The following is a 113,728-nucleotide window of genomic DNA, read 5'->3' as shown; positions in this document are numbered from 1 at the left end:
CCCCTCGACCGCCCCCGTGACATCGGCGGGCAGTGGCAGCCCGTCGTTCTCGTACACGCGGTAGATCGCCCCGTCGTAGCCCACCCGCAGGAAATGCACCTTGAGGTCGAGGTGCGCGGTCGCGAGATTCGTGAGGCGCATCGCCGCGGACTCGTGCGTCGTGCCGAACGCGTCGCGGAAGTCGTCCACCGCGAGCTCGCGGCGCTTCTTGGCCGCCTGCAGATAGGCGACGGCGGCCGAGCGCGGCATCAGGCACGCCGCCGCGAAGTAGTTGATCTCGAGCCGCTGCTTGAGGAACGTCGCGTAATCCCCCGGGGCCTCGTGCCCGAGCACCCGGTGCGCGATCGCCTGCAGCGCCATCGACCTGAGCCCGTGGCCGCCCGGGATCGAGGCCGGCGGAAGGAAGATGCGCCCGTGCGCGAGGTCGGTGATCGACCGGGTCGAGCGCGGCAGGTCGTCGACGTAGAGCAGCTCGAACCCGAGCTGCTCGGCCATCAGCGCGACCTCGCGGTGGGTCAGGGCACCCTGCGTGTGCCCGGTCGCGCGCACCCGCTCTTCGGCCTCCTGCTCGATGTCGGGCAGGTAGTTGTCACGGGCGCGCATCCACTCGCGCTGCTCCGTGTTGGCCCGCCTCGCCTGCTCGGGCGTCGCGATCTGCTCGCGGGTGCGCCGCGCGAGTTCGCGGTGCATGCCGACGAGCGCCTCGAGCACCTCGGTCGGCGTGCCGCGCGTCGGCCGCACGACGGGCAGGCCCGTCGAGGCGTAGAGGGGGGATGCCTGCGCGCGTGTCAGCTCGATCTCGAGCGCGCTGCGCGGGTCGGGCGCCTCGTCGGCGAGCAGCTCAGGGAGCTCGACCTCGAGCGCCGCGGCGAGCGCGCGCAGCAGGGACAGCTTCGGCTCGCGCCGCCCGTTCTCGACGAGCGAGAGCTGGCTCGGCGCGGCCTCGACCTTCACGCCGAGCTGGTCGAGGGTGAGCCCGCGCGCGGTGCGGAAGTGACGGATGCGGCGACCGACGGTCACCAGGTCGACATTGCCCTGTGCCATGGCTTGACCTTACGTCAAGAATCCGCGATCTTCACGCCATTTTCTTCGATCTGAGGTCGGATTCCTGGCTCAGAGTGGCATCACGGCACAGTTTTCACCCGAGAGCCCGAGAAGGAGCCCGCCATGACGATTCTCGAATCCCGCCCGACGCCGAGCGGCGCCCGCGCCGAGGCGCCGAGCGCACCGGCATCCGATGTCCGCGCGTGGGTCGACCAGGTCGCCGCGCTCACTCAGCCGGACGCCGTCGTCTGGTGCGACGGCAGCGACCGCGAGCGGCACGAGCTCACCCAGGTGCTGCTCGACGAGGGCAAGCTGATCCGGCTCAACGGAGAGTACCGGCCCGGCAGCTACCTCGCCCGCAGCGACCCCGACGACGTGGCACGGGTCGAGAGCCGCACCTTCATCTGCTCACAGGACCGCGACGACGCGGGCCCGACGAACAACTGGGTCGACCCCGCCGAGATGAAGGCCGAGCTCACCGACCGCTTCGCCGGCTCGATGCGCGGCCGCACGCTCTACGTCGTGCCGTTCTCGATGGGGCCCGTCGGCGGCCGGCTCTCGAAACTGGGCGTGCAGCTGACCGACAGCGCCTACGTGGTGCTCAGCATGTACATCATGACCCGCGTCGGCGCCGCGCCCCTCGAGCTCATCGAGGCGGGCGAGCCGTGGGTGAAGGCGCTGCACTCGGTCGGAGCCCCTCTCATCGACGAGGCCGGCATCAGGCATCCGGATGTCGAATGGCCCTGCAACCCCGACAAGTACATCGCCCACTTCCCGGAAACCCGCGAGATCTGGTCGTTCGGCTCGGGCTACGGCGGCAACGCGCTGCTCGGCAAGAAGTCCTTCGCTCTGCGTATCGCGAGCGTCATCGCCCGTGACGAGGGCTGGCTCGCCGAGCACATGCTGCTCATCAAGCTCACCAGCCCGGTCGGCCGCACCTTCCACCTTGCCGCGGCGTTCCCGAGCGCCTGCGGCAAGACGAACCTCGCCATGCTGCGCTCGACGCTGCCCGGCTGGAAGGTCGAGACCCTCGGCGACGACATCGCGTGGCTGCGCCAGGGCGAGGACGGGCGGCTGTGGGCGATCAACCCCGAGAACGGATTCTTCGGCGTCGCGCCGGGCACCGGTGAGTCCACCAACCCGAACGCGATCGAGACGATCTGGGGCAACACCATCTTCACCAACGCCGCCCTCACCGACGACGGCGACGTGTGGTGGGAGGGCATGACCGACACCGCGCCGCTGCACCTCACCGACTGGCAGGGCGCCGACTGGACCCCGGGTCTCGGCCGCCCCGCCGCGCACCCGAACGCCCGCTTCACCGTGCCGGCCGCGCAGTGCCCGTCGATCGCCGACGACTGGGAGGCCCACGACGGCGTGCCGATCGACGCGATAATCTTCGGCGGACGCCGGGCCACGAACGTGCCGCTCGTGCTCGAGGCGCGCGACTGGGAGCACGGCGTGTTCCTCGGCGCGACCATCGCCAGCGAGCAGACCGCCGCGGCGGAGGGAGCCGTCGGCGCCCTGCGCCGCGATCCCTTCGCGATGCTGCCGTTCTGCGGCTACAACATGGCCGACTACTGGGCGCACTGGGTCTCGGTCGGCGAGCGGCTGGGCGACAAAGCGCCCAAGATCTTCCAGGTGAACTGGTTCCGCAAGGGAGCCGACGGCCGCTACCTATGGCCGGGCTTCGGAGACAACATCCGGGTGCTGGAGTGGATCGCTGCGCGGCTCGAGGGCACGGATGCCTCAGCCGAGGCCGCCGTCGACGGCCCGCTGGGCGTGGTCCCCGCCGAGGGCGCGCTCGACGTCTCGGGGCTCGGGCTGACGGAGACCGACCTCGACGAGCTGTTCGCTGTCGACCCCACCGCATGGCAGGCCGAGGCCGACCTCACGGAAGAGTTCTTCGCCGGCTTCGGCGACCGTGTTCCGGCCGAGCTGCAGACGCAGCTCGCTGAGCTCCGTGCGCGTCTTGCTGCGGCCGCAGGGACTGCCGAATGAGAGTCGCGCTCGTCACCGGAGTCACCCACCGGCTGCGGCCGGGCTTCGCCCAGGCGCGGGAGCTCGCCAGGCAGGGCTACCACGTGATCATCGGCGCGCACGAGCGCGGCACGGCAGAGCTGCTGTCGGCCGAGCTGCGTGCCGAGGGCCACGCCGCGACGCCCATGCGCCTCGACCTCGGCGACGCCGCCGGCTACCCGGAGATCGCCGCCGAGGTACAGCGCCGCTTCGGCCGTCTCGACGCCCTCGTCATGGACGACGGCGACCACGGCGAGGGCCTGCGCGCCGCGCTGAGCGGGCTGCTCGACGCGGTGCCCGCCTAGCGGGGCGCCTCAGAGGGCGACGCGTCATCGGCGAGGAGGCCGATCGCTCCGCGCGCGGTCACGCGCCCCCTCGGGCGTTGTAGACGGTGAGGCCGCCGGAGTCGACGGCCTCGCGGTAGGCGCGGAAGACGGCGAGCGCCTCGTCCCGCAGCACGTCGCGACGCACGGAGATCCCGCGCGCCTCGAACTGCTCGGCCCAGTCGGCGCCGAGCGGGCCCTCGTCGAACGTCGTGATCTCCTCCAGCTCGGGACCGGAGCCCGCGACCACGAGCGAGCGGATGCCCGACCACATGGCGGCTCCGTAGCACTGGATGCACGGGCGCCAGTTGACGACGAGCTCGTGCGCGGGTGCGCCCGCGCCCCCGAGGTCCCAGGTACCGAGCCTCGCCTGCGCAAGCCCGAGCGCCATGACCTCGGCGTGGCCGGACGACACAGCGCTGCTCAGCACGACGTTCACGCCGAGGGAGACGAGACGGCCGGTGTCGCGCTCGACGACGATGGCGGCGAACGGGCCGCCGTTGCCCTCGCGCCAGTTGCGATCGGCGAGACGGTGGACGAACCCCATCCGCTCCTCGGGCGTGGGCAGCGTCTCCGGCGCCGCGGCGATCACCTGATCGACCCACGCAGGCAGGCTGAGGGTGAAGCCGGTGGCGAGCTCAGGCAACTCGCGCCTCCTCGCGACCAGGGCCCGCGAGCGCGAGGGCGGCGGCCCGCGCCGCGCGCACGGCCGTGATGGTCCCGGTGAGGGTGGTGTTGCAGGCGATCGGCGTGGGGATGACACCGGTGCCGGCGAGGTAGAGGTTCTCGAAGCCCCAGACGCGCCCATCGGGGTCGCACACGCTCGTGCCGTCGTCCACCTCCCCGGTGCGCACGGTGCCGGTCAGGTGCAGCGAGGACCCGGGGGGCAGCACCGCGAGCTCGGTGGCGGGATCGAAAGGCCCGAACCGGGGCGCGAGCTCGCGGACCTCTGCCACGGCCCGGTCGATGAGGGCGCGGTCGCGTTCGGAGTAGTCGAAGCGGAAGGAGACCTTGGGCATCCCGAAGACGTCGAGCTCGTCGTCGGAGAACTCGAGCCGGTTGACCGCGCGCGATTCGATCGGGACGTAGAGGGAGATGCCGACGCTGTACGCGAGCGCGGCATCCGTATCGTCCACGTACGTCGTGTTCATCACCTGCCCGTGGAACGGCTGGGCATCGCCGCTCTGCGGGATCCAGAGGGAGTCGGTCGCGAACTCGCCCTCGTGGTTGCGCGGCAGCTCGCCGAGCGCGAGGCCGAAGCGATCGAGATCCATGAGAACACGCGACGCGATGAAGGCGTGCTCGTTGAGGTAGCGGCCGAGTGCGGCGGGGCGGATGCCTGAGGCGAACAGCAGCTGCGGAGTGCGCACCGCATCGGCGCAGACGATCACCGTGCGGGCGCGCAGCTCGCGCTCCTCGCCGGTGCCGACATCGCGGACGATCGCGCCGCGCGCCGCCCCGTCCTCGACCACGAGCCGGGTGGCGAGTGCACCCACGAGCAGCTCGAAGGCGTCATCGGGCGAACCGCCGATCGGCGGGAAGATGGTGGCCGGCCCCGTTCTGGTGGCGAATCCGTCGGGCCGCGGCGCGATCGCCATCGGCATCGCCTGCGGCTCGCGCCCGGGAGCCGCTGCTTCCGCGTAGTAGTCGCGCAGCACGTCCAGCACCACCTGCCCGGCCGCCGTGGGGCCGAGCGGCGACGACTGCACCGACAGCAGGCGGCGGGCGGTATCGAGATCCGCCTGCCAGCCCTCGGGGTCGCCGCCGTCGAACGTCTCCTGGCCCCAGGGCCACGGCGTCGCGGCGGTCCAGTGCACGCCCATTCCGCCGAGGTTCCAGGACAGCGCCGCGAGCGGCATCTCGGCCGAGTCGTGACCGAGGTTGCCCGCGTGGAACATGCCGGGGGTGGCATCGGCGATGCTCTCCACCTGCTCCGGGTTGACCTCGGCGCCCACATACATGCCCTGGATGCCGCTCTGGACCCGCTCGTTATAGCGATCCCAGAGAACAGGGTCCTCGACATCGTGAAGATGCTGCCCAGGAGTGCCGCCGACCGGGAGCCCGCCGTCGACCATGACGAGCTGCAGCTCAGGGGACGACTCGCGCAGCAGGGCGGCGACGGACGCTCCCATGATTCCGCTGCCGACGATCAGGACATCGGCGGGATCGGGGGACGTGTGCATAGCTGGATCTCCAGGTTCGGGGACGCCCGCTCAACGGCGGGAGAGCCGGGCGGGAAGGACGAGGGGGCCGAACAGCTCGGTGTCCAGCCGGTCGAGCACGAGCTGCGCCGCGCCCTTGAGCGGGGCGTCGCGCCCGAGCACGGTCGCCGCGAGGGGGATCGCCGGGGCTCCCGCGGCGCGCATCGAGGAACTGAGGCGGGGCAGCAGCAGATCGGCCCCGTCCTCCAGACCGCCGCCGAGCACGATGAGCGGCGGAGCGATGGTCCACGAGAGGGTGACGACCATGGGCGTGATCGCCCGGATGAAGGTGTCGACCTCGGCGAGCGCGCCGGCGTCGCCGCGGCGGGCGGCGGCGAGCGTGTCGCGGGCGACGGCCTGCTGGTCGTTCCGCGGCGAGGTCAGCCACGCGATGGGGAACTCGGCGTAGCTGCTGGAGTCGATGGACGACATCTCGACGATCTCACCCGCAGAGCCTCGGAATCCGTGGTGCACCTCGCCGTGGATGATGATGCCGGCGCCGGTGCGGTTTCCGACGATGAGCCACACGAAGGAGTCCTGATCCGCCGCGACGCCGCTCGAGCGCTCGGCGAGCGCAGCGAGGTTGGCGTCGTTGTCGACCCACCAGGGGAAGTTGAAGTGCTTCTCGAGTGCGCCCCTGGCGTCGATTCCGGACCACGTGGGCGCGTGCACGATGTGCCGCACCACGGCTTCGTCTTCGATCGCGCCGCCGCTCGCGAGCCCTCCGCCCCTGATCGTCTCAGGTGCGACGCCGGCCTCCGCGACCGCGGCCTCGACGGCCTCCGCGCCGGTCCGGAGCGCATGCGCCGGGTCCTCGTAGTCGGGCAGGACGAAGGATGCCCGCCCGACCTCGCGGCCGAGCACATCGCAGATGAGCGCGGTCGCCGAGAAGGTGTCGATGCGCAGGGCGGCCACGAGCGCGTTGTCGGGCCTGGCCTCGAATCGGCGGGACGGCCGGCCGGCCGAGCCGGTCGAGGAGCGCTCCTCGAGTTCGTCGACCCAGCCGGCGCGGATGAGCTCATCGAGGATCGACTCGAGCGTGCGGCGGGACAGGGAGGTCGCCGTCACGAGCTGAGCGAGGGTCGCCGGCCCGTCGACGGCAAGGATGGCACGTAGCGCCGCCGAGGTGTTGAGGCGCCGCAGTCCGCTGCTGTCCAGGCCCACCGCGGTCGTCTGCACGCGCATCGAGTACTTGCTCATACCGGCGACGATATCCAGTGGTCGCGCAGGCACACGCTCAACGGATGCCCGTCGCGGCGATGCCCTGCACGAAGTACCGCTGCAGGAAGAGGAAGAGGATCAGCACGGGCAGCATGACGACGACGGCGCCGGCGAGCACGAGGCCGTAGTCCGTGACGTGCGCCGCGGCCTGGCTGGTGGCGGCGAGCCCGACGGGCAGCGTGTAGGTGCTGCTGCTCTGGGCGACCACGAGCGGCCAGATCAGGTTGTTCCACGCGTAGAGGAAGGACATGATCGTGACGGTCGCGACGGCGGGGCCGGCCAGGGGCAGGAAGATGCGGAAGAAGATGTGCAGCTCCCCCGCCCCGTCGATGCGCGCGGCCTCGATCACCTCGTCGGGGATGACCGAGGCGTACTGCCGGATGATGAAGATCGAGATGGGGAACACCAGCGAGGGCAGCGCGATGCCGAGCAGGGTGTCCGACAGGTGCAGGTTCACGATGACCACGAACTGCGGAACGAAGACCGCGGCGAACGGCACCATGACGGAGGCCATGACGGCGCCGAAGGCGAGCTTCTTGCCGGGGAAGTCCAGCTTGGCCAGCGCGTAGCCCGCGGCGGAGGCGGCGATGATGTTGCCGACGACCACGATCGCGGCGACGACGATGCTATTCACCAGATAGCCCGTGAAGCCGCTGATGCTGAACAGCCGGACGAAGTTGTCGAAGGTCACCGAGCTTGGCAGCCACACGCCGGGGTCGCTCTGGATGTCCGCGGTCGTGCGCAGCGAGCCGCTGAGCACCCAGACGAAGGGCAGCACCGTGACCAGGGCCGCCGCGCCGAGAGCGGTGTAGAGCGCGACGCGCACGGGTGCGCGCACGGCGCTGCCGGAGGTGATGGTGGAGGGAAGCGTCTCTGTGGTCATGCGCGGGGCCTCAGCAGTCGGAACTGGATCACGCTCACGAGCGCGACGATGAGCAGCAGGATGAAGGATGCGGCGGACGAGGTGCCGAAGTTGCCGAAGCCGAACTGCTGGTAGGTGTAGAGCGACATCGACTCGGTCGAGTTGAGCGGGCCGCCCTTCGTCAGCAGATAGGGCTCGTCGAAGACCTGCAGGTAGAAGACGCTGAGCAGCACCGAGACGAGCAGGATGGTCGGCATCAGCAGCGGCACGGTGATCGAGAAGAGCCGGCGCCACCAGCCGGCGCCGTCGATGGCGGCGGCTTCGTGGACGTCCTGCGGCACGCCTTGGAGGCCGGCGAGGAAGAGCAGCATGGCGGTGCCGAAGTTGCGCCAGACCCCGAGTGCGATCACGACCGGCATGGCCAGGTGGGTGTCGCCGAGCCAGTCGGGACCGGGGATGCCGATGGCCTTGAGCGCCGTGTTGACGGTGCCCGCGTCGTTGAACGCGTACTGCCAGATCAGGGCGACCGACACCACGTTCGCGACGACGGGGGCATAGAAGATCGCGCGGAAGACGGGCCGCGCCCTGCGCACAGCGTTGTTGAGCACGACCGCGAGCAGGAATCCGATGATCATCGTCACCGGCACGCCGACGAGCACGAAGTAGAAGGTGTTGCCGATGGAGCCGACGAACTGCGCGCTCTTGAAGAGGTCGACGTAGTTCTTCAGCCCGGTGAAATCGACGTTGAACGGGGTGCGGAGATCGGCGCCCTGCAGATCGGTGAGGCTGATGCCGAGGGAGGCGACGATCGGGATCGCGGTGAACAGGAGGAAGATCACCACGAACGGGGCGAGCAGCAGCCAGGCGCTCGCCGTCTGGTGCGAGGCGAGCCGCCGGGGGCGCCGCCGCGAACGCGACGCCCCCAGGGACGCGACAAGAGGACCTGCCGTCACGTCGGCTAGTTCCCTGTTCCGACGCCGTCGGCGAAGGTCTGCATATTCTTGGCGAGCTGCTCGGGCGTCTCCGTGCCGCGCGCGACCGCCTCAAGCTCCTTGCCCAGCTGCGTCGCCACCTGGCTCCAGGTGGTGACCTGCGGGTAGCTCTTGGTGTTCTTGAGCTGGTCGGAGAAGACCTTCATGAGCGGCTGGTCGGCGATCGACGGGTCGTCCCAGGCCGAGACGACCGCGGGCATCGAGCCGAAGGATTTGTACTGGGCGACCTGCGTGTCGGGCTGGGCGAGGAAGCGGATGACCTTCCAGGCGGCCTCCGAGTTCTTCGAGTCCTTGAGGACGCCCCAGCTGCCGCCCGCGACGGGTCCGACGTTGCCGGCGCTGCCCGAGGGAAGCGGTGCCGTGGCGACGTGCTCCGCGGTCCAGCCCTTCTGCTTCGCCGTGGTGTCGAGCGAGCTGATGACCCACGGGCCGCTGACCAAGGCGGCGGTCTTGCCCGCCACGAAGTAGGGCTGGGCGTCGAGGAACTGCGGGGTGTCGACCGAGGCGGTGCCCTCTGTGAAGAACTTGGAGTATTCGGTGACCGCCTTCAGGAAGGCCGGGTTGTCGGCGAAGGTCCACTTGGTGTCGTCGGAGTTGATGACGTCGCCGCCCTCCTGCCAGGTGTAGATCACGGCATCCTGACCGCTGTACGAGTCCCAGCCGACCTCGGCGCCGAAGCCGTGGGCGGCGCCCGCCGACTGCAGCGCTTTGAAGAACGGCACCATGTCGGAGATCTTCGTCGGCGCGCTCACCCCGGCCGTAGCGGCGAGGTCCTTCCGGTAGATCAGGGCGTACGTGTAGGCGTACCACGGCACGGAGTAGGTCGTGCCCTTGTACGCGCCCGCCTTCCACGCGCCGGGGAAGAACGACGCCGGGTCCACCAGGCCGCTCGGCACGGGCGCGAACGCGTCGGAGCCGATGAACTGCGCCTGAGCCTCGGTGTAGAGCTGTGCGATGTCGGGGGTGGTGCCGCCCGCGATCGCGGTCTGGAGCTTGGTGTTGTACTGATCCGACGGGATGAGGGTGACCTTCACATCCACGTCGGGATTGGCCTTCTCGAACGGCTTGAGCGTGTCCTTGAGCGCCGTGGCGTCGCCGTCGGGTGCCCAGAGGGTCACGGTTCCGGTCGCGGGCTTGTTGTCGATCTTGGTGGCAGCGGCGGGGCTGGCGCCGTCGCTGCTGCGCCCGCAGCCCGCGAGGGCGAGGGCCACGACGGACGCGAGCACCGCCGTCTGAAGGACTTTGGTGCGTGTGCGGGTGGGGTGGAGGAATGACATGGGCGGACTCCCGATGGTGTGGGTGATGCGGGGCGGTTGCACATTTAGCGAGAAGGTCGCAAAATTGAGGATGACACGTCCTTCACAGTGAATCAAGGCATCCGTTACCGCCGCGTTTAATCGCGTTAACGATTTGTGACAGTTATCGGATGCCGATGAGCAGTGCTGTCACGCCCGAGTCCTGCGGCGTGGTGAACGCGTGCTCCGTCGTCGCGTCGAGCCAGGCGACGTCGCCGTCTCGAAGTTCGAAGACCGCGTCGCGGCGCACCAGCGAGACACGTCCCGCGACGACGTAGATGAGGTCCTCCCCCGGGTGGCCGTATGCCCTCTCGTCCACGAAGCCCGGCTGCTGGACGATGCGGTACGCCTCGATCGCGCGCCCGCGCGCCGCCGCCAGCAGATGCAGCAGGACAGGCGGTTCGGCGGCGCCCGGCTCGTCAGTGGCGCTGGCGGCCGCGAAGGGCAGAACCCGGTCGGCCGGCAGCTCTTCGCCGGGCGCGCTCGCTTTGGGCAGCAGCTCGGCCGGGGCGACTCCGAGCGCCTCGGCGAGCGTGTACAGCGTCGGGACGCTCGGCGTCGTGCGCCCGTTCTCGATGTTCGACAGGAATGACTGGGAGATGCCGGCGAGGCGGGCGAGGGCGCGGCTCGAGAACCCGCGTTCGGTGCGGGCCCGACGCAGCGATGCGCCGAGTTGAGCCTGCAGGCCGCCGCTCTCGGCCTTCTCTTCGAGGCGGCCGCTGAGCCGCTCCGGCGCGGTCTCCGGCGCTGTCCCCGGCGCCGCCGAGACGATCAGCGCCACGGCGGCCTGCCCCGCGTCGGCGGGGCATGCGAGGCGGTGCGGCAGCGCGCCGTCGAGCCACATGGCGTCGCCTGGCGCGAGCCGTGCGGGGGGCAGGCTCTCCCGCAGCACCTCGACGTCGCCCGACACCGCGTAGACGAAGTCCTCCCCCGCATGCATCCGCACCACGGGCTCGACCTCGCCCGCCGTGAGCTCGACGCGCTCCGACGACAGCCGGCGCACGGCGGGCAGCACCACCCGCGCCGGCGCCTCCGCCTTCGCCCGGCGGCGGCGCGCCCCCTCGGCGGCGCGCACCACGACGGTGTGCTCGCTCACGGGAAGCAGCGTTCGCGGCGAGACGCCGAGCGCGGCCGACAGCCGCAGCAGCATCTCGACGCTGGGGAAGATGCGGCCGTTCTCGACGTTCGAGACGAACGGCTGCGAGGTGCCGACGGTGCGGGCGAGCTCGCGCATGGACCAGCGCAGGCGGCGGCGCTCCGCGCGGACGGCGGCTCCCACCGGCGACGTCGGCTCATCGGGCGCGCGGAGGGCCATGGGTCGATGGTAGTACTGTTCGATCTATATCAGTTATCAGCTCGTGTGGATCGGAAGGATCATGACGGTGTCCAAACAGCTTGTGCTCGGGGCGTTCGAGGAGTTCACGCCGAACTTCATCAGCAACGCCTGGCATCACCCGCGCGGCGACACCTCGGACTTCGCCACCCTGGAGTTCTGGCAGAGCCTCGCTCGTGAGCTCGACGCCGCAGGCTTCGACTTCCTCTTCCTCGCCGAGGCGCTCGGCTACCCGATGCACGGGAACGACGTGCCCGAGGTCGTCATCAGAGAGGCCGTGCAGTTCCCGGTGCATGACCCCATGACCCTCATCTCCGGCCTGGCCGCGACCGTGGACCGCATCGGCTTCGTCGTCACGGCGTCGACCACGGCGCAGCAGCCGTACCTCAACGCGCGCTCCTTCACCTCCCTCGATCACCTGACGAAGGGCCGCATCGGCTGGAATATCGTCACCAGCGATCAGCAGGAGGCGCTCACGAAGCTGCTCGGCCACCGCAGCATCACCCCGCACGACGAGCGCTACCGCAGGGCGACCGAGTTCGTGGAACTCGAGCTGGAGCTCTGGGAGGGCGCGTGGGAGGACGACGCGGTGGTCTACGACAAGGTCGCGAAGGTCTTCGCGGACCCCGCCAAGGTGCACCGCATCGTCCATCACGGCGAGTACTTCGACCTCGACGGCTACTTCCCCGCGATCCCCTCGCCGCAGCGCACGCCCACGCTGCTCCAGGCCGGCACCTCGAGCGCCGGCACCGACTTCGCGGCACGCTTCGCCGAGTGCGTGTTCACGCAGGACCGGGAATGGGATCGCGCCGCCGCGACCGTCGCCATGCTCCGAAGCAAGGCGGTGGCAGCCGGCAGGCCCGCGGACTCCCTCAAGGTGATCAACGGCGCCTCCTTCATCATCGGGCAGACGGATGCCGAGGCCCGCGCCCTGCGCGAGGAGCTCAATCACACGCCGACGCGCGCGGCCGCCGCCGCGCTGTTCATGGGGTGGTCCGGCGTCGACCTGGGCCGGCTCGACCCGGACGCCACCCTCGACGACGTGTCGACCGAGGTCGGCCACACGATGGTCGACCTGTGGCGCAGACCCGACGGCCAGAGCCCCACCGTCGGCGAGGTGCTCGACAGCCTCCCCTCCACGATCGGCGGCGTGAAGTTCACGGGCACGGCCGAGGGCGTCGCCGCGCAGATCGAGGACTTCGTCGAGCGAACGGATGTCGACGGATTCCTCGTCGAGTTCACCTACGGCGGCGTCGAGAGCTATCGCGACTTCATCGATCAGGTCATGCCCATTCTGCGCAGCCGCGGCCTGCTTCCCGAGCAGCACCGGCGCGGAAGCCTGCGCGAGATGCTGACCGGGTCGGCCGGCTCACGGCTGCCGGATTGGCACCCGGGGGCGTCGTACCGGCACTAGCCACTCGCCGCTATCGCGGGGCGAGAACGCGCAGTCCTGCGGTTCGGGCGGTGGCAGCGAGCTCGGCGTCGTAGGCGACGATCTCGTCGACGCCCACGCGTAGCGCCGTGGCGAGGTGGATGGCATCGTTGGAGCGCAGCGGCGCGTGCGTGCCGGCAGCCAGCAGATCGCCGCGCGTGAGGTCGACGAGTGTCACGGCGTCCAGCACGGTGGCGATCGCTATCTGTTCGATGAGAGCGGGATTCCGGCCTGCGGCGCAATGCAGTTCTGTGTGCAGCAGCCACGAGGCGACGAGGGTGGGCGCCGAGTCGACGAGTTCGGCGACCAGCACGCCGGACTCGGCTTCTTCGACGAGCAGCTTCATCGCCGCCGAGGTGTCGAGGTAGGCGAGCGTCACCACTCGCCTCGGCTGTCGCGGATGAGGGCGGCAGTGCTCGTGGACGAAGTTGCGCGCCGGATGGCGGCGAGCGCACCGATGTCGCCGCGCGCCCGGCGTGCTTCACCGCGCGCAATGAGCGCCTCCAGGCTGCTGTCCGGCACCGGGCTGATCATCGCTGCAGCACGCCCGTTGTTGCTTACCAGGATCGTCTCGCCGGCCTCGACCCTGCGCAGGATCTCACCGCTGTTGTTGCGCATCTCACGGTGGGTGACGGTTTCCATGTAGCACAGCGTAGCACAACGGCTTGACTGCTCGTGAGCCGAAAGGACACGACGCCTCTCGCGTCACACCTCAGCAGGCATCCGTTCGCCCGGCGCCTAACTTTTGTCGACGATGGATGCCGCGTGCTGCGCGACCCAGCCGACGAGCGGCAGCATGCGGTCCATCAGCTCGGTACCGCGCGGCGTGAGGCGGTAGTCGACGCGCGGGGGCACCTCTGCGTAGGCGCGGCGCTCGACGAAGCCGTCGCGCTCGAGCGTGCGCAGCGTCGAGGCAAGCATCTTCTCGCTGATGCCCTCGACCTCGCGCCGCAGCTCGCCCCAGCGGCGCGGCCCATCGGTGAGGGCCAGCAGCGCGAGCACGCCCCACTTGCTCATCACGTGGTCGAGGACGACGCGCGTCGGGCATCCGTCGGTGAAAACGTCGCCGTATTCTTCGCGGATTCCCGCAAGACTTACCTGCATGTGGGTACCTTACGTCAAAGTGGGTACGGCGATTCGGGAAGCTGGGGAAAGAACCGACGGTTCTGAGTGAAGTCCGCAACGTCCACCTTCTGGAAGGAATCTCATGACCGTTCTCGTCACCGCCGCATCCGGGCACCTCGGCCGCCTCGTCGTCGACGCACTGCTGGCACGCGGCGCCCGCCCCTCCGACATCGTCGCCACGGCCCGCAATGTCGCCAAGCTCGCCGACCTCGCCGACCGCGGCGTGCGCACCGCAGAGCTCGACTACGCCCGGCCGGAGACGATCGCGGCCGCGCTCGACGGGGTCGACTCCCTGCTGTTCATCTCGGCCTCCGAGCCCGGCGGCCGCACGGCGCTGCACCAGAACGTGATCGACGCGGCGGCTGCCGCCGGTGTGCAGAAGCTCGTCTACACGAGCGCTCCCCGGGCCACAACGAGCACGCTCGCCGTCGCCCCCGACCACAAGGCGACGGAAGAGGCGATCGCGGCCGCCGGCATCCCCGCGACCATCCTGCGCAACAACTGGTACACCGAGAACTACGCGGGCGCCCTGGCCACGGCCGCCGAGAGCGGCGTGCTCGCCGCCTCAGCCGGCGACGGCCGGGTGGCGAGCGCCACGCGCGCGGACTTCGCCGAGGCGGCGGCCGTGGTGCTCCTCGAGGACGGACACCTCGGCCAGGTGTACGAGCTCGGCGGCGATGTCGCCTGGAACTTCACCGAGCTCGCGGCCGCGATGAGCGAGGTGCTCGGCAGAGAGGTGCGCTATACGCCCCTGTCCACCGAGGAGCACCTCGCGGCGCTCGAGGCGGCGGGGCTCGACGCAGGGGTGGCCGCCTTCGTCACCGCGATCGACACCGGCATCCGTCACGGCGAGCTCGCGGAGACCGACGGCACGCTGTCTCGCCTGATCGGCCGCCCGACGACGTCGCTCGTCGACGCGCTCACGGCCATCGCTTCCGCTCGCGGCTGAGCGCGCGGCACGCCGGGCGATCGAAGTCGTCGCGGAACGGGAACACTGACGACATGACCCGTTCCGCGACGACACGACTGCGCGCCCGATGACGGCGTTCGAAGGCCAGGGCTGGCTGCAGATCTGCGAGCTGCTGCTCGCCTTCGGGCTGAGCGCGCTGATCGGCCTCGAGCGCCAGCTGCGCGGCCGCAGCGCCGGCCTGCGCACGCAGGCGATCGTCGGCACGGCATCCGCCCTGTTCATGCTGGTGTCTAAGTACGGATTCACCGACGTGCTGTCGGCACACGTGATCCTCGACCCGTCCCGTGTCGCAGCCCAGATCGTCTCGGGCATCGGATTCCTGGGCGCGGGCCTCATCCTCACGAGGCGCGGCACCGTGCGCGGACTGACCACCGCGGCATCCGTGTGGGAGACCGCGGCGATCGGCATGGCGGCCGGCGCGGGCCTCTGGCTGCTCGCACTCTCGGTCACCGCTCTGCACTTCGTGATCGCCTACGGCCTCAGCGCGATCACGCGGCGCCTGCCGGGCGCGCGCAGCGCCGAGTTCCACCTCGAGGTCGTCTACGAGGACGGGCGCGGGCTGCTGCGCGGCATTCTGTCGGCGATCACGAGCAACGGCTGGGCCGTCCAGCGCGCAGAGCCGCGGTCGCCGGGCGAAGGCGGCGCGGCATCGCTCACGCTACAGCTCGCCGGCGCCGCGGACGCCGATCCGCTCATCGCCGCGCTGACCGATATCGACGGCGTGCGCAGCGTGCAGCTGATCGACGAGGACGAGCTCGAGTAGCGCGGGCCGCGCGGCGCTACGCGTCGACGAGCGGGGCGTCGAGGCGCCACGCCGTCGCGGGAAGCGGGGCGGTGATGCGCGCGGCGACCATGCCGTGGCGGATCAGCGAGGGGTCCAGGCCGTCGAAGGCCATGCGCGTCCCCGGCCCGATGGTGACGAGCCCGCTACGCTCGTCGAGGCTGATCGGGTCGAACACGAGCGGGCGCTCGACGGCGACCTCGAGGCGTGCATCGGTCGCGGGCAGCACCTCGGCATCGATCAGCGGCTCCGCCGCGAGCAGGTGGGCGGCCGGAATCTGCAGCAGATACGTCACCGTTCCGCTGCCGACGACACGACTGCAGCTGTACGCCGCCATGAGACCACCTCCGCCCACGACCGTACGGGGCGCGTCATGCAACACGCTCGCCCCAGAAGAGGGGCTGAACCGCCGGTGGCTCGAGCGCCGCGCCGGCGGGCCGACGCGAGCGATCGTTTACGTCATTGGGGCCACGATGAAAGCATGCAGAGAGGCATTCCCTACGACGAAGTGAGGAACACAGTGGCCGAGACGACCCGCGACAGCACCCCCATCGACACACCCACCGCCGCCCCCATTCCCATCGCCTGCGACGGCGCAGTGCTCGCCGAGCAGCACGAGCACACGCTGCTGGTGACGATCAACCGGCCGGAAGCGCGGAACGCGGTGAACGTGAACGTCACGCTCGGCATCGGCGAGGCGCTCGACTACGCCGAGGGACAACCAGAGATACGCACCGTGATCATCACGGGCGCGGGCGACAAGGCGTTCTGCGCCGGCGCCGATCTCAAAGAGGTCGCGGCGGGCGCAGGCGGTCTCGACGACCCGCGCGCCGAGCGCTGGGGGTTCGCCGGGTTCGTGCGGCACGCTATCTCGAAGCCGATCATCGCGGCGGTGAACGGCTTCGCGCTCGGCGGGGGAACCGAGATCTCGCTGGCATCCGATCTCATCGTCGCCGCCGACTCGGCGACCTTCGGCCTGCCCGAGGTGAAGCGCGGCATCTTCGCCGCCGCCGGCGGCGCGTTCCGCCTACCGCGCCAGCTGCCCTACAAGGTGGCGCTCGAGGCGATGCTCACAGCCCAGCCGATCACGGCGCAGCGCGCCTACGAGCTCGGTCTCGTGAACCGGGTCGTGCCGCTCGAGCGGCTGCTCGACGAGGCATTCGCGCTCGCCGAGCTGATCAACGCGAACGCGCCCCTCTCGGTGCAGGTCACCAAGCGCATCGCACGCGAGATCACCGACGGCCGGTTCGCCGCGGAGGACGACGACTGGGCCCGCTCGACTGCTGAGGGCGCGTTCCTGATGACGACCGGCGACGCGAAGGAGGGTCCACGGGCCTTCGCCGAGAAGCGCGCCCCGCAGTGGCAGGGGAAGTGACGACGGCACCGCCGTCCCTTTCTTCTTCTTCCGCCCAGCCTCCGCGTGAGGCGCGGCTCAGTTCGTGTCGCGGGTGAGGTGCCAGACGATGTACTTCGCACCAGGGTGCTCGGTGGTGACCTCGTCGTCGAGGTCGCGGAACTCGTAGTCCACATTGTGGCTGGCCATCTTGACCGACGCCGCTCCCCCGGACCTCGTGATGCGATCGATGACCTGCACGTGGTCGGGTGCCGCCGAATAGCCGCCGCTCGCGTTCTTCCACCAGAACATCACGACGTCGCCGGCGGCGTACTTCGCGCGGTCCTTCTCACCGAGCTGGACCAGGCCGAGGGCAGATGCATTGGCACGGAAGTACTCGTTCATGGCCGGCACGAATGCCCACGCCGAGCTCATCGCGTTCGGGCCGTGGTTGAACCAGGTCGAGTTCATCTTCCAGCCGCGCTGCAGCAGCGTCTGGCTGACGAAGTTCGCACAGTCGCCGCCGTTGGGGTTGTCGTTCCCGTAGACGGCGGAGTTGTAGTTCTTCCAGTACTTCAGCGCATAGTCGACCTGCCGCTGCTGCGCCGCGGACATCGGGGCGTTCAGCGGAACCGCCGCCGCCGACTTCACGGGCGTCGGCCTCGGTCCGGCATCCGACAGCGCCTCCGCGCCGCGGACGGCCGCCTCGCTGTCGCCGCTCGGCAGGTAGCGCCCTGTCGCCCAGCCGGCACCGGCAAGGATCGCGAGGATCAGCACCGCTCCGACAAGCCGGCCCCGCTGCGTGAGTCTCACAGGCCCCACGATAGGGCGGGATGTTCCGTGTTTCCGTCAAGAATCGCCCTTCGGATCGGCGAGCCGGCACCTCAGCCGAGCGCGCCGGTCTCCGCGGCGACGGCGTCGCCGTCGGCTTCCTCCACGGAGAAGTCCATGCCGCGCTCGGCATCCCGCTGCTCCTGCTCGCGATCGCGCCCGCGCCGGTGGCGGTCGGCCGCCGCGGGAGCGGGAGTCGGGGTGGCGGATGCCTCACCCGCGCTCTGCAGCCGCACCGTGAGCTCCACAGGGCCCGAGTCCGAGGCGGCGGTCGTCGTCACGATGAACGCCTGCGGCGCCGGCGCCGTGACGGTCGCAGGGGCGCCGGGCTGCGACGCGACCGCAGGCGCGGCGTGCGCAGCGTGCGCGACAACAGGAGCCGGGGATGCCTGCGCGGGCGCCGCCCCCGCGGGGGCGTGCGCCTCGGCGGTCTCCTCTCCGGATGCCTCGGCCGAGGCATCCGTCTCACCCGCTTTGACCGCGGCGACACCCGCTGCACCCGCACCCGCCGGCGTGACCGGTGTGACGTAGCCGGCGTGCGTCATCGACGCGATCTGCGCGCTGATCATCATGGTCTTGTACCCGGCCCTGCGACGGCGGCCCATGAGCCAGACGAAGTACGGCTTGCCGGCGAAGGCGAGGGCGGTGCCGATGGCCGCGTAGACGGCGAGGGTCAGCCAGAAGTGCCACGCCTCGGGGCCGACGTCGTAGACGGTCCTGCGGAACAGCCCGATCGTCGCGGCACCTGAGACGAAGTCGTGCAGGGCGCGGAACGGCTGCGGCACGAGCTCGGGCGGGTAGGCGCCGCCCGACCCCGGCACGTTCGCGAACACGAAGACCAAGAGCGCCGCGCCTGTCACGAAGCGCCCCATGAAGTACGCGAGGCCGTTGACGACGCACCCGACGGCGAAGCTCGTCGCGGCCCCGATCGCCCACAGCTCCCAGAAGTTCCCGTCGACGGCGTGGATCGCGAATCGCCCGAGTGCGATCGCGATGCCGGGCAGCACGATGCTCGCGGCGCCGATGATCGCGAAGCGCTGCCAGTGCTTCAGGCCGCCGCCCATCATGCCGACGAACATCGACATCATGTAGCCGCCGATCGTGCAGACGAGCGTGAGGTAGAAGAGGGAGGTTCCGAAGGAGTCGTTCGGCGGTAGCGGCGCGAGGTCGTCGACCTGCAGCTTCGCGTCGGATTGCGCGGCCACACCCTGGAAGAACTGCTGTGCGAGACTCGAGAGCTGGAAGCTCGCGGCGCTCGCGACGACGAGGGTCGAGGAATCCTGCCCCGGGGCGTAGGCGGCTGCGATGTCCCCGCGACGCACCTGCGCTTTCGCGTCGTCCATCGAGTCGATGACGCGCACGGTGACGGCGCCCTTCGCACCCTCCTGCAGCTGCTCGGCGACGGGCTGCATGACCGAGCTCGGGCCGACGACCGCGACCGGGACGTTCTTGAAGGCGGGCGCATGGAACGCGTACACGTAGCAGAACAGGAACGCGATCACGAAGAACACGGGCAGCCAGGCCTGCAGCCCGATCATCTGCACGCCAGGCGGCATCTTCTCGTACCAGGCGCGGTAGCGGGCACGGATGCCGCGGGGCGCGGCGGCCGTCGGCGCGGCGGCCTTCTGGGCATCAGCCGTGGTGAGAGACATGGGGCTCCTTCGTGGGGATGGTTGCCAATCGCGCGGCGGCGCTGTCGTTGAAGCGCCCGAGCAGCTCTGCGAGGGTCTGCAGTTCGTCGGTGGTGAACTCGGTGACGAGGTCACTGACGGTCGCGGCGCCCGACTTCGTGATCTTGGCGATTCGGGTCACGCCCTCGTCGGTGACGGTCAGCAGGCTCGCGCGTCCGTCGTGAGGATCGCGAACGGATGCCACAAGCCCCGCGCCTTCGAGCGCCGCGATGCGGCGGCTGACCGCCGGCCGCGACAGCCCCACCTGCTCGGCGAGGTCGCTCGAGCGCACGGGCCCCCGCGTGTCGATCATGCGCAGCAGCAGCTGCGCGACCGGGTCGAGGGCGCTGTCGGTCTCGTCGAGAAGTGCGGCCGCGGCCGTGTGCCGGTACCAGATGCGGATCAATTGCTCGTGAAGCCGCTGCTCAGCCGCCGTCCGAGATAGTTGCATTCATACAACTATAAATTAGTTGCGTGCTGCACGCAACTTTGACCTCACGGGAACGCGGCCCTCAGCCGAGCTTCAGCGGCGGCACCGCCCCTCTCACCGCCCCCACAACTCGTGCAGCCTCGCGAGCGCAGCCCGCTCATCCAGCAGCCCGCCGCCTTCGTGGGCGTTATATCGCCAGACACGGATCGACTTCGGGCCGGCGTAGGCATTGTGCGCGGCGAACACCGTGGACGGCGGGCAGGTCGCGTCCATCAGCGCGGTCGAGAAACTGATCGGCACGCGCGCCCCGCGCGCGAAGTTCACGCCATCAAGGTAAGAGAGCGTGCGCATCGCCGCCGGCTCGCGGTCAGGATGGGTGGCGAGATAGCGCCCGATCTCGCGATAAGGCTCCCGATCAGTGATCGTGATGGCTCGGGCCACGTCGCACATGAACGGGACGAAGGCGAACGCTGTGGCGACTCGTGGCTGCAGCGCCGCGGTCGCCAGTGCGAGATAGCCGCCCTGGCTGAAACCGAGAACGGCGATGCGCTCGGAATCGACGAGCTCGAGTGCGGCGGCGGCGTCCACGGCCCTGACGGCGTCGACGACGAGCCGACGGTAGTACGCGGTCTCGGGCGCCTCGATTCCCCGCGTCGTGAACCCCGGAACCGCGGGGCCAGAGCCCTCAGGGTCCGCCGTCGATCCCGGGCTCCACATCGCCCCCTGGCCGCGGGTGTCCATGTGCAGATGGGCGAACCCCGCCGAGGCCCAGAACAGTGCGTCCTCGGCATGGCCGCGACCGCCACCGTAGCCGACGAATTGCACAACAGTCGGCAAAGGGCGGGAAGCCGCCGCCGGGGTGCGCAGCCACGCGCGGATCGTGTCGCCTCCGAAGCCACGAAACGAGACATCCTGCACCCGTATCGTTGCAAGGCCGGTCGGATGCTCGTGAACCGCGAGCCCGAGCCCGTGCTCTCGTGCGTCGCTCAGCGTCGTAGCCCAGAATGCATCGAAATCGTCGGGACGGCGCAGGCGGCTTTGCCATCGCCGTAACGCTTCCTCGGGAAGATCCGTGAACACGTGATCAGGACCTGCTGAATCGTGCCACGAATGTCTTTCCCGCCGCGGACGCGACAGCAACACGGATGCTGACCTGCGACTTCGTCTGCAGAACGGTGACGCCGGAATCGACGGCCACGACGTGCTTCGCCGAGCCCTGCACGGTCACCATGACGTCATCGGTCAGCGCCTTCGTCGGGTCGCTCACCGCGATCACCAGCTCTCCGGCTTTCCGGCTCACGATGACGGACACCGGTGCGCTGACCGAGATGCCGTTCGTCACGGGCGCGCCAGCGTCCCAGAAGTTGGCCATGGTGAGCCCGTCGCGGCTCACCGCTTGAACCTGCGCAGTGTTGGCGAAGATCGTGACGCCGGCCATCGTCTGCGCCGCCGCCTCGACGTCCGCCTGCGCGGCCCCGGGCAGCTGGATGTATGCGTAGGTGTCGTTCTGGGGGTCGACGCCGTGGTCGAACCAGAATGTGATGAATCGCCGACTGTAGAGGGTGTCGTCCTCGTAGGTCCCGCGGTTGTCCATGTCCGTCCAGCGCCCGGTACGATCCTCGCGGATCGCCTGCACCCGGGTTCCGACGACGGGGAAGAGGTAGCCGCCCGCCTTCGGAATGTGCGCCCAGCTCGGGGTGAACGACGTCGGCGAACTGCCCAGCTTCGTAAACGGCGTGCCGTCGATGACAGGCACCGTCTTGCCGTTCGGGCCGATGTTGCGCTGCTCGATGATGGTCTCGATGGTGTTGCCGTCGGTGCTCGTGACGCCGGCGCCGAGACAGACGATCGCGTCGCCGATGCAGAACCATGACTTCTTCGCTGTGAGGGGCTGCGTCAAGAACTTGAGCCCCATTCCCACCGCGGCGTTCCCGTCGAGAAGAGCGCCGCCCGCCCAGGTATTGGTGACGGTCGAGCGCTGTGCCTTGCCGAGCACCGGCTGCTTCTGCACGACAGTCGTGCCGGGAATCCGGCACTTGTTGGCAGTCGGCCACCACTCATTGGCCCAGTGACCGAGTTGGCTCGGAACGTAGAGGTAGACCGCACCCTCGCCCTGGTACCACCCCATCAGGTTCTCGCCGTTGGCGGACTCGTAGGGACGGATCGCTTTGGTCTCCATCGCGAATCCCATGGCGAAGCCTGGCCGACGGTGCACCGCGCGGGCCATCGAGGTCGAGATCACCGTGCGGGTGGACTCGGCGGCGGCCGGAATGCTGGTGTCGTTCATGAGCTGCCGTCCGAGTACGACCGAGGGCAGAGAGACCTGCTGAATCGGAACGGGGTCGTAGGTGAAGAAGCTCGGCTGCTGCTCGCCGGGAGTACCGCCCGCGAAGCTGTACGAGTCATAGGAGGTCAACCAGCCCTTGAGCTGCGAGCGCAGCACACGTGCGCTCTCCGCGGGGAAGGCGCCCGCAAGCTGCAGCAGCACGCCCAGGGCGAGTCGGCCGATCCGGCGATCGGTCTCGTAGAAGCGGGAGATGCCGCGGCCGTGCAGCATGTCCATGAATCCGCCGCCGTAGATCCAGGGCGCGAAGTTGTTCTGCGTCCAGTCGAACACCTCGGCGGTCTGCGCCGATGAGAACGCCCACGGTGTGTCGACGGCGGACACCATCATGTAGCTCAGCACCTGCAGCAGCGATACACCGTAGCCGGCGGTGTACGCATAGTAGACGTGCTGGACGAAGCCGCCGTCGGGGTACATGCCATCGCCCGACGATGCATAGGGAAAGATCGTCTCGAGCTTGAGACGCGCGCTGTCGATCGTCGCCTGGTCGCGGCTGAGCGCCCCGCGGAGCATCGTGATCGCGCAGGCCCAGTTCCGGTTCGCTCCGGTGGACGTCGTGCCGCCCGTGACCGCAGGATCGGGCTCATAGTGCGCGATCGCCGCCATGGCGGTGGCCAGCTGGCCGGGTGCGAGGTCGTCATACATCAGCACGCAGACGTCGTTGAGCGCCTGCGGCGTTCCGATCTGCCAGTCCCACCAGTTGTCGTAGGACTTCTGCAGGTTGTAGCGGCTGCCGAGGAACCAGTCGAGCGCCGAGAGAATGTCGGCCTTGAGCTCGGCGGAGTCGGAAAGCGACGACCCCGGAGTCTTGAGCGCCAGAGCCAGCTGGCGCAGTCTGACGATCGTGCTCGTCATCTCCGCGGAGACCGTTGTGCTCTCGAGGTCGCTCCACAGATAACTGCGCGAGGTGGAGGTGTTCAACGGGGTCGCCCCGCGCCAGAATCCGCTCGCCACGGCGGCCGTATCCTCGACATACGCGACCAGGGCCGCGTCGCCCGTGTCGTAATCGGCGACCAGGGTGGCAAGCCACTGCAGGCGGAACCTGTCGAAGTCGTCGACGGTCGCCGCACGCGCGGGCACGGTCCACGGGCCGGCGAAGGCGTCTGTCGCGACCAGAGTCGCGGCGGCGACGGCGCCGAGCATGACCGTTCGGCGCGAGATGGAGAAGGGCGAGGCCTCCTGATTCATTCAAACCTCCTGAGATGAGTCGGCTGCGCCATCTATGCCGGAGCCGCTATAGCCCCCGATACTCCTTGCCTGAAGACGTAGTGTCAATTGATAATTCATATTACCTGCGTGATAATAGAAAGTATTTTCAGACGCGATATTGAAAGAACCCGTTTTAGATACGCTGAGTACCCCGCAGTATTTCTGCGGGGTACTCAGCGTATGGCCGCCGCGTCTATCCCTTGAGTCCGGTTTGAGCGAGCCCCTCGACGAACTGCCGCTGAGCGATCACGAAGACGATGAGCACGGGCAGTGCGGTCATGGTGGCGGCCGCCAGCTGGACGTTCCACATCGGGCCGCTATAAGGATCGACGTAGTGCGTCAGCGCCTCCGGCAGCGTGAACAGGCCGGGCGAGGACAGGTACACCGTCGGCTCGAGGTAGAGGTTCCAGGCGTTGAGGAAGGTGAAGATCGCCACGGCTGCGAGGGCTGATCGCGCCAGCGGCATCGCGACGAACCACCAGATGCCCGGCCTGCCGAGCCCATCGATTCGCGCCGCCTCCTCCAGCTCCCCCGGCAGCGCGATGAAGAACTGGCGCATGATGAAGGTCGCCAGCACGCTCGGCGCCCCGAGCGAGGTCACCAGCAGCAGCGGCCAATGCGTGTTGATCATGCCGAGCTTCTCGAAGATCTGAAACAGCGGCACGATCGTCACCTCGCTTGGAATGAGGAGGCCGAGCAGCACCACGACGAAGAGCAGGTTCTGGCCTCGGAAGCGGATGCGCGCGAAGGCGTATCCGGCCAGCGAGGAGATCAACATCGTGACGACCGTCACCACGACGGCGATGTAGATGCTGTTGAAGTACTGACGGGCGAACGGCTGGAAGGTGAACGCCTTCGCATATCCGGCGAAGCTGGGACTCGTCGGCCACAGGGTCGGCGGAGTCGCGAAGATGTCGGTGATCGTCTTGAGCGACGACGCGATCATCCAGTACGTCGGGAACAGGAACGGGATCGCCGCGATGCCGAGACACACGTACAGCACGATCCGCGGCCCGAGAGACGGACGATTCGATCGGATGCCTGCAACGTCGCCGCCCGCCACCGGGTCAAGGGCCGGCTCAGTTCTCATAGAAGACCCACTTCCGGCGGAGCTGCCATTGGATGATCGTCAGAATCAGGACGACGACGAAGAGGACGATGGCGAGCGTCGAGCCGTAACCGAAGTCGTGGAACTGGAACGCCTGCTGGTAGAGGTAGTAGACGAGCACGGTCGTCGAGAGGCCGGGTCCGCCCGCCGTCAGCACCGCGATCTGGGCGAAGACCTGGAGCGACCCGACGATGGTGATGATCACGGTGAGCAGGATGGTCGGCGAGATCAACGGCAACACGATGCTGCGGAACACCCGCCAGCCGCCGGCCCCATCCACCCGAGCCGCCTCTTGCAGCTCACGCGGTACGCCCTGAAGCCCCGCGAGGAACAGCACCATGTTGAGTCCGACGTTCTTGAAGACCTGCACGACGATGACGGCGAGCATCGCCGTCGGTCCGGTCTGGAGCCAGTTCGGACCGGTGATCCCGACGAGTGAGAGCAGTCCGTTCACCCCGCCGTTGTCCTGCAGCAGGAACTGCCAGACGATCGACCAGGCGACGGTCGAGATCACGACGGGTGTGAAGAAGGCGGTGCGGAAGAACGCGATGCCGCGCCCCTTCCTGTTCAGCAAGACGGCGAGCACCAGCGCCATCGGGATGTTGAGCAGTACGAGGCCCACGGAGAAGATCGCGGTCGCCAGCGCGACCTGCGCGATCTGCGGGTCGGCCAGCAGCTTGCGGTAATTGTCTGCGCCGGCGAAGGTGCTGGTCCCGCTCAGCACGTTCCAGTTCTGCAGGCTGAACCAGATGACGAGGCACAGCGGGAGGATGACGAAGGCGGCGATGCCGAACAGCTGCGGAGCAATGAAGAGGTAGCCCGTCAGCTGATCGCGCTGCCGGATGGACAGTGGACGCCGGCGGGGCCGGCCTGCCCGGGAAGAGCCCCGGGCAGGCCTGACCTCGCGATGGGGAAGAGCTGTCGACATCGACGCCTAGCCCTCCAGCAACGGCTTGACCGAGCTGCAGACGTTCTTCAGGATGCCCGACACATCGGCATTCGGCTTCCACATGGGGGTGAGCGCCGTCTGGACTTTCTTGGCGATCTGCGCCTGGTTGACGTGACCAGGCCGCGTCACCGCATCCGAGAGGGACTTGATGACCACGTTGTTGAGCTGGTCCGCGCTCAGCACGGGGTTGGTCGCGGCGAGGGTGTCGGCCGTCTGCAACGAGGTGCGCGGCGGCGGGAAGTACGCCGCGAGCTTCTTCGCATTGTCCGGGTTGGTGAAGAAGGCCAGGAACTTGGACGCCTCCTCGGCGTTCTTGCCCTTGGCGATCACGCCGAGCCCGGCCTGGCCGATCACGTTGGCCGCCGCGCCGTCCTTGGCGGCCGGGAGCGGATTGACGTCCCACTTGAATCCGGCCTTGGCGAGCAGGCCCGCGCTGGAGATCTGTGCGACCTCGAACGCGGCACCGCCCGAGAAGAAGTCGACGGTGGTGCCCGGCCCGGGCATGGCCTTGTCCCGGATTGCCTTGTTGATCAGGCTGAATGCCGACTCCATCTCAGGCGAGTCGAAGGTGCACGTCTTGCCGTTTGAGCTCCACGGCGCCGCACCGAAGCTATTCCAGATGCCGACGAGCGTCGTCCAGTCCTGATAGTTGAAGTTGTTGACGACGACGCCGCCCTTGCCGGTCTTGGCGTTCACCTGCGAGGCAGCCTGCATGATGTCCGGCCAGGTCCACGTGCCATTCGCCTTCATCTGCGCCGAGGTCGGAAGGCCGGCCTGCGACAACAGGCTGTCGTTCGCGAAGACGATGAATGGCGACGTCGAGAACGGATATGCGTACAGCTGGCCCTTGGCCGTCCAGAGCTTGGTCGCGCTGGAGGACAGGTCGCTGTAGTCATAGCCCGCCGTCGCCTTGAGCGTGCTCGTCAGAGGCGCGAGCGTGCCGGAATTCACATAGTCCGTGGCATCCGTATCGAATACCCAGGCGAGATCGGGCGCGTCGCCTCCCGCAAGCTGCGTCGTCAACGTGGTCGAGTAGTCGGCGGGCGGAAGCGAGTCGAAGGTGATCGACTTGATCTCGGGGTGCGTCTTCTTGAAGTCGTCCGCGATCTGGTTGAACAGCTTGAGCTGATCCTGGTTGGCGGTCCAGGTGGTCATCCGGAGGGACACGCTGTTCGGGGCCGGAGTCGATGAGCTGTCGCTCGACCCCGAGCTGCACGCGCTGAGCACGAGGGCGCTGGCCGCCACCGCGGCGGCCACAATCAGCGTCTTTGATGATTTCATGGCGGGTTCTTTCTTTAGTAGCCGGTGACGTCGGGCCAGTGCAGCTCGACGCCGTTCCGAACCAGTTGCGATTGCAGTTCCTCGAGGAGTCGTGCCGTGTTGCGGACCTCTCGGGGGCTCGTGCGGCGACGGAGGCAGAACGCGGCCAGCGTTCCGACGGCCTCGCCGATGTTCCACTCCACGGGGTGGAGGCGGAATGCGCCGTTGGTGATGTGGGTGGTGCCGATGTTCTTGCCTGCGGGAAGCAGGTTCCGCATCCGAACCGGGATCAGGGCACCGAGCGGGATCTCGAACGGCGAGGAGGCGACGTCGAGGTAGTTGTCGCCGCCTGTGGACGGATGCAGGTCGATGCGGTACATGCCGACTCCGACGCTGTCCGGGTAGGTGGCGGGCGCCCCGGTGCCGCGCACGGCGATCGACAGATCGCCCTCGCGGACGGTGTACTCGGCGACGATGCGCCGCGATTCCCGAATGTACGGCGCCTGAGCCAGGCCGTCGGCTGTGCCGGTCACATCGCCGCGCAGTCGGAGCGTGGGCCAGCCCTTTCCCCCGTCGGGACGCGGCGCCTCCGTCTGCAGCCAGTAGAAGAACGAGTACGACAGCTGGCGCGCGCGCCGGAGGTGTTCGGCGGCGTCAGGCGTGTCGATGATCGACCCGTCGAGGTAGTCGATCATCGGCCAGTTGACCAGGACGATGTCGCTCTTCAGGAATCCGGGGAGCAGGAGCTTGCGCGACAGAATGCGTCGGAAGGTCCAGAGCTCGCGATCGCCGCCGTCTTCGCGCTGATCCGCGACGTTGCTCAAGGGGTCGTCGTCGATGTCCGGAGTGAACCGGCGCGTCACCCGCTCGAGCGTGCGGGGGTCGGGTGCCGTCAGGCTCAGCAGCGGGGCGCCCCAGAACTCCGGCTGGTATTCGCGCCAGTAGTCGTAGTCGACCGGTCGCGGGATGACCTCGCCCGAACCGGCGTTGTCGATCGCGAAGCACCAGGAGAATGCCTGCACATTGCCCGGATCCGCCGCCTGAGCTGCACTCGGCTCGCCGGTCTGGAGCTGGCTTTCCGCGCCGACGACATACTCGGCGCCGGCGAGGGGAAGCAGCTCGCCGGTCTCCGTGGCGTCCAGGAAGTAATCGGCCGTGATCTCCACGCCCTCACCGCCCGCGACCGGCTCGACGACGACGGCACGAACGGTGTCACCGTCGACCTCGGCACCGGCCGGAACGAAACCGGAGAGGACAGAGAGAGCGCCAGAGCTGACAAAGGGGCGAAGCATGTTGTCGATGACCGCGGCCGCGACGCCCGGCTCGACGCACAGCCGACTGACCAGGCCCGCGCCGGGATTGAGATCCGGCTTGCTCCGCGCCTCGTCGATGAGCGGATACCACCGGCGGTAGTGGTCGCGGAGGGCGTTGCGCAGCTCACGATAAGAGCGCGTCACACCGAACTGCTCCACCCATGAGTGCTCGTCGGGCGGTACCGCCTGGCTGGTGAGCTGCCCCCCGAGCCAGCGGTACTGCTCCGTCAGGACCACGCGATGACCGGATCGCAGCAGCGAGAGCGCCGCTGCGACGCCGCCGAGGCCACCGCCGATGATTGCGACATCGGCGTTCAGTGCGGATGTCATTCGGCCGACTCCGTCGCCTCGGCCAGCGTGGCGCCCAACGCAATGGGGCAGTCGAGCAGAATCCTCGTCCGTTCGCCTGGAAGCTCCTTCCCGCTCGAGAGGAGCTCGTCGAGCAGGATCGTCGCGCGACGACCCAGCTCACTCCGCGGCGGTTGCAGTCGTGTGAAATCTCTTTGATCGGGGTCAAGTCGGGCCGTGTCGCCCAGGACGACAATGGAGACGTCCCTCGGCACGGACAGGCCTGCGGCCTCGACGGCCCGTGCGAACTCCTCGGCGAGGGCAGGGTCCTCGACGAAGACGACGGTCACCCGCCTCGCGGCCACCACGGCGACGGCCTCCTCAATGGCCTCGGGGCTCCCGACGCGGAACTCCAGTGAGGCATCCGTCGCCTCGCCAACAGCGGAGACCAGCCCCTCGCGTCGGTCTCGAACCGACTCACTGTCGCTGTCGACGTGGAAGTAGAGGAAACGCCGGTGGCCGCGCTCGAGGGCGATGCGGGCGAGGCTCGCTGTCGCTCCGGCGTAGTCCACACCCACGTACGGGACCCCGTCGACCTCGCGGCGTCCGATAGCGACGAACGGGTAGTCCTCGGCGACGAGCCTCACCAGATCTTCGCGGTCGATCTCGCGCCCGAGCAGCAGGCAGCCGTCGGCCAGCCCGATGCGGTTGTTCGGCTGGAAGATGTGCCGATGGCCGTCCTCGACGGCTGCGCTCGTGAAGATGAGCAGGTCGCTGCCGAGCTTCTCGGCCTCGGACTCGATGCCCATCAGGAGGGGTGTGTAGAAGTCGACGCTCTCGTTCGGGAAGGCGGGCTCATAGGTGAAGACGCCGAGGATCTTGTTGCCCACGCCGGCTAGCCGACGCGCAGCCGGGTCCGCGACGTAGATCGTGGAGTTGATCACCTCGAGCACGCGCTGACGGGTCTCCTCGGGGATGCGGACGCCGTTCCCTTCACGGCCGTTCAGCACGAGGGACACAGTCGCCTGGCTGACCCCCGCCAATTCGGCGATCTGCTTCTGGGTCATGCGGCCGCGCGCGGGTCGGGTCAATCTCGTGCTCCTTTGCATGGATCGCCGCGAAAAGCTCACGCAATCGTTCGGCGATAATACGTATAACCGAGACGATAATGCGTATTTTCTAGCACGTCAAGTCCGCGGCGCAGCAGGTCCGCGCCAGCGAAGTCGAAGTACGCGAGTTTGAATGACGCCAGCGCCTCGGCTACGGGATCGGCACCGTTCGGTCTTCGCCGATCCGTTTCATCACCAGGGTCGACGTGAGGCGCTGCACGCCGGGAAGCCCGCTGAGCTGCGTGTCGAACAGCTCCTGGTACGCAACGAGATCGGTGGTGAGCACCCGGAACATGTAGTCGGGCTGTCCGAAGAGCCGTTGCGCGTCGGCGATGGCGGGGATCTTGGTGACGGCGGTCTCGAAGTCGGCGACCGTCTCAACTCCGGTGCGCTCGAGCGTGACGAAGACGACCGCCTCGAAGCCGAGGCCGACCGCCTCGGGCGAGATGATCGCGCGGTATCTCTCGATGGCGCCCGAGCCCTCAAGTTCCTTCAGCCGCCGATGGCATGCGCTGAGACTGAGGCCGATGCGTGACGCGAGTTCGGTGGCGCTCATCCGCCCGTCATCTTGGAGCAGAGAGAGAATCTCCCGGTCAAGTGCGTCCATGGGCGCAAGTCTTCCACGACATGCGCCGTCCTCGCCGAAGAATCGAAGCACCTTCCGGCTGGTTTTGCGTAGCCTCGTGGCTCCCACGCGAAGGAGACGCCCGGTGAATGTCACGCTGCTCGGTCAGTTCTGGCTGGTCGCGGTGCTGCTCGCGTTGACCCCGGGCGCGGACTGGGCTTACGCGATCACGGCCGGCTTGCGTGCGCGCTCGGCGTTCCCATCGATCTGCGGGATGCTCTCGGGCTACGCACTGGTCATCATGATCATCGCCTTCGGCATCGGCGCTCTCGTCACCCGCTACCCGATCGCTCTGACCGTCCTGACCTTCGCTGGCGCCGGCTATCTCGTGTACCTCGGCACCTCGGTTCTTTGGCGCCGGGTCGAGGAAGTCCGCGCGTCAGACGAGCCGGCGGGCAACGGCGCGTTCGGCCAGTTCCTGCGCGGCGCCGGCGTCAGCGCGATCAACCCGAAGGGCCTGCTGCTCCTGCTCGCGCTGCTCCCCCAGTTCACCTCGCCGAGCGCGGCGTGGGCGCCGGCCGCTCAGATGCTGGTCCTCGGCAGCCTGCACCTGCTGAACTGCGCCGTGATCTACTCGGTCGTCGCACTCCTTGCGCGGCGTCTGCTCGGCTCGCGCCCCCGGGGGAGCGTATTCGTCGCGAAGGCATCCGGTGTCATCATGATCCTGCTCGGAATCTCGATCCTCATCGAAGGCGTGCTGGACCTGAGATAGCCTGCGTTCCGCGCAAGCTGAAAACGAGCGAGGTCTCTTGAACCTGACTTCAAGAGCCTTCGGTGCTTTCCAGCCGACGAACTCGGTCGCGCGCTTCGGCAATCCGATCAGGAGCAGGCATCATCTCGAGAGGCTAAGCGCTCCCCGCAAGGAGACCCCGCACGAGGGCTGCAAGAGACGGGAGATCCGTGATGATGGTCGTCCACACGATGTCGAGATCCACCTGGAAGTAGCCGTGGGCCACTGCGTTGCGCATCTGATACGCCGACGACAGCGGGAGTTCGGGGTGCTCGATCACGATTCGGGGAAGCGCGTCTCGATCCGATGGCTGGCTTCGCCGATGATCTCGAGATTGCGGATGACAGCGTCCTGCGTACGCTCGTCGGCAAGGAAGGACGCATTGTCGGAGCTGCCCGTGTATCCGACGATCCGCTCGATCGCGGCGACGATGTGCAGCAGGTAGTCGTTGAGTCGTTGCTCGGTCACACAGCTACCGCTTCGGCGAGCACGCGCTCGCGGAACGCTGCCGGAAGAGACCCCGGCGTCACAACATCGACCGGAACGCCGAGCAGTTCGAGCAATTCATGTCGGATCACACCGATGTCCAAGAGAGTCGTTTCCTCAGTCGGGTCCACGATCAGATCAAGATCGCTCTGCGCGGTGTCCTCCGCACGGAGAACCGAGCCGAACACGCGCGGGTTCACCACCCGGTGTGCGAGCACCACAGACCGAACGGCATCGCGATTCGCCTCAAGCGCGGCTGAGGGTCTCACCACGGTGACGAACTCCCCTCAACGAGCGAAGGCTCTTGAAACTGTCGAATTGCAGTCTTCAAGAGCCCTCAGGTGTGGGAGCCGCCTGTGGGAATCGAACCCACGACCTTCTCATTACGAGTGAGACGCTCTGCCGACTGAGCTAAGGCGGCGTGGCGGCGAACCGCACACGATCAATGAGTTTACAGGATGCCGAAGGCTCAGACGTTCACCTGCGAAGAGAGCTGGTGCAGCTGCTCGAAGGAGCGCTCGAGGCACTCGGTGAGCCGCCCGGATCCCCCCCGCTCCGCCCAGCTCGCCCAGGCGTTCCGCACACCCGCGAACGACACGAAGACCACGAGCCGCGCGCGCTCGCGCAGCGTTGTCGGGTCCGACTCGAGCGCCGGGTCGAGCACGAGGAGACGCTTCGAGACGACCTCGATCATCTTCTTCGTGGCATCCTCCATGGTCTCCATGCGCTGACGGAAGAGGTGCGGGTTCTGCAGCATGAGGCGCATCCGCGTCTCCTGCAGCTGGTGGGTGGCGCGTGCGTCCTCATCGCTCTTCGCGTCGAGGAACGAGGACAGGAGATCACGGATGCCATCGAGAATCGGCTGCTTCGCCGACGCCTCGAGGAACGCCTCGATCTTCTCCGGGTCGGGGCCCTCGGGCGCATGGCCGATGACCGCGGCCTCTTTCGACGGGAAATAGTTGAAGAAGGTGCGCGGCGAGACATCCGCCGCATCCGCGATCTCGTCGACCGTGACGTTCTCGTAGCCCTTGTCCAGCGAGAGGTCGAGTGCCGCACGTTCGATGGCCAGTCGGGTCGCGACGCGCTTGCGTTCGCGCAGGCCGGGTTCCTTGACGTCAGTCACCCCACCATTATCGTTGCAGTGCCTGCAAAATTGCACCACCTGCGCGATGCCGTCGGCCCGCAGCCGTCAGCAGTGCGGGTCCTTGGCCGGCACGGCCCCCTTCACGAAGTAGTCGTCGACCGTGTTCGAGACGCACGCGTTCGAGCGGCCGTAGGCCGTGTGTCCCGAGCCGTTCCAGGTCACGAGGTGGCCGTTCTCGAGATCGTTGGCGAGGTCGACGGATGACCGATACGGCGTCGCCGGGTCGTTGGTCGTGCCGAGCACGAGAATCGGGGCTGACCCCGTGGCGTGCACGGGTGCGGGGGTGCGCGTCGGCTTGAACGGCCAGTTCCAGCACGCGATGCCGCCGTAGCTGAAGAACGGCCCCATCACCGGCGCCACCTGCGCGACCTGCTTCGCCTCGGCCTGCATGTGGGCGAGGTCGGTGTCGAACTGGTAGTCGAGGCAGTCGATCGCCTGGAACGCGACCGAGGTGTTGGTGGTGTACTTCCCGTTCTGATCGCGGTCGTTGTACTGATCGGCCAGGATGAAGGCGACGCGGGCACTGCCCTTCGCCACGTCCTTGAACAGCACGTCGAGCTCGGGCCAGTTCGCGGTCGAGTACAGCGGAGTGATGATCGCGAGCAGCAGGGTGCTCGCGCCCAGCATCCGCCCGTCCGCATTCGCGATCGGGTTCTGCTGCACCTTGTTCAGCAGGGCCGCGATCGAGTTCATCGCACTGTCGACGGACCCCGAGAACGGACACGTCTTGTCCTGCGTGAGGCACCACTGGGCATAGGCTCTGAGGTTCGACTCGAAGCCCTTCGCCTGCAGCTCGGTGAGCTCGTCATAGCTCGAGGCGGGGTTGAGCACGCCGTCGAGCGTCATGCGGCCGACGTTCTTCGGGAACAGGTCGGCGTAGATCGCGCCGATCATCGTGCCGTAGCTGAAGCCGAGGTAGTTGAGCTTCGTGTCGCCGACGTTCGCGCGCAGCATGTCGAGGTCGCGGGCGGTGCTCGGGGTGTCGATATGGCCGAGCAGCTGGCCGGTGTTCGTGAGGCACGCCTGCCCGAGGTCGCTGACCGACTGCTTGCTCGCGTCGAGCCACTCGGGGCTGCCGCGCTCACCCGGCACGATGTCGTAGAGCCAGCTGTCGAGGCCCTTGTCGTCGTAGCACTTCACCGCCGACGAGGCGCCGACCCCGCGCGGATCCCACCCGATGACGTCGAAGTTCTTCTGCAGCGTCGCCGAGGTGGCGCCGACACTGTTACGCACGAACGAGACGCCCGAGACGCCGGGGCCGCCGGGGTTCACGAACAGCGAGCCCTGCTTCTGCCCGGTCGCCGGCTTACGGATCAGTGCGAGGCTGATCGGGTCGCCCTCGGCGGGGTGGCTCCAGTCGAGCGGGGCCTTCGCGGTGGCGCATTGGAAGCCGCCGCTGCAGTCGCTCCACACGAGTGCCTGCGAGTAGTACTTCTTCACCGCCGCCGCGTCGGCCGGCGACAGGCCCTCACTCACGGACGGCGAGGCGACCGGCGTCGAGGTCTGCGTCGGCAGCTTCTGCTCGCCGGTCGCGGTGCAGCCGACCAGCAGCACCGCCGCGGTCAGCACGACGGCGAGCGCACGCAGGCCCCGCAGCCCGCGGCGGCCCCCCGACATGCGCCCCCTCATGCCGCCGCCGGCGCGATCGCGGTGGCCAGCATGGCCTCGAGCGCGAGGGTCGGGTTGACGTTGGCGTCGATGCGGGTGCGGGACTCGGCGACGGCATCCATCATCTTCAAGGTATCGGCCGGGCTCGTGCTGCGCGCGATCGCGCCCAGCGCGGCCGCGCGCTCGCGGTTCACGAGCGGCGCCTCGCTGCCGAGCTGCAGCATCAGCACGTCGCGGTAGAGCGACAGCAGATCGACCAGGATGCGGTCGAGGCCGTCTCGCAGACTGCGCGTCGCGCGGCGCTTCTGGTCCTCCTCGAGGGCGCGCAGCTGGGCGCGGAGCGCGGGCGGGATCGTGTCGCCCGGCTCAACGCCGAGCGAGCGCAGGGCGTGCTCGCGCTCTTCCGCATCGCGCTCCTCGGTGATCGCCTTGCCGTCCTCCGTGGCGATCTGCACGAGGCGCGCGGCCCCCAGAACGGCGGCGGAGATCGAACGGATGCCGAGCGCGAGGTCGAGCGTCTCATCACGTCGCGCCCGGGCGTCGGCGTTCGTCGCGAGCCGCCGGGCCATGCCGATGTGCGACTGCGCGTGCCTGGCCGCCTGCTCGGCGAGCTGCGGGTCGATGCCGTCGCGGTGCACGAGCAGCTCGGCGACGTCGTCGATGGTGGGAACCGTGAGCCTGACGGTGCGCACCCGCGAGCGGATCGTCGGCAGCAGATCGGCGTCGCTCGGCGCGCACAGCACCCAGACGGTGCGCTCGGGCGGCTCTTCGAGGGACTTGAGCAGCAGGTTGCTGGTGCGCTCGGTCATGCGATCGGCGTCTTCGATGACGAGCACGCGGTAGCGGCCCACCGAGGGCGAGTACTGCGCGGAGCGCACCAGCTCGCGCACCTCGTCGATCGTGATGATGACCTTCTCTGTCGCGAGCACCGACAGGTCGGGGTGCGTGCGCGCCTGCACCTGGCGGTCGGTCGCCTCGTCGCCGTCGGTGCCCTCGTGGCTGAGCAGCGCGCTCGCGAAGGCGAACGCGAGATTCGAGCGGCCGGAGCCCGGCGGCCCGGTGAGCAGCCAGGCGTGCGTCATGGCGTTCCCGGCACCTTCAGGGGCGACGGATGCCTGCGCCGGCTCTGCCGCCGCCGCGGCGCGCAGCACCGCGATCGCGCCCTGCTGCCCCGTCAGCTCGGCCCACACACTCATCGGGTTCAGGCTACCTGGCGGTGCCGACACTCCCGGAAGTTCTCAACAGACCCCCAACGCGCTCGCGGATCGCGCCCGCGAGCTCATCGGCCGGCAGCGTCGCGTCGAGCACGAGCCAGCGCTCGGGGTCGGCCGCGGCCATCTCGAGGTAGGCGGCACGCACTCGCACGCTGAAGTCGATCGCCTCGGCTTCAATGCGGTCGAAGACCTTCTGGGCCGCATCGATGCGCGCTCGCGCGACCGTCGGGTCGAGGTCGAGCAGCACGGTCAGCTTGGGATACAGGCCACCCGTTGCCCATTCCGACAGCCTGCGCACCTCATCACCTCCGAGCACGCGACCTGCGCCTTGGAAGGCCACCGACGAGTCGATGTAGCGGTCCTGGATGACGACCTCGCCGCGCTCGAGCGCTGGGCGCACTTTGGTGGCGATGTGATGCGCACGGTCGGCCGCGTAGAGCAGCGCCTCGGCGCGCGGCGCGATGTCGCCGCGGTGGTGCAGCACGATGTCGCGCACGAGCTGCCCGACCTCGGTGCCGCCGGGCTCACGGGTCGCGACGACCGTGTGCCCGGCATCCGTCAGCCACTCGGCCAGCGCGTCGAGCTGCGTCGTCTTGCCTGAGCCGTCGAGCCCCTCGATCGTGATGTAGAGGCCGGTCACTTCTTCGCTCGACCGGGCGTCTTCGGCTTCTTCGCCGCGGCCGTCGACGTGCGACGGGCCGGCTTCTTGGCCGGACCCTTCGCTCGCTTGTCGGCGAGCAGCTGCACGGCGCGGGCGAAATCGACCGCCTCGACGTCCTCGCCGCGCGGGATCGTCGCGTTCGTCTCGCCGTCGGTCACATACGGGCCGAAGCGGCCGTCACGCACCCGGATCGGCTTGCCGCTGACCGGGTCGGCCTCGAACTCCTTGAGCGCGCTCGAGGCCCGGCGGGCGCCGTACTTCGGCTGCGCGAACAGCTCGAGCGCCTCGGGCAGGGTGATCTCGAAGATCTGGTCCTCGCCGTTCGGCAGGCTGCGGGTGTCCGTGCCCTTCTTGAGGTAGGCGCCGTAACGGCCGTTCGCCGCCAGGATCTCGTCGCCCGACTCGGGGTCGGCGCCCACGACGCGCGGCAGCGACAGCAGCTTGAGCGCCGTGTCGAAGTCGACCGTGTCGACGCTCATGCTCTTGAACAGCGACGCGGTGCGCGGCTTGGGCGCTGCGGTCTTCTTCGTCACGCGCTTCTTCGGCTTGGCATCCTTGGCGTCGGATGCCTCGGCCACCGCCTCTTCAGCAGGCGCCTCTTCCGGCAGAACCTCGGTGACGTACGGGCCGTAGCGGCCGTCCTTCACAACGATCTGCTTGCCGTCCTCGAGGGTGCCGAGCACGCGGTCGGCCTGCTCCGGTGCCTCGGCCAGCTCACGCGCCTTCTCAGGTGTGAGCTCGTCGGGCGCGAGATCGTCAGGGATGTTCACGCGACGCGGAGCGGCATCGGGGCCGGCCGCGGGGTCGGCGACCTCAAGGTAGGGCCCGTACCTGCCGATGCGCAGCGTGATGTCGTCGTCGATGCGCACCGAGTTGATCTCACGGGCGTCGATCTCGCCCAGATTGTCGACGACGCCGCGCAGGCCGCGGTGCGCCTCGGTGCCGAAGTAGAAGCCCTTCAGCCACTCGCGGCCTTCGTCCGTGCCGTTCGCGATGTCGTCGAGGTCGTTCTCGAGGTCGGCGGTGAAGTCGTACTCGACGAGGTCTCCGAAGTGGTCCTCGAGCAGCTTCACGACCGAGAACGCGATCCAGTTCGGCACGAGGGCCTGCCCGCGCAGGCTCACATAGCCGCGATCGATGATCGTCGAGATGATCTGCGCGTAGGTCGACGGGCGGCCGACGCCGAGCTCTTCGAGCGCCTTCACCAGGGATGCCTCGGTATAGCGCGGCGGCGGGGTGGTCTCGTGCCCTTTGGCTTCGACCCCGGCGTTCTCGAGCGCCTGGCCGACGGTGAGCGGCGGCAGCTTCGCCTCGGCGGCGCTGTCGGAGTTGCGCTCCTCGTCGCGACCCTCCTCGTAGGCGTGCAGGAAGCCGCGGAAGGTGATGACCGTTCCGGATGCCGTGAACTCGGCGACGGTGCCGTCGAGCTCGCCGCCCACGACTTTCGCCTCGATCGCGACCGATGCCGTCGAGCCCTTCGCGTCAGCCATCTGGCTTGCGACCGTGCGCTTCCAGATCAGCTCGTAGAGTCGGAAGTCGTTCTGCGACAGCGACTTCCGCACGTCGTCGGGCGTGCGGAACGTCTCCCCGGAGGGGCGGATCGCCTCGTGCGCCTCCTGCGCGTTCTTCGACTTGCCGGTGTAGACGCGCGGCTTCTCGGGCACGGTGTCCGCCCCATAGAGCGCGGCGGCCTGGCTCCGGGCGGCCTTCGTCGCCTGCTGGGAAAGCGACGGGGAATCCGTTCGCATATAGGTGATGTAGCCGTTCTCGTACAGCGACTGCGCGACGCTCATCGTCTGGCGAGCGCTGAAGCGCAGCTTGCGCGCCGCCTCCTGCTGGAGGGTCGAGGTGGTGAACGGCGCGGCCGGGCGCCGCGAGTACGGCTTCGACTCGACCTTCGAGACGGTCACGGTGGTCGAGTCGGCGCGCAGCGCCTCAGCGAGAGCGAGGGCGGATGCCTCGTCGAGCTGCCTCACCTGACCGGTCAGCTTGCCCGAGTCGTCATAGTCGCGGCCCTGCGCGATGCGCGTGCCGTCGAGACGCTGCAGGCGCGCCTCGAACGGCGCGGTGCCCTCGCCAGGCGTGAACTGGGCGGTGAGATCCCAATAGCTCGCGGCGACGAACGCGAGACGCTCGCGCTCGCGGTCGACGACGAGGCGGGTCGCCGGCGATTGCACGCGCCCGGCGGACAGACCGGGGCCGACCTTGCGCCACAGCACGGGGCTTACCTCATAGCCGTAGAGCCGGTCGAGCACGCGCCGCGTCTCCTGCGCGTCGACGAGTTCCATGTTGAGGTCGCGGGTGTTGTCGCGGGCCGCCTCGATCGCCTCGCGCGTGATCTCGTGGAACACCATGCGCTTCACAGGCACCTTGGGGTTCAGCACCTCGCGCAGGTGCCACGCGATGGCCTCGCCCTCGCGGTCTTCATCCGTTGCGAGGATGAGCTCGTCGGCGTTCTTGAGCTCGCGCTTCAGGTCGCTGACGACCTTGGTCTTCCCGTCGGAGACGACGTAGATCGGCTTGAAGCCGTTGTCGACGTCGACGCCGAACTTGCCGAGCGCGCCCTTCTTCTGGTCAGCCGGCAGATCCTTCGGCTCGATCAGGTCGCGGATGTGCCCGACCGAAGCCATCACGGTATAGCCGTCGCCGAGATACTGCGCGATCGACTTGACCTTCGTCGGCGACTCGACGATGACCAGCTTCTTGTTGCCCGGCACCTGACTCCTCTTTATTAGTGGTTGGCGCGCCTTTGAGCCTTTGCAGGCTGAGGATACACACAAGCAACGATGGTGATCCTCGAAAAATGCCGATGCCCCAGGGGGTTGCCGCCACGTTCTCACTGAGCACAATGGGCCGCATGAGTATGACAACGACCGGCGGCACCTACACCGCCAAACTGCTCGACGGGCCGCTTGAGGGGCGGACCGTGGCGATGAGCTTCCTCGACAACGGCGACCCGCAGGCACGCATCGTGCTGCCGGCGAACAACCGCGGCAAGAAGTATGTCTACCGCCGAAACGGCGAGATCAGCGAATTCGCCGACGGCACCGGCGTGCCGGGCGCGGTCGACTACAGCTATTACGGCGCCGAGTTCGAGTAACCGATCATGGCGTGCCCGGCGGACCCGCGCGGGCGCGCGCGCTGAGCTCAAGACGCGCCCAGCCCCGCGAGACGGCGACGACGGCAACGAGGCCGTCGGTGTCGCAGGAGGCGACGGATGCCTGATCCAGCGCCGCCGCCCGCGCCGCGTTCTCGCACGGGTACCCCGTGGCGCGCCCCGACAGCGTGTCGGCCGCTGCGAGCGCCGCCGCGTCGGCGGCGGACTGCACGCTCTGCTGGGCCGCGAGCGCGCCAAGGGCGAGCACGACCGCACCGGTCACGAGCATCAGGGCGCCGAGCACGGCGACCGCGAGCACCGAGCCGGCACCGCGTTCGCTGCGCCAGCCGACGCCTGCCTTCATGGGCCTCCTCCCCCGGCATCCGTCGGCACGGTGTCTGCGGTGAGCGCACAGTCGCGCGCCGACAGCGTGAGCGTGCCGAGCCCGATCGGCCCGAAGTGGGCCTGACGTTCGAGCGCGAGGCACACGAACGCGCCGTCTGCGCTCTGGGCGAGGCTGGCCCCGGGCGCTGCCGACGCGACTCTCGCACGGACGGCGCCGGGGTCGTCGCCGCGGGCGAGCATCCGCACTCCGCTCGAGGCGAGCGAGCCGAGCGCGACCTGCTGCCCGATGACGTTGACCGCGCCGAGGCACAGCGCGAGCACGAGCACGACCCCCGGCAGCACGACGGCGAACTCAGCGGTCACGGTGCCGCGTTCGCCGTCGCGCCGGGCGTCGCTCGGGTCGCCCGCGTCAGCTGCCGACCGTGAGCGCACGGTGTACCAGATCGGTGAGCATGCCGCGCACCTCGTCGCCCTTCAGGATCACCACCAGCAGACCGGCGAATCCCACGGCGGCCATCGTCGCGACGACGTACTCGGCGGTCGCGGACCCCGCCTCGTCGGTGAGCCTGCGGGCACGGGCCCAGGCGGTTCGAATCGGATTCATCATCTTTTCCCTCTCGTTTCGCGGATTGCGGCGCGGGTGAGTCGATGGTCGTGCGTCCCACCGACGGCCCGCGGCGCGATCAGCTCTGTTCCGGGGACAACCCATCGAGAATCCGCCTGTGGAGGGGAAGCTCCCTCGAGAAAGTCGTGCGGAAATCTGAGCGGAGGCGGTCAGCCCCTTCGCGCCCTGAGCTCCGGTCATGCTTCCTGCTTTCGTCAACTGAAACGGATGCCGGAGCCGGTGAGGAGCGCCACCAGCACCGGCACGACGCCGAGCAGCATGAAAGCGGGCAGCACGCAGACCGCGAGCGGCACGACCAGCCGGACGGCGACGGATGCCGCAGCCGCACGCCCCTCCGCATCGGCGTCCGCCCGGCGACGCTCCGCCTCGGATAGCAGCAGCCCGACCGTCGGCGCGCCGGCACGGGCAGCCAGGTCGAGCACGGCGTCGACGGCGAGCTCGTCCGACTCGAGCGCGGCGCCGGTCAGGAACGGGGCGTGCTCGGCCAGGGCGCTCGCCGCCAGCCGTCGCGCGCGAGCGACCGAGGTGCCCGAGCGCATCGCGACAGCGACGAGCTCAGGCAGCAGTCCGGGAACGAGCTCGTGCGGTTCGGCAGCCGCAAGCAGCCGGCCACTCCAGCGGCGCGAGCCGACCATCAGCGCGATGCCGCCGCCGAGGCACGCCCAACCGACAGGCGTCGCCGCCAGCACGTGCACCGTGTCGAAGCCGAGCAGCGCGCCGAAGCCGAGCGCGATCAGCGGCAGGAGGCCCACGAGCCGCGCCGTCGCCCGCGGTCCGGCGAAGGCGACGCCGAGCTCGCGGTGCAGGGCGGCCGCGCGCCGGATGCCTGTCGCGAAGTTCCCGAGCGCCGCCGCCGGCGGCGCACCCGAGGTCACCGCCACCGACCACGTCGCCGCGAACAGCCCCCACGCGACGGCGCGGTGCCGCTCTGCTCGGGGCAGCAGCGTACGCTCCGCCGCGATCGCCGCGGCGACGTCGCCGGCGCGGGCGGCGGTTGCGGATGCAGCTCCCACGATCTGCGCCCTCGCAAGCGCAGCTCGCTCAGCGTGCGGCGCGCGATGACCCACCGGGTCGTCGCTGCTTTGAGCCGCACGCTCAGCGACCGGCTCTGCGAGGAACCCCCACGCCGCCTCCGGCGTCACGCCCGCGGCGAGCAGCACCGCGAGGCGCTGCGCCACCGCGGCAACCTCGTCGAGGGCATCGGCGACGCCGCTCATCGCTCCTCCACGCGCAGACGGCCTGAGGCATCCGTCACCAGTTCGCCCATCGCGGCGATCGCGCGCCGCCCGCCGGGCCGCGCCACGTGCACGACCAGGTCGATCGCGCTCGCAGCCTGCGGTGCGACGGCGTCGGGCGAGAGCCCGGCGAGCGCGCCGAGCGCCTCGATGCGGGCGGGCACGTCAGCGAGCGAGTTCGCGTGCAGCGTTCCAGCTCCGCCGTCATGGCCGGTGTTGAGCGCGGAGAACAGCTCGCGGATCTCAGCCCCGCGGCACTCCCCCACGACGAGCCGGTCGGGCCGCATGCGCAGCGCCTCGCGCACGAGCCGGGCGAGCGCGATCTCGCCGACGCCCTCGAGGTTCGCCTGCCGCGACTCGAGCGAGACGACGTGCGGATGCTTCACCTGCAGTTCGGCGAGGTCCTCGACGATCACGATGCGCTCGTCCGGCGGGGCGAGCGCCAGCAGCGCCGCGAGCAGCGTGGTCTTCCCCGACCCGGTCGCGCCCGTGATCAGCAGGTTCTTGCGCCCCGCCACCGCGGTCGCGAGCGCGTCGCGCTGCACCGCCGTCGCCATGCCGCCCGCCGCCAGCTCGTCGAGCGAGAGGCCGGCGGCACGTGGCACCCGGATCGAGATCGTCGCGCCGCCCACCGAGACGGGCGGCAGCACGGCGTGGATACGGACGCCGCTGCCGAGCCGCACATCGCCGAGCGGGGACGCCACATCGAGGTGCCGCCCGCCGAGTGCGATCAGCCGCACGGCGAGCGCCTGCACCTCGGCTTCGGGCAGCGGCCGCGCCGCGTCTCGGCGCAGGCCGGCACCTTCGTCGAGCCAGACCTCGCCCCCGGGCGCGACGAGCACGTCCGTCACGGCGGGCAGCGCGACATACGGTGCGAGTGATCCGAACGCGTCGACGAGGGCGGGCGCGAGCGCGGCATACGAAGGCCCAGGGGACTTCGATGGCGGCGGCGGCCCGACTGCTCCCCCGGCCCCGCTCCGCGCCTGTCTCGATGCCGGAGGCGTCACGGTCGGGCCGCCGCGTGACCGCGTCCCACCACGTCGCGGCACGAACGGCGCCGTCGGGGCGCCGGCGGGTGGGGCCGGATGGTCGGCAGAACGATCGGTCACGCGAGCACGCTACGAAAACCCGCAAGCGCGGCGCGGACCCGCCGACTCTGAACGGGGGATCAGGCATCCGTCGCTCGTCCTGTGTACGGGAAGAACTCTGACGCCGCCTTAAACAAAAGGGGGCGGCACCAATTGGGGGGAACTGGTGCCGCCACAGCGACGCGATAGTTGGGGGGAACCACGCACGCCGCGAGCTCGTTGACCGAGCCGAGATTCAGTGTACGCGATAGCGCACAAGGTGCAACATATTCAATCGTCGAGGTTCGGGGGCCCCGTAGCATAGGGTCGGATCAGCCGCGATGGCCCCGCCTCGAAGCCCACATCCCTGTCTCGCAAAGGAGCGAAATCGCATGGTCGATACGATCGACAATCTGCTGCATGAGTCCCGGCGTTTTCCGCCGAGTGAGGACTTCGCGGCGAATGCCATCGCGACCCCTGACCTGTATGAGCGGGCCGCGGCGGATCGGCTGGGTTTCTGGGCGGAGCAGTCCAGGGGGCTGCTGCACTGGTCGAAGCCGTTCACTCGGGTGCTGGACTGGTCGAATCCGCCGTTCGCGAAGTGGTTCGACGACGGCGAGCTGAACGTCGCCTTCAACTGCCTGGACCGGCACGTGCTGGCCGGCAACGGCGACCGCGTCGCCCTGTACTGGGAGGGCGAGCCCGGCGATTCCCGCGCCGTCACCTATGCCGAGTTGACAGCAGAGGTGAAGAAGGCGGCGAACCTGCTGACCTCCCTCGGTATCCGCGAGGGCGACCGCGTCGCGATCTACCTGCCGATGATCCCCGAGGCTGTCGTCGCGATGCTCGCCGTGGCGCGCATCGGCGCGGTGCACTCGGTCGTCTTCGGCGGATTCTCGGCCGAGAGCCTGCGCGCCCGCATCGACGACGCCCAGGCGAAGCTCGTGATCACCGCGGACGGCGGCTGGCGCAAGGGCAAGGTCGCCCCGCTGAAGCCCGCGGTCGACGAGGCGCTCGCGATCGATCACGGCGACGGGCCCGCCACGAGCGTCGAGCATGTGCTCGTCGTCAAGCGCGGCGAGAACACCGTCGACTGGCATCCCGAGCGCGACCTGTGGTGGCACGAGGAGATCGCCCAGGTGAGCGACGAGCACACCGCGAAGCCGTTCCCGGCCGAGCATCCCCTGTTCATCCTCTACACGAGCGGCACGACCGGGAAGCCGAAGGGCATCCTGCACACCTCCGGCGGCTACCTCACCCAGGCCGCCTACACGCACAAGAACGTCTTCGACCTGCACCCCGAGTCCGACGTGTACTGGTCCACCGCCGACATCGGCTGGATCACCGGCCACAGCTACGTCGTCTACGGGCCGCTCGCCAACGGGGCCACCGAGGTGATCTACGAGGGCACCCCCGAGTCCCCCGAGCCGGGTCGCTGGTGGGACATCATCGAGAAGTACAAGGTCACCCTCTTCTACGCCGCCCCGACCGCGATCCGCGGCTTCATGAAGCAGGGCCGCCAGATCCCTCAGGCGCGCGACCTCTCGAGCCTCAGGCTCCTCGGTTCAGTCGGCGAGCCGATCAACCCCGAGGCGTGGATCTGGTACCGCGAGATCATCGGCAACGACACCACTCCCATCGTCGACACCTGGTGGCAGACCGAGACCGGCGCCATCATGGTCTCCGCACTGCCCGGCATCACCACCCTCAAGCCCGGCAGCGCGCAGGTCCCGCTTCCCGGCATCTCGGTGGACGTGGTGACGGATGCCGGCGAGTCCGTCGGCCCCGACGAGGGCGGCCTCCTCGTCATCACCGAACCGTGGCCCTCGATGGCACGCGGCATCTGGGGCGACCCCGACCGGTTCATCGCCACCTACTGGGAGATGTTCGCCGACAAGGGCTTCTACTTCGCCGGCGACGGCGCCCGCAAAGACAAAGACGGCGAGCTCTGGCTGCTCGGCCGCGTCGACGACGTCATGAACGTCTCCGGCCACCGCCTCTCGACGGCCGAGATCGAATCCGCGCTCGTCGCCCACCCCCTCACCGCCGAAGCCGCCGTCGTCGGGGCATCCGATGAGACCACCGGTCAGGCCGTCGTCGCGTTCGTAATCATCAAGGACTCCCAAGCCGCCAACGTCGGAACCCCCGACGAGGTCGCCGCCGAGCTGCGCACCTTCGTCGCCCAGCAGATCGGCCCCATCGCCCGCCCCCGCCAGGTCTTCATCGTCAACGAGCTCCCCAAGACCCGCTCGGGCAAGATCATGCGCCGCCTCCTCCGCGACGTCGCAGAAGGCCGCGAGGTCGGCGACACCACCACCCTCGCCGACACGGCGGTGATGCAGGTCATCGCCAAGGCGGTCAAGTAGCGTCTGGCGCCGTCCGGGCTGCGCTCGCGAGGGCGCAGCCCGGGCGGTGTGCCCGATCGGCGCGATTGTGCCCGCAGCAACGGATGCGGTTGCGCCGAACGGGCGCAGCAGCGCGCCCAATGGGCACAACAGTGCACGCCGAACGGGCGGCGCGCCAGCCGGGCTACGCGAACTCCAGCACCAGCTCGACCTCGACAGGGGAGTCCAGCGGCAGCACCGCGACGCCGACGGCTGAACGCGCATGCGCGCCGATCTCGGGCCCGAACACCTCGCCGAGCAGCTCCGAGGCGCCGTTGATGACGCCCGGCTGGCCGGTGAAGGAGGGGTCGGATGCCACGAACCCGACCACCTTCACCACGCGGGTCACCCGATCGAGAGACCCCAGCACCGAGCGGGCCGCCGCCAACGCGTTGATCGCGGCCACCCGCGCATACCCCTTCGCGTCGGCGGCCGGAACGAGGCCGTGGCCGTCGCCGACCTTCCCTTCCGCGGGAAGCGACCCCGAGATGAAGGGCAGCTGCCCGGCGGTGTACACGTACGAGCCCGACACGAGGGCCGGCACGTAGGCGCCGGCGGGTGCGGGAACGTCGGGCAGAACGATGCCCAGCGAGGCGAGCGTCGATTCGGCAGGCATCCGTCAGTCCTCCACAACGGGCCGCTTGAAGAAGGCGATCATGCCGCCCTCTGCGCCGGTGACGACCTGAACGAGTTCCCAGCCCTCCGAGCCCCAGTTGTTAAGGATCGCGGTCTCGCGGTGCAGAAGAAGGGGGGTGGTGACGTACTCCCAGCGGGGCAATTGATCTCCTCAGAATCCGTTGCGAGGGCGCAGGGGCAAGCGGGTTGCCAGCAAGTCGCCTGTAACCTGCATCCTATGTCTGCCCGAAAAATCACTGCCAGAGGTGTGCTCGGCGGGCTGCTCGGCTTCGTCGCGATGAGCGCCGTGGCCGGTCTGCTCGTCGCCGCAGCGGTCACCCCCGCCGTCGCAGTGACCGGCATGGCCGCGAACAACAGCATCGGCGTGTTCCAGGGCCTGCCCGAGTACCTCAAGATCGACCCGCTCGCGACGCGCTCGACGATGTACGCGAACCAGGGCAACAAGCCCGTGCCGATCGCGACCTTCTACTCGCAGAACCGCGTCGTCGACACCTGGGATCAGATCAACCAGGTCACCAAAGACGCAGCGGTCAGCACTGAGGACCCGCGCTTCTACTCCCACGGCGCCATCGACGTGCAGGGCACCATGCGCGCGCTCGTGAACGACCTGCTCAACAAGAGCGGTGAGACCCAGGGCGGTTCGTCGATCACCCAGCAGTACGTGAAGAACGTGCGCCTGCAGACCTGCGAGAAGTACAACGTGCTGGTCGAGGCGACCGGCAGCGCCGACGACCAGAAAAAGGCGCAGGCTGCGATGACGCAGAAGTACCAGGACTGCTACAACAGCTACACCGACGCGAGCGGCCTCGACGGCATCTCGCGCAAGGTGCAGGAGATGAAGCTCGCCATCGGCGTCGAGAAGAAGTACAACAAGCAGCAGATCCTGCTCGGGTACCTCAACATCGCGGGCTTCGGCGGCCAGGTCTACGGCATCGAGTCGGCCGCTCGCTACTACTTCAACACGACGGCGGCGAAGCTCAATCTGCAGCAGGCGGCGACGCTCATCGCGATCGTCAACAACCCGAACAACCTGCGCATCGACCTGCCGAACAGCAAGGTCAACGGCAAGGCGAACGGCTACAAGATGACGCTCGACCGCCGCAACTACGTGCTGCGCTCGATGCTGAAGGCGAAGACCATCACGCAGCAGCAGTACGACGCCACGGTGAAGACGCCCATCCAGCCGGCGATCACGCAGCAGCCCTCCGGCTGCGCGCAGGCGGCCGGCCAGGACGCTGCGTTCTACTGCCAGGCCGTCATCGACGAGATGCGGTCCAACCCGGTGTTCGGCAAGACCCAGGCCGACCGCGATGCGCTGCTCAACCACGGCGGCCTCAGCATCTACACGCCGCTGAACCTCGACCTGCAGAACCAGGCGCAGCAGGCGCTCAGCAGCTACATCGCCCCGACCAACCCGAACTTCGACCAGGGAGCCGCGGACGTGTCGGTCGAGCTCAACACGGGCCGCGTCGTGCTGGCGGTGCAAAATCGGCCGTTCAACACGACGAACACCCACCAGGATGATTCCACCCAGATCGCCTACCCCTTCGACTACCAGCACGGCGGCTCTGGCGGATTCCAGACCGGTTCGACCTACAAGGCGTTCAGCCTCGTCGAATGGCTGAAGACCGGCCACGCGCTCAACGACGTCGTGAACGCGCCCGTCACCTTCTCCAACATTCCGCAGTCGAAGTTCCACAGTTCGTGCGACAGCTTCGCGGGCACCTGGAAGCTCTACAACGACGCGCGCGGCGAGGGCGGCCCGATGACGGTCATGAAAGCTACCGCCCAGTCGATCAACACCGCGTTCGCGGTGATGGGCGAGCAGTTCGATCTGTGCCAGCTGCGCAACGACGCCAAGGCGCTCGGAGTGAAGCCGGCGTACCCCTACAAGCAGACGTACAACGCTCAGGGCCAGCTGGTGGACGTCACGGATGCGAGCGGCAAAAAGGTCCCGTCCGAGCTCGACGACCAGCCCTCCTCGATCCTCGGCACGAACAACATCGCGCCCGTGGACATGGCAGTCGCGTACGCGGGCATCGCGAACGGCGGCAAGACGTGCTCCCCCGTCTACATCGACAAGGTGACGGATGCCTCGGGCAAGAGCCTTCCCGTGCCGCAGACCACCTGCACGCAGGCCATCGACCCGAAGATCGCGGCCGGCGTCACCTACGCCCTGGCGAACGGCCCGCTGAACGCGGGTGGCACGGCGCCGCTGGCGAACCCGCATGATGGCGTCCCCCTCATGGGCAAGACCGGAACGGCAAACGGCCCCGATGGCGAAAAGGGCGTCCAGAACTGGCTGGTCACCTCGACGACGAAGGTCGCCAATGCGATCTGGGTCGGCAACGTGAACGGGCACTATGCATTCCAGAACCTCACGTACAACGGCTTCGCTGGGCCTTTCGCCGGTCGCAACGTGAAGTTCCCGATCGCCAAGTCGATCATCGCGAACCTCAACGCGACCTACCACGGCGACGCGTTCCCCACGCCCGACGCGCTCTCGGTGAACGGCCCGCAGGTGGGCATCCCCGACCTGACCGGCAAGACCCCGCAGGAGGCGCAGTCGGTGCTCCAGGGCCTGGGCTTCGTCTATCAGGACGGCGGCCCACAGGCATCCGATCAGGCCGCCGGCACGGTCGCGAGCACGAACCCGCCCATGGGCACGACCGTGAGCAAGGGCTCTGCGGTGACGGTGTACACCTCTGACGGCAGCCAGGTGAAGGTGCCCGATGTGACAGGCAAGAAGCTGTCGGAGGCAGTCACGACGCTCATGGCCGCGGGGCTGAAACCACAGATCCCGGGCGGAGTCAGCGACCCGAACGCCACGGTCACCGCGACCGATCCAGGGGCGAACACCGCGGTGGCCAAGGGCAGCACCGTGAAGCTGACCGTGAAGAGCGACAGCAAGTCGGGAGGTGGCGGCCCGGGCGGGGGCGGCGGCGGGAAGAAGCCGTAGCCGTGGCCAGAGGCCCTCTGCGCACCCTCGGCGCCGCCGCGCTCGCGGTCGGCGCCGTCGGTGCTGCGACCCTCGCCTACGCCTCGCTGATCGAGCGGAAGCAGTTCACGCTGAGGCGGTTCACCGTGCCGGTGCTTCCGGCGGGGGCCGAGCCGATCCGGGTGCTGCACATCTCCGACCTCCACATGGCCGCGTGGCAGCGCGAGAAGCAGGTGTGGGTGTCGCAACTCGCGCGGCTGAAGCCCGACCTGATCGTCGACACGGGCGACAATCTCGGGCACGAGGACGGGCTGATCGGCATCCGTGCCGCCCTCGAGCCGTTCCGCGGCGTGCCAGGCGTGTACGTGTGGGGGTCGAACGACTACTTCGGGCCGCGGCCGCGGAACCCGCTGAAGTACTTCACCGGACCGAGCCGCTTGCACCACAAGCCGACCGAGCTCGACCTCGGCGCGCTCAAGACGTACCTCGACGGGCTCGGCTTCACCGACCTGAACAACTCGGCGACAGCGCTCGAGATCAAGGGCACGCGCTTCGAGTTCGTCGGCGTCGACGACCCGCACCGCCGCTTCGACGACCTGGACAAGGCGACGGATGCCGTGGCAAAGCTCCCGACCGTTGAGCGCCCGGCCGTCGTCCGCGTCGGCGTCGCCCATGCGCCGTACCAGCGCGTGCTCAATGCGTTCGTCGACCAGGGCGCTCGCCTGATCTTCGCCGGCCACACGCACGGCGGCCAGGTGTGCGTGCCGGTCTACGGTGCGCTGGTGACCAACTGCGACATCCCGCGCAAACAGGTGAAGGGCCTCAGCATGTGGCGTCATCGGCTGCGCTCGGCATACCTGCACGTGAGCGCCGGGCTCGGCACCTCGATCTACGCACCGGTGCGCTTCGCGTGCCGCCCCGAGGCGACGCTTCTGACGCTGGTGCCCCAGGGGCAGGCATCCGTTCGCCCTTGAGGTAACGCATGCGCAACGTTCAGGTGGCGCCCCGCGGCCCTCTAGGGAGTCTTTGATTCGCCCGAGTTAGCCTGAATCGATGTCACTGTCTGGGTCGGAAACAGGTCGACGCGCGCGGCTCGCCAAAGCCATCGGCTCATTCCTCGGAATGAGCGTGATCGCCGGCGTGCTCGTCGGCGTGCTCGTGGCTCCGGCCGCGATCGCCGGCACGACGGTGACGAAGTCGGGCATCGAGTCGTTCAACGCCCTGCCTGACTACCTCAAGATCGACCCGCCCGATCAGTACACGACCTTCTACGCGACGCAGGGCGGCCAGCCGGTCAAGATCGCGCAGTTCTACTACCAGAACCGCATCGACGTTCCGTGGGATCAGGTCTCGCAGTCCGTGAAGGACGCGGCGGTCGCCACCGAGGACCCGCGCTTCTACACGGAGGGCGGCGTCGACGTGCTCGGCATCCTGCGCGGTGCGGCGAGCACGGTGTCGGGCGGCGGAACGCAGGGCGGCTCGTCGATCACGCAGCAGTACGTGAAGAACGTGCTGGTGCAGCGCTGCGAGGCCGACTACCCGGTCGACGCGAACGCGACGTCGAAGGTGCGCACGGCGCAGCAGACCAAGCTGAACCAGTGCTATCAGGATGCCGCGGGCATCTCGATCCCCCGCAAGATCCAGGAGATCCGCTACGCGACGGGCGTCTCGAAGCAGTACTCGAAGCAGCAGATCCTGCTCGGGTACCTGAACCTCGTCGGCTTCGGCGGCCAGGTCTACGGCGTCGAGGCGGCGGCGCGCTACTACTTCAACACCACGGCCGCGAAGCTCGACCTGAACCAGTCGGCGACGCTCGTCGCGATCCTCAACAATCCGGCGAATCTACGCATCGACCAGAGCAAGAAGCAGAACCCGGGCAGCAACCCTGAAAACGGGTTCAAGGCCACCAAGGACCGGCGCGACTATGTTCTCGACCGCATGGTCAAGAACGGCAAGATCTCGCAGAAGGAAGCCGACGACACGAAGAAGCAGCCGATCAAGCCGACGATCACGCCGACGCCGACCGGCTGCACCTCTGCGCAGGAGCACGACGCGGGATTCTTCTGCGACTACGTACAGGACGTCATATTGAATGACCCGACCTTCGGCAAGACCGCCGCCGACCGCGAACGGTTCTTCCGCCAGGGCGGCATCAACGTCTACACGACGCTGAACCTCGACCTGCAGAACACCGCGCAGCAGGCAATGGACGCCTACGTGCCGCACTCCGATCCGGCGTTCAAGCTCGGCGCGGCGCAGACCTCAATGGAGGTGGGCACCGGCCGCGTCGTCACCATGGTCCAGAACAAGACGTACACAGCCGGCGCGACGAGCGACCCCGGCGCGACATCAGTCAATTACTCCACGCCCGTCCAGTATGGTGGGTCGAGCGGATTCCAGATGGGGTCGAGCTTCAAGCCGTTCGTCCTCGCCAACTGGCTCGAGAACGGACACACGCTCTCCGAAGGCATCAACGGCTCAAGCACCTGGTTCAACGATGCCCAGTTCCACACGAAGTGCGGCTCTGACGAGCCGTACGGCAGCGCGAGCAACAGGTGGCAGATCTACAACGACGCCAGCTGGGAGAACGGGTACCACTCGGTGCTGAGCGGCACGACCGAGTCGATCAACACGATCTACATGGGCATGGCCGAGAAGCTCAACCTCTGCGACGTGCACAAGCTTGCGCAGAAGATGGGCGTCGACAGCGCGAACCCGACCAAGTTGCCGTGGCAGACGGTGCCGTCGAGCGCGATCGGTTCGGCCAACCAGGTGTCGCCGCTGCAGGTGGCGCAGGCCTATGCCGCCTTCGCGAACAACGGCATCAGCTGCACTCCGGTCGTGATCGACAAGATCACCCGCACGGACTCGAATAAGAGCATCGCGGTGCCGAAGACGCAGTGCCAACAGGCGATTCCGGCAGATGTCGCGGCGACCGTTCTCTACGCGCTGCAGACCGTGATGAAGGGCGGCGGTACCGGCGTGGCCGCCAACCCGTACGACGGCATCCCTCTCGCAGGCAAGACCGGTACCGCAGGCGCGAAGGGCAACGCCGGCACGGAGAACTGGATCGCGACGACGACCTCGAAGGTCGCCCAGGTGACCTGGGTCGGAGACATCGACCAAAACTTCGGTCTGCGCAACACGACGTTCACGAACACGCAGACCGGGCGGGTCGTCGTCGGCAGCGACGCCAAGCTGTACATCGCCAAGCCCGTCATCGCTGCGCTCAACGCGACGTATGGCGGGGATGCCTTCCCCACCGCCCCCACGAGCATGATCTACGGCAAGCACTACTACAGCGCACCGCCGGTGGCGCCAACCACCCCGGCCACGACGGAGCCGACCCAGCCCACGCAACCCACGCAGCCGACTCAGCCCACATCACCGGCGCAGCAACAGACCCAGCAGCCGACTCAGCCAACGCTGCCCGTCACACCCCCGGCCGGCGGCTGATCGGATTCGTCCCCCGCGACCGAATCGGCTAGACTGGCTGAGGCTTTCGGGCCATCGGGGTGTGGCGCAGTTTGGTAGCGCGCTTCGTTCGGGACGAAGAGGTCGTGGGTTCAAATCCCGCTACCCCGACTCATGGAAATTGCATAACGCAACGGAAGAAGCCCCTCCTCGCGAGGGGCTTCTTCCGTTTTCTGCACTACCCCGCCTGGTTGGTTGGTCGCGAACGGCCCTCTGCGTGGTCGCAAATGGCCTGCTCCTCGAGAGGAAGCGGACCAATTGCGACCACTGAGCCCCGGCCCGGTGCATCGGAGCTCAGCGGCCAGGCGTCCAGCCACGTGCGGAAAGCGCGCGAGCGACCATCTGGCTGATCTCGGAGGGGCGGTGGTGCTTCTTGATCCGCACGATCGTCCACCCGAGTGCCGACAGCTCGTTGAACCGATCGACGTCGATGATCGACTGCTTCGGTTTGTCGTGCGGCTCACCCTCGTATTCGATGAGCACCTTGAAACGCCAGTAGACGAAGTCGCCGATGGCGACTCGCCTTCCGAGCTCGTCGAAGATGTCGGCGTTGAGCTCCGGCTCGGGGAATCCGCTGCGCAACAGAATCAATCGCACCCAACTCTCGCGAGGTGACCACACCCGCAGCCGCAATTGCGGCAGAGCGACGCGGAGCCTGACGGATTCCTTCCGGTCGCCATAATCCTTCACCGCACTCGCGAGGCGCTCGGGGCTGCACAGAGGCGGGCGCCGGAAGTCCGACAGCAGCGCGTCGCCCGCCTGGATCAACTCGTCGACGGTGAGGAACGGCGCAAGCTCACACCAGGTCTCGGCGGGATCGTGAACCCGGAGGTCGCCGATCGTGACGATCGTGCCGAAGCTGGTGCTGTGGCCACGCACATTGCGCCCGCGCGGTGCACGATGCCCTGCCGGAGCAGAGACATGCACCACATCGCGGATCTCGAAGCGCAACGGCAGGGGCAAGCCGTGGAGAATCGCCGCCGTGAAATGGCTGAACCAATGGTCGGCACGCATCTTGGTGGCGTATGCCTCACAGCGGCGGCCCACCGCGACGCGCAGTTCCTTGACCTGGGTGTACCCGTGAGGCATCCGTACTCCGTGCATCGGCGACTCAAGATCGGAACGTCGGGTGCGTGAGCGGCTGACATCGCGCGCAAGCGCGTCGGCGTATGCGAAGGGGCGGCCCTCGAGCGCCATCGGCAACGGCTTCTTCGGCTGTGGCATCGGCCCAGGATGCGGGAACGGAGGATGCCGTCGTTCGCGCAATGGGCCCGAAGTGGCAGAGATGAGGTGACGTGCCGCCTGTGTAGGCGAAGATCCCCGCAATCCGCGCCAGTCGGAGCCGCGGCGTGGTCCTTCTCGGGCTGGTCCTGGTCGCGGCGGGCCGCCTCTCTGGTCGCGATTGCACCCCTGCGTCGTCGCGAATGCACCCCTTTTCACGCGGGAGGGGGCCATTTCCGACCAAGCAGCAGGCCGTGGCGGATGCCGGCGCCCGCGCCGCGACTCACCCGAGCTCCCCCGGCAGCGGCGCCGAGCCGAGCCCCCACCCGGCGGCGACGTCCGCGGCCTGCTTCCGCGACTGCACCCCGAGCTTCCGATAGATGTTCTTCACGTGCGTCTTCACGGTGTTGGGGCTCACGAAGAGTGCCTCGGCGATGTCGCCGAGCGGCATCGAGGTCATCAGATACTGCAGAATCCGCCGCTCCTTGTCCGAGAGCTCGGGCGGGACATCGGCGCGCGGTTGCCTGACCCCATCGGGGTCCGCCTTCAGCGTGCGCTCCAGCAGCCGCGGTGCGCGCTCCAGACTGCGGCGGTGCAGGACAGAGATCATCCGCGTCGACGCCGGGTCGAGGTTGATCCTGATGCCCAGATCGTCAGCGAGCCCGAGGGCCGCGAGGTACGCGTCTTCGGCGGCATTCGTCAGCCCGAGCGCCTCGAAGGCGAACGACCGGGCGAGGAAGACGCCGATGAGGGGCAGCTTCGAGTGCCGGCGCTCGATCTCGACGCACTCCGCCGTCGTCTGCAGCGCTGCTCGCGGGTCCCCGACGACGATCTGGGCGAAGGCCCTGACCGCATGCAGGCACGAGGCGTGGTCGGCGCTCGGCGGAATGCTCGCGGTCAGCGCCAGCGCGGCCCCGGGCTGCCCGGAGGAGGTCAGCGCGAGGCCGAGCACCGAGATCATCCATTCCCTGATCGCCGGATGGTCGCGCTCGGCGTCGAGCGAGTCGACGGCACGGCGGCACAGCGTCGCCGCCTCCATCGCGAAGCCCTTGCGCAGCAGCGCCTGAGCGCGCAGCGCGGTGAGGATGCGGTCCCACTCGCGCGTGTCGCGGTCCTGCGCCCCAGCGGCGGGATGCGTCTGCGGCAGTGTGTCGAGCAGCTCGTCATGGCCTTGCAGGTTCCAGATCACGCCCTGGCACCAGGCCGCGATGCGATCCAGCCGGCCGTGCAGAGCGGCATGGCCGGCGGCGACGGATGCCGCATCGTCGAGCGCCTCCTGCGCGGCGGTCAGCTCACCGCTGAGCGTGAATCCCAGCGCGCGGCCGATATGGGCTCGATACGTGTTGATGGTCTGTTCCGCGGATTCCGGCAGGGCGAGCACCTCGTCATACAGCTCGCTCGACTCGGTCAGCGCGCCGCGGTAGACGGCGGTGCGCGCGGCCGAGAGCAGGAACGTCGTGTAGATGTGGCCGAGGTGTTCCGGCGCGCCGAGCGGCGCGCGCTCGAGATCTGCGAACGCCTCGGCGACGACCGCTGCGGCGCCCGGGGTGTCGCGGCGGTCCAAGCACGACATGGACTGCGCCGTGCGAACGGTCAGCCGGCCCGGCAGATCGAGACGCGAGATCTCCTCGGTGGTGGCGCGCCTGAGCCTGATCTCGATGGGTCCACGCGTCGGACGCCCCTCAGCGCCGAGGCGGATCAGCCAGGCGGCCGCCGTGAGCTCGAGGTCGGCGAGGATGTCCGCCGCCGACAGCTGCTGAAGCATCCCCGCCGCCTTGCGCACGTCAAGCGGCGGAGCGCTCCAGCGCTGCCGGAACAGCGCCATCGCCGCCTGTTCGTCGGGAATCGCGAGGTACTGCGCGATCGCCTGGGCAGGGTCGTCGCCCTGCAGAGCGATGCCTGCGGCGGCGCGGTGCAGCCGCGCACGGTGAGTGAGGTAGTGGCCGATGAGGATCGAGCGCACGACCTCGCGCAGGCTCTCGGGCAGGGCGTACGACACGGTCGTCCCGCTGCCCATCCGCGAGATCAGGCCCCGCTGTGCGAGCACGACGAACGCGTCGGGCAGCCCCCGATACTCCCCGAGTGACTGCTCGCGCACGACCGGAAGAAGGGTGAGGATCGTCAGCAGATCGCACGCGTGGTCAGGTGCGACCCGCTGCACGAAGCCGGCGGTCGCCCGGGCGCGCGCCAGCTCCAGCATCTCGACGGCGCTGAGGCCCGGGTTCTCGCTGACGCTCGCGAGATAGGCGGCGGCGAGCGCGAGGTCGCCCGCGTGGCCGGCGAGGTCCTGCGCAATCTGCTCGGTCACGGTGACGCCCAGGGCCGCGAATTCCTCGCGCAGCGCCTCCGCCGGCAGATGGAGGTCCCCGAGCTCGATGTCGGCGCGGCCTTCGGTGAAGATCATGCGGTCGGCATCCGTGATCACAATCGCCTGCGCGCGCGGATGGCGCGCTATCTGCGTGCGCAGGGCGTCGAGGTCTGCCGTGCTGAGCCTCACCGAGCCCAGATCGAGGACGAGGAGCCGGGATGCCCCATGCGCGGCCTCGCCTGCGAGGAAGCTCTCCAGCGGCCGAGCCGACGATGCGGCCGCAGAGCCACCGTCGGCGGGGACGAGCCAGGTCGGCCGGCGTGACAGCTGACGCCCGCGCAACCATGCGGCGACCGCGCTGCGCTTTCCGCTGTATGACGGCGCGCGCACCCAGATGACGGCCTGCGCGGCGGCGAGCGCGCTCAGGCGGGTCTCGAGGGTGCGGTGGCGAAGCGCGCGCCGCGGCGTCTCCGGCGCCTGACGTACGACGAAGTCACCGACGAGCTTCTGCTCGCCCGGGCGAGGCTCTGCCACGCCGATATCACCTCCCGCGACTTCCCCCAGACACGATCCTGTCAAGACGCTGAGGAAAACGAAACGACGCCCGCATACGAGGCACGCATGCGGCGATCCATCGGGTGAATCTGCGCGTGGAAAGGGTGAAACGATCGTCGATCGGCCTCGCCGCGCTCGCGAGGTGCTTACGGTCGCCTCGCGCCGCAGGACGAGGAGCTTGAGAATGACGGATCGAGCAATGAGCGAGAACACGCGCCGCCAGCTGCGGGCGCTCGACGCGCCCTCGCGGCCGATGCGGACCGTCGCCGACGAGCTGAACGCGCTGCGCGACGAGATCCACCGGCTTCGCTTCGTGACCACGGTCCTCAGTGAGGCCGTCGCGTTCTTCGCCGGGGTGTCTCCCGAACCGCCGCGGCTGATGGAGTTCCTGCGCATCCAGGTGCGCGAGGGCCGCGATCTCGAGTTCGTCTGCGATGTGCTGCGCACGGGCGGCATCGAGGCGGAACCTGCGGCGTACCGCGACTGGGACGGCTTCAGTCGCGCCCACGAGCTGATCGCGAGCCCACCGCCCCCTCCCCTGGTGCAGCGCAGCAGGCATCCGCGCCCCTTCTCCTAACCCTTCTGGACCCCTGTTTGCGGGGACCGCGACCACCCACCGGGGTGAGCCGTCGCAGCGGAGAGGTGATTATGCGTTGCCGCGGCCGACGCCGGGGCGGCCCGCCGATAGCGTCGGGGTCGTGGTTACGCCTCAGTCGGGTTGACCTCTGGCGGCCTGCGTACGGAATTCGGGTTCCAGCAGGCCGCCCCTTTTACTCTCAGTCACGTAGGTGGAGGCGTGAATCGCGACGGTGAGATGACGGATGCCGCAGCCGCGGCCGGCACGCCCACGAAGTCTCCGACCGCCGCGCCCCAGCCGAAGAGCGATCAGCCGCTCGCCGGGTTGCTCGTCGCCGCGGGCTGGCCGTCGCAGATCACCGATGTCGTCGTCCCGCACCGCGCAGCCCAGCGCGACAGCCTGCGCCGGTTCCTGCACTCTGACTCCCTCGAGCTCGCCCCGTGCGGCTTCGGCATCTGGCTGTGCGCCGCCGCTGGGGCCGGCGAGAACAAGCGCAACTTCGTGGCCGGTCCGCTCGCCAAGCTGATGCAGTCCGCGTTCCACGGCGAGGTGCACGGGCCGGCGGTCTTCCTCGGCGGACCGCGGAAAGGATCCGGCCAGCTCACGGCGCTCAACGACGCGCAGCGCGCGCTGATCCACCGCGCCTACACGATGGTGGTCACCCAGCACATGGAGCGCGCGGAGGACGACCTCGCGTTCCGGGCGCGGCTCGACGCGGACGGCTGAGAGCCCTACTTCTCGCGCAGGGCGCCGTGCTGCGCGCGGTACCAGTCGACGGTCGAGCGGATGCCGTCCTCGAGGCCGATGCGCGCCGTCCACCCCGCGGCCGCGAGCTTAGACACGTCGAGCAGCTTCTGCGGGGTGCCGTCGGGCTTCGACGTGTCCCACTCGGTCTCGCCCTCGAAGCCGACCACCTTGGCGATGGTCTCAGCGATCTCGCGGATCGTGACATCGGTGCCGGTGCCGACGTTGACCTGCTGCGGGCCGTCATAGTTCTCGAGCAGGTGCAGGCAGGCATCCGCCATGTCGTCGACATGCAGGAATTCGCGGCGCGGCGTTCCGGTGCCCCAGTTGGTGACGACGGATGCCCCACCTGCGGCTGCCTCGTCATAGCGGCGGATGAGCGCCGGAAGCACGTGGGAGCCGGTCGGCGAGAAGTTGTCGCCTGGCCCGTAGAGGTTCGTCGGCATGGCCGAGATCCAGGGCAGGCCGTACTCGCGGCGAACCGCCTGCACCTGCATGATGCCCGCGATCTTCGCGATCGCGTACGCGTCGTTCGTCTCTTCGAGATGCCCGGTCAGCAGCGCATCCTCGGGGATCGGCTGCGGCGCGAACTTCGGGTAGATGCAGGAGGAGCCGAGGAACAGCAGCCGCTCGACGCCGGCCTGCAGCGCGGCGTCCATCACGTTGAGCTGGATCTGCAAGTTCTCGCTCAGGAACTCGTGGGGGTACGTGTTGTTCGCGAGGATGCCGCCGACCTTCGCCGCCGCGAGCGCGACGTACCTCGGCTTGGTCTCGGCGAAGAAGTCGAAGACCGCGGCGCGGTCCTTCAGGTCGAGCTCGGCCGAGCTCCTGCCGACGAGGGCGGCGAACCCCTCGGCCTCGAGCTTGCGCCAGATCGCCGAGCCGACGAGCCCGCGGTGGCCAGCGACATAGAAGGTGGCGTCGCGGTCGAGCGGCCGCGGGGCGAACGCGTCGCTCATGCGGCCGCGCCCTCGGCGGTGCCCCAGCTCGTCAGCGCCACCTTGTCGATCCAGTTCGTGCCGGCGTGCTCGAGCGCCTCGATGTCGGCGTCGACCATCAGGCGGGCGAGGGCGGCGGTGTCGACCTCGGGGACCCAGCCGAGCTTCTCGCGCGCCTTGGAGGCGTCGCCGATGAGCGCGTCGACCTCGGTCGGGCGCAGGTAGCGCTCGTCGAAGCGCACGTGGTCCTGCCAGTTCAGCCCGGCGTGGCTGAACGCGGTCTCGACGAAGTCGCGCACGGTGAAGTTGCCGCCCGTGGCGAGCACGAAGTCGTCGGGCTCGTCGGCCTGAAGCATCCGCCACATGCCCTCGACGTATTCGGCGGCGTAGCCCCAGTCGCGGATGGAGTCGAGGTTGCCGAGGTACACGTGCTCCTGTTTCCCGGCCTTGATGGCCGCGACGGCGCGGGTGACCTTGCGGGTGAGGAACGTCTCACCGCGGCGCGGCGACTCGTGGTTGAAGAGGATGCCGTTGACGGCGAACATGTCGTACGCCTCGCGGTAGTTCTTCGTCACCCAGTAGGAGTAGACCTTCGCAGCGCCATAGGGCGAGCGCGGGTAGAACGGCGTCTCCTCGTTCTGCGGCGGCGGGGTGGCGCCGAACATCTCTGATGAGGATGCCTGGTAGAAGCGCGTGTCGATGCCCGACATGCGCACCGCCTCGAGCATGCGCATCGAGCCGACGCCCGTGGTGTCGCCGGTGTGCTCAGGCTCGTCGAAGCTGACGCGCACATGCGACTGCGCGGCGAGGTTGTAGACCTCGTCGGGCCGCAGCGACGCGAGCAGGCTGACGAGGCGGGCGCCGTCGCTCAGGTCGCCGTAGTGCAGGAACAGCTTCGCGTCGGGGTCATGCGGGTCGACATAGAGGTGGTCGATGCGGCTCGTGTTGAAGGTGGATGCCCGGCGGATGAGCCCGTGCACCTCGTAGCCCTTCGCCAGCAGCAGCTCGGCCAGATACGACCCGTCCTGCCCGGTGATGCCGGTGATGAATGCGCGCTTAGTCATGTGCGGGTTCCGTGTTTCGGGTTGAGTCGACCAGCGAGGTGAGCCACTCGACATAGTTGTCAATTGCGGAATCTTCGGCGAGATGGACTTCCCGAAATGCTAGTCCCCTGGCGCCCAGTCGCCGTGCTCGTTCTGGATCCGAGCCGAGCGCGGCGATCGCGTCAACCAGTGCCGCGGGATCGCCGGCGTCGACACGGATGCCACCACCGGAGGCTTCGATCTCGCCGGCCGTCGCTCCCCCGTCATTGGTGGCGGCGATGACCGGAAGACCGGTACTGAAATACGTCGTCAGCTTGCTCGGCACGGACATTTCGACCACACCCTTCAGCTCGTTGACCAGAAGGACGTCGGCGCTGCCGAGCACCTGCTGGAACTCCCCGTCAGGCAGCGGGTCGAGGAACTGGATGCGTTCGACGCCCTCGGCGGCTGCCACCAGCTTGTCCCGCTGGTTTCCATTGCCGAGAAGCACCAGCCTGAGCTTGGCGCCGACCTGGTCAGCGACGCGCGCGGCCTCGACGAGATTCTCGAGCCCCTGTTTGACACCCATGTTGCCCGAGTGGAGGGCGATGACCTCGTCGTCCTGCCACCCGAGCCGGGCGCGGACTGCAGCGCGATCGACATCAGTGGGAGCGCTGATGTGCGTCCAGTTCCGGATGACACGGACCCTCTCCGCAGGCACATTGAGATGCGTGATCGCCTGGCTGCGGAACCGGTCGTGGATGACGGTCACACCATTGACCGACCGGAGGGTCGCGGACTCGATCCTTCTCATCACCCGCGCGGCGGTGGACCCGCCCTGTCCCGTCTCCGCCAGTCCGAGGCTGTAGAGGTCTTGCACCCAGATGCCGCCGGGAATGCGCTTGAGCTTCAGCTTCGCCGCGGTGAAGACCGTTCCGAAAAGGGCAGGAGAGACCGCCAGAACGACATCGGGCTTCCCCCAGCGCGCAAACAAGACGCGGGTTCCGAAGCTGACTTCGGAAAGCAGCCGACGAGCGAGCGAAGGCTTCTGCGGTACATACTGACGCTTGCGCTCGACCAGCACCCCGTCTTCGCGCGAGGTCCTCGACCTGCCGGTGAAGCCGTTGAACACCCGCCAGTCCGGATAGTGGGGATAGCCGGTGAGCACGCGGACGGAATGCCCACGCGCAGACAGCCCGCGAGCGAGCGCAGAGGTGTACGGCGCGTTGCCGGTGAGCTCAGGGGCATAGTGAAGCCCCACGACGAGCACACGAAGACCCCTGCCAGACACTGCTCAACAGTAAGCGGGTGCCCTTTCGTGCCTTCCTCCGGCCGATACCCCAATGCCGGGGGGTTTTCAAGCATCGACGCGTCTGCCGCCGTGACTTGACGAATAATTGTCGCGGCGCCGTCCTGCGCGCGCAGTTAACACAAGCCGCTTTTGTACCCCTGACCGGGGCTGCATCTGTAAGCGCAGACCTAAGGGGAGGTCCGATGGATCGCGTTGTCGCCGTTGTCACCGAAGTTCCCCTCGATGACCTTCCGACCGGGCCGCAAAGACGGGCTCTCTCGACCCTCGCGTGGCTCGGGGACAACGGCGTTCCGGCGGTTCCGTTGAGTGCGCACACCGCATCGGCTTCGGGTCTGGGCTTCCGGGCGTACAGCACGCTGACGGCGACTGCTCGGATCCGTAGAGACCTTCGGTCCGCAGGAGCTACCACGGCCTTTGTCGTCGGGCTCGGAGCGCCGCATCTCCTGCTCGTTGCCGCCGCGCTTTCGCGCACCCACCACGTCATCTACGACGCCTGCGACAGCTGGCACCTCCAAGTGGCCGCTCGGCGAGGCTCCAGTGCGAGCACGTTGCCGTCGCGGGCCGGATTACTGCTTCAGCGCGTTGCCGCTCGCAAGATCCGACTCATCACCTACATCTCAAGCCGCGACGCAGAGGCGGACGCACGACTCGTCGGGCCGGGTCAACAACGCGTGCTGGGAATCCGTGCTGATCCCGCCCTCGCGGGAATCCAGCCAATGACGGGACCGGTTCAACGGCTGGTCGTGCCGGCCGATCTGAAGTCATTCCACAACAGCGCGTTCACCCGCGCCTGGCTGAGCGTTGCGGCGCAAGCCGCGCAGAAGTACACAAAGCGGCCGCTCGAGATCTATGGGCCGAATGCCGGTGACATGGTCCTCCCAAGCACGGCGCGACACATGGGATGGGCGCCCTCGCTTGCACACATCTACGACGGCAACACGGCAGTGCTGATCACCAATGTGGCGGGAAGCGGCGTGCCGAACAAGTTCGTCGAGGCCCAGGCGGCTCGGCGCCCGATCATCGCTCACGAGTCGCTTGATTACGTAGACCGGACGGGTAATTCACCTGTGCACTGGTTCGCGGACATTGACCAGCTTGATGAAGCCGTGAGAGCGGCGGTCAACGGCGAAGAAGGCGACAGAAGCGAACGCGCCGGGGCTGGAGGTGCAGCATGTCCCAGCCTTTCGTTGAGCGATTTCCCAGTATGACGAACGGTCGGACGGCCGATCGCTCGATGTTCATCCTGGGCGTTCTGGTTATCGCACTTCAACGAGTTGGCGTACCGGCAGGAAGCTTCATCTTTCCTGTTGCGCCGCTGATCCTCCTGGTGTTCCTTGCGATCTTGTTTGTTCGCGGAGCGGTTGCGGTCAGCGGGGTGGCGCTCTCTATCTGGGCGATCTTCGTGGCATTCGCGCTCGCACTCTCGGCAACGACCGACACCAGCGTTACGAGCGTCATTCAGATCGCGCTCCTCTGGCTGCCGATTGCGGTCCTGCCCCGCAACCTGAGTTCGAACAGGTTTCTTGCCGGGGCAGTGTTGGCGACCTCCGTGAGTGGGGCGTTCGGGTTTATCCAGTCGACCGTTAGCGCCGCCATGCCGGTCTTTCCCGATCCGCTCGCTAGCCTTCCGAGCTCGATCCTTGTTCCTGGGTTCAACGACACATACGCCGTGGTATGGGGCGGTCACTGGATGAAAGCCAACGGTGGCCTGTTCCTTGAGCCTTCATTCCTCTCTCTGTTCTCAGCGCTCGCTCTTCTTGCAGTTCTGACCGGTGCAGTACGAGTTGGACGTTGGCGTGTCATCTGCATGTTGACGTTGCTAGCGGGGCTCTTGAGCTCGGTCGCCGTGTCGGGACTTGTTTTGGCACCGGTCTTTCTGGTTTGGGCGATTGTGCGTATGCGCCAGGCTCTCCCCTATGCCATTGGCATTGTGATCGCGATTCCGCTGATCCGCTATCTGCCCCAGACCGCGGCGATAGTCGACCGTGCTACGAACGTTGAGGGCACCAGTGACAGCATGCGCCTGGTCCTGCCCTATACGAACCTGGTACCTCAAGCTCTGCAAGCGAGCCCGCTCGTCGGCCTCGGCCCCGGTTCAGCTCACGCGATCACGCTCTCTCTGGCCGCTCAGGGCTCAGACGGCCTCATCACAACGCCGACCGCGGCAAAGATGATCTATGAGTACGGGCTCGTTGGTGTTGTCTTCCTGGCTCTGGCGGTGCTGTATCTCGGAACCCGGTCCAACATGCCAGGGCTCTTCGTCATCGCCGTTCTGGTTGCCCTCATAGTGCCGACTGATGGTCTGACCAGTGGTGTGCTCGTGCCGGTTTCGATCTTCGCGCTGACCCGCGTCAGCGATCGAGATCTTCGGGCACAACGGATTCAGCCGACTTCTGAGCTTGCACGCATACCAGCCCGCAGGGAGTTGATCACAAGGTGAATCCCGAGGGCAGTCCTGCAACTCACCCACCGAGCACGTCCATTCGCGATGCGACCCATGACGTCATTCGGTTCTATCCCGAGGTTCGTTCGGTGCACTTCGAGCGTGCGTCGGAGATGGCTCCTGGCCTCACTCTCTATTTGAAGAGACGGGCCGATTTCGATGAGGCGCTGGCGGCGAATCGCCCGGATTTTCTCTCCGGCACGCTTCGAGAGATCATCAGGCGCGTTCTCGTCAGTCGCCCCCGGGTACTAGAGGTTCCCGAACCGCTCTGGTTCAGGTACTGGCCACACACGATGATCTTGCTTATTGCACTTCGTCTGGCATCCGGGTCGAGGCGACGCGAGATCTCGGTCGTGACATATGCGATCGAGAACTCGACGCCAGACAGATTGCCGCGCCGCCTGGCGACGCTGCCGCCTGCGCTGTGGCGGACCATCAGTCGAATACTTGCGCGAGGCCATCTCAGGCACGTCGACCGCATCGCATTCGGAACCAGCGGCGCACGGCAAGCGCTTATAACGACGGCCGGCTTGGGTGCCCTACAGGACGACCACCTGCAGACCCGCATTATCGAAGCGCTGCCTACGCGATGCGCCTGCACGAGCCCTTCTGAAGAGCGCACCGACAGCGTTGTATTCGTGACTTCTCTTGAGCAGCGCAAGGGCCTCGATACGCTTCTCGAAGCATGGCCGGCTGTCGTGGCCGCTCGACCAACAGCAATGCTCCACATTGCCGGAAGCGGACCACTTGAAGGCGCTACGGCTACCGCTTCCGCCACATATCCGAGCATCGTGTTCCACGGGCTCGTCGGTCGGGAAACTGTTCACTCTCTCTATCGGCATGCCAGGGTTTCTGTCCTTCCCTCTCGTCCGAGCGGTCGGTGGCGCGAACAGGTCGGACTACCCATCGTGGAGGGCATCTCACACGGCACTTCCATCGTCACAACTGCCGAGACCGGACTGGCCCGCTGGTTGACTCAGCACGGGCAGCATGTGCTGACGGAACTCACCCCCCGAGCTTTGGCAACCGCGATCATCGAGGCGCTGGCTGTGCCAGCACCCCGCTACGCCCTTCCGTTGGCCGACGGCCGAATTCTGGCCGACGGATGGCTCATCGGGCGGGCGCCCGGAGTCTTCACGCCCCCGAAAGACGGCGTGGCAGTCCTATGAGCCGTTCGAGATCCATCCGTATGCCTACGACTGCAGGGCACCTGGCAAGCAATGTCGATGCACTCCCCCTGGACCGGGAACCATGCCTCGCATAGCGCTAGGGATCGTGCACTACCGCGACTCCGACGCGGTCAACGAATTGCTTGAATCGACCCGAAACTGGTCGCGTCGCCCAGAGCATGTCGTGGTGGCGGACAATTCCCGAGATTACGTCGCCTCCCCGGGAACTGCCGCCCCGGAAGTGATCCGCATGTCGAATAACGCGGGTTATGGTGCTGCGGCGAATGAGATATTCCGGTCCTTTGCGGGTCGAGCGGACTATGTACTGTTGATGACCCAGGATGCGACGCTCGATCCCGGCTCTCTCGAACGGCTGCATGCGCTCCTGGAGTCCCACAATGATGCGGCCGTCGCTGTCCCGTACCTTCGTTATCGGTCTGGCCCCGAGCGAGTCTTCTCCACCGGCGGGATCATCACCAAGATGAGTCGGACGCTGCATCCGGAACAAGGGGCGCCAGTCGCCACTGTGAAGCACCGCTCGCCGCACGACATTGCGTGGGGAGACGGCGCATGCCTCTTGTTGCGGCTGTCTGCACTGGATCAGGTCGGAGGATTCGATGAATCCTACTTTCTCTATGTTGAAGAGGTAGACCTGCAATATCGCTTATCAAGAGCCGGATGGAAGATCCTCGCCGATCCGCAGGCATGGGGAGCTCAAGAGCCTGGCGCCTACTCGCTCTATTACAAATACCGGAACCTGACGTACTTCTCCTCAAAGCATTCCGAATTGCACCCTTGGCCATGGCTGCTCGCTTTACCCAAGGACGTATTCCGAATGATCCGACTTGGCCGTCCCTCAGAATTCTGGCGCGCCCTAGCCGGCTTGGCAGACAAGAAGCGCGGGCGGATGGGTCCGAATCGGAAGCTGAATCCTGCGTGACTATGAGCTCCAAAGATCCGTCGAGAGTTCCCATGTCCTCAGCGATCGAGACTGAGGCCCCAAGGCAGAGCGCCCCAACCGAGCTCTCCGAGTCCGGACTGCGCGATTTGCGCCTGGCTGCATTTGCGAAGATCACGGACGCCGCCTCGCGCTTCGGCCCAGTTCTAGCGACGACCTTGATCTCGCAGGGCGTCTCCGCCGCCGCATTGCTGCTGCTACCGCTGCTCGGCCCGAGCCGTTCCGCGCTGTACGCCATCGGCATCCAAACCGGAAACGGTCCGTTTACGGGGATCGTCCTCGGTGTGGTCTACCTGCTCGCCATCGGCCGGCCCGGGTTTCAGGGTTGGAAGCGCTGGGGCACTGTGTCGATCGCGTTTTCTGCTGCGCTCAGCTCGGTCGTCTTCATTGTGGTCGCCCGAGGGAAGCTGGCGAGCGAGTTCGGCACAGCCGTCATGGCGTTCTATTTCTGTGCCGTCGCTGTCGGCGGCGCCTTGATGGCCGTCGCAGGACTCTATGGCGCTCGCATGGCATGCGAAGGGCGACCTGTGCCGCTCGCGGCTACAACAATCGCGCCCAACGTCGGGCTCTTTCTCGGGATCGGGGCCGACTTTCTGTCCCTGTCCCGAACGGGCTGGCTGCTCGACTGCTTTCCCCAGCTGGGCTGGGTGCTTGGTGGTGCGGTGGGTCTTGCCGTCATCCGTTACAAGTACCGAAGCCATCGAGTGAGGTACTCGGCAGTGCACGTAGCGGTTGACGAGACGACGTCGAGCCGCACGCGTCATGGCGTGGGGCTCGGGCTCGGGGCCATAACCAGCGCGGTATTTCCCAGCCTCTATGTCAGTGCGACGGCCAATCTGACTTCAGGCATGACCGCCATCCTGTTTTTAGTCACGCGAATCGGCTCATCGGTGGTTGGGGTCGGCGTCAATTCCATGCTCCTGGCCCGTTTCAACTGGTCCGCGACGCCGCGAAGCATGAGCAGGACGGCACAGCTGCTTCTCGCCATCGCCGTCGCCTGCGCGGCGGCGGCACTCGGTCTGCACTGGCATGCCGTAGCCGACGTTCCCTCGAATGCGTTCGCTCTCGCGTCGTGGCTGTTCAGCATTCTTGCGGCGCCGCTCGTGACGCGTGAACTGAACGCACTTCGCAAAGGGACAACGATCCTTCTCAAGGTGATCGTCGATCTGGCTGCGTCGAGCGTCACATTGTGGATACTCTTTTCTCGCCCCTCTGGCACGGGATACCTGGCAGCATTCATGGTCTCGCAAGCCGTAAGCTGCGCGATCGCGGCGATCGGACTGCGGCAACGAGGCCTTTTGATCGTGTCCCTGCCGCTCTTGCTCGCGAGCTACGCTCTGCTGGTCTTCGGCTGGGAGTAAGGCTGCGGTGCTCTTCGCATACGCGGAACCTCGGCAATAGGGGTGCGCGGCCTCAGGTGCCACTCAAAACGCGTCCTCACCCGGCGCCAGGACTGCCCTGAGCGTGCGCCACAGGATCACGAGGTCACCCGCCAGCGACCAGTTCTCGACGTAATAGAGGTCGAGGCGGATCGCCTCCTCCCACGACAAGGTGGAGCGGCCGCTGACCTGCCACAGGCCGGTCATACCGGGCTGCACGTTGAGGCGGCGCCAGGCGGCCGCGTCGTAGAGCTCGACCTCGGGGTCGCGCTGCGGGCGAGGGCCGACGAGGCTCATCTCGCCGTTGAAGACGTTGAAGAGCTGGGGCAGCTCGTCGATGGAGTACTTGCGCAGGAACGCTCCGACCCGGGTCAGGCGCGGGTCGTTCTTCACTTTGAACAGCGGCGTGCCGACCGTTCCCTGCTCTTCCAGCAGCGACTTCAGCTGGGCATCCGCATTCACGATCATGGAGCGGAACTTGAGCATGTAGATGCGTCCGCCGTCGCGGCCCACGCGCTCCTGCTTGTAGAAGACGGGCCCCGGCGAAGTGAGCTTCACCGCAAGCGCGGCGCCGAGCAGCACCGGCGAGAGCACGAGCAGCAGCAGGCCTGACCCGACGATGTCGAAGACGCGCTTGGCGGCACGCTGTCCGCCCTCGTAACGCGGCGTCTCGACGTGCATGAGCGGCAGGCCGGCTACCGGCCGGGTGTGGATGCGCGGACCGCCGACATCGGTGAGGCTCGGTGCCATGACAAGGTGCCGCCGGCCGGGCTCGAGCGACCAGCTGATGCGCCGCACGCGCTCGGGCGAGAGCTCGTCGCCGCTCGTGATGACGACGGTGTCGGCATCCGTTCGATCCATCGCCTCGATCACACGGTCGACGTCGCCGACGATCGGCAGCGCGGGGCCGGTCGGCAGTACGACCGCGTCGTGCTGGCCCGGCACGATCGCACCGACGATCGAGTAGCCGGCGTACGTCGCGCGCCGGAGCTCGGCACCGATGTGCGCGATCGACTCGCGCGATCCGATGAGGATGACCCGCGAAGAGTAGGCGCCCTCCGCGCGCTGCAGCTGCAGCCACTGACGCCACAGCCAGCGCTCGACGAAGAGTGCGGCGAGCCCGAGCGGCAGCGAGATCAGGATGTAGCCGCGCGCGAGGTCGACTTTGAAGAGGAAAGCGAAGACCGCGACCAGGAAGAAGACCCGCAGCGTCGCGTCGAAGATGAGCTTGTACTCGGTCGAGCCGGTGCCGATCACGCGGTCGTTGCGGGTGCCGGAGATGCTCAGCGCTAGCATCCAGATCGCTGCGATCACGAACGAGACGAGCGAGTAGCTGATGCCGCCGAGCCGCAACGGTGCGCCGCCCGCGTCGACCGTGCGCCCGAAACCCAGCCACACGAGCTCGGTGCCGAACATGACCCAGAGCAGCGCGGCGGCATCGGTGAGCGCGAGGCGACGCGCGAACGACGTGCGCCAGTCGACCACGACACGCGAGGACGCTGCGGATGCAACGCCAAACGTCGTCAAGTCAGCCATGCCAAGGCTCCGGTCGGGGAAGTTCTGGGTGGTCTGCGTCGGGTCGCAGAGAGGAAAAAGACCTCGCCCTTCCCCTCGCCCTCAGCCTAGGAACGAGAGATCGCTGCTAGACGCGAACGTCTGCCCCCAATGCGCGGCTCAAACGTCGGGTCTGCCCCTTGTTCGGGGCAGGAAGTAGCCAGGCATCCGAGACCCCGCCAGCCCCCGAGGGAGGCGCATCTCATTGTTTGTATCACGACAACAATTCCCCTCGGTCGAGGGTGACAAATCCTCCGTTTGCATGGTGCATCACACGGTCGTTGGGGCTAGGTTCATGCCATGGCACGGCCGAAGTCCTCACGAGCAGCGCTGCTCGACGACATCTTCGAAGAGATCAACGTCATCACCCGGCGCGGGACCGCCCGCGCCCGCCGCCTGGCGGCCCCGCTCAGCTACGTCGAGCACTCCCTGCTGCAGTTCATCGGTGCGACTCCGGGGTGCAGGGCGACCGACATCGCGAGCTCCTTCCACCTCAACCGCTCAACCGTGTCGCGACAGGTGGCCTCGCTGCTCGATCACGACCTCGTCGAGTACAAGGCGCGCAGCGAGGACTCGCACCATCGCGGGCGCGAACTGCAGCTGACCGCAAGCGGGAGGGAGCGGCTGTCGTCCGCCCGCGGAGAGCAGCGCAAGGCGTCGCTCGAGAGGCTCGCCGACTGGAGCGATGACGAGCTCAAGATGTTCGCCGGGCTGCTCGATCGGTACAACTCGAAGGAGCCGAAGGTCGGGAAGTAGGCGGATCTCGTCCGGCCCGACAGAGCCCTATATCGCGGGATCGCGGAGCGGTTCGATGGGCCAGAGACCTCTGCTGACCGTCATGACGACGGCTTCTCTTGTTCCGAGGCCATCTGTCGGGCGAGACCTTCGGCCGCTCGGCGGGACTCGCTACTGCTGTGTCCCGCGTTCTCGACGACCGGGAAGGCGATCACCGCGCGTTTGGGATCCGCCCGGTCCACGGTCGCCGGAAACACCTGCCCCACCTGAATCCAGTCTTCCCTGCGGACAGTGACAGGATCGCGGCGCACCGGCGTGGGCGGCACCCCGGGAGCGGTCACGACACCGTCGACCCGGAACGCCATCACGTAATCCATGTGGGCGGTCACGTAATGATCCGCCGACGCGACAGTGAACTCGCCCTCGACGGGATCTTTCATTCGCCCTCGGCGCAGCTTGTCCATCAGCCCCACAACGTCAGCGTACGACTCCTCGCCTTTGGCGACACGTCCTAAGCCGGCCGCAACTATTCGGCACGAGCTAGCTGCAACAGGGCCAGGGATCAGGAAACAGGCGTCACCGTCACAGGGAACTGAAGAGTCACGTTCGAGTTCCAAGACGGGGACGCCTACGTGCTGGACTACGAGGACTACCACCGATGAGCGAGACCAAGGCCATGTTCAACCCGCCGCACCCCAGCGAGTCCATCCTCGAGAGCTACCTCGAGCCCCTCGGCATGAGCGGCCGCGAGTTGGCGACTCGACTCGGAGTTGCTCCGTCCACGATGATCCGGGTACTCAACGGGACCAGCCGGCTCAGCCCGGGGGTGGCTGCCCGGCTCGCCAAAGCCTTCGGGTCCATTCCGAAGTGGGGGCTCGATTGCACCCGGGATCGTTTCTAGACGCGCTGTGCGCTCCTCAACGGTCGGAGCAGCCCGTGATCGCCGCACGCAGCCTCTCGAGCGGCGCCTTCGGCTCGCGCGACTCGGTGACCAGGCCGTTCGTCTCCTGCCCCGTGTCGGTCAGCTGCGTGTAGCAGAAGCCCGCGAGCACCGGCGATGACGTCGCTGCCTTGACGATGCTCGTCACCCGGGCGAGGAAGTCATCGGCGCTCGTCGCCGTGTTGTACCCCCACGAGCCGTCGACGGGCGCGGCGTTCCAACTGGTTCCGCCGAATTCCGTGAGCAGCACCGGCGTACGGCATCCGTGATCTCCCGCATCCGCGTGCAGCAGCCGGCCCGCCGGGCCCATCCCCTCGGTCAGCTCGGCGATCGTCTCCTCGCTCGCATAGCGCCGCGCGAGCGACTCGGGGTCGCCGTCGTAGTCGTGGATCGTGAGCAGATCGGAACGCGTGTGCTCCCACCCGTCGTTCGAGATCACCGGGCGCGTGCCGTCGAGCGCGCGGGTGAGGTCGGCGATGCCGCGGCTGAACGCCTGCTGTCGCGGGTCGTGCGCGATCTGCTGCACCCCCCAGCTCTCGTTGAGCGGCACCCACGCGATCACGGCAGGATGGGAGCGGTCGCGCAGCACGATGTCGGTCCACTCGGTCACCTGGTTCTGCACCGCACGCGGAGAGAACTCGTAGGCGCTCGCCGTCTCGCCCCAGATCAGAAGGCCGAGCCGATCGGCCCAGTACAGGAACCGCGGGTCCTCCGCCTTCTGGTGCACCCGTGCCGCGTTGAACCCGAGCGACAGGATCAGCTCGACTTCGCTCTTGAGCGCCTCTGCAGACGGCGCCGCCAGGTGCGATTCCGGCCAGTAGTTCTGCGAGAGCACCGCCCGCAGGTACAGCGGGCGATCGTTGAGCAGCAGGTGACGGCCGTCGGTGGCGACCGTGCGCAGGCCGAGGTAGCTCGCCACGGCATCCGTCTGATCGCCGTCGTCCGTCTCGACCACGATCGACGCGTCGAGCAGCCGCGGGTGCTCGGGCGACCAGAGCAGCTCTTGATACTGCTGGCCGTTGCGCTGCCTCGGGATCGCGATCGTGACGTGAGACGTGACATCGAGCAGGGCGACGGATGCCTGCGCGAGCAGCTCGCCCTCGAAGTCGACCCGCACGGTCGCGGTGGTGCCGGATGCCGGCCGCGCGTTCAGCACCAACTCGAGATCAACGGATGCCTGAGCCGTGTCGCTCTGCCATGCGAGTGCCGTCACGTGCAGCTCGGGAACGCACTCGAGCCAGACGGGCTGCCAGATACCGGTGGTGCGGTGGTACCAGATCGCATGGGGGTCCTCGTGCCAGTCCTGCTTGCCGCGCGGCACCTCGACGTCGAGCGGGTCGTCGAGGGCGCGCACGACGAGTTCGTTGGGCGCGTCCGTCCGGACGCTGCTCGTGATGTCGAAGTGGAAGGGGGTCTGGCCGCCCTGGTGCCGCCCGAGGTGGCGGCCGTTGAGCCAGACATCCGCAACGTAGTCGACGGCGCCGAAGCGAAGGATCGTACGCGGGCTGCCCTCAGCGAGACCGGCCGCGATCAGATCGGACCTGTCGAAGGTGCGGCGATACCAGACGACAGGATGGAAACCCGTCTCGCCGATGCCGGACGCCGGGGATTCCGGCGGAAACGGCACCTCGATCGTGCGCTCGAAGTCGATGCTTCCCGGCTCTTCATCGGGCACGCTGCCGTAGGCGAACTCCCAGGTGCCGGTGAGATCGCGCCAGGCGTTGCGCACGAGCTGCGGGCGGGGGTAGGTGCCGTCTTGGCGGCCGGCATCGGGACGGTCTGTCGTGTTCACGCACTCTCTCGCTTCGTGATACGGAAGGGCACTTGGCTGTGCTTGACAGGGGTGTTCGGCTCGGGAGCGCCGAGCAGAAGGTCAAGCGCGAGCGCGGCGATCGCGCTCTTGTCCGGCGCGACGGTCGTGAGTGACGGGGTGCTGTACCGCCCCTCCTCGATGTCGTCGAAGCCCACCACCGCCACCTCGTCAGGCACCCGCTTCCCGCTCTCGCTGAGCGCATGCAGGGCGCCGAGCGCCATGAGGTCGTTGAAGGCGAAGACCGCATCGAACTCGGTGCCCGCCTCAAGCAGGCGGCGGATCGCCTCGGCTCCGTCGGCGCGGCGGAAGTCGCCGACGCGTTGGACGAGCTCGGGTCGCCATGGCACCTTCGCCGCCTTGAGCGCCTGCCGGTACCCCGCCATGCGCAGCTTCGAGGTCTCGTTCGGACCTGCAGCCTGGGCGCCGATCGCGGCGATGCGCGTGCGACCGGATGCCAGCAGATACTCCGTTGCAGCGCGGGCCGCCGCCGCGTTGTCGACCCCGACGTGCGGCAGGGCCGTGGCGTCGGCATGCTCGCCGAGCAGCACCATCGGCGTTGAGTCGACCCGCTTCTCGAGCTCGGAGGCGCCGAGGGCGAGCGGCGACAGGATCAGCCCGTCGAGGATCGGCAGGCCGACCCCGTCGCTGATCCGCCGCTCCGCGTCGGCGAGCGCGTTGGTCTGGTTGATCAGCACCGTCGTCGAGCGTTTTGCCGCCTCGTCGACGAATGCTGCGGCGAGCTCGGCGAAGTAGGACTGCCGCAGATCGGGCAGAGCGAGCGCGATCATGCCGCTGCGGCCGCCGCGCAGCAGGCGGGCCGCGTTGTTGGGGCGGTAGTCGAGCTCGAGCAGCGCGGCGCGCACCCGTTCGGCGAGGTCCTCGCTGACCCAGCCGGTGCCATTGACGACATTCGAGACGGTCTTCGCCGAGACGCCGACGCGGTCGCCGACGTCCTTCAGCGTCGTCCTGCGCATCAGGTCCCCTTCCCGAACCGCGTCACCGGGCATCCGCCGTTCAACGCTTACCTTGGCACACCACCCGACTCTTGTTCAACGTTGAACGACCGTGTATAAGTGGCAGTACACCGATTCGTTCAACGTTGAACATCGAAGGGAACTCGCATGACCTCACAGCACTCGACTGGTCGTGGACCCGGTCGCAGGATTCCGCTGCTCGCAGCGGCTGCAACAGGAATCCTCGCCCTCGCCCTGTCCGGATGCACCGGCCAGGGCACATCAACCAGCAATTCCGACACCGGCTCCGGCGGCAAGATCACGCTCACCTTCTGGAACGGCCAGACCGGCCCCGACGGCCCCGCGATGAACAAGGTGATCGACGCCTTCAACAAGTCGCAGAGCAAGGTGGCCGTCAAGAGCGTCACGATGCCGTGGGACACCCTGTACCAGAAGCTGCTCACCGGCGCCGCCTCGAAGGGCGGCCCCGACATCGTCGCGCTCGACTTCACCCAGCTGCCGAAGTACGCCTCGCAGGGCCTGTTCCAGCCGCTCGATGACTACTACAAGGACAGCGCGCACGACACCGACACCCTGCCGAAGGCCGCGACCACGGCATCCGTCTACGACGGGAAGAACTACGGCGTCCCCTTCGACATCGCGACCACGATGATGTACTACAACAAGACCCTGTTCAAGCAGGCCGGTCTCGACCCTGACAAGCCGCCGACCACCTGGGACGAGTTCGCGGCCATGGTGCCGAAGCTCACCAAGACGCCGGCCGGCTCGTCGAAGCCCGACCAGTACGCGATCGCACTGGCGGACAACAACACCGTCGACATGTATCCCCAATTCCTCTGGAACACGGGCGGCGGCATCGTCTCGGAGGACAACAAGAAGTCACTGCTCGACTCCCCCGAGACGCTCAAGGCGCTCGACTTCTGGGTCGACCTCGTGAAGAACAAGCAGGCCTCCCCCATCGGCCTGTCAGGCGCGGACGCGGACAAGCTCTTCAACTCCGGCAAGGCCGCGATCGAGATCAACGGCCCGTGGGCGACCACCGGCTACAAGGACGCGGGGATCGACTTCGGCGTGACGCGGCCGTTCGCCGGCCCCGACGGCAATGCGCTGCTCGCCTCGGTCGAGACGATGGCCCTGCCCGCCAAGGACGACGACGCGACGAAGCAGGCCGCCTACAAGTTCTTCGACTACTGGACCTCGAACGATGCCCAGCTGACGTGGGCGGAAGGCTCCGGCTTCCCGCCGCTGCGCTCGGACGACAACGCCAAGATCACGGGCAACCCCTACCCCGCCATCTTCGGCGCGAAGGACGTCGTCGACGACTCCCGTCTGCTGAACCCCGGAATCGCCTCGGGCGCCACGATCGTGAACGACGTGTTCTACCCCTCGCTGCAGAAGGCGCTGAACGGCGACGGCTCGGTCGAGGAGATCTTCACGGCCGCCTCGAAGGAAGTCCAGGCCGATCTCGACAAGGACAAGTAGGCGAGCACGGAACCCTATGTCGACGTCTATGTCCCGGCGCCGCATGACGAGGACGGCGTGGTTGTTCCTCACGCCGTCGCTCGTCGTGCTGATCGCGTTCACGGTCTACCCGATGATCCAGGCCGGCTACCTCTCGCTTACGAACTACAACCTGATCCGCGCGGCGCAGTGGGTCGGATTCGCCAACTACCGCCAGCTGTTCGCGGATCCCGCCTTCTGGAACGCCTTCGAGAACACCGTCATCTACGCGGTCGGCGTCACCCCGGTGACCGTCGTGCTCGCCCTGCTGCTCGCGATCTTCCTGAACCGGCAGTTCGTGGGCCGCGGCTTCGTGCGCACGGCGATCTTCCTGCCGTTCATCGTCTCGCTCGGCATCATCGCGATCGCCTGGTCCTTCCTGCTCGACCCGAACATCGGCCTGGTCTCATACTGGCTCGGGAAGGTCGGCCTCGTCTCCAAGCAGGGGCTGCTGTCCGACCCGCACTGGGCGCTGCCCGCGGTCATGTTCGTCGGCGTCTGGAAGAACGTCGGCTTCTACATGGTCATGTACCTCGCGGGGCTGCAGTCGATCCCCGGTGATCTGCAGGAGGCGGCCCGGCTCGACGGCGCGAACGCGTGGCAGCGCTTCCGCAGCGTGACGCTGCCACTGCTGTCCAATCAGACGATGCTCGTGTCGGTCATGGCGCTGATCGCGTCGCTTCAGGCTTTCGACCAGATCTACGTCATGACACACGGCGGGCCGTTCTTCCGCACGGAGACGCTCGTGATGCTGATCTACCGGGAGGGCTTCCAGAACCTGCAGTTCGGCTACGCATCCGCGATCTCGTGGGTGCTGCTGATCTTCGTCTTCCTGTTGTCGATCCTGCAGTTCGGCTACTTCCAGCGCCGGCAGGTGCGCTACTGATGAGCGCCGCCAACCCCACGGCCGTGCCGGGCTCGCGCACGCGCCGACACCGCGTCATCTCGACCAGGACGCTGCTCTCCATCGTCACGACGGTCGCCGGCATCGTCATCGGCCTCGCCATGCTCCTGCCGGTGATCTGGATGGTCTTCACGGCTTTCAAGCCCGAGAACGACATCGTCACCTTCCCGCCCGAGCTGCTGCCGCGGCATTTCACGCTCCAGCACTTCATCGACGTGTGGGATCGGATTCCGTTCGCACGGCTCTACCTGAACACGATCCTGTTCGCGGGCGCGGTGACGGTCATCTCGCTGTTCTTCGACTCGATGGCCGCCTACGCCCTCGCACGACTGCAGTTCCGCGGCCGCGAGATCGTCTTCGTCGGCATCCTGATCCTCCTCATGCTGCCGTTCCAGGTCACACTCGTGCCGCTGTACGACATGCTCAACAGCATCGGGCTGACGAACACCGTTCCGGGCATGATCATCCCCCGCATGACGAACGCCTTCGGCATCTTCTTCCTGAGGCAGTTCTTCCTCGCACTGCCGAACGACCTGGAAGAGGCGGCGCGCATCGACGGGGCCGGCGAGTGGCGGATCTACCGGCAGATCATCCTGCCCATCGCGAAGCCGGCACTGTTGACGCTCGGCCTGTTCCACTTCCAATACAACTGGAACGACCTGCTCTGGCCGCTCATCATGTCGTCCGACTTGGACAACGCCACGCTGCCCGCGGGCCTCGCGCTCTTCATGGGCCAACACGTCGTCGAATACGGCCTGCTCATGGCGGGCTCGCTGTTGGCGCTCCTGCCCGTCGTCATCTTCTTCCTCGTCATCCAGCGAAGTTTCGTCGCCGGCATCGCCACTACCGGGATCAAGTAGACCCATTTCTCACCTTCACCACGAAAGGCACACGTGACAGACCACGACTGGACCAGCGACGGCCGACTCCACCTCGGAGTCGGCATCGAGGACACCTTCATCGCCGAGGAGGAGCTCGGCCAGCGCAAGCTCGACGAGTACGAGCTCACCCAGCACTACGAGAACTGGCGAGAGGATCTGAGCCTGGCCGCGGAGGTCGGCGCCCAGTTCGTGCGATGGGGCATCCCCTGGTACCTCGTCGAGCCGCAGCCCGGCGAGTTCGACTGGCGGTGGATCGACGAGGTGGCCGAGCACTTCCAGAAGCTCGGACTCAGCTGCGTCGTCGACCTGATGCACTACGGCACGCCGCTGTGGCTCGAGAACTCCTTCGCCAACGGGCGCTATGCCGAGCGCGTCGCCGCCTACGGGCGCGCCGTCGCCGAGCGCTACGCCGGCGTGTTCGACTACTTCACGCCGCTCAACGAGCCCGTTGTCAACGCGCTCTACTGCGGCGAGAACGGCGTGTGGCCGCCCCGCTTCGTCGGCGACGACGGATTCGCCAAGATCATCGCCGCCGTCGCCAAGGGCATCGTCCTCACCCAGCGTGAGATCGCCGCCGCGAACCCGGCGGCGAAGTTCGTGCACGTCGACGCGGGCTTCCGGTGGACGAACGAGGGCCCTGTGCGCACCCGCGAGCTGCTCGAACAGCGCCGCTTCATCGCGCTCGACCTCGTCACCGGCCGCGTCACACCGGAGCACCCGCTCTACGGCTACCTGCGCGACGGCGGCGTCAGCGCCGCCGACCTCGAGTGGCTCGTCGCCTCCGCGGTCACCCCCGACGTGGTCGGCGTGAACTACTACCCCGGGTTCACCACCCTCGAGTTCGACGAGAACGGCGTCGAGCGCGGTGTCGAGGCGGGCACCGCCGGCCTACGCGAGCTGCTGCTCGCCTATCACGAGCGCTACGGGCTGCCACTCGCCGTCACCGAGACGTCACGCGGGGCATCCGTCGCCGAACGCATCACCTGGCTCGATGAGTCGATCGCGACCGTGAACGAGTTGCGGGCCGGCGGGCTTCCGATCGTCGGCTACACCTGGTTCCCGTTCTTCACGCTTGTCGACTGGCTCTACCGACAGGGCACCAAGCCCGCCGACCACTGGTTCGTGCACATGGGCCTCGTCGACCTCGAACGCGGGGCCGACAGCAGGCTGATCCGGCACCGGACGGATGCCTTCGGGCACTACCAGGAGATCGCGCGGTCACTCCACGAGTGACTTCACGATCTCGAGGGAGCGCTTGCGGTTCTCGAGCGTGGCGCCGGCGGGCTGCACCATCAGCTCGTCGACGCCCGTCGACGCGAGCAGCGACTCGAGCTGCGCGCGCACCTCATCGGGCGTGCCGACCGCCTGGCGGGAATTGCGATGCGCGATGAACTCCTCTTCAAGCGGCGAGAACTCGTAGGCGAGCGCCTCCTCCACCGACACGGGCGACGGCTTCTGCCCCTGCCGCATCCGGATGAACGTGATCGCGCCGGGCAGCATCTCACGGCGGACGACCTCGGCCGAGGCATCCGTGATCACCGTCACCGCGATCATCGAGTGCGGCCTCTCGAGGAACCCGCCCTCGCGGAACGAGTCGCGGTAGATCTCGAGCGCACGCTCCGTGTTCTCGCCCGAGAAGTGGTGCGCGAAGGCGAACGGCAGGCCGAGCGTGCCGGCCAGCTCGGCCGAGAATCCCGACGAGCCGAGCAGCCAGATCTCAGGGGCGTCGCCGAGGCCGGGCACCGCGAGCAGCTGTGCCATCGGATTGCTCGGCGCCATTCCGTGGAAGAAGCCGATGAGGTCCATCAGCTCGCGGGGGAAGGCGGACGCGTCGAGACCCTCCTGCGTGCGGCGCAACGCGAACGCCGTGACGCCGTCGGTGCCCGGCGCGCGGCCGATGCCGAGGTCGATGCGGTCGCCGTAGAGCGCGCGCAGCGTGCCGAACTGCTCGGCGACGACGAGCGGCGCGTGGTTCGGCAGCATGACGCCGCCCGAGCCGACGCGCATCGTCTTCGTGGCGGCGGCGACGGCGCCGATCAGGATCGCGGGCGAGCTCGAGGCGATGCCCGGCATGCCGTGGTGCTCAGCGAACCAGTAGCGGCCGTAGCCGAGCGGCTCGGCATGCTGCGCCAAGGCGATCGAGCCGGCGACCGCGTCGGCGTTGGTCTGCCCGAACCCGCGCCAGGCGAGATCGAGAACGTTCAGGGGCACATCGGCGAGCGCAGTCATCGTTATCGGCAACGCAGGGAAGGGGCGACGGATTCCTGAACCCGCGCTCCCCGACCCCGAGTTATAGTGAATAAATGTCAGTTTCAGCGCGCAAGGTCGGGGTGATCGGCCTCGGGGCCACCCTCGCGGCCGTCTGCGCACTCGTGCTCGCGCCGTCGCACCCCGACGTCGGCGCACTGTGGAGCGACATCGAGCGCACGGCCGCGCCGCTGGAGCGTCTCGGGCTTCCGAGTTCGCTGATGCGCCCCGGTGTGCTCGAGTTCGGGTCCAACATCCTGATGTTCGTGCCGCTGGGGCTCTTCGGCGCGCTCGCGCTGCCGCGCCGCCTGTGGTGGCTCGTCGCGCTCGCGTGCTTCGCACTGACCTGCGCGATCGAGACGACGCAGCTGCTGCTGCTTCCCGGCCGCACCTTCGACGTGACCGACATCATCGGCAACGCGGCCGGCGGGCTCTTCGGGGCGGTCCTCGCCTGGAGCGCGCGGGCCGCGCGCTCCCTGTTCAGCGGGAGCGGGCGCCGCGTCGCAGCCGCGAGATGACCCAGAACAGAGCCCCAGCGACCACAGCGGCGCCGGCACCCCAGAGAACACCCACGCTGATGTCAGTGCCGGTGCGCGCGAGCTTCGACGCGCTGGCGGCCGGCGCCGGGTCGACCGCACCGCAGGCAGCGGTGACGGTCACCGTGCCGTATGCGGCGTGCTCCGTGCCCGGCTCGACGAGCGTCACCTCGTACACGCCGCTGGTGGCGCTGCCGAAGTGCAGATTGAGCTCGGCTCCGCCCGAACTGGTGCTCGTCAGGTGCGACGTGACCTGCGACGCCGAGAACGTCGCGACGGTCGGCGCAGCGGAGACGCCGCTCACCGTCAGCGCGAGATCGACGTCGTCGTCGAAGGTGTGGTCGGGGATCTGGCGGGTCAGGGTGCTGCAGGACGCGATGGTCACAGACCACGGGTCCGGCTTCGCGGGAGTGTACGGGTCCGGGGTGGCGGCCGCGCTGAGCGGGAAGGCGAGCGCGAGCGCGAGCGTTGCCGCTGCGCCGCCGGGCACGAGAGAGCGCCGGAGAGCAGACATTCGGGTCACATCCTCATCGGGTTGAGTAATCCTCACTTTACCCATAGACAGACCCGTGAGCATGCCCCCGATGGGGGCACGCGAAAGGGCGGAGCCGTGATCCGGCCCCGCCCTTCGGTGTCGTGCGGTGTGGCGCTACGGGCGGCGAGCGCCCGCCGGCGCCTCCGCCTGACGCTGCTTGCGATAGCTCCGGATGCCGATGAACGCGGCGCCGAGGACCACCAGGCCCACCGCCGCCCACACCGTGGCGAGCGAGATGTACGAGCCGGTAGTGGCAAGCGGGGTGGCGCCGTTCGCGGTCGTGACGGCCGCAGCCGCCGCACCCTCGACCGGGATCGTGATGGCCGCGGTCGTCGTGCCGTCGGTCGCCTCGACGGTGACGGGTGAGCTCGCGTCGACCGGCATGGTGGCCGTCACATCGGCCGCGCCGGTGCCGTCGGTCACGGCGGCGAGCGCCGGCGACTCGGCCGCGCGGAAGTCGGCGAGAGACGTCGGCACATTGCCCGCACTGAAGAAGTAGACGGTCAGGTCGTGGTTGACCTGGAAGATCGCGTTGAAGTGCACCGTGAACGTGCCGCCCGGTGCGGTGGAGCCCGTGACCGTGCCGGCCGCCGCGCCCGTGATGGTCGGGGTACCCGGCGTGTAGGTCGCCGCGTTCGCCGCAAGCGGGCCGCCGAAGACGGCCGCGCCCGCAACGGCCAGAACGGCCGCTGCCTTGATAAGTCGATTCATTGTCGTTCCCCCAGAGTTGCTGCATTTGGGTAGGCGACAACCGCCGTGCGAGACGGGTCGGCGCCTGCAAGATGCAACCAAGGTACCCCGGACGGGGGTCACTTCGCACCGTCCTGCGGGCAACTTGCCCCGCACATGCACCAGTGCGCACGAGTTGTCCCCAAAGCGCAGACATTCGGTCCGGCCACGAATTCTGTTCTGCAATTCTCTCGGCATGCGCCGTCCCGATCCGTTGCCAGAAGCGCTGCAGCGCGCCCCGTTCGCTACCTCAGCCGTCGATGCGTTCGGGCTGTCTCAAGATCGGCTCGAGGCATCCGATCTCTCTCACCCCTTTCGCGGGGTGCACGTGCCGCGCGCTCTGCTCGATGGTCTCGATGATGACGAGCAGTTTGCGATGCTCTGCGATGCGTACCAGGCGAAGATGCCACGGCAGTGGTTCTTCAGCGGCCCGACTGCGGCGCGCATCATGGGCGTGCCGCTACCCGCACGACTCGAGAAACTCGAGGTGCACGTCACTGCGCGCGGCGGCTCCTTCGCGCCGAGCGGGCGCAACGTCGTCGGGCACAAGACCCGAGCCGCCGAAACGACCTGGGTGAACCGGCGCCGCGTGCGCATCGGTGCGGAGGTGTGGTGCGAGCTGGCATCCGTTCTGTCGGTCAACGAGCTGATTCAGGCAGGCGATCGGATGCTTTCCGAGAAGCCCTTCCTGCTCGCGACCAGGCGACATCTCATCGACGCCGTTGCGGCATTCGGTGCGGGCCGTGGTGTCCGGAAGCTGCGTGAGGCGCTGCCGCAGCTGCGCGAGAACGTGTGGTCGCCCCGCGAGACGTGGGTGCGGCTCGTGCTGCTGCGAGCTGGATTGCCCGAGCCCGAGTGCAATGTGCGGCTGTTCCGGCCCGATGGCGTGTTCCTCGCCGTCGGCGACCTCGTCTATCGGAGGTATCGGGTGGTCATCGAGTACGAGGGCGAGCGCTGGCACACCGACCCGTGGGCGGGGCGCGAGATCGACAGATACAACCGACTGGTGCTCGCCGGCTGGACGGTCGTGCGCGTGCGTAAGCATCACACGGCAGCCGACGTCGAGCGCATGACCCTGGAAGCCTTGCGGCTGCGCAGCTACCGCGGCTGACGGATGCCGGGTACCACGGCGCACGCGCCCGGCTCTCGCCGAGGGGTGGCTAAACCGGGGAATCTCGAGCCAAAGCCCGGTTAGGCCACCCCTCGGCAGGAGCACTGAGCCGGGCGGCGGGGGCGGGGCCGTCAGGCCCCGCCCCCGCCGCCCGCGGAATACTGCTTACGCGGTGTGCGCGGCCGCCTTCTTGCGGCGGGCCGTGGTGCGGATCGCGATGAAGCCGGCGCCGACGGCGACCAGGCCCACAGCGCCCCACACCGTCGCGAGCGAGATGTAGGTGCCGGTGCGGGCGAGGTTCGGGTCCGCGGCGGTCAGGCTGGCGGCGCCGGGCGCCGCGGCCACCTTGATGACCGAGCTGACCGTGCGGCCGGTCGCGACGTCGGTCGCGGTGACCTGGACGTTGCCGGTGACGTCGGCAGGAAGGTCGACGGTCAGGGTCGCCGCGCCGGTGTGGCCGGCGGTCCCGTTGATGGCCGAAGTCGCGGCGAGGAAGGCGGCCGGGGTGACCGAGCCGGTGGCGACGGCGTTGCCCGGAAGGGCGATCGCCACGCTGACGGCACCGTCGGCGGTGAACGTGCCCGCACCGTAGTGGATGGTCGCGGCGCCGCCGGGAGCGACCGAGCCGCCACCCGAGACGACGGGCGTCGTGGGCGGAACGTAAGTCGCAGCGTTGGCGGCGACCGGGGCTGCGAAGACCGCGCCCGCGATGATGGCGGAGGCGGCGAGCGCCTTGGTGAGCTTCTTCATGTTCGGTTCTCTCGATCTGAGGGTCGGGTCCAGATCTCGACCGCCGGACGGACCTCTCCCCCAGGAGACGTACGCAGACAGTAGACAGTCGGGCTTCTGCTGTGCAACGCCGATAGCGACGCCAGTTGCAACTTTAGGGTGAGAGATTGCCCTGATTTAACTGAGCGGACGCCCCCAATAGACGGGGTGCGGAATCGCGTCAGTTGCGTGTACGACGTCGGCGCGCAGCGGCGATCAGCAGCGCGATGAGACCCAGGATGACGAGGATGCCTGCGAGCCACACGACCCACATCGCGATGTTGCTGCCCGTCCAGGCGAGCGGGCCGCTCGAGTGCGACGGGATGGTAATCGAGCCCGAGACGCTGTGCCCGTCGGCCGTCGACACCGACGCGTTGTAGACGCCGGAGGCGTCCGCGGGGAAGACCAGCGTGAAGCTGACGGCGCCCTCGGCATCCGTCGTGCCCACGACCAGGTTCGCCGTCTCGGCGTGCGTGGCGGACGCCCGGAACTCGCCCAGCGTCGGCGCCGGCCCGCTGCCCGAGACGATCGCGGTCGCGGAGGCGTTCGCGCCGAGCCCGTTCACCGTCACGTGGTTCGCGCCGGGGTGCGCCGTCACGGCGAAGGTTCCGGTGGTGGCGGGCGGGTACGAGGCGGCCTGGGCTGCGAGTGGCGCGGCGACGCTCAGCGCCACCGCCAGCGCGAGACCCCCCAGCCCGCGCGCCACCGCCTTCATCGCGATCACTTCAGCACCGTCTCACACGTGAAGCGGCCCGTCGAGTTCGACACGGGGTTGATCTGCGGCGTCACGTCCGCCGCGATCTTCCCCGACTTGCCCTTCTTCGGATTGAACACGAGCCGCACCGTCGAGCTCTGGCCGGGCTTGAGATCGACGACGTACTGGGCGACGCTGCGGTCGCCGTCCTTCACGAACTTCACCGGCTCGGCCGCCCCCTTGCTGTCGAAGGCGCTGCCGAACTCGACGTCGGGCGAGCCATAGGTGGTCACCTGGGTGCGGATCGTGCCGATCGCGACGCCGTAGGCGCCGCCGCCGGTGACGTACTCGGGCAGCTTCTGCGCGTCGGCGGCCGTCAGCCCGTTCGTCAACTTCACCTGCACGACGTAGAGCGCGCCCACCTTGCTGCAGGTGAGCCGACCCGTCTGGACCTGCGTGTGCAGGTAGTAATCCATCTTCGAGCCGGTGCCGTCGGCGAGGTAGACGCCGAAGCGCTGCTCGCCGGGGGCCGAGTTCGGGGGGCCGCCGACGAGGGTCGTGCCGGCGAGGATCTTGCGCTGCGCGGCATCCGAACTCCACACGTTCATGCGGTGCTCACTGCCGATCTGCGCGAACGCGCCCAGCATCGCCTGGGGCTCGAAGTCGCCCGAGGCGAGCTTCTGGAAGATCGCGGCTGAGGCGGCGTCGAAGAACGCGTCCTGATCGGCGGGCACGCTGAACCGGGCATACACGTCGGAGAGCAGCGACTTCACGACGTTCTGCGAGGTGAGCTCGGTCTGCGCGGGCGTGCCGGCGCCGACCGTCACCGGCCCGGTCGCCTTGAGGATGTATTTGAGCGCCACCGGGTCGAGAGTGATCACCCCGTCGACCGTCTGGCCGAAGCGCTGCTGCCACATCGCGGTGGCGAGCTGCGCCGACTGGTCGAAGCGCGGGGTCAGCGTGACGTCCTGCATGTACTCGCCGGTGATCTCGCCGAAGAGCTGGTTGGTCGGGTCGGCGAGCTTCGTGATCGGGCCGTCGTACGGCCCGAAGCTGGCGCCCGAGTACTGGCTGTCGAGGCTGATCTTCCCCTGGTCAGCGGTGACGTGCACGACGGAGCCCGGGATGCCGCCGAGCGAGCGCAGCTCGGCGTTGTTGAGCACCAGCACGAGATAGCTGCGGGGGCCGCTCTGGCCGAGCATGCCGGGCAGCAGCGCCGCGGCCCTGCTCGCGGCATCCGTGAAGGTCGACACCTCGCCGATCTTGTCTTTGTACTGCGTGACGGCACTCGCGAGCGGGCCGATGACGCCGTGCGTCGAAACGCCGGCTGCGGTCTTCTCGGCCGCCTGGGCGGCCGCGTTCGCCTTCGCCAGTGCGGGCGCAGCGGACGCGAGCGGCGCGACGTCGAGCGCGCCGTTCTTCGGCTTGAAGCTGTCGGCGCCGATCTTGCCGGCGAGCGAGGTGATCGCGTCGAGTCCGTTGTCGGTGACGGATGCCGCGCTGGCCGACACCCCGCCGAGGGCTCGCAGGTTGGGGCCCAGCCACGGCGTCTTCGCCATGACGGCCCACACCGGGTCGGAGGTCAGCGCGTGCGCCTTGTCGGCGCGCGTGCGCAGCTCGGCCGCCTCGGTCGCGGCTGTGCCGGAGTCACCGCTCAGAACGGCGGTCTGGATGCTGCTCGCGATCGGCAGCGCCCGGCGCAGCTGATCAGCGGCGAGCACGCCCCTCACCCCCACCCAGGCGAGTGCGGCGACGAGCACGAGAAGCACGGCGAACACCAGCCAGCCGACCAGCACGCGCGTGCGTCGATGACGGCGCGGCCGACGATCTGCGGCGGCTTGCGACATGCGCACCATCTAAGCAGAGGGCCATCTCACGGTCCTGGCAGGACCCCGGAAGAATGACGAGGGCCGCCCCGGCATGCAGGACGACCCCCGTCAACCGGGGACGCTAGGCCTTGGCCCGATCCTTGCGGCGGGTGACCGACCGCATGGTCACGAAGCCGGCGCCGAGGGCGAGAAGCCCCACGGCACCCCAGACGGTTGCCAGCGAGATGTACGAACCCGTCTCCGCGAGCGAACCCGGGTCGGCGGTCGTGACGGAAGAGCTTGCCGCAGCACCGCTCTTCGCAGCATCAGCAGGAACCGCGACCGACTGGGTCACGGAGGTGCCGGAGCTGTCGGTCACCGTCGCATTCAGCGTCTGGCCGGCGAGGTCCGTGGACCCGCTTGCCTTCAGCTGAGCGGTCAGGGAACCGTCAGCAGCCGCAGTTCCGAGGTTGATGCTCCCCGACTCGTCAGCAGTGAACGTGCCGACGAAGGAGAAGCCCCCGAAACCGGTGATGATGACGTGGACTATCGAGCCCGGGTGGAACGTGTGAGCCGGGAAGTAGAACGGGAACCACCAGAACCCACCCCACCAGAAAGGCTTGGGGTGATGGTGGCCCGGCTTCGGCGGCTTCGTCGGCGGGTACGCCGGCTTGGTCGGCTTCGGGTGGTGGCCGGTACCCCAGCCCCATCCGATGCCGTGGTCCTTGCCCTGACCGTTGTCAGTGTGCGAGAGGGCCACGGGAGCCGAATTGACAGTCACGGAGCTGGAGGCGGCGGCCGGGGTCGCGCTTGCAGCGAGCGGGACGCTCACTGCCAGTGCGGTTCCAGCCACGACGGCCAGCGCCGTCTTGGTGATCTTGTGCATCTCTGTCCTATCCGCAGGTCGGTGTGGATGTGGGCAATGCGATGGCGTGGGTTTTTCTTTCTCCGTCCCACTAGCGGATCGACCGGAGGTCGGTCCGGACTCAAGCCACGTTATCTATCAACCAGATAAAAGCAAGGCTTGTTTACTCAGTATTTACATCCCTCGGATGGGGGACACCGGCTCGAGGCGCTCGAGCACGCCGTCCTCCATGTGGTACCGCACGTCGGTGAGCGCGAGCGTCGACGGGCGGTGGGTCACCATGACGATCAGGAGGTTCTCGCGCAGGCTCGCGATGGTGTCCATGATCGACTTCTCGGTGCTGCCGTCCAGCGCGCTCGTGGGCTCGTCGAGCACCAGCATCTGCGGATTGAGCAGCAGGCACCGGGCGAGGCCGATGCGCTGCCGCTGGCCGCCCGAGAGGTTGAGGCCCTCCTGCTCGACCACCGTGTCGAGGCCCTGCGGGAAAGCCCGCCCATCGAGCTCCAACGCCGCGGCGAGCGCCGCACGCTCGACCTGCTCGTCGCTCGCATCGCGGTAGAAGCGGATGTTGTCGGCGATCGTGCCCGGCACGAGCCTGACCTCCTGTGAAAGGTACGCGACGTGCGAGTACCAGTCGGCCTGGCGGTATTCCTCGATCGGGACGTCGTTCACAAGCAGGGCACCCGCCGACGGGTCCAGTGTGCGCATGATGAGCTTGAGCAGCGTGGTCTTGCCGCCGCCGGAGGGCCCCACGATGGCGACGAACTGGCCGCGGCGCGCTTCGAAGTCGACGCCGGAGAACACGGCGGTCCCGTCTGCGTAGTCGAAGCCGACGTCGCGCAGCCGCAGCGTCTCGAGGCGGCCGAGGGGCCGCTCGCCCCATACCGCGGTGTCGGGCCCGAGTTCGGCGATCGTCTCATCGACGAGCTCGGCGTAGACCGACATGGCCTTCATGCTCTGCCGCGTGTTCTGCACCTGCTGCAGGTAGACGAGGCCGCGCACGAGCAGCAGGGCCGTGATCGCGATGCCGCCCGTCGCGGCGGGCGCGACGATGGCGACGACGCCGATGCACAGGAATCCGAGCAGCAGCGCCGAGTTGCGGAAGACGATCGGCGTTCCCTGCTGGAGCGCGCGGCCCCGCCGCCACGATTCCGTCGCCTCTCGGGCGCCGTCGAGAGCGATGTCCTCGACCCGCCGCGCGACACCGAAGACGCGGATCTCGATGAACATGCGCGTGTAGATGGCGAGGAAGCTCGAATACCCGCGCACCTGCAATGCCCAGGTGCGGCTCGTGCGCGTGACCGCAGCGGTCACCGGCGCGAACGCCACCGCGATGACGACGGCGACCAGCACGAGCGCGAGGGCCGTCCACGGGCTCGCGATGAACGCGGCCACGAGCAACACGAGCAGATTCGTCCAAGCGGCGGCCGATTGGCCGGTGAGGAACACACCCTCGGCCATGCGGTTCGCGCCGTTGGCGGCGAGGTCCTGGACGTGCCCGGCCGACATCTTGGTCTGCGCGACCACCGACGACGAGTAGAACGCGCGCACCAGGCGCTCGCGCTCGAGGTTGAGCTTGTACGACGCCGCCCGCATCATCAGCTGGCTGGAGGTCAGCTGGAACGCGATCGAGAGCAGCGCGCAGATCGTGCCGATGATCACGCCCTGCACGACGGTGAGGTTGCCGAGCAGGGCCGAGAGGACACCGCCGCTCGTCGAGCTGCGCGCCGCGGAGCCGCCCGTCGCCTGCGTCGCGACCTGCACGATGAGGACCAACAGGCCCGCCTCGAAGAGGCCGCCGAGCCCGCTGAGCACGAGCACGATGGCGATGCGCGAGCGCGGGATGTCGCGCAGCAGCACGTTCGAGGCGGAACCGCCGATGAGCTTCCTGATTCGTTCGATCATGCTGTCTCCCCTATGCCTTGTCGGTGCCCGTCGTGATGGCGGGTGCGCCGGCTCGGCGCCCCGTGAGACCTGCGGCCCGGCGCGCGACGCGCCCCAGCACGGACCGCGCCGTGTAGGCGAGCTCCCGCGGGTCGAGCGCGCGGCCCACGGCGGCGGGCGCGCTCGCGAGGCGCGGGATGCCGAAGTCGCGAGCCACCCGGGCACTGAGCGGCCACGCGAGCCCTCGCAGGCCCTTTCCCGAGTGGTTCTCGCCCGTGTCGACGTGGTAGACCGCACCGCGGAAGGGCAGCGGGGCGAGCGGGAAGCCGTGGTCGGCGAACCACTCGCGGCCCTGGCGGTGCGCGCCCAGCACCCGGTCGAGGCGCTCGCCGTAGGCATCCGCCACCTCGTCCTGCGTCGCGGTGACGGGCAGATCGTCAGGCACGTCGTATGCGTCCCACGCGACGATGTGGCATGTGCCGCAGGTGCGATTGAAGTCGTGCTGCGGTCGCCACGCCTGTCGGCTGCGCGAGTAGACGAGGCCCTCGTCCACCACCCAGCCCGGCGCCCGCGGCGCCGAGCTGGACAGGGCGGCGAGACCCCGGTGCACGAAGTCGTCGGCGTCGAAGATCATGACGTGATCGGGCGAGACCGCTCGGGCGGCGGCCAGCCCGATGCCGATCTTCGTGCCCTTGTCGTGCACGAACGGGCCGAGGGGGAAGCGCGGGCCCGAGGTCGCCACCGGCGGCGGGAAGTCGACGGGCACGAAGGTGGTCTTCCGCGGCAGGGCGAACGCCGGCGCGCGATTGCCGACCACGAAGACCTCGAAGTCGTCGCCGGTCTGCGCGGTGACCGAGTCGAGGGTCTGCCGCAGCAGCTCTTCGACGAGCCCGTAGTCCGACGAGTTGAGCGGATGCCTGAGGGACGTGATGAATGCGAGCATCAGGCCGCCTTCGTGCCGGTCATCGCGGCTGCCGCCAGCTCGAGGGCCTGCTGCGGGCGGGACGCGTAGGACGCCGTGCTGAACCTGTTCGAGTAGTCGCGGTAGACGGCGCCGAGCTTGCCGTAGCTGTTGTCGAGCAGCACGTGGTCGACGCCGAGCAGCACCGAGAGGATGTGCGCGTGCAGGCGGTCGACGATGACATAGCGGCGATCGCGGTAGAGGCGGACGCCGCCGCGCACGTTCGCCCCGTTGATCCAGTGGAAGCTGGCGTTCAGCAGCGGGCGGAACACCGGGCCGCGCACGAAGCGGTACTTGTGCGCCGCACGCGGGACGAGCCTGCTGAGTCGCCACGCGAGTGTGTCGAGCTCGCTGCTCGTCCAGTCGGCGACATGGACGGGCGCGCCCACCGCCCCGTCGTGGGCGATCTCGCCGATGCCCGACGCGCCCTCGAGGTCGGTACGGGCGATCACGAGGACGGGCTCGGTGGACGGCTCTGCCGCCGGCCGCCGCGTCGGCGCGCTCCAGCCGAGCGCCATGTCCCAGCAGTAGCGCCGCCGCACGGCGGGCAGCTGGGCCGCCGCCCGCTCATCGGACTCGCTGTCGCGGACCAGCAGCGTGAAGTCGGGGTGGCCGCCGAGCACCGCGTCGGCCTCGGCCGCGCGCTGCGCAGACTCGAACCACACCGACTGCGGCAGCTGGACGATCGTGCGGTCGGGGAAGTCCCGCGCGACCTGCTCGCGGTGCTGCTGGTGCCCGTCCCACAGATCGCCGAAGTTGCCCCCGCCGTGGATGAGGATCACGCCGTCGGCGGGCAGCGCGCGGCGCAGTTCGGCCGCGTCATAGCTGCGCCGGTCGGCGACGTAGACGAGCCGCAGGCCGAGCCGCCGGAAGTAGGCGAGCTCGCCGGCCCAGATCAGGGAGTCGCCCACATTGCGCTGATTCGGCGCGTCCAGCAGGGCGACCGTGGCGCCGGTGCCGATCACCTCGGCGAGCACACGGGCGGTCTCGGAGCGCAGCTCCGCGAGGGTTTCAAGGTCAGCTGGGCGCACGGTGGCCTCCTGGTCTCCTTGGCGACCGCACGGCCGACGAGGCCACGTGGTCGACAACGCGTGGTCGGACGCGGGGCTCAGTGTAACCACGAGCCGTTGCCCCTACGTTTCCACACGAACACTGGGCTCCGCCACCTACTTGTGACCACAAAGGGGGGTACATTATCGTGGCCTGCAACCGGCGGGAACCGACCACCTGCCGTGCCGAGGGGGCAGCGTGACAGCACAGCCGCACGCACTTCCGCGAGTGCGGAACCGGGGCGAGGCGACCAGGGTGCACGGTGTCACCGTGTTCAGCTGGAATCCCCATCGCCCGCTGATCCCCGGCCGTCGTGGCAGCCGTCTGGTCGTGCCGCGCCGCATCGGGAATTTCGGCGATCTGCTGGGGCCGGTGATCGTTGCGGCGCTGCTCGAGCGCGCGAGCGGCGGCCGGCTCGCGCCGCAGCCGGCCGGTCGGCGCGTGCTCGCCGTCGGCTCCGTGGTGCAGTTCGCAGCGCCCGGCGATGTGGTCTGGGGCAGCGGCCTCAACGGCAAGTCTCTGCAGGTGATGGGGGCGCTCCCCGACGTCGACGTGCGCGCGGTGCGCGGGCCGCGCACCCGCGAGGTGCTCGCCGCGCACGACATCAACGCCCCGGAGGTCTACGGCGACCCCGCGCTGCTCGCTCCCCTGCTCTTCCCCTGGCTGCGCGAGGCCGCCCGCGACAAGGTGCGCGGCACCCTGCTCGCCCCCAACATGAACGACAGGCGGGCGCTGCGCGGCCGCCGCGACGTGCTCGATCCCCAGCGGCCCCTCGCCGAGTGCCTGCTCGAGATCGCGCGCAGCGAGCGCGTCGTCGGCAGTTCGCTGCACGCGGTGATCGTGGCCGAGTCGCTCGGCATCCCCGCAGTGGCGGTCGGCAGCAGCGAGGAGCACCCGTTCAAGTACGACGACTACTACTCCGGAACGGGCCGCCCCGGCATCCGTCTCGCCGACAGCGTCGACCATGCTCTCGCCGCGCGCGCCGCCGTGCCCGGCCCCGAGTGGGACCCCGAGCCGCTGCTGCGGGCGTTCCCCTTCGACGTGTGGGGGGCAGCTGCCCCAGCGCCCGCTCATGAGGCCCACCCGGCCCCGGCGCCGCGGGCGGCATCGTGACCGCCCGCGCGCTGCGCGTTCTCACGACGAAGGGCAGCGACGACGTCAGTGCGAACCCGTATGTGTCGATCCTCGCGCGGCACAACGCCGAGCTGATGGACGTGCGCGAGTTCAGCTGGCGCCAGGCGTTCTTCGGCGACCACGACGTGGTGCACCTGCACTGGCCGGAGGCGATCGTGCGCTCGCGCAGCGGGCTGAAGCAGTTCGGCAAGACCGCCCTGCTGCGACTGCTCGTCGCGGTCGACCGCCTGCGCGGGCGCGCGCATGTCTCCACGATCCACAACATCGAGACGCACGAGCAGGGCTCGGCGTTCGAACGGGCGACGCTGCGCGCGTGGCTGGGCTCGTGCCAGACCCGCATCTACCTGACGCGCGCGGGCCTGCAGGGGGCCGGCGACGACCGCGGCGTCGTGATCCCTCACGGCGACTACGCCGAGTTCGTCACCCGCTATCGCCCCGATGCCGCCCGCGAGCAGAGCGAGGCGAGCGTCGGCCGGGTGCTGCTGTTCGGCATGCTGCGGCGCTACAAGGGCGTGGAGCGGCTGATCGAGGAGTTCGGGCGCATCGACCCGGCGCTCGGGCTGGAGTTGGTGATCGCGGGGAAGGCGATCGACGCCGACTACGAGCGGCAGCTCGGCGAGCTCGCCGCCGCGACGCCCGCCGTCACCGTGCACGCCGACCGGTTCCTCAGTCACTCCGAGCTCATCGAGACGGTCATGCATAGCGAGCTCGTGATCCTCCCGTACGAGCGCATGTACAACAGCGGCGCCGCGCTGATGGCGCTCACGCTGCAGCGGCCGGTCGCCGCCACCGGCTCGCCGAGTCTGCTCGAACTGGCTGACGAGTTCGGCGCCGGGTGGGTGCAGGCGCTGCCCGCCGAGCTCACCGCGGAGGCGATCGTGGCCGCGGTCACCGCGCTGCGCACCCACGACCGCGGGGCGGCACCCGACTGGACCGCACGCGAGTGGCCCGCGATCGCCGCAGCGCACCGCGATGCGTACCGCACGGCCGTGGCGGATGCCCGCGCGGGCCGTCGCTCGTCGCAGCATCCGCCCTCACCCCGCCCGTAACCGCGCCGCGTCGGAAACGTGCTCTGCCTCGTCCTCGCTCCGTGCGCTGAGGCGCACGAACAGCGCCCCGATCACCCACGCGAAGGCGAACCAGACGACGTTCGTGGTCGTGCTGGCGAGAGCGAAGGAGATGAAGAACCACGTGCTGCCGACCCGCCGGGTCCCCGCCCACAGCAGCAGGAAGCCGACGATGAACGGGATGCCGCCGAGGATTCCGGAGTCGTAGAACACGGCGAGCCACAGAAGGCCGAGATACGGCGTCGCGTACGACGTGACACCCGTGGTGTGCTGCTGAGGGTAGGCGTTGTAGCCGAACCCGGTCAGCCAGGCGTGCGAGGCGTTCAGGTCCTGCACGGCGACGAGCGCCGTCGACACGCGCAGCGCGCCCGTGCCGCTGTCGAGGTTCTGGAGGCTGTGCAGCCGCGCCAGCAGGGCGGCCGCGCCGGACCCGGCGGTGGAGCTCAGCGAGAGCAGCTGCGCGACGCCGAAGACGCCGATCGCGATGGCGACGACGACGAAGACGGGGAAGAAGCGGTTCCTGCGCAGGCGCTTGAGCGCGAGCAGGATCACCACGATGGCGAACATCAGCCACGCGACGCGCGTATAGGTGAGATAGACGGCGATGCCCGAGAGGGCGGCGTAGGCCCACACCAGCAGCTCGGGCAGGAAGTGGGACGCGGCGTAGGCGACGCACAGCCAGGCGACGAGGTAGGCCGCCGCGATGTTGGGCTCGGTGCCGAGCCCCTGCAGGCGGAACTGCCCGCTCGCGTAGTCCTGCTCGGTGAAGAGCGACAGCGCGCCGGACTTCGACGAGGCGAGCCAGCCGAGCAGCTGGATCGCCGCAGAGACCGTCGCGGTGGCGACGCCGATCCGCACGAGCGCACGCGCCGGCAGCCGCAGGGCGCAGACGAGGACGGCGGCGACAATGTTGGCGGCGACCCAGACGAGCAGGCGGATGCTCTGCGTGGGGTTGAGCGCAGCCAGCAGGCTGATCGCGAAGGACATCACCCACCACACCACGAGGAGCCCGAACCCGACGCCGATCGTCTTGCCGATCGCGAGACGGGTGCCCTGCGCGCGGGAATGCGTGAGCAGCAGATGCACGGCGACGAGCAGGATCGCGAGATGCTCCGGCATCAGGGTGAGGCCGGCCACGCTGAACTTGATGCCGTTGGCCGAGAGGGCGAACACGAGCGCCGCCCAGGCGATCTCCTCGTAGGCGAGGCAGAGGCCGAGCACGAGAATGCCGAACACGCCGAGCACCCCGACCTTCAGCGGCGTGGGACCGTTGGCCGCCAGCGCGACGACGACGCCGAGAACGCCGACGACCGCCCAGATCCAGACGGCCGGCGTCGCCCGCACGGGCGTCGCGGCGGCTGATCCCGGCGGCTGGCGAAGCGCGCTCGGGGCGGAGCTCAACTGGGTCATGCCGCCTCTCCTTCGAGCGCCGACGCGTACTGCCGGCCGATGCGCCGCGGGTCGCTGAGGCGCGCAGCACTCGTCGGCGCCGTCGCACGCAGGCGGGCGCGCAGTTCGCGGTCCGCGCACAGCGCACCCAGCTGAGCGATGAAGCTCGCCCCGTCGCCCGCTCGGTAATGCAGCCCGCTCTCGGCGGGGTCGACCAGCTCTCGCGCGCCGCCCGCGTCGGGCACGAGCGGGATGACCCCGGCGAGCTGCGCCTCGATGACGGTCCGGCCGAACGGCTCGTCCGGATTGGCGACGACCAGCACGTCGAGACCGGCCATCGCGGCATCCCTGGCGACCAGGCCGTCATGGATGAAGCGCGGGCCGAGCGTCGCGGTCGCGCGCGCGATGGCCCGCGCTGCGAAGCCTCCATCGTCGTCGGGTGCCGCGCCGCGCAGGTGCAGCACCGTGTTCTCCGGCGCGTCGAGGAACCAGTCGATGACGTCGGCCACGCCCTTGTCGGGCGTGATCTGGCCGACGAGGCCGACATGCAGGATGCCCGGCTGCTCCTCTCCGGCCGTCTCCGCCGCAGGCGCCGTGGGCGCCGCGGCCGCAACAGGCACAGGCCCTCCGACGGGGCGGTGCACGACGTGCACGCGCGGGCCGGGCGGCACCTGGGCCGCGAGGTAGTCGCTGATGCACACCACGGCGTCGGCGAGCCGCAGCAGCTGGAAGTACGGCAGCCGCCGCGGGTTGCGCCGCGCCGAATCGTGCAGGTCGACGACCACGCGCACCCGCTTCAGCTTCAGCAACGGCCACAGCAGTGCGACAAGCGGCAGCAGGTAGAAGTCGAAGACGAGCAGGGTGGAGCGGCTCGGGATGCCGCGCAGCATCGGCTTCAGGAATCCGATCGCCCTCGACAGCCTGCCCGCGCGCGGCGTGACCTGCGCGACCGGGCCGAGCCGCGCGGCACGCCAGCGCTCGGCGAGCTGCGGATTCGCGCACATCAGCCGCAGCGGCACATCGTCGTGCAGCAGCTCGGCGATGGCCAGCAGGCTGATCTCGGCGCCCCAGATCACCGGAGAGCCCGTTACGACGATGACGGGGCTGGGCGCGGCGGTCGCGCTCATGCGCCGCGCCTGCCGATCTCGCGCGCGGGGACGCCGCCGACGATCGCGCCGGCCTCGACGTCCTTCGTGACCACGGCGCCCGCTGCGACGATCGCGCCGCGGCCGATCGTGACGCCCGCGAGCACGACGGCCTTGGCGCCCAGCCACACGTCGTCCTCGATGACGACCCGGGCGCGCTTCTCACCCTGCGCGCGGATCGGGACGTCGAGGTCGTCTGCGATGTGGTTCTCGCTCAGCACCGCGACGTCGGGGCCGAGCAGGCAGTCGTCGCCGATGTCGATGCCGCCGCCGCCATGCAGGAAGTTGCGCACGCCGATGGCGGTGCGCGAACCGATACGGATGCCCTGGCCGAGGTTCCTGATCACGCCGCTGGCGCGCAGCACCGCGAACTCGTCGACCGTCGTCGAATCACCGAGCTGGACCCCGTGCACGGAGCGCGCGTCGATGAGGACCCCGCGCTGCAGCGACACGGCGCGGCCGAGCCGCAGCGAACGGCGGCCGCGCAGCCGGACGCCCGGGCCGAGGTAGCCGCCGGGCACACGGCGCAGCTCGCCGCGCAGGCGCGCCGCCCCCTTCTCGGCGACCCAGCCGGCGAGGTCGGCGATCGGCAGCCCGGCGTCGATGCCGGAGTCGAGGCCGCGTTCCTTCCCGTAAGCGCGGTCGACCAGGGCGCGGATGCGCCGTTCGGCGGCCGCCTGCAGCGGGGTGCGCGGCTGCGCGCCGGCCGTCACGATGCCGCCTCCAGCGCGAGCGACGCCCCGGTCAGCAGCTCGCGGATGCCTGCGGCGGCGCCTTCCCAGGTGTAGCGGGCGGGGTCGCCCGGCCGCACTGCCGCGTCGGGGGCATCCGCCAGCGTCGCCTCGAGCGCTTCGCGGATCGACGCGACGTCCGTCGGGTCGAAGTACGCGTCGGCGAGGTCGAGCTCGCGGAAGACCGGGATGTCGCTCACCACGCTGACGGCGCCCAGCGTGCGCGCCTCGAGCAGCGGTAGCCCGAAGCCCTCGTCCAGCGAGGGGAAGGCGAAGACGGCGGCATGCTGATACAGCCACTTGAGCTGCGCGTCGTCGACGCCCCCGACGAGATCGATGCGCCCGGCGCGGTCGGCCCGCGCAGTGCCGTCGAGACCGGCGGCGCGGCCGTCCGCCTCGCCGACCACCACAAGATCGAAGCCCGCCGTGAGCACGGCCGATGAGCGGTACGCCTCGATGAGCCTGCCCAGGTTCTTCCGTGCGTTGAGCCGGCCGACGGCCAGGATGAACGGGCGGCTCGAGGCGCGCGCGAGCGGCTTCGGGGCTGCCTCCGCGATGCCGGCCGGCAGGCCGAGGCCCACGGCACGGATCCGCGAGCGCGCGGCGGGGAAGCAGCGCTCGAGCCGGCGCCGCTCCGCCTCCGAGCTCGTGACGACCGCCGTCGCCGCGCGCGTCGCCGCCGCGACCCCGCGCAGATAGAGCCGCTCGGCGAAGGTGAACCACTCGGGGTGGTCCTGGAAGATCGCGTCGTGCACGAACACCGCGGTCCGACGAGAGTTGCGGGATGCCATCGGAGCGAAGTTCTGGCTGAACACGGCGTCGGTGCCGAAAGCGGCGCCGCCCAGCCGGGTGCGCACCCAGAGCTGGTGGTTCGCCACCGGCGCGGGCACGTGCCGGCGAGTCACCGGCAGTGCGTCGACGGCGGGAACGGGGACGTCGTCGGCGACGGGCAGCGCCACGACGAGCTCGTCGTCGGGGAATGCCTCTGCCCAGGCGCGCAGCACCGACCCGGCGACGTTGCGCCCCGACGGCGGCCCGTCGTGCAGCCAGTAGCCGTCGTAGAGGACGCGCAGCCCCATCAGCGCGCCTCCACCGTGCGCTCGACGGGCTCCTGCGCGGGCTCCGGCTGCTCTGCCGCGGCGGGCAGCCCGAGCAGCCCCGGCAGCGCGGCGCGCACGTCGGCGCGCACCCGCTCGCGCGCCTGCCCGGTGGCGTAGGCCCAGAGCAGCGACTCGTAGCGGTCGCACACGCCCTCCCAGGTGTAGGCGGCCTCGGCACGGGCCTTGGCGTTCCCGCCGAGCAGCGCGCGCAGATCCGGGCTGCGCACCAGTCGGTCGGCCGCCTCGGCGATCAGGCCGGCGTCGGGCGCGACCAGCAGGCCGGAGCCGCCCAGCACCTCGCGGTTGTAAACGGTGTCGCGGGCGATGATCGGCGCCCCGAGCATCATCGCCTGCACGAGCGCCGGGTTGGTGCCGCCGACGCTGTGGCCGTGGAAATAGGCGCCCGCGTGCTGCCACAGGCTGTGCAGCCGCAGATCGTCTTTCACGTGGCCGAGCCAGTGCACCCGCGGGTTCGCCGCGGCCAGCCGCTCGATGCGCTGGTCGATCTCGCCTCCGTAGCCCGAGGACCCGACGAAGACGACGTCATGGTCGGCGGCGAGCCGCTCCGCGGCATCCGCGAACTCGTTGATCGTGTTCTCCTCGACGAACCGGGCGACGACGAGCGCATAGGCGCCGGACGTGAGGCCGGGCTCCACGGGCAGCTCGGGGCGCGCGTCGCCCCCATAGGGGATGAACTCGCCGTCGCGCCCGAAGTTCTGCTGCCAGTACTCGCCGATCGCCTTGGCGTCGAAGACCAGCTCGTCGGCGAAGCGCGCGGTGAGCTTCGCCCCGCCGCGGAACACCGCCCGCGCGGACCTGCCCCACTTGCCGCGCTCCCACTCGATGCCGTCGACGTTCACGACGGTGGGGATGCCGCGGGCCTTGAGGATCGGCAGCCAGTAGCCGTTCGCGCAGTTGAGCACGAGTGCGACATCCGGATGCCTCGCGAAGGCGCTCGACGACGCGCTCAGCCCGTACGAGAGCGTGCTGAGCTTCTTCGACTCGACACCCGGCGTGATGACCGAGCGCACCCGCTCGTCGCGGTCGGGGTCGTCGGCCGCGAGTCCGGGCCGCCCGTAGACGGTCACGTCCCAGCCGGCGTCGGCCAGATACGGTGCGAGGCGGCGCACCAGGGTCTCGAAACCGCCGTAGTAGCTCGGGTAGCCCCTCGAGCCGATGATCGCTACCGAAGGCATGACACCCCTCCTTCACTCAGTCGTTCCGAATCGATTCCGGCCATCAGTACGCCCCGTCCCGGCCGAAGACGGCCTTCACGGTGCGCCACAGGATCGTCAGATCGCCGGTCATCGACCAGTTCTCGACGTAGTACAGATCGAGGCGCACGGATTCCTCCCACGTGAGGTTCGAGCGGCCGCTGACCTGCCACAGCCCGGTGATGCCGGGCTTCACCAGGAAGCGGCGGTGCGTGTGCTCCTCGTACTGGGTGAGCTCGCGCTCCAGCGAGGGCCGCGGGCCGACGAGCGACATCGAGCCGCCGAGCACGTTGAACAGCTGCGGCAGCTCGTCGAGGCTGTATCGGCGCAGCACCCGGCCGACACGGGTGATGCGCGGGTCGTTCTTCATCTTGAAGAGCACGACGTTGCCCTTGTCATGCGCCTCGCCCCGCAGCGTGGCCAGGCGCGCCTCGGCGTCGGGCACCATCGAGCGGAACTTGAGCATGCGGAAGGTGCGGCCGTTGAGTCCGATCCGCTCCTGCTTGAAGAGGATCGTGCCGCGCGAGTCGACGCGCACCGCGAGCGCGATCGCGAGCAGCGCGGGCGAGAGCACGAGCACGAGCACGCCGGCCAGGACGAGGTCGAAGGCGCGCTTCGCAGCGAGCTTCGCCCCTTCGTACCTGGGCGTCTCCACGTGCATGAGCGGCAGCCCGGCGACGGGGCGGGTGTGGATGCGCGGGCCGCCGACATCGATGATGCTCGGTGCCACGACGAGGTGCTGCCGCCCGGGCTGCAGCCCCCAGCTGATGCGCCGCACCCGGTCGTTCGGCAGCTCGTCGCTGCTCGTGATGATCAGGGTGTCCGCGGCGACGCTCGCCATCGCGCCGGCGACGTCGTCGAGAGTGCCCACGACGGGCACCGCATGCTCGGAAAGAGGCGCCGCGGAGCTTCCCGGCGAGAGGCACGCGCCGACCACCCGGTAGCCGGCGTCGGGCTGGTTGATGAGCTCGTTCGCGGTCTGCGCGACCGAGGCCCCCGAGCCGACCAGCAGCACGCGCGACGAGTAGGCGCCCAGCTCGCGCTGCACGTGCAGCCACTGCCGCCACATCCAGCGGATCGCGAGCAGGACGAGCGTGCCGACAGGCAGGGCGATCAGGATGTACCCGCGCGCCAGGTCGATCTTGAGCAGGAACGCGGCGATCGCGATCAGCCCGAACAGGCGGAAGGAGGCGTTCACGACCCGCGTGTATTCGGCGCTGCCGGTGCCGATCGTGCGGGCGCTGCGGGTGTCGAACAGCCCGAGGGCGGCGACCCAGAGCACGACGATCAGCAGGGAGATCAGGGAGTAGCTGATGTTGGTGTGCGGCCCGAACTGCTCGCGGGTCGAGACACGGGTGTCGAGGCCGAGCCAGAGGATCTGCACCCCGAAGACCACCCAGATGAGCGCGAGCGCATCGGTGATCAACAGGCGAAGGGCATAGCCCTTCCGCCAGTCCCCCGCATTACGTGTGGACGGCGCCAACGACTCAGCGCCGACCAGCACCTGGTCAGCCATGGATATTCCGCCTCTGTGTGGTCGGTCACAGTGGTCGGGAGAGCCACGAAACGAGCCCCCCTTGTGGGGGACAGCCTAAAACAGAAGCCGGTGCAATTCCACGGCGCCTGGTTACGGGAACGTTTAAGTTCGACGGCGCAACTGTTGCGGCACTAGAGCCTGCGGAAGGAGAACGAGAGCGACGGCGCCTTCGATCTCTCAGGGGATTCGGATGCCTTCACCGTCGCCTCCCTCGTCGCGGCGAGCGCCCGCGCGGCGACCTCGGCGGCGGCGGCGATCTCGGCGCCGACCTCGTCATAGACGGCCTGCGGCAGCCCGATCGGGTCGCGGATGTCGTCGGCCTCCGCGGCCACCGGCTGAGCCCCGCCCCGGTGCGCGGCCACCGCAGCGACGAGCTCGCCCGGCGTGAGCCCGGGGGCCGTCGCGGCCACCTCGGGGTCGCCGAGCAGGCGCGCGAACTCGCGCAGGGTGAAGGCGTAGCGGAGTGCGCGCGGGTGCAGCTGCACGGCGGCCGCGCGATGCTCGCGCGTCAGCCCGAGCACGAGGTCCGCGTCGGCGACGGCCGCCTCGTCGAGGCGGGCGGCGCGGTGGGCACGGGCATCCGTCTCTGGAATCCCGTACCGCGCCGCGACCCGCACGATCTCGTCGGTCATGCGCATGCGCGGGCGCGCGATCGTGCCCGCACTCGCCACCTCGAGGTCGGCGCGGCCGGCGAGCGCGCGGGCGAGCAGCAGCTCGAGGAAGGGCGAGCGGCAGACGTTTCCCGAGCAGATCGCGAGCACGCGAAAGCGCGGGCGGTCGGTCATGCGCCGCCTGCGCTGCTCGCGGGCTCGGGCTTCTTTGAACGACCGGCGCGCTTCCTGCCCTTGCGCTCGTTGCGCTGATCCTCGCCGTAATAGCCGTAGCCGTAGCGGCCGTAGGCGTAGGCATCGGGCCCCTTGGTCGGCACCATGGTCATCACGATCCCGCCGACGCGGCTGCCGACCTGCTCGATCGCCCCGATCGCCGACTTGAGCTGCGCCTTGTGGGTGCGCCCGGCCGCGACGATGACGAGCGAGCCGGTGGTGTTCTTGCTGAGCACCGCGGCGTCGGTCACGGGCAGCAAGGGCGGCGCGTCGTAGAGCACGTAGTCGAACTGCTCCTCGAGCATCTCGATGAGCTTCGACATGCGCTTGCTGCCGAGCAGCTCGCTCGGGTTCGGCGGCACGCTGCCTGCGGGCAGCACGTAGAGGTTCGTCTTGCCCCAGCGCTGCACGACGTCGGCGAGGTCGACCCGGCCGAGCAGCACGTCGGTCAGGCCGACGGCGCCCTCGAGGCCGAGGTAGCTCGCGAGCTTCGGACGGCGCAGGTCGGCGTCGACGACAAGGATGTTGCTCGAGGTGCTGGCAAGGGCGAGACCGAGGTTCGCGGTCGTCGTGCTCTTGCCCTCCTGCGCGAGCGAGCTCGTGATGACGAAGCTGCGGCCTTTGACCTTCCCCGTCTCGCCGTCGGCGCTCGACGCCGCCTCGAGGTCGTCGCCGATGTTGAGGAACTGCAGGTTGGTGCGCAGCGTGCGGAACGCCTCAGAGCGGTTCGAGAACGGGTCGTCGGCGACGATCAGCGGGCGTGCGGATGCCTTCGGGTCGAAGGTGATGCCGCCCACGATCGGCGCCGTGCTGATCTGCTCGATGTCGTGCTCATTGCGCACGCGCATGTCGAGGGTCTCGCGCAGCACCGCGACGGCGACGCCGAGGGCGAGGCCGACGAGCAGACCCAGCAGGATGTTGAGCGGGATGTTGGGGCTGCTCGGCTTGAGCGGCACCACGGCGTCCTGCACGCGGCTGAGCTTGACGGGCGAGACGTTCTGGTCGGCATCCGTCGTCTCGAGCGAGGTCACGACGGTCGCGAGGCTCTCGGCCGTCGCATTGGCGAGGTCGGCCGCCATCTTCGCGTCCTGATCGGTGGCCTCGATCTGCAGGAGCGTGGTGTTGGTCGGCGCGGAGGCCGTGATCTGGTGAGCGAGCGACGACGGCGTCTCGTTGAGATGCAGGCCGACGATGACGGGCTGCAGGACGGCGGGCGTCTGCACGAGTCCCGCGTATGAGGTGATGCGGTCCTGCGAGTAGTTCTGCCCCTGCACGAGGTCGGCCGCGTTCCCGCCCACCTGGGTGTTGACGAACACCTTGGAGTCTGCGGTGTAGGTGGGCGCCTTGAGCGCGGAGAACAGCGCGGCCGCACCGACCCCGATCACAACCAGGATCAGGATGATGAGCCACCCGTTGCGCAGCACTCTGATGTAATCGCGAAGTTCCACGGACCTGCCTTAAGTCGGAGGGGCAGTTCGGAAGCCCCGAAGGGGCCATGCCTCGCAATGATGCCACAGCATCCCACGGGAACCGCTACCCCTTTGGCCCACGAATGGGGGCCAGGTATCGTTTCCCGCCCTCTGCCTCTACGGTGGTGACCATGACGCAAGCGCCTCGGGGGGCCGCCGACACAGCCGCCCCGACCGACTCCCCCGTCACCGCCCGGCCGCTGCCCGCGCTCGCCTGGGCCGTCGCGGCGCTCATCGTCGCCGTCGTGCTGGCGCTCACCTTCCCCGCCTGGCGGTACAGCGTCTCGTACGCGTGGTCACTCAGCGCGAACTACCTGTTGACATGGGGTCCCCTCGTCGTCGCGCTCGCCTTCACCGCCGCGTTCTGGCGCCGCTTCCTCGCCTTCCGCCCCACGGACATCTACCTCGGCATCATGGTCGGCGTGGTCGCGCGCGCGGTCGGCATCATCGTGCAATACCTGATCAGCGGGCGGATGCCGGGGGGCAACCTCATCCTCGGCGGGGTTTCCGGCATCTACATCTTCACGGCCGTCATCGCGCCGGTGGTGCTGGCGCCGCTCATCGAGGAGCCTTTCTTCCGCGGCCTGCTGCAGGGCTCCCTGGACCGCGTCATCGGCCCGTGGCCCGCGCTCATCGCGACCTCGGTGGTGTTCACCCTCGTGCACACGATCGCCGAGGGCTGGTCCGTCACGCTCATCGTGACGCTGCTCGTCTACGCCCTGCTCGCGGGGTATGTGACGCAGCAGACGAAGCGCCTCGCGCCGGCGATCATCGGGCATGCCGCGTTCAACGGACTCGCCGCGCTGATCAGCTGGCCCTGGTGACGGTGGCCTGGATCATCCCCACATTTGCGGCCGTTGTTCGGTCGCGCATGGCCCGCTTTCCGCGTCGGAAAAGGCCATTTGCGACCACGCAGGGGTCCATTTGCGACCACACCGCGGCGTAGAGACGTAGAGAAGGGCGTGGAGAAGGCAGCCAGCTACGAGCGTCAGAGCGCGCGCAGCAGCGGGGCCAGGTCCTCTTCGAACTGGGTCAGGAAGCGGCGCTGATCCTGGCCGGGGGCGTGGAAGACGAGGTGTGTGAAGCCCGCGTCGACGTACTGCTTGATCTCGGCGACGGTCTGCTCGGGGTCGCTGCCCACGATCCACCGCTTGGCGATCTGTTCGATCGGCAGCGCGTCGGCCGCCTTCTCCATCTCAACCGGGTCGGTGATGTCGTGCTTCTGCTCCTTCGAGAGCGACAGCGGCGACCAGAACCGGGTGTTCTCGAGCGCGAGAGCGGGGTCGCGGTCGTAGCTCAGCTTGATCTCGATCATGTGATCGATGTCGGAGACCTCGCGGCCGCCCGCAGCGGCGCCCTCCTTCACGGCCGGGATGAGCTCGTCGACATACAGCCCCATGCCCTTGCCGCTCGTGCAGATGAACCCGTCGCCGGCCCGCCCCGCGTACTTCGCCACGGTGGGGCCGCCCGCCGCGATGTACACGGGCACCGGACTCTCGGGCTTGTCGTAGATCGAGGCGTCGTGCGTCGAGTAGTAGTCGCCCTCGAAGCTCACCCGCTCCTCGCCGTTCTTCCACAGCGCGCGGATCAGGCGCACGGATTCCCGCAGCCGGGCGAACCGCTCCTTGAAGTCGGGCCAGCCCTGCTGCCCCGCGCCCTGCCAGCCGGTCGCGACCTCGTTGAGCGCCTCGCCCGTGCCGACGCCCAGGATGATGCGCCCCGGGTAGAGCACCCCGAGCGAGCCGAACGCCTGCGCGATCACCGCCGGGTTGTACCGGTAGTGCGGCGTCATGACGCTCGTGCCGAGCACGATCTCGCTCGTGCGCTCGCCCGCCGCCGCCAGCCAGGTCAGCGCGAACGGCGCGTGGCCGCCCTCGTGCCGCCACGGCTGGAAGTGGTCGGAGATGAACGCGCTCTCCATGCCGTGCGCCTCGGCCTCGACGGTGAGTTCGACCAGTTCGCGCGCACCGAACTGCTCGGCAGATGCCTTGTAACCCAGCTTCAGAGTCATATCGCTTCGACTCTACGTCCGATGCACCGGTTCAGGCATCCGTGTTCATCGCGCTCACGCAAGTGGGGGGCAAACGGATGCCTGCGGTATTAGCACCGGGATTATTTCGGTCCGCACAGAGCAGACCGATCGGTACAGGCCTGAGAACCTGTCATCTGTCGCGCCGCACTCGAGCAACCCGAACGCACGAGTGCATCGCACCTGGGTCACCCGAAGACACAGGTGCAGCACCTGGGCTCCCGAAGGCGCAGGTGCGCCCGCGCGGCGGTAACCCGACCACAACTCTGCCCGCGACCCGACGCGGTGCGTATCCGCGCGCCCTCGTGCTTCGCGGGCTTCCTCAAGGAAGCTGCAACCCGACATGAACAAGCTCATCAAGGGCGCCGTCACGGGCGCCGCCGGCATCGCCCTGCTCCTCGGCGGAGCAGGCACATTCGCCGCCTGGAACGCGAACACCAGCATCGCGACGGGCAAGGTCGCCACTGGCCACCTCGGCGTCCAGCTGACGCCGAACTCGAGTGCCAGCTGGACCGACCTCACGGGAGGCGGTGCGGGCACCCCGATCACCGACGTCAACGACTACGTCTTCGCGCCGGGCGACCACATCCAGCTCAAGCAGAACGTCACCGTCACGGCTCAGGGCAACAACCTCACGGGGAAGCTCTCCGCCACCATCCCGGCTGCGACCGACCTCTCGGGTCTGACCGTCACGGCGTCGTTCGATACCTCTGCCGGTTCGAAGGTGACGGCCCACACCACCGGCGGCGTCATCGACTACTACACGATCGACGCCAGCGACGGCGCCGCGACCTCCTTCGTCGTGCCGGTCACCGTCGACGTCACTCTGCCCGCCGCATCGGACAACACGACGATGAACAAGTCGGACATCGACCTGTCGACGATCCTGATCAGCCTCAAGGAGCTCGCGCCGGTCCCGGCGTCCTAAGCCCCAGCACCCGCTGACCCGGGGTGGTCGCCGCCGAGGCGGCGACCACCCCGTCCCCTCCCGTATCTCCGCAGCACTGAGGACTGGCGATGGCAGGCAAGCACAGCGACGTAGGCGCACGGCGCCCGCGTCGCTTCGCGCTGTCCGCACTCGGAGTCCTCGCGCTGGTCTCGGCCGGGCTGGTCGTCGGCTTCGCCGGAACCGGCGGCACGTACGCCGCCTGGAACTCGACCGCCCGCGTCACAGGTGCGACGGTCACGACCGGCTCCACCGCGATCCAGGTCAGCACGACGGCGGGCGGCTTCGCCGCGAGCGCCACCCTCGGCACCCCCACGAGCGCCCTCGGTCCCGGCGCGACCACCGCGACGCCGTTCGTCGTCAAGAACACGGGCACGACGCCCGTCGCCCTCAGCGCGACCGTTGCCTCCGGCTCCTCGGCCGCTCTCACGTCAGCGCTGCGGGTCGCCGTCACCGCCGCGAGTGCGCCGAACTGCACCAGCGCTCTCGCGCCCAGCGCGGTCTCCCCGCTCACAAGCTACTCAACGGGCACGAGCCTGCCCCGCCTTCAGCCCGGCAGCACCCAGAGCCTGTGCCTCGTCCTCACCGTGCCGCTCAACGACGCGAGCTCCGCGACTGCTCAGACCGTGCCGCTCACGGTGAACCTCACCGGAACGCAGGCGAGCTCATGAGGCGGCGACTCGCTCTGGTCCTCGGCATCGCATTGGCCGTCGTCGCGTCCCTCGGAGCTGGCGGTGCCGCCCAGGCGCTGTGGTCCGCCAACGCGACCGCGACGACGAGTGCCAGCAGCGGCACGGTCGCGGCGACAGCGAGCGGCCTCGACGGCCTCGGCTACCGGTTCACATCGAGTTCGGCGACCTCGACCACCACGCTCGTCAGGCTCAGCAACACGGGAACTCTGCCGGTGACCGGGTTCACGAGCACCATCGGCTACGTGTCGGGAAGCCAGGCACTGGCATCCGCCATCACCTGGACCATCTGGGATGCCGGGCGGAACGCCACCTCATGCCCGAGCGCGCCCGCCGCCTCCTCGACCGGCAACTGGGGTGCCGCCACCCTGACGATGCCGGCGCCCGCGACGGCGATCCCCGCCCAGGCGCCCGCGGCATACGAGGGCTACTGCGTCACGTCGACCCTGGCCTCGAGCGCCCCGGCCGGGCAGACGGTGAAGCTCACGCTCAGCGTGACCGCCCTTGACCAGAAGTGGGTCAGCGCGACCCCCGCGAGCGCCGCGATCTCGTTCACCTCGCCCGCCGCCGACCCGGCGGTCGTCGCGCCCGCGCAGGCCGGCATCTCGACGCCGGCCGGGTCGAACCTCTCGGACGTCAGCCTCACGATGCCCCAGGGCGACGTGCCCTGGGGGTCGACCTCGAACAGCAACATCAACCCGACATCGGGGCAGATCACCAACCAGAAGTACACCTGCGTGATCATCACGGTCACCGGGCAGAGCGGCGCAACCGGCGACTGGAGCTTCCAGCTGGACAACTCCGTCGCCCCGTTCAACGGCGCGATCCTCACCAATGCGATGTTCGCGACGTCGGGCTATCAGTCCGCGCAGATCCTCGCGAAGCCGAGCAACGGTGTCGGAAGCTACACGATCGGCGGCATCCACCAGGGCTCCGCGACGACCTTCAACCAGCAGGTGTGGAACGACCCCAGAGGGTCGGACGGATTCAGCAGCTATGTGTGGAACACCCCGCTGCCGCCCAAGCAGACGACGCAGGTGCATCTCTGCCTGAACATCGACGGCACCCCGCCGGTGAAGGCGCAGGGGGCCGGCACCTACACCGTGGCCCAGCCCGTGCTGGCCGGCTGCCCCGCTGACGGCATCAACCCGGCCACCGCCGGAAGCAGCGCCATGACCTCGCCGATCCCGAGCAACGGCAACGTCTGCCTGTACGTCACGCTCACCGGCCTCTACCCGCACTTCTACATCGGCTACACCGTGAGTATCGACTGGGCCGCCCTGGTGAAGAACAGCTCCCTGACCGCGAGCCAGAAGGCCAAGGTGCTCGGCGAGAGCGCCTACTCGTGGTCGGCGTACGGGTCAGACGGCTCTAGCGATCAGGCCGTTCCCACCCTGTCGAACGGTGTTCTGACCTGGACCGTCGCTCAGCAGCACACGCCGCTCGAGATCACCAACGGGCTCACCGTCGTCCTGACCGGCACCTTCGGCCTGAACTGAGCTGAGAAGAGCAGATGACCACGATGACGCTGGAACTGACACGGGATGCCCCTGCCGAAACGACTCGGGGCGAAGAACCGCGCCCGGCCTCGACTCCGTCCTCGGGCGAGAAGACCGAGCGCGGTGCGTTCTGGCGCGCCCTCTGGACCGGCATCAGCGCCGGCATCCTCGCCGTCATCATCGGCATCGCGATGGTGACCGTCGTCGTGCCGCACGTCGCCCGCGCGACGCCGCTCACCGTGCTCACGGGCTCGATGCGCCCGCACCTGCCGCCCGGCACCCTGCTCGTCGTGCGACCCGTGAAGCCGGCCGACATCCGAATCGGCGACGTCGTCACCTACGAGCCCAACCCGAACGACACCACCACCGTGATCTCGCACCGCGTCATCGCGATCACGAGCAACAGCGACGGCACCCGCACCTTCACCGTGAAGGGCGACGCGAACAACGCGGCGGACGCCCCCGTCATGCAGAAGCAGGTCGTCGCGAAGCTCTGGTACTCGGTGCCGCTCATGGGCTGGGTCAACGCGTACGTCGGCGGCGTGCACCGCGGCTGGATGATCCCCATCGCCGCCGCGCTGCTGCTCGCCTATGCCGCGTGGAACCTGGTGTTCGGCGCCGTTCAGCAGGCGCGGAGGCGCACGCAGAAGCACGGCCGCCGTCGCGCGGAGGCCGCCTGACGGTTGCGCTGCTCGCATCCGGCATCCGCTGCTCGGATCCGAGCCGCGCACTGCGGATCTGAGCAGCGCAAGTGAAACCGAGCGGGTACCGCGCCGACGCCGCCGCCTAGATGAACCCGCGGTCGCGGGCGGCCGTGACCGCCTGCTCGCGACCGTCGACCCCGAGCTTGCGGTAGATCGCCTGGTTGTGCACCTTGAGGGTGTTGACCGAGAGGTGCAGGCGGGCCGCCACCGCTGCGAGCGCGCCGCCGTGGGCGAGTTCGTGCAGCACCTCGAGTTCGCGGGGCGAGAGTTTCACCGAGGTACGCCGGGCGGGGGCGAACATCAGCGGCGTGCGGGCCAAGCCGTCGAGCCGGGGATCGTCGAGGCGTTCACCGGCGAGCTGCAGCAGCCGGGAGAAGTCCGCGTGCGGAATGATCACCAGCGATGAGATGAGCTCGTTGTCGATGGCGAGCGTGCAGGCATCCGTGAACGAGCTCACCGCAGTGGTCGTATCGCCGGCCTGCAGCGCGAGCGCAGCCTTCACGAGCAGAGCGGGAAGGAGCTGGCGGGGCCACTGCGGATACTCCGAGATGACCGTGTCGGCGTCGCGCTGCGCCAGCGCGTCGTTCCCGACGGCGAGCTCCGCGGCCGCGCGCACGCCGAGCGCCCACGCCCCGCGCTGCACACCCTCGAGCCGGGTGAGCAGCTCGATCGACCGGTCTGGCCGGTCGGCGTAGAGGTGGACAAGAGCCTCGATGTACCCGAAGGTCGTGACGTTGTGGTTCCCCTCGGCGAACAGCGGGGCGTCCGAGGTCTGGGCGCGGCGCAGCTCGGACAGCAGCACAGTGGTGCTCGCGCGCCCCGCCGACATCCGGAAGACCGCCGATTGCGCCAGCGCCACCAGACGGTGCTCGTCGACCGAGCCCTGTGGCCGGTGCGCGAGCATGTCGATCGCCGCGTCGGGTTGCAGCCTGTCGGCCAGGCGCACCGCCGCCGCGAGCACGTCGGTGCGTCGCCACGCCTGCGACGACCGGCTCGACGCGGCCAGTTGCCGGGCACGCTCGATCCACTGATCGGCGTGGATGCCGCCGCCGCCCAGCGTGTGGATCCAGGCGATCTCACCCGCCGCATCCGCCGCGGCCCGCGTGTTCTCGAACGCGACGCCGAGATCGTAGGCGCGCTCGAGCGCATTGAGGGCCTCGGTCTCGAGCACGGCGAACTCGAAGGACAGGCCCCACTGCAGGTAGCCGTCTGCGAGCCGGTGCTGCAGCGCGTCACGGTCCGACTCGCGGGCTTCGGCGAGCCGTTCGAGCGCGGTGCGCGCCAGTTGCACGGCCTCGCCGAAGCGGCCGGCCGTGCGGGCGGAGATGCTGCGCGTGGTGAGCGTGAGCAGCGTGTCGGCGAGCGACCGCGGCGGGTGGGGCAACGCCGTCTCGACGTAGGCAACCGGCCGCATCGACGACTCGAGCATGAGGAAGCCGAGGTAACGCCGGATGCGATCCCATGCGGGCCGAGCCGCGATCTCGGCCGGTGTCAGCTCATCGGCGACGGCGCGCAGCGCGGCGACGTTGTTGCTGATCAGCACCGGCCAATTGGCCTCGGCGAGGTCGACGGCGTCGTCGTGGCGATGTTCCGAGAGCGCGAGATAGATCAACGACGCGACTCGCTCGTGCTCTGCGCGCTCCCCACTTCGCCCCCCCTCTCGGCGAATCAGAATATCGGGCGCGGCGCTCAGCCCGCCGATTGCTCCAACCCCTTGTACCTCTCACCGCCCACCAGCTCGACCCAGCGGGAATAGTCGTGGTCTCGTCCGATCGGGCAGGTGCATGCGACTTCGATGCGCTGCCCGTCTCGGCCGAGGTATACCTCCACATGTTTCTTGAACGGCATGGGGCTCCTGGAGCTGGCGGGTGTGAGCGGGCGGGTGTACCGCCCGGTCTATTCAGCCAAAACCGCGCTCGGCCGGTCAAGAGTGGAATTGCGCCCCGTTCAGGGGTTTGGGGACGAAACGCCAACCCAGTTGTGGGGCTGGCCGTGAGGAATCCGCACGATCGTCTATACCTGGCCTGGATCGCGCCCGGATCTCGTCTACATGAAGTCCGCATCGGGGGCGTCGGCATAAGCCGGCGCCGTCCCGCCTGGCCAGTGCCGGCGGCCGTTATTGAGAGTGCCGTGCGACTCCTGCAGGTAGCAGAGACCGCAGAGCGATTCATAGGTGACGGATGCCTCAGGAAGAAGACCCTCGTCAATGGCGACCTGCGCCCCGTCGAACACGTACTCGCCGTTGATGACGCGCGCGTTGAAGATCGCCTTGCGGCCGCATCGGCAGATCGTCTTGAGCTCCTCGATGGCATGGGCGACCTCGAGCAGGCGCCTGCTGCCCGGGAAGGCGACGGTCTGGAAGTCGGTGCGAATGCCGTAGGCGAGCACCGGCACGTCCTCGAGCAGCGCGATGCGCAGCAGGTCGTCGACCTGAGCCTCGGTGAAGAACTGCGCCTCGTCGACGAGGAGCGCGCTCACGTCGCGACCGTGCGAGTTCAGGGTGTGTGTGCGGTGCTGCTGGAAGAGGAGATAGATGTCGGCAGTCGCATCGACGGTGAAGTCGACCGTGCGCGCGAGGCCCAGGCGGCTGACGATCTGGTCGTCGCCCTTCGTGTCCAGCGCGGGCTTCGCGATCAGGACGTTGTGGCCGCGCTCCTCGTAGTTGAACGCCGCCTGGAGCAGTGCGGTGCTCTTGCCGCTGTTCATCGCCCCGTAGCGGAAGTAAAGCTTCGCCATCCCCTCATCGTATTGAGTGGGCCACGGCAAAACCCGGCAGACTGGCCCCATGCCCGCCAACCCCCTTGGATACGCACTGCGCAACCGCCGCGCAGGCCATCACAGGCTCGTCTGGGAGCGCCGCGAGCTGAGCGCCCCAGAGGGTTTCGCCCTGACGAGCCCCGACTTCGCGAACGGCGGCGCGATTCCCGAGCGGTTCCGCGGCAAGCTGTTCGCCCCCCACCCCGTCGCCCGCGCTCGCCTGGACGGAGCCGCCCGCCGAAGCCGTCGAACTGGTGCTGATCGTGCAGGACCCCGACGTGCTGATGGGGAAGCCCGCCACCCACGCGCTCTCTGTCGGCATCAACCCCGCCCTCGGCGCTCTTCCCGAAGGCGCGCTCGCGAACCCGAGCCCCGTGAGCGGCATCGTGCACGGCAAGGGCGCCTTCGGGAAGCTCGGCTGGATGGGGCCGCTGCCGCCGCGCTCGCACGGCCCGCACGCCTATGTGTTCCAGCTGTTCGCCGTCGACCGGCCGATGTCGCTCGCGCGGGGTTTCGCCCTCGAGGACGCGCTGCATGCCATGCGGGGGCACGTCATCGCGCGCGCCCGGCTCGACGGGGTCTACGAGAGCGTGTAGACGCCGACTCAGAACAGCGTCGGCTCGGGGGCGAGCGTTGCGGCATCCATCTCTTCGAAGAAAACCAGGGGCGTGCGCCGCTCGCCGTCCGCATCGATGCGCGTCGCCCGGCCGCGCGGCACAACGCCCGCACGACGGTCGCCGGTCGCCGACGACTCGATGCCGCCGGTGACCAGGTCTTCGCGGCCGCGGGTGAGGCCGTGCTTCGCGATCAGCGGCTTGATGCGGCGGGCGAGCCACTGCCGGTACTCCTTCGGGGCATACGTCCGCCCCTGATAGAGTTCGGCGTACTTCGCGATCAGCTCGGGGTGCTCGCGCTCAAGCCAGAAGGTGAACCACTCCTTGACGCCGGGCTTGAGGTGCAGCGCGGTGTAGAGCACGCTCGTCGCGCCGGATGCCTTCACCTGGCTCAGCGCGAAATCGAGGTGCTCGGTCGTGTCGGTGAGGAACGGCAGGATCGGCATCATGAAAACGCTGCAGTCGAGCCCCGCGTTGCGCACCGCGGTGACGGTCGCGAGGCGCTCCTTCGCCCGCGGCGTCCCCGGCTCGACCGACTGCTGCAGCTCGTCGTCGTAGATCGCGATCGACATCGCGAGATCGACCGGCACCTGCCTCGACGCCTCCGCGAGCAGCGGCAGATCGCGCCGCAGCAGCGTGCCCTTGGTCAGGATCGAGAACGGGGTCCTCGCCTCGGCGAGCGCCCTGATGATCTCGGGCATGAGCTTGTAGCGGCCCTCCGCGCGCTGATACGGGTCGGTATTGGTGCCGAGGGCGACCGGATGCCTGTTCTCCTGCCACTTCGGCCGCGCGAGCTCGCGCCGCAGCACCTCGGCCACGTTCACTTTGACGATGATCTGGGAGTCGAAGTCGCGACCCACGTTGAGTTCGAGGTACTTATGCGTGGGCCGAGCGAAGCAGTATGAGCATGCATGGCTGCAGCCCCTGTAGGGGTTGATCGTCCAGGCGTAGGGCATCACCTTCGAGCCGCCCGGCACCTGGTTCAGCGCCGACTTCGCGAGGATCTCGTGGAAGACGATCCCATCGAATTCCGGGGTGCGCACGGTACGCACCAGATTGTTCAGTTTCGCGAGCCCGGGCAGCGCGTCATCGGACTCGACCCCGAGCTCTTGGTTCTCCCACCGCATTCACCTATTAGAACACCGATTCGAGTTTTAATCCGTCGATTTTCGAATGTGTGTATACGCCGGGGAGGGTCTCGATACGCCCGGCTCAGCCGGGCTACTCGACCAGCGCGAGCGCGCCTACCGCTGCAGGCCGAGCACCTTCGCGGTGCGCGCCATGGTGGCGCGGGCGAGCTCGGGATCAGCATCCAGCGACTGCCCGAGCGTCGGGATGAGGGCCTTCAGCTGTGCCTGCCACTCCCCCTCGTACTCGCTCGGGAAACACGTCTTCAGCACGTCGAGCATGATCGACACCGCGGTCGAGGCGCCGGGCGAGGCGCCGAGCAGGCCGACGATGGTGCCGTCCTCGTGGGCGATCACCTCGGTGCCGAACTGCAGCACGCCGCCCTTCTTCGGGTCCTTCTTGATCACCTGGGCGCGTTGCCCGGCGGTGATCAGCTCCCAGTCGTCGGGTTTGGCCGTCGGCATGAACTTCTTCAGCTCGGCGAACTTGCCCTTCTTCGTCAGCAGCAGCTGGCTGATCAGGTACTTGAGCAGCACGAGGTTGTCGAGCGCGACGCGCAGGTACGGCCCGATGTTGGACGGGCGGATACCCGCAGGTAGGTCGAGCACGCTGCCGAACTTGAGGAACTTGGGGTCGGCGCCCGCGTAGGGCCCGAAGAGCAGCGACGCCTCGCCGTCAACGACGCGCTTGTCGAGGTGGGGCACGCTCATGGGCGGCGCCCCGGCCTCGGCCTGCGAGTACACCTTCACCGCGTGCTGGCCGACCACCTCGGGGTTCGAGGTCTTGTAGAACTGGCCGGAGATCGGGAACGTGCCGTAGCCCTTCGCCTCCGGAATCCCGGATGCCTGCAGCACCTTGAGCGCCCAGCCGCCTGCGCCGACGAACACGAACTTCGCGTCGATCGTCTCGGTCTGCTGCCGCACCAGCTGGCGCACCTTGAGGCGCCAGGTGCCGTCCTTGCGCTTCTTCAGCCCGCGCACCTCGGAGTTCAGCCGCAGCTCGGCGCCGTCGGCGATGAGCTTCTCGGTGAGCCGCTTGGTGAGCGTGCCGAAGTTCACATCGGTGCCCGCGATCGAGCGCGTCGCCGCGAACTGCTCCCACTTGTTCCGGCCGCGCATCAGCAGCGGAGCCCACTTCATGACCTCGGCGCGGTCCTCGCTGTACTCGAGCTCCTCGAACAGCACGTGCTTGGTGAGCGTCTCGTGCCGCATCCGCAGATACTCGATGTCGCTCGGCTTGCGCACGAAGGTCATGTGCGGCGCGGGATTGATGAAATCGGATGCCTGCCCCAGCACCCCCTCTTCCACGAGCGTCGCCCAGAACTGGCGGCTCTGCTGGAACTGCTCGTTGATCTGCAGGGCCTTGGTCGGGTCGTCCGGGTGGGGCATGTAGTTGAGCTCGCACAGCGCGCTGTGGCCGGTGCCCGCGTTGTTCCACGGGTTCGAGCTCTCCTCGGCGAGGCCGCCGAGGCGCTCCAGGATCACGATCGACCAGTCGGGCCTCACCCTCTTCAGGAAGGTTCCGAGGGTGGCGGACATGATGCCGCCACCGATCAAGACCACATCAACGGGGGCTTTGTCGCTCACCCCGCCATCCTATCTGTCTCGAGATCGAGAGACTTTGAGAGCCCTGGCGCGGGGCACCGCCCGCGCGGCACGGGGCGTGGTCGCACATGGCCCGCAGCGCGGTCGCGTATGGTCCCCCTTCACGAGAGAAGCGGGCCTTTTGCGACCATTCGGCGGATCGCGCGCGCAGCAAGCCCGCTATGCGGGCTGCTGTGCTCGCTGCGCGAGCAACTCCGCGATCTGCACCGCGTTCAAGGCAGCGCCCTTGCGCAGGTTGTCATTCGAGACGAAGAACGCGAGGCCGCGGCCCTCGGGGGCGCCCTCGTCGGCACGGATGCGCCCGACGAACGACGGGTCCTGACCGGCGGCCTGCAGCGGCGTCGGAATCTCCGAGAGGGTCACGCCCGGGGCATCCGTCAGCAACTCCGTCGCGCGCTCGGGCGAAAGCGGCGAAGCGAACTCGGCGTTCACCGACAGCGAGTGCCCCGTGAACACCGGCACGCGCACGCACGTGCCCGACACGAGCAGGCCGGGCAGCTCGAGGATCTTGCGGCTCTCGTTGCGCAGCTTCTTCTCTTCGTCGGTCTCGTTCAGCCCGTCGTCGACGAGGTTGCCCGCGAACGGGATCACGTCGAACGCGATCGGCCGCTTGTAGATCTGCGCCTCGGGCAGCTCGACGGCCCCGCCGTCATGCACGAGGTCGAGCAGGTGATCGGATGCCACGGCCGCGCGCGCCTGGTTCGCCAGCTCCTGTGCGCCCTTGAGTCCGGAGCCCGACACCGCCTGGTAGGTCGAGACGATGAGGCGGGTGAGGCCGGCCTCGCGGTCGAGCACCTTGAGCACGGGCATGATCGCCATGGTCGTGCAGTTCGGGTTCGCGATGATGCCCTTCACGGCCTCGTCGATGGCGTGCGGATTCACCTCGGAGACGACGAGGGGCACCTCAGGGTCCATGCGCCAGGCGCTCGAGTTGTCGATGACGAGCGCCCCCGCCGCGGCGAAACGCGGGGCGGCGGCGCGCGAGCCGGTGGCCCCGGCCGAGAACAGCGCGATGTCGATGCCCGACGGGTCGGCGGTCTCGACGTCTTCGACGACGATCTGCTCGCCCTGGAACTCGATCGTGGTGCCGGCCGAGCGGGCGGTCGCGAAGAAGCGGATGCTCGCGATCGGGAACTCGCGCTCGGCGAGCAGCTTGCGCATCACCGAGCCGACCTGGCCGGTCGCGCCTACGACGGCGACGTGGAATCCGTTGGTGCTCATGTGCTTCTCGATTCGATTCTTGCGTTTTGCGCCTGCCGCCGACAATTGTGCTCGGGCCGCCGAGCGCAGTTGTCGGGCAGAGGCGCAGAAGTTGGCTAGCG

At 68.6% G+C, this 113,728-nt stretch carries 106 protein-coding genes, 2 tRNA genes and 1 pseudogene (2 of these 109 cut by a window edge); 36 read left to right on the top strand and 73 right to left on the bottom strand.

All coding sequences use genetic code 11. The features are described from left to right. On the bottom strand, window positions 1-1,044 hold the 5' portion of the coding sequence (locus tag ABD708_RS10160) for a helix-turn-helix transcriptional regulator (protein ID WP_344753987.1). The gene continues 405 nt to the left of window position 1, outside the view; 1,044 of the gene's 1,449 nt are visible here — the first part of the coding sequence; its start codon is at window positions 1,042-1,044; the stop codon falls past the left edge of the window. A 123-nt stretch (window positions 1,045-1,167) separates the two neighbouring features. On the opposite strand from ABD708_RS10160, the gene ABD708_RS10155 reads away from it, so the two are divergent. Together ABD708_RS10155 and ABD708_RS10150 are read left to right on the top strand one after the other, a co-directional pair. Beyond that, the gene (locus tag ABD708_RS10155; RefSeq protein ID WP_344753985.1) at window positions 1,168-3,045 is read left to right on the top strand and encodes a phosphoenolpyruvate carboxykinase (GTP); all 1,878 of its coding nucleotides are present in this window, start codon (window positions 1,168-1,170) and stop codon (window positions 3,043-3,045) included. Then, window positions 3,042-3,368, top strand: coding sequence for an SDR family NAD(P)-dependent oxidoreductase (locus ABD708_RS10150; protein WP_344753983.1), 327 nt, complete (start codon window positions 3,042-3,044; stop codon window positions 3,366-3,368). Before ABD708_RS10155 ends, ABD708_RS10150 begins: the two co-directional genes overlap by 4 nt. A 58-nt stretch (window positions 3,369-3,426) precedes the next feature. On the opposite strand, the gene ABD708_RS10145 is transcribed toward ABD708_RS10150, so the two are convergent. The 7 genes from ABD708_RS10145 to ABD708_RS10115 form a co-directional block, all read right to left on the bottom strand. Beyond that, window positions 3,427-4,032 carry a nucleoside deaminase gene (locus ABD708_RS10145; protein WP_344753981.1) on the bottom strand — a complete coding sequence of 202 codons (606 nt, stop codon included), beginning with the start codon at window positions 4,030-4,032 and terminating at the stop codon, window positions 3,427-3,429. After that, on the bottom strand, window positions 4,025-5,569 hold the full coding sequence (locus ABD708_RS10140; RefSeq protein WP_344753979.1) for a GMC oxidoreductase: 1,545 nt from the start codon (window positions 5,567-5,569) through the stop codon (window positions 4,025-4,027). The genes ABD708_RS10145 and ABD708_RS10140 overlap by 8 nt, the downstream gene beginning before the upstream one ends. 30 nt (window positions 5,570-5,599) lie before the next feature. Further along, window positions 5,600-6,787, bottom strand: a complete 1,188-nt coding sequence (locus ABD708_RS10135; protein WP_344753977.1) for an ROK family protein — start codon at window positions 6,785-6,787, stop codon at window positions 5,600-5,602. Window positions 6,788-6,824: 37 nt separating this feature from the next. Then, complete coding sequence (locus ABD708_RS10130) at window positions 6,825-7,691, bottom strand: carbohydrate ABC transporter permease (RefSeq protein WP_344753975.1); 867 nt, start codon at window positions 7,689-7,691, stop codon at window positions 6,825-6,827. Beyond that, the gene (locus tag ABD708_RS10125) at window positions 7,688-8,623 is read right to left on the bottom strand and encodes a carbohydrate ABC transporter permease (protein ID WP_344753973.1); all 936 of its coding nucleotides are present in this window, start codon (window positions 8,621-8,623) and stop codon (window positions 7,688-7,690) included. Before ABD708_RS10125 ends, ABD708_RS10130 begins: the two co-directional genes overlap by 4 nt. 5 nt (window positions 8,624-8,628) lie before the next feature. Next, the gene (locus ABD708_RS10120) at window positions 8,629-9,939 is read right to left on the bottom strand and encodes an extracellular solute-binding protein (RefSeq protein WP_344753971.1); all 1,311 of its coding nucleotides are present in this window, start codon (window positions 9,937-9,939) and stop codon (window positions 8,629-8,631) included. Window positions 9,940-10,081: 142 nt separating this feature from the next. Next, window positions 10,082-11,272 carry a helix-turn-helix domain-containing protein gene (locus tag ABD708_RS10115; RefSeq protein WP_344753968.1) on the bottom strand — a complete coding sequence of 397 codons (1,191 nt, stop codon included), beginning with the start codon at window positions 11,270-11,272 and terminating at the stop codon, window positions 10,082-10,084. Window positions 11,273-11,339: 67 nt separating this feature from the next. Here ABD708_RS10115 and ABD708_RS10110 point away from each other — a divergent pair, with 67 nt between their 5' ends. Then, on the top strand, window positions 11,340-12,704 hold the full coding sequence (locus ABD708_RS10110) for an NtaA/DmoA family FMN-dependent monooxygenase (protein WP_344753966.1): 1,365 nt from the start codon (window positions 11,340-11,342) through the stop codon (window positions 12,702-12,704). Between the two features lie 10 nt (window positions 12,705-12,714). Here the strand turns inward: ABD708_RS10110 and ABD708_RS10105 are convergent, their stop codons facing one another. The 3 genes from ABD708_RS10105 to ABD708_RS10095 all read right to left on the bottom strand — a co-directional run bounded on the left by ABD708_RS10105 (window position 12,715) and on the right by ABD708_RS10095 (window position 13,826). Next, window positions 12,715-13,101: a type II toxin-antitoxin system VapC family toxin gene (locus ABD708_RS10105; RefSeq protein ID WP_344753964.1), complete on the bottom strand. Its 387-nt coding sequence runs from the start codon at window positions 13,099-13,101 to the stop codon at window positions 12,715-12,717. Then, window positions 13,098-13,364, bottom strand: a complete 267-nt coding sequence (locus ABD708_RS10100; RefSeq protein WP_344753962.1) for a type II toxin-antitoxin system Phd/YefM family antitoxin — start codon at window positions 13,362-13,364, stop codon at window positions 13,098-13,100. The genes ABD708_RS10105 and ABD708_RS10100 overlap by 4 nt, the downstream gene beginning before the upstream one ends. Before the next feature lie 96 nt (window positions 13,365-13,460). Further along, window positions 13,461-13,826 (bottom strand): winged helix-turn-helix transcriptional regulator, encoded by a 366-nt coding sequence (locus tag ABD708_RS10095; protein ID WP_344753960.1) that lies wholly within the window; start codon window positions 13,824-13,826, stop codon window positions 13,461-13,463. Window positions 13,827-13,929: 103 nt separating this feature from the next. On the opposite strand from ABD708_RS10095, the gene ABD708_RS10090 reads away from it, so the two are divergent. Beyond that, entirely contained in the window at window positions 13,930-14,796 is an 867-nt protein-coding gene (locus ABD708_RS10090; RefSeq protein ID WP_344753958.1) for an SDR family oxidoreductase, read from the top strand. Between the two features lie 88 nt (window positions 14,797-14,884). After that, a complete protein-coding gene (locus ABD708_RS10085; protein ID WP_344753956.1) occupies window positions 14,885-15,580 on the top strand; it encodes an MgtC/SapB family protein in 696 nt (231 codons plus the stop codon). A 16-nt stretch (window positions 15,581-15,596) separates the two neighbouring features. Here the strand turns inward: ABD708_RS10085 and ABD708_RS10080 are convergent, their stop codons facing one another. Next, window positions 15,597-15,935, bottom strand: coding sequence for a hypothetical protein (locus ABD708_RS10080; RefSeq protein WP_344753954.1), 339 nt, complete (start codon window positions 15,933-15,935; stop codon window positions 15,597-15,599). A gap of 183 nt (window positions 15,936-16,118) precedes the next feature. Here ABD708_RS10080 and ABD708_RS10075 point away from each other — a divergent pair, with 183 nt between their 5' ends. Further along, window positions 16,119-16,973, top strand: coding sequence for a crotonase/enoyl-CoA hydratase family protein (locus ABD708_RS10075; RefSeq protein WP_344753952.1), 855 nt, complete (start codon window positions 16,119-16,121; stop codon window positions 16,971-16,973). A 57-nt stretch (window positions 16,974-17,030) separates the two neighbouring features. Here the strand turns inward: ABD708_RS10075 and ABD708_RS10070 are convergent, their stop codons facing one another. From ABD708_RS10070 to ABD708_RS10020, 11 genes are all read right to left on the bottom strand, one after another. After that, entirely contained in the window at window positions 17,031-17,744 is a 714-nt protein-coding gene (locus tag ABD708_RS10070; RefSeq protein WP_344753950.1) for an amidase domain-containing protein, read from the bottom strand. A 71-nt stretch (window positions 17,745-17,815) separates the two neighbouring features. Then, complete coding sequence (locus ABD708_RS10065) at window positions 17,816-19,414, bottom strand: ABC transporter permease (RefSeq protein ID WP_344753948.1); 1,599 nt, start codon at window positions 19,412-19,414, stop codon at window positions 17,816-17,818. After that, window positions 19,395-19,883, bottom strand: coding sequence for a MarR family winged helix-turn-helix transcriptional regulator (locus tag ABD708_RS10060; protein ID WP_344753946.1), 489 nt, complete (start codon window positions 19,881-19,883; stop codon window positions 19,395-19,397). Before ABD708_RS10060 ends, ABD708_RS10065 begins: the two co-directional genes overlap by 20 nt. 93 nt (window positions 19,884-19,976) lie before the next feature. Next, window positions 19,977-20,942: an acetylxylan esterase gene (locus tag ABD708_RS10055; RefSeq protein WP_344753944.1), complete on the bottom strand. Its 966-nt coding sequence runs from the start codon at window positions 20,940-20,942 to the stop codon at window positions 19,977-19,979. Between the two features lie 4 nt (window positions 20,943-20,946). Then, window positions 20,947-23,394 (bottom strand): polysaccharide lyase 8 family protein, encoded by a 2,448-nt coding sequence (locus ABD708_RS10050; protein WP_344753942.1) that lies wholly within the window; start codon window positions 23,392-23,394, stop codon window positions 20,947-20,949. Between the two features lie 214 nt (window positions 23,395-23,608). Next, entirely contained in the window at window positions 23,609-24,505 is an 897-nt protein-coding gene (locus ABD708_RS10045; RefSeq protein WP_344753940.1) for a carbohydrate ABC transporter permease, read from the bottom strand. Further along, window positions 24,495-25,451 carry a carbohydrate ABC transporter permease gene (locus tag ABD708_RS10040; RefSeq protein ID WP_344753938.1) on the bottom strand — a complete coding sequence of 319 codons (957 nt, stop codon included), beginning with the start codon at window positions 25,449-25,451 and terminating at the stop codon, window positions 24,495-24,497. Before ABD708_RS10040 ends, ABD708_RS10045 begins: the two co-directional genes overlap by 11 nt. Before the next feature lie 6 nt (window positions 25,452-25,457). Then, complete coding sequence (locus ABD708_RS10035) at window positions 25,458-26,753, bottom strand: ABC transporter substrate-binding protein (RefSeq protein ID WP_344753936.1); 1,296 nt, start codon at window positions 26,751-26,753, stop codon at window positions 25,458-25,460. 14 nt (window positions 26,754-26,767) lie between these two features. Then, window positions 26,768-28,375, bottom strand: coding sequence for an FAD-dependent oxidoreductase (locus tag ABD708_RS10030; protein WP_344753934.1), 1,608 nt, complete (start codon window positions 28,373-28,375; stop codon window positions 26,768-26,770). After that, window positions 28,372-29,424 (bottom strand): LacI family DNA-binding transcriptional regulator, encoded by a 1,053-nt coding sequence (locus ABD708_RS10025; protein WP_344753932.1) that lies wholly within the window; start codon window positions 29,422-29,424, stop codon window positions 28,372-28,374. Before ABD708_RS10025 ends, ABD708_RS10030 begins: the two co-directional genes overlap by 4 nt. Before the next feature lie 169 nt (window positions 29,425-29,593). After that, window positions 29,594-30,049 (bottom strand): Lrp/AsnC family transcriptional regulator, encoded by a 456-nt coding sequence (locus ABD708_RS10020; protein WP_344753930.1) that lies wholly within the window; start codon window positions 30,047-30,049, stop codon window positions 29,594-29,596. A gap of 103 nt (window positions 30,050-30,152) precedes the next feature. On the opposite strand from ABD708_RS10020, the gene ABD708_RS10015 reads away from it, so the two are divergent. After that, a complete protein-coding gene (locus ABD708_RS10015) occupies window positions 30,153-30,779 on the top strand; it encodes a LysE family translocator (RefSeq protein ID WP_344753928.1) in 627 nt (208 codons plus the stop codon). A gap of 133 nt (window positions 30,780-30,912) precedes the next feature. Here ABD708_RS10015 and ABD708_RS10010 read toward each other — a convergent pair whose 3' ends face one another. The 9 genes from ABD708_RS10010 to topA all read right to left on the bottom strand — a co-directional run bounded on the left by ABD708_RS10010 (window position 30,913) and on the right by topA (window position 38,627). Beyond that, window positions 30,913-31,035: a HepT-like ribonuclease domain-containing protein gene (locus tag ABD708_RS10010; protein ID WP_344753926.1), complete on the bottom strand. Its 123-nt coding sequence runs from the start codon at window positions 31,033-31,035 to the stop codon at window positions 30,913-30,915. Window positions 31,036-31,073: 38 nt separating this feature from the next. Beyond that, entirely contained in the window at window positions 31,074-31,265 is a 192-nt protein-coding gene (locus ABD708_RS10005; protein WP_344753924.1) for a HepT-like ribonuclease domain-containing protein, read from the bottom strand. Further along, window positions 31,262-31,504, bottom strand: coding sequence for a nucleotidyltransferase family protein (locus ABD708_RS10000; RefSeq protein WP_425553276.1), 243 nt, complete (start codon window positions 31,502-31,504; stop codon window positions 31,262-31,264). The genes ABD708_RS10005 and ABD708_RS10000 overlap by 4 nt, the downstream gene beginning before the upstream one ends. Before the next feature lie 127 nt (window positions 31,505-31,631). Continuing rightward, window positions 31,632-31,704: transfer RNA gene (locus ABD708_RS09995), tRNA-Thr, on the bottom strand. Between the two features lie 48 nt (window positions 31,705-31,752). Continuing rightward, entirely contained in the window at window positions 31,753-32,406 is a 654-nt protein-coding gene (locus tag ABD708_RS09990; protein WP_344753922.1) for a TetR family transcriptional regulator, read from the bottom strand. Window positions 32,407-32,472: 66 nt separating this feature from the next. Further along, window positions 32,473-34,044: an alpha/beta hydrolase gene (locus ABD708_RS09985; RefSeq protein ID WP_344753920.1), complete on the bottom strand. Its 1,572-nt coding sequence runs from the start codon at window positions 34,042-34,044 to the stop codon at window positions 32,473-32,475. An 8-nt stretch (window positions 34,045-34,052) separates the two neighbouring features. Further along, entirely contained in the window at window positions 34,053-35,231 is a 1,179-nt protein-coding gene (locus ABD708_RS09980) for a DNA polymerase III subunit delta' (RefSeq protein WP_344753918.1), read from the bottom strand. Between the two features lie 10 nt (window positions 35,232-35,241). After that, the gene (gene tmk / locus ABD708_RS09975) at window positions 35,242-35,889 is read right to left on the bottom strand and encodes a dTMP kinase (RefSeq protein WP_344753916.1); all 648 of its coding nucleotides are present in this window, start codon (window positions 35,887-35,889) and stop codon (window positions 35,242-35,244) included. Further along, window positions 35,886-38,627: a type I DNA topoisomerase gene (gene topA / locus ABD708_RS09970; RefSeq protein WP_344753914.1), complete on the bottom strand. Its 2,742-nt coding sequence runs from the start codon at window positions 38,625-38,627 to the stop codon at window positions 35,886-35,888. The genes tmk and topA overlap by 4 nt, the downstream gene beginning before the upstream one ends. 140 nt (window positions 38,628-38,767) lie before the next feature. Between topA and ABD708_RS09965 the strand changes: the two genes are divergently transcribed. Beyond that, entirely contained in the window at window positions 38,768-39,010 is a 243-nt protein-coding gene (locus ABD708_RS09965; RefSeq protein ID WP_344753912.1) for a hypothetical protein, read from the top strand. A 4-nt stretch (window positions 39,011-39,014) separates the two neighbouring features. On the opposite strand, the gene ABD708_RS09960 is transcribed toward ABD708_RS09965, so the two are convergent. The 5 genes from ABD708_RS09960 to ABD708_RS09940 all read right to left on the bottom strand — a co-directional run bounded on the left by ABD708_RS09960 (window position 39,015) and on the right by ABD708_RS09940 (window position 42,321). Then, window positions 39,015-39,371, bottom strand: a complete 357-nt coding sequence (locus ABD708_RS09960; RefSeq protein ID WP_344753910.1) for an Rv3654c family TadE-like protein — start codon at window positions 39,369-39,371, stop codon at window positions 39,015-39,017. After that, window positions 39,368-39,715 (bottom strand): TadE family type IV pilus minor pilin, encoded by a 348-nt coding sequence (locus ABD708_RS09955; protein WP_344753908.1) that lies wholly within the window; start codon window positions 39,713-39,715, stop codon window positions 39,368-39,370. Before ABD708_RS09955 ends, ABD708_RS09960 begins: the two co-directional genes overlap by 4 nt. 46 nt (window positions 39,716-39,761) lie before the next feature. Continuing rightward, entirely contained in the window at window positions 39,762-39,956 is a 195-nt protein-coding gene (locus ABD708_RS09950) for a DUF4244 domain-containing protein (RefSeq protein WP_344753906.1), read from the bottom strand. A gap of 215 nt (window positions 39,957-40,171) precedes the next feature. Next, window positions 40,172-41,194, bottom strand: coding sequence for a type II secretion system F family protein (locus ABD708_RS09945; protein ID WP_344753904.1), 1,023 nt, complete (start codon window positions 41,192-41,194; stop codon window positions 40,172-40,174). Continuing rightward, complete coding sequence (locus tag ABD708_RS09940) at window positions 41,191-42,321, bottom strand: TadA family conjugal transfer-associated ATPase (protein ID WP_344753902.1); 1,131 nt, start codon at window positions 42,319-42,321, stop codon at window positions 41,191-41,193. Before ABD708_RS09940 ends, ABD708_RS09945 begins: the two co-directional genes overlap by 4 nt. Before the next feature lie 350 nt (window positions 42,322-42,671). On the opposite strand from ABD708_RS09940, the gene acs reads away from it, so the two are divergent. After that, a complete protein-coding gene (gene acs, locus ABD708_RS09935; protein ID WP_344753900.1) occupies window positions 42,672-44,645 on the top strand; it encodes an acetate--CoA ligase in 1,974 nt (657 codons plus the stop codon). A 163-nt stretch (window positions 44,646-44,808) separates the two neighbouring features. On the opposite strand, the gene ABD708_RS09930 is transcribed toward acs, so the two are convergent. Together ABD708_RS09930 and sp36 are read right to left on the bottom strand one after the other, a co-directional pair. Beyond that, a complete protein-coding gene (locus ABD708_RS09930) occupies window positions 44,809-45,279 on the bottom strand; it encodes a RidA family protein (RefSeq protein WP_344753898.1) in 471 nt (156 codons plus the stop codon). Between the two features lie 3 nt (window positions 45,280-45,282). Beyond that, window positions 45,283-45,441, bottom strand: a complete 159-nt coding sequence (gene sp36 / locus ABD708_RS09925) for a Sp36 family protein (protein ID WP_344753896.1) — start codon at window positions 45,439-45,441, stop codon at window positions 45,283-45,285. 75 nt (window positions 45,442-45,516) lie between these two features. Here sp36 and ABD708_RS09920 point away from each other — a divergent pair, with 75 nt between their 5' ends. The 4 genes from ABD708_RS09920 to ABD708_RS09905 all read left to right on the top strand — a co-directional run bounded on the left by ABD708_RS09920 (window position 45,517) and on the right by ABD708_RS09905 (window position 51,822). Beyond that, window positions 45,517-48,258: a transglycosylase domain-containing protein gene (locus tag ABD708_RS09920; protein WP_344753894.1), complete on the top strand. Its 2,742-nt coding sequence runs from the start codon at window positions 45,517-45,519 to the stop codon at window positions 48,256-48,258. A 2-nt stretch (window positions 48,259-48,260) separates the two neighbouring features. Beyond that, window positions 48,261-49,211 (top strand): metallophosphoesterase, encoded by a 951-nt coding sequence (locus tag ABD708_RS09915; protein WP_344753892.1) that lies wholly within the window; start codon window positions 48,261-48,263, stop codon window positions 49,209-49,211. 148 nt (window positions 49,212-49,359) lie between these two features. After that, on the top strand, window positions 49,360-51,693 hold the full coding sequence (locus tag ABD708_RS09910; protein WP_344753890.1) for a transglycosylase domain-containing protein: 2,334 nt from the start codon (window positions 49,360-49,362) through the stop codon (window positions 51,691-51,693). A gap of 55 nt (window positions 51,694-51,748) precedes the next feature. Continuing rightward, window positions 51,749-51,822, top strand: a tRNA-Pro gene (locus ABD708_RS09905). Window positions 51,823-52,005: 183 nt separating this feature from the next. Here the strand turns inward: ABD708_RS09905 and ABD708_RS09900 are convergent. Continuing rightward, a complete protein-coding gene (locus ABD708_RS09900) occupies window positions 52,006-52,908 on the bottom strand; it encodes a DUF559 domain-containing protein (protein ID WP_344753888.1) in 903 nt (300 codons plus the stop codon). Window positions 52,909-53,215: 307 nt separating this feature from the next. Beyond that, window positions 53,216-55,774 carry a helix-turn-helix transcriptional regulator gene (locus ABD708_RS09895; protein WP_344753886.1) on the bottom strand — a complete coding sequence of 853 codons (2,559 nt, stop codon included), beginning with the start codon at window positions 55,772-55,774 and terminating at the stop codon, window positions 53,216-53,218. Window positions 55,775-55,994: 220 nt separating this feature from the next. Here ABD708_RS09895 and ABD708_RS09890 point away from each other — a divergent pair, with 220 nt between their 5' ends. Beyond that, window positions 55,995-56,372 (top strand): hypothetical protein, encoded by a 378-nt coding sequence (locus ABD708_RS09890; RefSeq protein ID WP_344753884.1) that lies wholly within the window; start codon window positions 55,995-55,997, stop codon window positions 56,370-56,372. A 219-nt stretch (window positions 56,373-56,591) separates the two neighbouring features. Continuing rightward, window positions 56,592-57,098: a hypothetical protein gene (locus ABD708_RS09885; RefSeq protein WP_344753882.1), complete on the top strand. Its 507-nt coding sequence runs from the start codon at window positions 56,592-56,594 to the stop codon at window positions 57,096-57,098. Window positions 57,099-57,103: 5 nt separating this feature from the next. Here the strand turns inward: ABD708_RS09885 and ABD708_RS09880 are convergent, their stop codons facing one another. Genes ABD708_RS09880 through ABD708_RS09870 form a run of 3 tightly spaced genes read right to left on the bottom strand, consistent with a single transcriptional unit; the run spans window position 57,104 to window position 60,346 of the window. Continuing rightward, on the bottom strand, window positions 57,104-58,075 hold the full coding sequence (locus ABD708_RS09880; protein WP_344753880.1) for a GDP-L-fucose synthase family protein: 972 nt from the start codon (window positions 58,073-58,075) through the stop codon (window positions 57,104-57,106). Further along, window positions 58,072-59,118 carry a GDP-mannose 4,6-dehydratase gene (gene gmd / locus ABD708_RS09875; RefSeq protein ID WP_344753878.1) on the bottom strand — a complete coding sequence of 349 codons (1,047 nt, stop codon included), beginning with the start codon at window positions 59,116-59,118 and terminating at the stop codon, window positions 58,072-58,074. Before gmd ends, ABD708_RS09880 begins: the two co-directional genes overlap by 4 nt. Further along, on the bottom strand, window positions 59,111-60,346 hold the full coding sequence (locus ABD708_RS09870) for a glycosyltransferase family 4 protein (protein WP_344753876.1): 1,236 nt from the start codon (window positions 60,344-60,346) through the stop codon (window positions 59,111-59,113). The genes gmd and ABD708_RS09870 overlap by 8 nt, the downstream gene beginning before the upstream one ends. A gap of 224 nt (window positions 60,347-60,570) precedes the next feature. On the opposite strand from ABD708_RS09870, the gene ABD708_RS09865 reads away from it, so the two are divergent. From ABD708_RS09865 to ABD708_RS09845, 5 genes are all read left to right on the top strand, one after another. Continuing rightward, window positions 60,571-61,596 (top strand): hypothetical protein, encoded by a 1,026-nt coding sequence (locus ABD708_RS09865; protein ID WP_344753874.1) that lies wholly within the window; start codon window positions 60,571-60,573, stop codon window positions 61,594-61,596. After that, window positions 61,560-62,828: a hypothetical protein gene (locus ABD708_RS09860; RefSeq protein ID WP_344753872.1), complete on the top strand. Its 1,269-nt coding sequence runs from the start codon at window positions 61,560-61,562 to the stop codon at window positions 62,826-62,828. Before ABD708_RS09865 ends, ABD708_RS09860 begins: the two co-directional genes overlap by 37 nt. A 92-nt stretch (window positions 62,829-62,920) precedes the next feature. Further along, window positions 62,921-64,000 (top strand): glycosyltransferase, encoded by a 1,080-nt coding sequence (locus ABD708_RS09855; RefSeq protein WP_344753870.1) that lies wholly within the window; start codon window positions 62,921-62,923, stop codon window positions 63,998-64,000. An 82-nt stretch (window positions 64,001-64,082) separates the two neighbouring features. Continuing rightward, on the top strand, window positions 64,083-64,940 hold the full coding sequence (locus ABD708_RS09850) for a glycosyltransferase family 2 protein (RefSeq protein WP_344753868.1): 858 nt from the start codon (window positions 64,083-64,085) through the stop codon (window positions 64,938-64,940). Window positions 64,941-64,972: 32 nt separating this feature from the next. Continuing rightward, on the top strand, window positions 64,973-66,319 hold the full coding sequence (locus ABD708_RS09845) for a hypothetical protein (RefSeq protein WP_344753866.1): 1,347 nt from the start codon (window positions 64,973-64,975) through the stop codon (window positions 66,317-66,319). Between the two features lie 63 nt (window positions 66,320-66,382). Here ABD708_RS09845 and ABD708_RS09840 read toward each other — a convergent pair whose 3' ends face one another. Further along, entirely contained in the window at window positions 66,383-67,873 is a 1,491-nt protein-coding gene (locus ABD708_RS09840; protein WP_344753864.1) for a sugar transferase, read from the bottom strand. 318 nt (window positions 67,874-68,191) lie between these two features. On the opposite strand from ABD708_RS09840, the gene ABD708_RS09835 reads away from it, so the two are divergent. Beyond that, a complete protein-coding gene (locus ABD708_RS09835) occupies window positions 68,192-68,647 on the top strand; it encodes a MarR family winged helix-turn-helix transcriptional regulator (RefSeq protein WP_344753862.1) in 456 nt (151 codons plus the stop codon). Window positions 68,648-68,727: 80 nt separating this feature from the next. Here the strand turns inward: ABD708_RS09835 and ABD708_RS09830 are convergent, their stop codons facing one another. Continuing rightward, complete coding sequence (locus tag ABD708_RS09830; RefSeq protein ID WP_344753860.1) at window positions 68,728-69,099, bottom strand: hypothetical protein; 372 nt, start codon at window positions 69,097-69,099, stop codon at window positions 68,728-68,730. 71 nt (window positions 69,100-69,170) lie between these two features. Here ABD708_RS09830 and ABD708_RS09825 point away from each other — a divergent pair, with 71 nt between their 5' ends. Then, window positions 69,171-69,527: a HigA family addiction module antitoxin gene (locus ABD708_RS09825; RefSeq protein WP_344754520.1), complete on the top strand. Its 357-nt coding sequence runs from the start codon at window positions 69,171-69,173 to the stop codon at window positions 69,525-69,527. A gap of 16 nt (window positions 69,528-69,543) precedes the next feature. Here ABD708_RS09825 and ABD708_RS09820 read toward each other — a convergent pair whose 3' ends face one another. Both ABD708_RS09820 and ABD708_RS09815 read right to left on the bottom strand, forming a co-directional pair. Further along, window positions 69,544-71,358: a glycoside hydrolase family 2 protein gene (locus ABD708_RS09820; protein ID WP_344753858.1), complete on the bottom strand. Its 1,815-nt coding sequence runs from the start codon at window positions 71,356-71,358 to the stop codon at window positions 69,544-69,546. Next, window positions 71,355-72,353, bottom strand: coding sequence for a LacI family DNA-binding transcriptional regulator (locus tag ABD708_RS09815; protein WP_344753856.1), 999 nt, complete (start codon window positions 72,351-72,353; stop codon window positions 71,355-71,357). Before ABD708_RS09815 ends, ABD708_RS09820 begins: the two co-directional genes overlap by 4 nt. 147 nt (window positions 72,354-72,500) lie before the next feature. Here ABD708_RS09815 and ABD708_RS09810 point away from each other — a divergent pair, with 147 nt between their 5' ends. From ABD708_RS09810 to ABD708_RS09795, 4 genes are read left to right on the top strand one after another with little or no spacing between them, the layout of a single operon-like run. Continuing rightward, the gene (locus tag ABD708_RS09810; protein WP_344753854.1) at window positions 72,501-73,835 is read left to right on the top strand and encodes an ABC transporter substrate-binding protein; all 1,335 of its coding nucleotides are present in this window, start codon (window positions 72,501-72,503) and stop codon (window positions 73,833-73,835) included. Window positions 73,836-73,878: 43 nt separating this feature from the next. After that, on the top strand, window positions 73,879-74,739 hold the full coding sequence (locus tag ABD708_RS09805; protein ID WP_344753852.1) for a carbohydrate ABC transporter permease: 861 nt from the start codon (window positions 73,879-73,881) through the stop codon (window positions 74,737-74,739). Beyond that, a complete protein-coding gene (locus ABD708_RS09800) occupies window positions 74,739-75,617 on the top strand; it encodes a carbohydrate ABC transporter permease (RefSeq protein WP_344753850.1) in 879 nt (292 codons plus the stop codon). Before ABD708_RS09805 ends, ABD708_RS09800 begins: the two co-directional genes overlap by 1 nt. Before the next feature lie 33 nt (window positions 75,618-75,650). Further along, on the top strand, window positions 75,651-76,871 hold the full coding sequence (locus ABD708_RS09795) for a family 1 glycosylhydrolase (protein WP_344753848.1): 1,221 nt from the start codon (window positions 75,651-75,653) through the stop codon (window positions 76,869-76,871). Here the strand turns inward: ABD708_RS09795 and ABD708_RS09790 are convergent. After that, window positions 76,857-77,867 carry an LLM class flavin-dependent oxidoreductase gene (locus tag ABD708_RS09790; protein ID WP_344753846.1) on the bottom strand — a complete coding sequence of 337 codons (1,011 nt, stop codon included), beginning with the start codon at window positions 77,865-77,867 and terminating at the stop codon, window positions 76,857-76,859. The two genes, ABD708_RS09795 and ABD708_RS09790, sit on opposite strands and share 15 nt — an antisense overlap. Before the next feature lie 74 nt (window positions 77,868-77,941). On the opposite strand from ABD708_RS09790, the gene ABD708_RS09785 reads away from it, so the two are divergent. Beyond that, complete coding sequence (locus tag ABD708_RS09785) at window positions 77,942-78,403, top strand: VanZ family protein (RefSeq protein ID WP_344753844.1); 462 nt, start codon at window positions 77,942-77,944, stop codon at window positions 78,401-78,403. On the opposite strand, the gene ABD708_RS09780 is transcribed toward ABD708_RS09785, so the two are convergent. Next, entirely contained in the window at window positions 78,366-78,935 is a 570-nt protein-coding gene (locus tag ABD708_RS09780; RefSeq protein WP_344753842.1) for a hypothetical protein, read from the bottom strand. The two genes, ABD708_RS09785 and ABD708_RS09780, sit on opposite strands and share 38 nt — an antisense overlap. A 135-nt stretch (window positions 78,936-79,070) precedes the next feature. Continuing rightward, on the bottom strand, window positions 79,071-79,667 hold the full coding sequence (locus ABD708_RS09775; protein ID WP_344753840.1) for a hypothetical protein: 597 nt from the start codon (window positions 79,665-79,667) through the stop codon (window positions 79,071-79,073). Between the two features lie 214 nt (window positions 79,668-79,881). Between ABD708_RS09775 and ABD708_RS09770 the strand changes: the two genes are divergently transcribed. Next, on the top strand, window positions 79,882-80,796 hold the full coding sequence (locus ABD708_RS09770; RefSeq protein ID WP_344753838.1) for a hypothetical protein: 915 nt from the start codon (window positions 79,882-79,884) through the stop codon (window positions 80,794-80,796). 165 nt (window positions 80,797-80,961) lie between these two features. On the opposite strand, the gene ABD708_RS09765 is transcribed toward ABD708_RS09770, so the two are convergent. The 7 genes from ABD708_RS09765 to ABD708_RS09735 all read right to left on the bottom strand — a co-directional run bounded on the left by ABD708_RS09765 (window position 80,962) and on the right by ABD708_RS09735 (window position 88,807). After that, the gene (locus ABD708_RS09765; protein ID WP_344753836.1) at window positions 80,962-81,546 is read right to left on the bottom strand and encodes a hypothetical protein; all 585 of its coding nucleotides are present in this window, start codon (window positions 81,544-81,546) and stop codon (window positions 80,962-80,964) included. 199 nt (window positions 81,547-81,745) lie between these two features. Then, window positions 81,746-82,288: a hypothetical protein gene (locus ABD708_RS09760; RefSeq protein WP_344753834.1), complete on the bottom strand. Its 543-nt coding sequence runs from the start codon at window positions 82,286-82,288 to the stop codon at window positions 81,746-81,748. Further along, the gene (locus tag ABD708_RS09755) at window positions 82,285-84,105 is read right to left on the bottom strand and encodes a DUF4012 domain-containing protein (RefSeq protein WP_344753832.1); all 1,821 of its coding nucleotides are present in this window, start codon (window positions 84,103-84,105) and stop codon (window positions 82,285-82,287) included. Before ABD708_RS09755 ends, ABD708_RS09760 begins: the two co-directional genes overlap by 4 nt. A 103-nt stretch (window positions 84,106-84,208) precedes the next feature. Beyond that, window positions 84,209-84,952: a hypothetical protein gene (locus tag ABD708_RS09750; RefSeq protein ID WP_344753830.1), complete on the bottom strand. Its 744-nt coding sequence runs from the start codon at window positions 84,950-84,952 to the stop codon at window positions 84,209-84,211. Between the two features lie 153 nt (window positions 84,953-85,105). Beyond that, a complete protein-coding gene (locus tag ABD708_RS09745) occupies window positions 85,106-86,836 on the bottom strand; it encodes an ATP-binding cassette domain-containing protein (protein WP_344753828.1) in 1,731 nt (576 codons plus the stop codon). 10 nt (window positions 86,837-86,846) lie between these two features. Further along, entirely contained in the window at window positions 86,847-87,758 is a 912-nt protein-coding gene (locus ABD708_RS09740; RefSeq protein ID WP_344753826.1) for a glycosyltransferase family 2 protein, read from the bottom strand. Beyond that, window positions 87,758-88,807, bottom strand: a complete 1,050-nt coding sequence (locus tag ABD708_RS09735) for a polysaccharide pyruvyl transferase family protein (protein WP_344753824.1) — start codon at window positions 88,805-88,807, stop codon at window positions 87,758-87,760. The genes ABD708_RS09740 and ABD708_RS09735 overlap by 1 nt, the downstream gene beginning before the upstream one ends. A gap of 274 nt (window positions 88,808-89,081) precedes the next feature. Between ABD708_RS09735 and ABD708_RS09730 the strand changes: the two genes are divergently transcribed. Together ABD708_RS09730 and ABD708_RS09725 are read left to right on the top strand one after the other, a co-directional pair. Continuing rightward, window positions 89,082-89,939 carry a polysaccharide pyruvyl transferase family protein gene (locus tag ABD708_RS09730; protein WP_344753822.1) on the top strand — a complete coding sequence of 286 codons (858 nt, stop codon included), beginning with the start codon at window positions 89,082-89,084 and terminating at the stop codon, window positions 89,937-89,939. Next, window positions 89,936-91,009 (top strand): glycosyltransferase, encoded by a 1,074-nt coding sequence (locus ABD708_RS09725; protein ID WP_344753820.1) that lies wholly within the window; start codon window positions 89,936-89,938, stop codon window positions 91,007-91,009. Before ABD708_RS09730 ends, ABD708_RS09725 begins: the two co-directional genes overlap by 4 nt. Here ABD708_RS09725 and ABD708_RS09720 read toward each other — a convergent pair. From ABD708_RS09720 to ABD708_RS09685, 8 genes are all read right to left on the bottom strand, one after another. After that, window positions 90,995-92,437 carry a hypothetical protein gene (locus ABD708_RS09720; RefSeq protein ID WP_344753818.1) on the bottom strand — a complete coding sequence of 481 codons (1,443 nt, stop codon included), beginning with the start codon at window positions 92,435-92,437 and terminating at the stop codon, window positions 90,995-90,997. The genes ABD708_RS09725 and ABD708_RS09720 overlap by 15 nt on opposite strands. Continuing rightward, window positions 92,434-93,543 carry a glycosyltransferase family 4 protein gene (locus tag ABD708_RS09715; RefSeq protein ID WP_344753816.1) on the bottom strand — a complete coding sequence of 370 codons (1,110 nt, stop codon included), beginning with the start codon at window positions 93,541-93,543 and terminating at the stop codon, window positions 92,434-92,436. Before ABD708_RS09715 ends, ABD708_RS09720 begins: the two co-directional genes overlap by 4 nt. Next, window positions 93,540-94,274, bottom strand: coding sequence for an acyltransferase (locus ABD708_RS09710; protein WP_344753814.1), 735 nt, complete (start codon window positions 94,272-94,274; stop codon window positions 93,540-93,542). The genes ABD708_RS09715 and ABD708_RS09710 overlap by 4 nt, the downstream gene beginning before the upstream one ends. Beyond that, window positions 94,271-95,371, bottom strand: coding sequence for a glycosyltransferase family 4 protein (locus ABD708_RS09705; RefSeq protein WP_344753812.1), 1,101 nt, complete (start codon window positions 95,369-95,371; stop codon window positions 94,271-94,273). The genes ABD708_RS09710 and ABD708_RS09705 overlap by 4 nt, the downstream gene beginning before the upstream one ends. Beyond that, window positions 95,371-96,588 (bottom strand): DUF1972 domain-containing protein, encoded by a 1,218-nt coding sequence (locus ABD708_RS09700; protein WP_344753810.1) that lies wholly within the window; start codon window positions 96,586-96,588, stop codon window positions 95,371-95,373. The genes ABD708_RS09705 and ABD708_RS09700 overlap by 1 nt, the downstream gene beginning before the upstream one ends. Window positions 96,589-96,631: 43 nt before the next feature. Further along, window positions 96,632-98,122: a sugar transferase gene (locus ABD708_RS09695; protein ID WP_344753808.1), complete on the bottom strand. Its 1,491-nt coding sequence runs from the start codon at window positions 98,120-98,122 to the stop codon at window positions 96,632-96,634. Window positions 98,123-98,274: 152 nt separating this feature from the next. Further along, window positions 98,275-98,928, bottom strand: coding sequence for an arsenate reductase/protein-tyrosine-phosphatase family protein (locus ABD708_RS09690; protein WP_344753806.1), 654 nt, complete (start codon window positions 98,926-98,928; stop codon window positions 98,275-98,277). Continuing rightward, entirely contained in the window at window positions 98,925-100,415 is a 1,491-nt protein-coding gene (locus ABD708_RS09685) for a tyrosine-protein kinase domain-containing protein (protein ID WP_344753804.1), read from the bottom strand. Before ABD708_RS09685 ends, ABD708_RS09690 begins: the two co-directional genes overlap by 4 nt. Before the next feature lie 152 nt (window positions 100,416-100,567). Here ABD708_RS09685 and ABD708_RS09680 point away from each other — a divergent pair, with 152 nt between their 5' ends. Then, a complete protein-coding gene (locus tag ABD708_RS09680; RefSeq protein ID WP_344753802.1) occupies window positions 100,568-101,260 on the top strand; it encodes a CPBP family intramembrane glutamic endopeptidase in 693 nt (230 codons plus the stop codon). Between the two features lie 164 nt (window positions 101,261-101,424). Here ABD708_RS09680 and fgd read toward each other — a convergent pair whose 3' ends face one another. Further along, entirely contained in the window at window positions 101,425-102,447 is a 1,023-nt protein-coding gene (gene fgd, locus ABD708_RS09675) for a glucose-6-phosphate dehydrogenase (coenzyme-F420) (protein ID WP_344753800.1), read from the bottom strand. 361 nt (window positions 102,448-102,808) lie between these two features. On the opposite strand from fgd, the gene ABD708_RS09670 reads away from it, so the two are divergent. The 4 genes from ABD708_RS09670 to ABD708_RS09655 all read left to right on the top strand — a co-directional run bounded on the left by ABD708_RS09670 (window position 102,809) and on the right by ABD708_RS09655 (window position 106,279). Further along, window positions 102,809-103,393: an alternate-type signal peptide domain-containing protein gene (locus tag ABD708_RS09670; RefSeq protein WP_344753797.1), complete on the top strand. Its 585-nt coding sequence runs from the start codon at window positions 102,809-102,811 to the stop codon at window positions 103,391-103,393. 89 nt (window positions 103,394-103,482) lie between these two features. Then, window positions 103,483-104,082: a hypothetical protein gene (locus ABD708_RS09665; RefSeq protein ID WP_344753795.1), complete on the top strand. Its 600-nt coding sequence runs from the start codon at window positions 103,483-103,485 to the stop codon at window positions 104,080-104,082. Continuing rightward, window positions 104,079-105,599 carry a hypothetical protein gene (locus ABD708_RS09660; protein ID WP_344753793.1) on the top strand — a complete coding sequence of 507 codons (1,521 nt, stop codon included), beginning with the start codon at window positions 104,079-104,081 and terminating at the stop codon, window positions 105,597-105,599. The genes ABD708_RS09665 and ABD708_RS09660 overlap by 4 nt, the downstream gene beginning before the upstream one ends. Window positions 105,600-105,613: 14 nt before the next feature. Continuing rightward, window positions 105,614-106,279, top strand: a complete 666-nt coding sequence (locus ABD708_RS09655) for a signal peptidase I (RefSeq protein WP_344753791.1) — start codon at window positions 105,614-105,616, stop codon at window positions 106,277-106,279. A 106-nt stretch (window positions 106,280-106,385) separates the two neighbouring features. On the opposite strand, the gene ABD708_RS09650 is transcribed toward ABD708_RS09655, so the two are convergent. Both ABD708_RS09650 and ABD708_RS09645 read right to left on the bottom strand, forming a co-directional pair. Then, the gene (locus ABD708_RS09650; RefSeq protein ID WP_344753789.1) at window positions 106,386-107,915 is read right to left on the bottom strand and encodes a helix-turn-helix transcriptional regulator; all 1,530 of its coding nucleotides are present in this window, start codon (window positions 107,913-107,915) and stop codon (window positions 106,386-106,388) included. A 434-nt stretch (window positions 107,916-108,349) separates the two neighbouring features. After that, entirely contained in the window at window positions 108,350-109,039 is a 690-nt protein-coding gene (locus ABD708_RS09645) for a thymidine kinase (protein ID WP_344753787.1), read from the bottom strand. Window positions 109,040-109,251: 212 nt separating this feature from the next. Here ABD708_RS09645 and ABD708_RS09640 point away from each other — a divergent pair. Next, window positions 109,252-109,656, top strand: a pseudogene (locus ABD708_RS09640) (YbhB/YbcL family Raf kinase inhibitor-like protein); the annotation flags it as partial. Between the two features lie 8 nt (window positions 109,657-109,664). On the opposite strand, the gene ABD708_RS09635 reads toward ABD708_RS09640, so the two are convergent. From ABD708_RS09635 to ABD708_RS09620, 4 genes are all read right to left on the bottom strand, one after another. After that, on the bottom strand, window positions 109,665-110,801 hold the full coding sequence (locus tag ABD708_RS09635; RefSeq protein ID WP_344753785.1) for an Rv2578c family radical SAM protein: 1,137 nt from the start codon (window positions 110,799-110,801) through the stop codon (window positions 109,665-109,667). Between the two features lie 117 nt (window positions 110,802-110,918). Further along, on the bottom strand, window positions 110,919-112,388 hold the full coding sequence (gene mqo / locus ABD708_RS09630; RefSeq protein ID WP_344753783.1) for a malate dehydrogenase (quinone): 1,470 nt from the start codon (window positions 112,386-112,388) through the stop codon (window positions 110,919-110,921). A 177-nt stretch (window positions 112,389-112,565) separates the two neighbouring features. Next, window positions 112,566-113,627: an aspartate-semialdehyde dehydrogenase gene (locus ABD708_RS09625; RefSeq protein ID WP_344753781.1), complete on the bottom strand. Its 1,062-nt coding sequence runs from the start codon at window positions 113,625-113,627 to the stop codon at window positions 112,566-112,568. A 95-nt stretch (window positions 113,628-113,722) separates the two neighbouring features. After that, window positions 113,723-113,728, bottom strand: the end of a protein-coding gene (locus tag ABD708_RS09620) for an aspartate kinase (protein ID WP_344753779.1). It continues 1,299 nt past the right edge of the window; the window shows 6 of its 1,305 coding nt (coding positions 1,300-1,305); its start codon lies beyond the right edge, outside the window — the gene reads right to left on this strand; the stop codon is at window positions 113,723-113,725.

It is taken from the genome of Gryllotalpicola koreensis, from assembly GCF_039538185.1.
Taxonomy (GTDB): Bacteria; Actinomycetota; Actinomycetes; order Actinomycetales; family Microbacteriaceae; genus Gryllotalpicola; species Gryllotalpicola koreensis.
This window is presented reverse-complemented; position numbering and strand designations above follow the sequence as displayed.

Bases quoted from the DNA above. Each gene is read 5' to 3' on its own strand.
- ABD708_RS10155 (WP_344753985.1), top strand. From the start codon at position 1,168: ATGACGATTCTCGAATCCCGCCCGACGCCGAGCGGCGCCCGCGCCGAG.
- ABD708_RS10150 (WP_344753983.1), top strand. From the start codon at position 3,042: ATGAGAGTCGCGCTCGTCACCGGAGTCACCCACCGGCTGCGGCCGGGC.
- ABD708_RS10140 (WP_344753979.1), bottom strand. From the start codon at position 5,569: ATGCACACGTCCCCCGATCCCGCCGATGTCCTGATCGTCGGCAGCGGA.
- ABD708_RS10135 (WP_344753977.1), bottom strand. From the start codon at position 6,787: ATGAGCAAGTACTCGATGCGCGTGCAGACGACCGCGGTGGGCCTGGAC.
- ABD708_RS10130 (WP_344753975.1), bottom strand. From the start codon at position 7,691: ATGACCACAGAGACGCTTCCCTCCACCATCACCTCCGGCAGCGCCGTG.
- ABD708_RS10120 (WP_344753971.1), bottom strand. From the start codon at position 9,939: ATGTCATTCCTCCACCCCACCCGCACACGCACCAAAGTCCTTCAGACG.
- ABD708_RS10115 (WP_344753968.1), bottom strand. From the start codon at position 11,272: ATGGCCCTCCGCGCGCCCGATGAGCCGACGTCGCCGGTGGGAGCCGCC.
- ABD708_RS10100 (WP_344753962.1), bottom strand. From the start codon at position 13,364: ATGGAAACCGTCACCCACCGTGAGATGCGCAACAACAGCGGTGAGATC.
- ABD708_RS10095 (WP_344753960.1), bottom strand. From the start codon at position 13,826: ATGCAGGTAAGTCTTGCGGGAATCCGCGAAGAATACGGCGACGTTTTC.
- ABD708_RS10090 (WP_344753958.1), top strand. From the start codon at position 13,930: ATGACCGTTCTCGTCACCGCCGCATCCGGGCACCTCGGCCGCCTCGTC.
- ABD708_RS10085 (WP_344753956.1), top strand. From the start codon at position 14,885: ATGACGGCGTTCGAAGGCCAGGGCTGGCTGCAGATCTGCGAGCTGCTG.
- ABD708_RS10080 (WP_344753954.1), bottom strand. From the start codon at position 15,935: ATGGCGGCGTACAGCTGCAGTCGTGTCGTCGGCAGCGGAACGGTGACG.
- ABD708_RS10065 (WP_344753948.1), bottom strand. From the start codon at position 19,414: ATGTCTCTCACCACGGCTGATGCCCAGAAGGCCGCCGCGCCGACGGCC.
- ABD708_RS10060 (WP_344753946.1), bottom strand. From the start codon at position 19,883: ATGCAACTATCTCGGACGGCGGCTGAGCAGCGGCTTCACGAGCAATTG.
- ABD708_RS10050 (WP_344753942.1), bottom strand. From the start codon at position 23,394: ATGAATCAGGAGGCCTCGCCCTTCTCCATCTCGCGCCGAACGGTCATG.
- ABD708_RS10045 (WP_344753940.1), bottom strand. From the start codon at position 24,505: ATGAGAACTGAGCCGGCCCTTGACCCGGTGGCGGGCGGCGACGTTGCA.
- ABD708_RS10040 (WP_344753938.1), bottom strand. From the start codon at position 25,451: ATGTCGACAGCTCTTCCCCATCGCGAGGTCAGGCCTGCCCGGGGCTCT.
- ABD708_RS10035 (WP_344753936.1), bottom strand. From the start codon at position 26,753: ATGAAATCATCAAAGACGCTGATTGTGGCCGCCGCGGTGGCGGCCAGC.
- ABD708_RS10030 (WP_344753934.1), bottom strand. From the start codon at position 28,375: ATGACATCCGCACTGAACGCCGATGTCGCAATCATCGGCGGTGGCCTC.
- ABD708_RS10020 (WP_344753930.1), bottom strand. From the start codon at position 30,049: ATGGACGCACTTGACCGGGAGATTCTCTCTCTGCTCCAAGATGACGGG.
- ABD708_RS10010 (WP_344753926.1), bottom strand. From the start codon at position 31,035: ATGCGCAACGCAGTGGCCCACGGCTACTTCCAGGTGGATCTCGACATC.
- ABD708_RS09985 (WP_344753920.1), bottom strand. From the start codon at position 34,044: ATGTCGGGGGGCCGCCGCGGGCTGCGGGGCCTGCGTGCGCTCGCCGTC.
- ABD708_RS09980 (WP_344753918.1), bottom strand. From the start codon at position 35,231: ATGAGTGTGTGGGCCGAGCTGACGGGGCAGCAGGGCGCGATCGCGGTG.
- ABD708_RS09965 (WP_344753912.1), top strand. From the start codon at position 38,768: ATGAGTATGACAACGACCGGCGGCACCTACACCGCCAAACTGCTCGAC.
- ABD708_RS09960 (WP_344753910.1), bottom strand. From the start codon at position 39,371: ATGAAGGCAGGCGTCGGCTGGCGCAGCGAACGCGGTGCCGGCTCGGTG.
- ABD708_RS09950 (WP_344753906.1), bottom strand. From the start codon at position 39,956: ATGAATCCGATTCGAACCGCCTGGGCCCGTGCCCGCAGGCTCACCGAC.
- ABD708_RS09945 (WP_344753904.1), bottom strand. From the start codon at position 41,194: ATGAGCGGCGTCGCCGATGCCCTCGACGAGGTTGCCGCGGTGGCGCAG.
- acs (WP_344753900.1), top strand. From the start codon at position 42,672: ATGGTCGATACGATCGACAATCTGCTGCATGAGTCCCGGCGTTTTCCG.
- ABD708_RS09930 (WP_344753898.1), bottom strand. From the start codon at position 45,279: ATGCCTGCCGAATCGACGCTCGCCTCGCTGGGCATCGTTCTGCCCGAC.
- ABD708_RS09920 (WP_344753894.1), top strand. From the start codon at position 45,517: ATGTCTGCCCGAAAAATCACTGCCAGAGGTGTGCTCGGCGGGCTGCTC.
- ABD708_RS09910 (WP_344753890.1), top strand. From the start codon at position 49,360: ATGAGCGTGATCGCCGGCGTGCTCGTCGGCGTGCTCGTGGCTCCGGCC.
- ABD708_RS09900 (WP_344753888.1), bottom strand. From the start codon at position 52,908: ATGGCGCTCGAGGGCCGCCCCTTCGCATACGCCGACGCGCTTGCGCGC.
- ABD708_RS09890 (WP_344753884.1), top strand. From the start codon at position 55,995: ATGAGCGAGAACACGCGCCGCCAGCTGCGGGCGCTCGACGCGCCCTCG.
- ABD708_RS09880 (WP_344753880.1), bottom strand. From the start codon at position 58,075: ATGAGCGACGCGTTCGCCCCGCGGCCGCTCGACCGCGACGCCACCTTC.
- gmd (WP_344753878.1), bottom strand. From the start codon at position 59,118: ATGACTAAGCGCGCATTCATCACCGGCATCACCGGGCAGGACGGGTCG.
- ABD708_RS09865 (WP_344753874.1), top strand. From the start codon at position 60,571: ATGGATCGCGTTGTCGCCGTTGTCACCGAAGTTCCCCTCGATGACCTT.
- ABD708_RS09860 (WP_344753872.1), top strand. From the start codon at position 61,560: ATGTCCCAGCCTTTCGTTGAGCGATTTCCCAGTATGACGAACGGTCGG.
- ABD708_RS09850 (WP_344753868.1), top strand. From the start codon at position 64,083: ATGCCTCGCATAGCGCTAGGGATCGTGCACTACCGCGACTCCGACGCG.
- ABD708_RS09845 (WP_344753866.1), top strand. From the start codon at position 64,973: ATGTCCTCAGCGATCGAGACTGAGGCCCCAAGGCAGAGCGCCCCAACC.
- ABD708_RS09840 (WP_344753864.1), bottom strand. From the start codon at position 67,873: ATGGCTGACTTGACGACGTTTGGCGTTGCATCCGCAGCGTCCTCGCGT.
- ABD708_RS09835 (WP_344753862.1), top strand. From the start codon at position 68,192: ATGGCACGGCCGAAGTCCTCACGAGCAGCGCTGCTCGACGACATCTTC.
- ABD708_RS09815 (WP_344753856.1), bottom strand. From the start codon at position 72,353: ATGCGCAGGACGACGCTGAAGGACGTCGGCGACCGCGTCGGCGTCTCG.
- ABD708_RS09810 (WP_344753854.1), top strand. From the start codon at position 72,501: ATGACCTCACAGCACTCGACTGGTCGTGGACCCGGTCGCAGGATTCCG.
- ABD708_RS09805 (WP_344753852.1), top strand. From the start codon at position 73,879: ATGACGAGGACGGCGTGGTTGTTCCTCACGCCGTCGCTCGTCGTGCTG.
- ABD708_RS09800 (WP_344753850.1), top strand. From the start codon at position 74,739: ATGAGCGCCGCCAACCCCACGGCCGTGCCGGGCTCGCGCACGCGCCGA.
- ABD708_RS09790 (WP_344753846.1), bottom strand. From the start codon at position 77,867: ATGACTGCGCTCGCCGATGTGCCCCTGAACGTTCTCGATCTCGCCTGG.
- ABD708_RS09785 (WP_344753844.1), top strand. From the start codon at position 77,942: ATGTCAGTTTCAGCGCGCAAGGTCGGGGTGATCGGCCTCGGGGCCACC.
- ABD708_RS09780 (WP_344753842.1), bottom strand. From the start codon at position 78,935: ATGTCTGCTCTCCGGCGCTCTCTCGTGCCCGGCGGCGCAGCGGCAACG.
- ABD708_RS09775 (WP_344753840.1), bottom strand. From the start codon at position 79,667: ATGAATCGACTTATCAAGGCAGCGGCCGTTCTGGCCGTTGCGGGCGCG.
- ABD708_RS09770 (WP_344753838.1), top strand. From the start codon at position 79,882: ATGCGCCGTCCCGATCCGTTGCCAGAAGCGCTGCAGCGCGCCCCGTTC.
- ABD708_RS09765 (WP_344753836.1), bottom strand. From the start codon at position 81,546: ATGAAGAAGCTCACCAAGGCGCTCGCCGCCTCCGCCATCATCGCGGGC.
- ABD708_RS09755 (WP_344753832.1), bottom strand. From the start codon at position 84,105: ATGTCGCAAGCCGCCGCAGATCGTCGGCCGCGCCGTCATCGACGCACG.
- ABD708_RS09750 (WP_344753830.1), bottom strand. From the start codon at position 84,952: ATGCACAAGATCACCAAGACGGCGCTGGCCGTCGTGGCTGGAACCGCA.
- ABD708_RS09745 (WP_344753828.1), bottom strand. From the start codon at position 86,836: ATGATCGAACGAATCAGGAAGCTCATCGGCGGTTCCGCCTCGAACGTG.
- ABD708_RS09740 (WP_344753826.1), bottom strand. From the start codon at position 87,758: ATGCTCGCATTCATCACGTCCCTCAGGCATCCGCTCAACTCGTCGGAC.
- ABD708_RS09720 (WP_344753818.1), bottom strand. From the start codon at position 92,437: ATGACCCAGTTGAGCTCCGCCCCGAGCGCGCTTCGCCAGCCGCCGGGA.
- ABD708_RS09715 (WP_344753816.1), bottom strand. From the start codon at position 93,543: ATGAGCGCGACCGCCGCGCCCAGCCCCGTCATCGTCGTAACGGGCTCT.
- ABD708_RS09705 (WP_344753812.1), bottom strand. From the start codon at position 95,371: ATGGGGCTGCGCGTCCTCTACGACGGCTACTGGCTGCACGACGGGCCG.
- ABD708_RS09700 (WP_344753810.1), bottom strand. From the start codon at position 96,588: ATGCCTTCGGTAGCGATCATCGGCTCGAGGGGCTACCCGAGCTACTAC.
- ABD708_RS09695 (WP_344753808.1), bottom strand. From the start codon at position 98,122: ATGGCTGACCAGGTGCTGGTCGGCGCTGAGTCGTTGGCGCCGTCCACA.
- ABD708_RS09690 (WP_344753806.1), bottom strand. From the start codon at position 98,928: ATGACCGACCGCCCGCGCTTTCGCGTGCTCGCGATCTGCTCGGGAAAC.
- ABD708_RS09680 (WP_344753802.1), top strand. From the start codon at position 100,568: ATGACGCAAGCGCCTCGGGGGGCCGCCGACACAGCCGCCCCGACCGAC.
- fgd (WP_344753800.1), bottom strand. From the start codon at position 102,447: ATGACTCTGAAGCTGGGTTACAAGGCATCTGCCGAGCAGTTCGGTGCG.
- ABD708_RS09670 (WP_344753797.1), top strand. From the start codon at position 102,809: ATGAACAAGCTCATCAAGGGCGCCGTCACGGGCGCCGCCGGCATCGCC.
- ABD708_RS09665 (WP_344753795.1), top strand. From the start codon at position 103,483: ATGGCAGGCAAGCACAGCGACGTAGGCGCACGGCGCCCGCGTCGCTTC.
- ABD708_RS09660 (WP_344753793.1), top strand. From the start codon at position 104,079: ATGAGGCGGCGACTCGCTCTGGTCCTCGGCATCGCATTGGCCGTCGTC.
- ABD708_RS09655 (WP_344753791.1), top strand. From the start codon at position 105,614: ATGACCACGATGACGCTGGAACTGACACGGGATGCCCCTGCCGAAACG.
- ABD708_RS09645 (WP_344753787.1), bottom strand. From the start codon at position 109,039: ATGGCGAAGCTTTACTTCCGCTACGGGGCGATGAACAGCGGCAAGAGC.
- ABD708_RS09635 (WP_344753785.1), bottom strand. From the start codon at position 110,801: ATGCGGTGGGAGAACCAAGAGCTCGGGGTCGAGTCCGATGACGCGCTG.
- ABD708_RS09625 (WP_344753781.1), bottom strand. From the start codon at position 113,627: ATGAGCACCAACGGATTCCACGTCGCCGTCGTAGGCGCGACCGGCCAG.